The organism is Streptomyces sp. NPDC004031 (assembly GCF_053604375.1).
In genome coordinates this window covers 57,672-171,083 of the sequence record NZ_JBSGHL010000012.1, presented here as the reverse complement: position 1 = coordinate 171,083, position 113,412 = coordinate 57,672, and the positions used below count along the sequence as shown (strand labels likewise).

94 protein-coding genes and 3 pseudogenes (1 of these 97 cut by a window edge) are annotated in these 113,412 nt (G+C 73.2%); 37 read left to right on the top strand and 60 right to left on the bottom strand.

The window, feature by feature from the left end:
• Positions 1-107: 107 nt before the first annotated feature.
• The gene (locus ACWERV_RS10650) at positions 108-698 is read right to left on the bottom strand and encodes a TetR/AcrR family transcriptional regulator (protein WP_452931262.1); all 591 of its coding nucleotides are present in this window, start codon (positions 696-698) and stop codon (positions 108-110) included.
• A gap of 146 nt (positions 699-844) precedes the next feature.
• Here ACWERV_RS10650 and ACWERV_RS10645 point away from each other — a divergent pair, with 146 nt between their 5' ends.
• Positions 845-1,297, top strand: coding sequence for an iron chaperone (locus ACWERV_RS10645; RefSeq protein WP_452931259.1), 453 nt, complete (start codon positions 845-847; stop codon positions 1,295-1,297).
• A gap of 34 nt (positions 1,298-1,331) precedes the next feature.
• Here ACWERV_RS10645 and ACWERV_RS10640 read toward each other — a convergent pair whose 3' ends face one another.
• Both ACWERV_RS10640 and zapE read right to left on the bottom strand, forming a co-directional pair.
• The gene (locus tag ACWERV_RS10640; RefSeq protein ID WP_452931256.1) at positions 1,332-2,189 is read right to left on the bottom strand and encodes a PPK2 family polyphosphate kinase; all 858 of its coding nucleotides are present in this window, start codon (positions 2,187-2,189) and stop codon (positions 1,332-1,334) included.
• Between the two features lie 54 nt (positions 2,190-2,243).
• Entirely contained in the window at positions 2,244-3,326 is a 1,083-nt protein-coding gene (gene zapE / locus ACWERV_RS10635; protein ID WP_452931253.1) for a cell division protein ZapE, read from the bottom strand.
• Between the two features lie 87 nt (positions 3,327-3,413).
• On the opposite strand from zapE, the gene ACWERV_RS10630 reads away from it, so the two are divergent.
• The 4 genes from ACWERV_RS10630 (at position 3,414) to msrB (ending at position 6,947) form a co-directional block, all read left to right on the top strand.
• Complete coding sequence (locus tag ACWERV_RS10630; protein WP_452931251.1) at positions 3,414-4,217, top strand: pyrimidine reductase family protein; 804 nt, start codon at positions 3,414-3,416, stop codon at positions 4,215-4,217.
• A 266-nt stretch (positions 4,218-4,483) separates the two neighbouring features.
• Positions 4,484-4,957 (top strand): indole-3-glycerol phosphate synthase, encoded by a 474-nt coding sequence (locus ACWERV_RS10625; RefSeq protein ID WP_398178218.1) that lies wholly within the window; start codon positions 4,484-4,486, stop codon positions 4,955-4,957.
• Between the two features lie 174 nt (positions 4,958-5,131).
• Entirely contained in the window at positions 5,132-6,529 is a 1,398-nt protein-coding gene (gene murC / locus ACWERV_RS10620) for a UDP-N-acetylmuramate--L-alanine ligase (RefSeq protein WP_452931248.1), read from the top strand.
• 10 nt (positions 6,530-6,539) lie between these two features.
• A complete protein-coding gene (gene msrB / locus ACWERV_RS10615; protein WP_452931245.1) occupies positions 6,540-6,947 on the top strand; it encodes a peptide-methionine (R)-S-oxide reductase MsrB in 408 nt (135 codons plus the stop codon).
• A gap of 58 nt (positions 6,948-7,005) precedes the next feature.
• Here the strand turns inward: msrB and ACWERV_RS10610 are convergent, their stop codons facing one another.
• A complete protein-coding gene (locus tag ACWERV_RS10610; protein ID WP_452931242.1) occupies positions 7,006-8,091 on the bottom strand; it encodes a glycoside hydrolase family 11 protein in 1,086 nt (361 codons plus the stop codon).
• A gap of 564 nt (positions 8,092-8,655) precedes the next feature.
• Positions 8,656-10,395, bottom strand: coding sequence for an ABC transporter ATP-binding protein (locus tag ACWERV_RS10605; RefSeq protein ID WP_452931239.1), 1,740 nt, complete (start codon positions 10,393-10,395; stop codon positions 8,656-8,658).
• 57 nt (positions 10,396-10,452) lie between these two features.
• Here ACWERV_RS10605 and ACWERV_RS10600 point away from each other — a divergent pair, with 57 nt between their 5' ends.
• Positions 10,453-11,160, top strand: coding sequence for a peptidyl-tRNA hydrolase (locus ACWERV_RS10600; RefSeq protein WP_452931237.1), 708 nt, complete (start codon positions 10,453-10,455; stop codon positions 11,158-11,160).
• A gap of 351 nt (positions 11,161-11,511) precedes the next feature.
• On the opposite strand, the gene ACWERV_RS10595 is transcribed toward ACWERV_RS10600, so the two are convergent.
• Positions 11,512-12,471, bottom strand: coding sequence for an NADP-dependent oxidoreductase (locus ACWERV_RS10595; RefSeq protein ID WP_452931234.1), 960 nt, complete (start codon positions 12,469-12,471; stop codon positions 11,512-11,514).
• A 130-nt stretch (positions 12,472-12,601) separates the two neighbouring features.
• Between ACWERV_RS10595 and ACWERV_RS10590 the strand changes: the two genes are divergently transcribed.
• The gene (locus tag ACWERV_RS10590) at positions 12,602-13,003 is read left to right on the top strand and encodes a winged helix-turn-helix transcriptional regulator (RefSeq protein ID WP_452931233.1); all 402 of its coding nucleotides are present in this window, start codon (positions 12,602-12,604) and stop codon (positions 13,001-13,003) included.
• A gap of 51 nt (positions 13,004-13,054) precedes the next feature.
• Here the strand turns inward: ACWERV_RS10590 and hemQ are convergent, their stop codons facing one another.
• Both hemQ and hemG read right to left on the bottom strand, forming a co-directional pair.
• Positions 13,055-13,828, bottom strand: coding sequence for a hydrogen peroxide-dependent heme synthase (hemQ, locus tag ACWERV_RS10585; protein WP_452931231.1), 774 nt, complete (start codon positions 13,826-13,828; stop codon positions 13,055-13,057).
• A gap of 4 nt (positions 13,829-13,832) precedes the next feature.
• Complete coding sequence (gene hemG / locus ACWERV_RS10580; protein ID WP_452931228.1) at positions 13,833-15,320, bottom strand: protoporphyrinogen oxidase; 1,488 nt, start codon at positions 15,318-15,320, stop codon at positions 13,833-13,835.
• A 135-nt stretch (positions 15,321-15,455) separates the two neighbouring features.
• Between hemG and ACWERV_RS10575 the strand changes: the two genes are divergently transcribed.
• A complete protein-coding gene (locus ACWERV_RS10575) occupies positions 15,456-16,733 on the top strand; it encodes a DUF4349 domain-containing protein (RefSeq protein WP_452931226.1) in 1,278 nt (425 codons plus the stop codon).
• A gap of 19 nt (positions 16,734-16,752) precedes the next feature.
• Here ACWERV_RS10575 and hemE read toward each other — a convergent pair whose 3' ends face one another.
• Positions 16,753-17,802 carry a uroporphyrinogen decarboxylase gene (hemE, locus tag ACWERV_RS10570; protein WP_452931223.1) on the bottom strand — a complete coding sequence of 350 codons (1,050 nt, stop codon included), beginning with the start codon at positions 17,800-17,802 and terminating at the stop codon, positions 16,753-16,755.
• 95 nt (positions 17,803-17,897) lie between these two features.
• Here hemE and ACWERV_RS10565 point away from each other — a divergent pair, with 95 nt between their 5' ends.
• The 5 genes from ACWERV_RS10565 to ACWERV_RS10545 all read left to right on the top strand — a co-directional run bounded on the left by ACWERV_RS10565 (position 17,898) and on the right by ACWERV_RS10545 (position 24,293).
• A complete protein-coding gene (locus ACWERV_RS10565; RefSeq protein ID WP_452931220.1) occupies positions 17,898-18,536 on the top strand; it encodes a DUF3000 domain-containing protein in 639 nt (212 codons plus the stop codon).
• Positions 18,537-18,774: 238 nt separating this feature from the next.
• Positions 18,775-19,443 (top strand): LuxR C-terminal-related transcriptional regulator, encoded by a 669-nt coding sequence (locus ACWERV_RS10560; RefSeq protein ID WP_398178178.1) that lies wholly within the window; start codon positions 18,775-18,777, stop codon positions 19,441-19,443.
• Between the two features lie 141 nt (positions 19,444-19,584).
• A complete protein-coding gene (locus ACWERV_RS10555) occupies positions 19,585-20,835 on the top strand; it encodes an HRDC domain-containing protein (protein ID WP_452931218.1) in 1,251 nt (416 codons plus the stop codon).
• Positions 20,836-20,943: 108 nt separating this feature from the next.
• Entirely contained in the window at positions 20,944-22,170 is a 1,227-nt protein-coding gene (locus tag ACWERV_RS10550; protein ID WP_452931216.1) for a thiolase family protein, read from the top strand.
• Positions 22,167-24,293, top strand: a complete 2,127-nt coding sequence (locus ACWERV_RS10545) for a 3-hydroxyacyl-CoA dehydrogenase NAD-binding domain-containing protein (RefSeq protein ID WP_452931213.1) — start codon at positions 22,167-22,169, stop codon at positions 24,291-24,293. The genes ACWERV_RS10550 and ACWERV_RS10545 overlap by 4 nt, the downstream gene beginning before the upstream one ends.
• Positions 24,294-24,370: 77 nt before the next feature.
• On the opposite strand, the gene ACWERV_RS10540 is transcribed toward ACWERV_RS10545, so the two are convergent.
• The 16 genes from ACWERV_RS10540 to ACWERV_RS10465 all read right to left on the bottom strand — a co-directional run bounded on the left by ACWERV_RS10540 (position 24,371) and on the right by ACWERV_RS10465 (position 45,035).
• The gene (locus tag ACWERV_RS10540; RefSeq protein ID WP_452931210.1) at positions 24,371-25,228 is read right to left on the bottom strand and encodes a DsbA family protein; all 858 of its coding nucleotides are present in this window, start codon (positions 25,226-25,228) and stop codon (positions 24,371-24,373) included.
• Positions 25,229-25,372: 144 nt separating this feature from the next.
• Positions 25,373-27,304 (bottom strand): 1-deoxy-D-xylulose-5-phosphate synthase, encoded by a 1,932-nt coding sequence (gene dxs, locus ACWERV_RS10535; protein ID WP_398178162.1) that lies wholly within the window; start codon positions 27,302-27,304, stop codon positions 25,373-25,375.
• A gap of 247 nt (positions 27,305-27,551) precedes the next feature.
• On the bottom strand, positions 27,552-28,817 hold the full coding sequence (locus ACWERV_RS10530) for a sugar ABC transporter permease (protein ID WP_452931273.1): 1,266 nt from the start codon (positions 28,815-28,817) through the stop codon (positions 27,552-27,554).
• A 14-nt stretch (positions 28,818-28,831) separates the two neighbouring features.
• Positions 28,832-29,620 carry an ATP-binding cassette domain-containing protein gene (locus ACWERV_RS10525; protein WP_398178157.1) on the bottom strand — a complete coding sequence of 263 codons (789 nt, stop codon included), beginning with the start codon at positions 29,618-29,620 and terminating at the stop codon, positions 28,832-28,834.
• Positions 29,621-29,885: 265 nt separating this feature from the next.
• Entirely contained in the window at positions 29,886-30,998 is a 1,113-nt protein-coding gene (locus ACWERV_RS10520) for a sugar ABC transporter substrate-binding protein (RefSeq protein WP_452931206.1), read from the bottom strand.
• Between the two features lie 139 nt (positions 30,999-31,137).
• On the bottom strand, positions 31,138-32,340 hold the full coding sequence (locus tag ACWERV_RS10515) for an ROK family transcriptional regulator (protein WP_398178150.1): 1,203 nt from the start codon (positions 32,338-32,340) through the stop codon (positions 31,138-31,140).
• A 289-nt stretch (positions 32,341-32,629) separates the two neighbouring features.
• Entirely contained in the window at positions 32,630-33,553 is a 924-nt protein-coding gene (locus ACWERV_RS10510) for a carbohydrate ABC transporter permease (protein ID WP_398178147.1), read from the bottom strand.
• Between the two features lie 10 nt (positions 33,554-33,563).
• Positions 33,564-34,487 carry a carbohydrate ABC transporter permease gene (locus tag ACWERV_RS10505; protein ID WP_398178144.1) on the bottom strand — a complete coding sequence of 308 codons (924 nt, stop codon included), beginning with the start codon at positions 34,485-34,487 and terminating at the stop codon, positions 33,564-33,566.
• Positions 34,488-34,529: 42 nt separating this feature from the next.
• On the bottom strand, positions 34,530-35,957 hold the full coding sequence (gene ngcE / locus ACWERV_RS10500) for an N-acetylglucosamine/diacetylchitobiose ABC transporter substrate-binding protein (RefSeq protein WP_452931202.1): 1,428 nt from the start codon (positions 35,955-35,957) through the stop codon (positions 34,530-34,532).
• A gap of 423 nt (positions 35,958-36,380) precedes the next feature.
• Positions 36,381-39,098 (bottom strand): aconitate hydratase AcnA, encoded by a 2,718-nt coding sequence (gene acnA, locus ACWERV_RS10495; RefSeq protein ID WP_398178138.1) that lies wholly within the window; start codon positions 39,096-39,098, stop codon positions 36,381-36,383.
• Between the two features lie 216 nt (positions 39,099-39,314).
• Positions 39,315-40,112, bottom strand: a complete 798-nt coding sequence (locus tag ACWERV_RS10490) for a leucyl/phenylalanyl-tRNA--protein transferase (protein ID WP_452931198.1) — start codon at positions 40,110-40,112, stop codon at positions 39,315-39,317.
• A 16-nt stretch (positions 40,113-40,128) separates the two neighbouring features.
• Positions 40,129-42,027 (bottom strand): non-ribosomal peptide synthetase, encoded by a 1,899-nt coding sequence (locus tag ACWERV_RS10485; protein WP_452931196.1) that lies wholly within the window; start codon positions 42,025-42,027, stop codon positions 40,129-40,131.
• 80 nt (positions 42,028-42,107) lie between these two features.
• Entirely contained in the window at positions 42,108-43,370 is a 1,263-nt protein-coding gene (locus ACWERV_RS10480) for an MFS transporter (protein ID WP_452931193.1), read from the bottom strand.
• 55 nt (positions 43,371-43,425) lie between these two features.
• The gene (locus ACWERV_RS10475; RefSeq protein ID WP_452931191.1) at positions 43,426-44,286 is read right to left on the bottom strand and encodes a thioesterase domain-containing protein; all 861 of its coding nucleotides are present in this window, start codon (positions 44,284-44,286) and stop codon (positions 43,426-43,428) included.
• A 98-nt stretch (positions 44,287-44,384) separates the two neighbouring features.
• Entirely contained in the window at positions 44,385-44,546 is a 162-nt protein-coding gene (locus ACWERV_RS10470; protein ID WP_452931188.1) for a hypothetical protein, read from the bottom strand.
• A 147-nt stretch (positions 44,547-44,693) separates the two neighbouring features.
• Complete coding sequence (locus ACWERV_RS10465) at positions 44,694-45,035, bottom strand: hypothetical protein (protein WP_452931185.1); 342 nt, start codon at positions 45,033-45,035, stop codon at positions 44,694-44,696.
• 142 nt (positions 45,036-45,177) lie between these two features.
• Here ACWERV_RS10465 and ACWERV_RS10460 point away from each other — a divergent pair, with 142 nt between their 5' ends.
• The 6 genes and pseudogenes from ACWERV_RS10460 (at position 45,178) to ACWERV_RS10435 (ending at position 51,550) form a co-directional block, all read left to right on the top strand.
• On the top strand, positions 45,178-46,167 hold the full coding sequence (locus ACWERV_RS10460; protein ID WP_452931182.1) for a helix-turn-helix transcriptional regulator: 990 nt from the start codon (positions 45,178-45,180) through the stop codon (positions 46,165-46,167).
• A gap of 148 nt (positions 46,168-46,315) precedes the next feature.
• A pseudogene (gene ectA / locus ACWERV_RS10455) lies at positions 46,316-46,894 on the top strand (diaminobutyrate acetyltransferase); the annotation flags it as partial.
• 87 nt (positions 46,895-46,981) lie between these two features.
• Complete coding sequence (gene ectB / locus ACWERV_RS10450; protein ID WP_452931270.1) at positions 46,982-48,253, top strand: diaminobutyrate--2-oxoglutarate transaminase; 1,272 nt, start codon at positions 46,982-46,984, stop codon at positions 48,251-48,253.
• A gap of 115 nt (positions 48,254-48,368) precedes the next feature.
• The gene (locus ACWERV_RS10445) at positions 48,369-48,773 is read left to right on the top strand and encodes an ectoine synthase (protein ID WP_452931179.1); all 405 of its coding nucleotides are present in this window, start codon (positions 48,369-48,371) and stop codon (positions 48,771-48,773) included.
• A gap of 4 nt (positions 48,774-48,777) precedes the next feature.
• Positions 48,778-49,671: pseudogene (gene thpD, locus ACWERV_RS10440) on the top strand (ectoine hydroxylase); the annotation flags it as partial.
• Positions 49,672-50,020: 349 nt separating this feature from the next.
• The gene (locus tag ACWERV_RS10435) at positions 50,021-51,550 is read left to right on the top strand and encodes a helix-turn-helix domain-containing protein (RefSeq protein ID WP_031512888.1); all 1,530 of its coding nucleotides are present in this window, start codon (positions 50,021-50,023) and stop codon (positions 51,548-51,550) included.
• Between the two features lie 729 nt (positions 51,551-52,279).
• On the opposite strand, the gene ACWERV_RS10430 is transcribed toward ACWERV_RS10435, so the two are convergent.
• The gene (locus ACWERV_RS10430; RefSeq protein WP_452931176.1) at positions 52,280-54,043 is read right to left on the bottom strand and encodes a hypothetical protein; all 1,764 of its coding nucleotides are present in this window, start codon (positions 54,041-54,043) and stop codon (positions 52,280-52,282) included.
• Between the two features lie 276 nt (positions 54,044-54,319).
• On the opposite strand from ACWERV_RS10430, the gene ACWERV_RS10425 reads away from it, so the two are divergent.
• From ACWERV_RS10425 to ACWERV_RS10405, 5 genes are all read left to right on the top strand, one after another.
• The gene (locus tag ACWERV_RS10425; RefSeq protein ID WP_452931173.1) at positions 54,320-54,988 is read left to right on the top strand and encodes a sporulation delaying protein family toxin; all 669 of its coding nucleotides are present in this window, start codon (positions 54,320-54,322) and stop codon (positions 54,986-54,988) included.
• A 156-nt stretch (positions 54,989-55,144) separates the two neighbouring features.
• On the top strand, positions 55,145-55,690 hold the full coding sequence (locus tag ACWERV_RS10420) for an SdpA family antimicrobial peptide system protein (RefSeq protein ID WP_452931171.1): 546 nt from the start codon (positions 55,145-55,147) through the stop codon (positions 55,688-55,690).
• Positions 55,684-56,676: a sporulation-delaying protein SdpB family protein gene (locus ACWERV_RS10415; RefSeq protein ID WP_452931168.1), complete on the top strand. Its 993-nt coding sequence runs from the start codon at positions 55,684-55,686 to the stop codon at positions 56,674-56,676. The genes ACWERV_RS10420 and ACWERV_RS10415 overlap by 7 nt, the downstream gene beginning before the upstream one ends.
• An 83-nt stretch (positions 56,677-56,759) precedes the next feature.
• Positions 56,760-57,764 carry a YdcF family protein gene (locus ACWERV_RS10410; RefSeq protein ID WP_452931166.1) on the top strand — a complete coding sequence of 335 codons (1,005 nt, stop codon included), beginning with the start codon at positions 56,760-56,762 and terminating at the stop codon, positions 57,762-57,764.
• 172 nt (positions 57,765-57,936) lie between these two features.
• Complete coding sequence (locus tag ACWERV_RS10405) at positions 57,937-58,362, top strand: hypothetical protein (RefSeq protein ID WP_452931164.1); 426 nt, start codon at positions 57,937-57,939, stop codon at positions 58,360-58,362.
• A gap of 154 nt (positions 58,363-58,516) precedes the next feature.
• Here ACWERV_RS10405 and ACWERV_RS10400 read toward each other — a convergent pair whose 3' ends face one another.
• Positions 58,517-58,936, bottom strand: a complete 420-nt coding sequence (locus ACWERV_RS10400) for a cold-shock protein (protein ID WP_398178090.1) — start codon at positions 58,934-58,936, stop codon at positions 58,517-58,519.
• A gap of 329 nt (positions 58,937-59,265) precedes the next feature.
• Here ACWERV_RS10400 and ACWERV_RS10395 point away from each other — a divergent pair, with 329 nt between their 5' ends.
• The gene (locus ACWERV_RS10395) at positions 59,266-60,321 is read left to right on the top strand and encodes a family 2 encapsulin nanocompartment cargo protein terpene cyclase (RefSeq protein ID WP_452931160.1); all 1,056 of its coding nucleotides are present in this window, start codon (positions 59,266-59,268) and stop codon (positions 60,319-60,321) included.
• Positions 60,322-60,479: 158 nt separating this feature from the next.
• Positions 60,480-61,352, top strand: a complete 873-nt coding sequence (locus ACWERV_RS10390; RefSeq protein ID WP_398178084.1) for a geranyl diphosphate 2-C-methyltransferase — start codon at positions 60,480-60,482, stop codon at positions 61,350-61,352.
• A 94-nt stretch (positions 61,353-61,446) separates the two neighbouring features.
• Here the strand turns inward: ACWERV_RS10390 and argF are convergent, their stop codons facing one another.
• The 9 genes and pseudogenes from argF to ACWERV_RS10345 form a co-directional block, all read right to left on the bottom strand.
• Positions 61,447-62,457, bottom strand: a complete 1,011-nt coding sequence (gene argF / locus ACWERV_RS10385; protein ID WP_452931158.1) for an ornithine carbamoyltransferase — start codon at positions 62,455-62,457, stop codon at positions 61,447-61,449.
• A gap of 204 nt (positions 62,458-62,661) precedes the next feature.
• Positions 62,662-63,885, bottom strand: a complete 1,224-nt coding sequence (locus ACWERV_RS10380) for an arginine deiminase (RefSeq protein WP_398178079.1) — start codon at positions 63,883-63,885, stop codon at positions 62,662-62,664.
• A 92-nt stretch (positions 63,886-63,977) separates the two neighbouring features.
• Positions 63,978-66,560, bottom strand: coding sequence for a polynucleotide kinase-phosphatase (locus ACWERV_RS10375; RefSeq protein ID WP_452931157.1), 2,583 nt, complete (start codon positions 66,558-66,560; stop codon positions 63,978-63,980).
• Positions 66,557-68,089, bottom strand: a complete 1,533-nt coding sequence (locus tag ACWERV_RS10370) for a 3' terminal RNA ribose 2'-O-methyltransferase Hen1 (protein WP_452931154.1) — start codon at positions 68,087-68,089, stop codon at positions 66,557-66,559. Before ACWERV_RS10370 ends, ACWERV_RS10375 begins: the two co-directional genes overlap by 4 nt.
• A 155-nt stretch (positions 68,090-68,244) precedes the next feature.
• Positions 68,245-69,108: a homocysteine S-methyltransferase gene (mmuM, locus tag ACWERV_RS10365; protein WP_452931152.1), complete on the bottom strand. Its 864-nt coding sequence runs from the start codon at positions 69,106-69,108 to the stop codon at positions 68,245-68,247.
• A gap of 183 nt (positions 69,109-69,291) precedes the next feature.
• Complete coding sequence (locus ACWERV_RS10360; RefSeq protein WP_452931149.1) at positions 69,292-70,212, bottom strand: LLM class F420-dependent oxidoreductase; 921 nt, start codon at positions 70,210-70,212, stop codon at positions 69,292-69,294.
• Positions 70,213-70,245: 33 nt separating this feature from the next.
• Positions 70,246-70,707, bottom strand: coding sequence for a DUF6099 family protein (locus tag ACWERV_RS10355; protein ID WP_452931146.1), 462 nt, complete (start codon positions 70,705-70,707; stop codon positions 70,246-70,248).
• A 149-nt stretch (positions 70,708-70,856) separates the two neighbouring features.
• Positions 70,857-71,255, bottom strand: a complete 399-nt coding sequence (locus ACWERV_RS10350) for a nucleotide pyrophosphohydrolase (RefSeq protein ID WP_452931143.1) — start codon at positions 71,253-71,255, stop codon at positions 70,857-70,859.
• A gap of 377 nt (positions 71,256-71,632) precedes the next feature.
• Positions 71,633-72,823: pseudogene (locus ACWERV_RS10345) on the bottom strand (ATP-binding protein); the annotation flags it as partial.
• Between the two features lie 276 nt (positions 72,824-73,099).
• Here ACWERV_RS10345 and ACWERV_RS10340 point away from each other — a divergent pair.
• Entirely contained in the window at positions 73,100-73,645 is a 546-nt protein-coding gene (locus ACWERV_RS10340; protein ID WP_452931141.1) for a DUF1697 domain-containing protein, read from the top strand.
• A 90-nt stretch (positions 73,646-73,735) separates the two neighbouring features.
• Here the strand turns inward: ACWERV_RS10340 and ACWERV_RS10335 are convergent, their stop codons facing one another.
• The 4 genes from ACWERV_RS10335 to ACWERV_RS10320 form a co-directional block, all read right to left on the bottom strand.
• Positions 73,736-74,128 (bottom strand): type II toxin-antitoxin system death-on-curing family toxin, encoded by a 393-nt coding sequence (locus tag ACWERV_RS10335; RefSeq protein ID WP_452931139.1) that lies wholly within the window; start codon positions 74,126-74,128, stop codon positions 73,736-73,738.
• On the bottom strand, positions 74,125-74,319 hold the full coding sequence (locus ACWERV_RS10330) for a ribbon-helix-helix protein, CopG family (protein WP_365978413.1): 195 nt from the start codon (positions 74,317-74,319) through the stop codon (positions 74,125-74,127). Before ACWERV_RS10330 ends, ACWERV_RS10335 begins: the two co-directional genes overlap by 4 nt.
• A 52-nt stretch (positions 74,320-74,371) precedes the next feature.
• On the bottom strand, positions 74,372-75,691 hold the full coding sequence (locus tag ACWERV_RS10325; RefSeq protein WP_398178050.1) for a class I SAM-dependent RNA methyltransferase: 1,320 nt from the start codon (positions 75,689-75,691) through the stop codon (positions 74,372-74,374).
• Positions 75,692-75,875: 184 nt separating this feature from the next.
• Positions 75,876-77,927 (bottom strand): APC family permease, encoded by a 2,052-nt coding sequence (locus ACWERV_RS10320; protein ID WP_452931135.1) that lies wholly within the window; start codon positions 77,925-77,927, stop codon positions 75,876-75,878.
• 238 nt (positions 77,928-78,165) lie between these two features.
• Between ACWERV_RS10320 and ACWERV_RS10315 the strand changes: the two genes are divergently transcribed.
• Together ACWERV_RS10315 and ACWERV_RS10310 are read left to right on the top strand one after the other, a co-directional pair.
• Positions 78,166-78,834: a potassium channel family protein gene (locus tag ACWERV_RS10315; RefSeq protein ID WP_398178043.1), complete on the top strand. Its 669-nt coding sequence runs from the start codon at positions 78,166-78,168 to the stop codon at positions 78,832-78,834.
• Positions 78,831-79,505, top strand: a complete 675-nt coding sequence (locus ACWERV_RS10310) for a potassium channel family protein (RefSeq protein WP_398178040.1) — start codon at positions 78,831-78,833, stop codon at positions 79,503-79,505. The genes ACWERV_RS10315 and ACWERV_RS10310 overlap by 4 nt, the downstream gene beginning before the upstream one ends.
• 91 nt (positions 79,506-79,596) lie before the next feature.
• On the opposite strand, the gene ACWERV_RS10305 is transcribed toward ACWERV_RS10310, so the two are convergent.
• From ACWERV_RS10305 to ACWERV_RS10255, 11 genes are all read right to left on the bottom strand, one after another.
• On the bottom strand, positions 79,597-80,379 hold the full coding sequence (locus ACWERV_RS10305) for a DUF3159 domain-containing protein (RefSeq protein ID WP_452931133.1): 783 nt from the start codon (positions 80,377-80,379) through the stop codon (positions 79,597-79,599).
• 3 nt (positions 80,380-80,382) lie between these two features.
• Positions 80,383-80,781 carry an OB-fold nucleic acid binding domain-containing protein gene (locus ACWERV_RS10300; protein WP_398178037.1) on the bottom strand — a complete coding sequence of 133 codons (399 nt, stop codon included), beginning with the start codon at positions 80,779-80,781 and terminating at the stop codon, positions 80,383-80,385.
• A 24-nt stretch (positions 80,782-80,805) separates the two neighbouring features.
• A complete protein-coding gene (locus ACWERV_RS10295; protein ID WP_031512911.1) occupies positions 80,806-81,489 on the bottom strand; it encodes a response regulator in 684 nt (227 codons plus the stop codon).
• 80 nt (positions 81,490-81,569) lie between these two features.
• Positions 81,570-84,110, bottom strand: coding sequence for a DUF4118 domain-containing protein (locus ACWERV_RS10290; protein WP_452931131.1), 2,541 nt, complete (start codon positions 84,108-84,110; stop codon positions 81,570-81,572).
• A gap of 129 nt (positions 84,111-84,239) precedes the next feature.
• A complete protein-coding gene (locus ACWERV_RS10285; protein ID WP_398179272.1) occupies positions 84,240-84,962 on the bottom strand; it encodes an ABC transporter ATP-binding protein in 723 nt (240 codons plus the stop codon).
• 23 nt (positions 84,963-84,985) lie between these two features.
• Positions 84,986-85,984, bottom strand: a complete 999-nt coding sequence (locus tag ACWERV_RS10280) for an ABC transporter ATP-binding protein (RefSeq protein WP_452931128.1) — start codon at positions 85,982-85,984, stop codon at positions 84,986-84,988.
• Positions 85,985-86,072: 88 nt separating this feature from the next.
• Positions 86,073-88,949 (bottom strand): hypothetical protein, encoded by a 2,877-nt coding sequence (locus ACWERV_RS10275; RefSeq protein ID WP_452931125.1) that lies wholly within the window; start codon positions 88,947-88,949, stop codon positions 86,073-86,075.
• A 469-nt stretch (positions 88,950-89,418) separates the two neighbouring features.
• Positions 89,419-92,766 (bottom strand): FtsX-like permease family protein, encoded by a 3,348-nt coding sequence (locus ACWERV_RS10270; protein WP_452931122.1) that lies wholly within the window; start codon positions 92,764-92,766, stop codon positions 89,419-89,421.
• Positions 92,767-93,022: 256 nt separating this feature from the next.
• On the bottom strand, positions 93,023-93,793 hold the full coding sequence (locus tag ACWERV_RS10265) for a DUF3710 domain-containing protein (RefSeq protein ID WP_452931119.1): 771 nt from the start codon (positions 93,791-93,793) through the stop codon (positions 93,023-93,025).
• A gap of 2 nt (positions 93,794-93,795) precedes the next feature.
• Positions 93,796-94,320, bottom strand: a complete 525-nt coding sequence (gene dut / locus ACWERV_RS10260) for a dUTP diphosphatase (protein WP_452931116.1) — start codon at positions 94,318-94,320, stop codon at positions 93,796-93,798.
• Complete coding sequence (locus tag ACWERV_RS10255; protein WP_452931113.1) at positions 94,317-94,922, bottom strand: PaaI family thioesterase; 606 nt, start codon at positions 94,920-94,922, stop codon at positions 94,317-94,319. Before ACWERV_RS10255 ends, dut begins: the two co-directional genes overlap by 4 nt.
• 76 nt (positions 94,923-94,998) lie before the next feature.
• On the opposite strand from ACWERV_RS10255, the gene ACWERV_RS10250 reads away from it, so the two are divergent.
• A complete protein-coding gene (locus tag ACWERV_RS10250) occupies positions 94,999-95,505 on the top strand; it encodes a DUF3093 domain-containing protein (protein ID WP_398178013.1) in 507 nt (168 codons plus the stop codon).
• A gap of 43 nt (positions 95,506-95,548) precedes the next feature.
• On the opposite strand, the gene ACWERV_RS10245 is transcribed toward ACWERV_RS10250, so the two are convergent.
• From ACWERV_RS10245 to ACWERV_RS10230, 4 genes are all read right to left on the bottom strand, one after another.
• Positions 95,549-96,277, bottom strand: a complete 729-nt coding sequence (locus ACWERV_RS10245) for a hypothetical protein (RefSeq protein WP_452931110.1) — start codon at positions 96,275-96,277, stop codon at positions 95,549-95,551.
• Between the two features lie 67 nt (positions 96,278-96,344).
• Entirely contained in the window at positions 96,345-96,644 is a 300-nt protein-coding gene (locus ACWERV_RS10240) for a DUF4193 domain-containing protein (RefSeq protein WP_031512922.1), read from the bottom strand.
• A 451-nt stretch (positions 96,645-97,095) separates the two neighbouring features.
• Positions 97,096-98,355 (bottom strand): sensor histidine kinase, encoded by a 1,260-nt coding sequence (locus ACWERV_RS10235; protein WP_398178007.1) that lies wholly within the window; start codon positions 98,353-98,355, stop codon positions 97,096-97,098.
• A gap of 4 nt (positions 98,356-98,359) precedes the next feature.
• Positions 98,360-99,013, bottom strand: a complete 654-nt coding sequence (locus ACWERV_RS10230; protein ID WP_031512924.1) for a response regulator transcription factor — start codon at positions 99,011-99,013, stop codon at positions 98,360-98,362.
• 232 nt (positions 99,014-99,245) lie between these two features.
• Between ACWERV_RS10230 and ACWERV_RS10225 the strand changes: the two genes are divergently transcribed.
• A complete protein-coding gene (locus tag ACWERV_RS10225; RefSeq protein WP_398178003.1) occupies positions 99,246-99,419 on the top strand; it encodes a hypothetical protein in 174 nt (57 codons plus the stop codon).
• A 163-nt stretch (positions 99,420-99,582) separates the two neighbouring features.
• Here the strand turns inward: ACWERV_RS10225 and ACWERV_RS10220 are convergent, their stop codons facing one another.
• Both ACWERV_RS10220 and ACWERV_RS10215 read right to left on the bottom strand, forming a co-directional pair.
• Positions 99,583-100,404 (bottom strand): inositol monophosphatase family protein, encoded by an 822-nt coding sequence (locus ACWERV_RS10220; protein ID WP_452931104.1) that lies wholly within the window; start codon positions 100,402-100,404, stop codon positions 99,583-99,585.
• A 63-nt stretch (positions 100,405-100,467) separates the two neighbouring features.
• Entirely contained in the window at positions 100,468-101,628 is a 1,161-nt protein-coding gene (locus tag ACWERV_RS10215) for a ferrochelatase (RefSeq protein ID WP_452931101.1), read from the bottom strand.
• Positions 101,629-101,754: 126 nt separating this feature from the next.
• On the opposite strand from ACWERV_RS10215, the gene ACWERV_RS10210 reads away from it, so the two are divergent.
• The 3 genes from ACWERV_RS10210 to sepH all read left to right on the top strand — a co-directional run bounded on the left by ACWERV_RS10210 (position 101,755) and on the right by sepH (position 105,776).
• Positions 101,755-103,023: an MFS transporter gene (locus tag ACWERV_RS10210; protein WP_452931099.1), complete on the top strand. Its 1,269-nt coding sequence runs from the start codon at positions 101,755-101,757 to the stop codon at positions 103,021-103,023.
• Entirely contained in the window at positions 102,956-104,302 is a 1,347-nt protein-coding gene (locus tag ACWERV_RS10205; protein ID WP_452931097.1) for a D-arabinono-1,4-lactone oxidase, read from the top strand. The genes ACWERV_RS10210 and ACWERV_RS10205 overlap by 68 nt, the downstream gene beginning before the upstream one ends.
• A 382-nt stretch (positions 104,303-104,684) precedes the next feature.
• Positions 104,685-105,776, top strand: a complete 1,092-nt coding sequence (sepH, locus tag ACWERV_RS10200) for a septation protein SepH (RefSeq protein ID WP_452931094.1) — start codon at positions 104,685-104,687, stop codon at positions 105,774-105,776.
• A 334-nt stretch (positions 105,777-106,110) separates the two neighbouring features.
• On the opposite strand, the gene ACWERV_RS10195 is transcribed toward sepH, so the two are convergent.
• Positions 106,111-106,935 (bottom strand): sulfurtransferase, encoded by an 825-nt coding sequence (locus ACWERV_RS10195; RefSeq protein WP_452931091.1) that lies wholly within the window; start codon positions 106,933-106,935, stop codon positions 106,111-106,113.
• 137 nt (positions 106,936-107,072) lie between these two features.
• Here ACWERV_RS10195 and ACWERV_RS10190 point away from each other — a divergent pair, with 137 nt between their 5' ends.
• A complete protein-coding gene (locus ACWERV_RS10190) occupies positions 107,073-107,846 on the top strand; it encodes a VOC family protein (protein ID WP_452931088.1) in 774 nt (257 codons plus the stop codon).
• 14 nt (positions 107,847-107,860) lie between these two features.
• Here ACWERV_RS10190 and ACWERV_RS10185 read toward each other — a convergent pair whose 3' ends face one another.
• Positions 107,861-108,997, bottom strand: coding sequence for an ROK family transcriptional regulator (locus ACWERV_RS10185; RefSeq protein ID WP_452931085.1), 1,137 nt, complete (start codon positions 108,995-108,997; stop codon positions 107,861-107,863).
• A 282-nt stretch (positions 108,998-109,279) separates the two neighbouring features.
• Here ACWERV_RS10185 and ACWERV_RS10180 point away from each other — a divergent pair, with 282 nt between their 5' ends.
• Entirely contained in the window at positions 109,280-110,440 is a 1,161-nt protein-coding gene (locus tag ACWERV_RS10180) for a Gfo/Idh/MocA family protein (RefSeq protein ID WP_452931265.1), read from the top strand.
• A gap of 70 nt (positions 110,441-110,510) precedes the next feature.
• Complete coding sequence (locus ACWERV_RS10175) at positions 110,511-111,518, top strand: sugar phosphate isomerase/epimerase family protein (RefSeq protein WP_452931082.1); 1,008 nt, start codon at positions 110,511-110,513, stop codon at positions 111,516-111,518.
• A gap of 84 nt (positions 111,519-111,602) precedes the next feature.
• Here the strand turns inward: ACWERV_RS10175 and ACWERV_RS10170 are convergent, their stop codons facing one another.
• Positions 111,603-113,412, bottom strand: the final stretch of a protein-coding gene (locus ACWERV_RS10170) for a glycoside hydrolase family 3 C-terminal domain-containing protein (protein WP_452931079.1). 1,838 nt of this gene lie beyond the right edge of the window; 1,810 of the gene's 3,648 nt are visible here — the last part of the coding sequence; its start codon lies off the right edge, out of view; the stop codon is at positions 111,603-111,605.

Genomic DNA, 113,412 nt, shown 5'->3' with positions numbered 1-113,412 from the left:
GGGGGGCGGGGTGGGGGCGCGCCCGCCCGCGGGGCCGGGGCGGCCGGGGCCGGGGGGGGGGGGTTTTGCGCGCTCGCCCCCCCCCCCCCCACCCCCCCACGACAGACCTAGCCGCCCGTTCCGTAGGCGGCCATGAACATGTCGAGCAGGCCGTCGACGGCGGCCTCGTCGATCGGCCGGTTCGACAGCAGGGCGCGGTAGTAGAGCGCGCCGGACAGCACTTCGGCGGCGAATTCCAGGTCCGCGTCCGCGACCAGTTCGCCGTCGCGCTGGGCGCGGGTGATCCGTTCGAGGGTGCTCTGCTCGACGGTGGCCAGGAAGCGTTCATGCAGGGTCGCCCGCAGCGCGGCGTCGGCCTGCGCCTCGGCGATGACCGCCCGGTAGACGGGGCCGATCGGCGGGGCGGACAGCGCCCGTCCCGAGCGCAGGAACTGCTCGCGCAGGTCCGCGCGGACGTCGCCGGTGTCGCGGTAGTCCAGGTCGCTGGTCCACGCGCGGTTGAGCGCGTCGAGCAGCAGCGCCGGCATGGACGGCCAGCGCCGGTAGATCGTGTGCTTCCCGACTCCGGCCCGCCGGCCGACCGCCTCGATGCTCAGCCCCGCGTAGCCGGCTTCCGCGGCCAGGTCGAGGGTCGCCTGCAGCAGTTCCTCGGTGCGAGCGGCGCCCCGGCGCCTCGGCGTGGCGGGCGTGTCGGTCATGGCACCACCCTAACGGCACCGGGCGTGCCGTTGACAGCCGACGGGGTGAGCGCGCAGTATGCGAGTCGATCGGCACGCATCGTGCCGTTGCCGGGTCGGCGACATCCGACCCGGACCGTCCAGCTCCGCACAGGGGGAAGATCCGCATGGCCACCGGCAAGAACAGCACCCACGAGGGATTCACGGCCGAGGAACGGGCCGCGATGAAGGACCACGCCGAGGAGCTGAAGGCGGCCGGGCGCTCCGGCTCAGCGGCGGACAAGGCGGCGCAGGCGCGGCAGGACGTGCTCGCGAAGATCGCCGGGATGCGGGACTCGGACCGGATCATGGCCGAGCGCGTCCACGCTGTGGTCACGGCCACCGCCCCGGCCCTCGCCCCGAAGCTCTGGTACGGGATGCCCGCCTACGCGCTCGACGGGAAGATCGTCTGCTTCTTCCAGAGCGCGGAGAAGTTCAAGGCCCGCTACGCGACCCTCGGGTTCAGCGACCAGGCGAAGCTGGACGACGGCACGATGTGGGCGGCCGGATTCGCCCTCACCGAGGTGACGCCGGAGACGGAGGCACGGATCGCGGAGCTGGTGAAGCGGGCGGTGGGCTGAGCCGCACCCCCTCCGAACCGGCCGGGCCCGGCGGCTATGTCCCCAGCAGCGCCGTGCGGGCCGCGGTGACGTCGAAGGCGGCGGGCGGGTAGCGCGGGTCCATCAGCTCCAGGTGCTCCAGCAGGAGTTGGGCGACGGCCCAGTTGCGGTACCACTTGCGGTCGGCGGGCACCAGGTACCAGGGCGCGGCCTCGGTGCCGCAGCGTTCCAGCGCCGCCTCGTACGCCTCCTGGTAGGCGGGCCACAGGGCCCGGTCGGCGATGTCGCCCTGGGCGAACTTCCAGTGCTTGGCCGGGTCGTCGAGGCGGGCGAGCAGCCGGTCGCGCTGTTCACGGCGGCCGATGTGCAGAAAGACCTTCAGCACGGTGACGCCGTCGTCGGCGAGCGACTGCTCGAAGCGGTTGATGACGCCGTAGCGGCGGGCCCAGGTGGCCCGTGGGACGAGGCCGCGGACCCGGGCGACGAGTACGTCCTCGTAGTGCGAGCGGTCGAAGACGCCGATCTCGCCGGGGCCCGGCACCGCCCGGCGGACGCGCCACAGGAAGGGGTGCCGGCTCTCCTCGGGGGTCGGCGCCTTGAAGGCGGTGACGCGGACGCCCGCCGGGTTCAGACCGGAGGCGACGTGCTTGACGGTGCCGCCCTTGCCGGAGGTGTCCATGCCCTGGAGGACCAGCAGCAGGCACCGCGGGTCGCCCGCGGTGCTCTGCGCGAAGAGCCGGTCCTGCCACCGCGCGAGAAGCGTGCGGACGCGTTCGGTCTCGGCCCGCGCGCCCGCCTTGCCGCCCGCGGGCGCGCCCGGAGTGTCCCGGGTGCCGTATCCGGCCAGATCGACCGGGCCGGGCGGCACCCGCAGCAGTGACCGCAGATCGGGACCGGCTGTGTGCGCAGGCATGCACCGATCGTGCGCCGGGCCGCCCGGTCCCGCCAGCGGGGGACCGGGGGCGGGTCAGTCCGCGCGGCTGCCCGTCGCGCGCTCGGCGCGGGCGGCCGCGTCGCGGGCCAGCGCGGTGAGCCGGGAGACGGCCCGGAAGTACTTCTTGCGGTAGCCGCCGGACAGCAGCTCCGCCGAGAACAGCCGGTCGAAGGGCACGCCGGAGGCCATGACCGGGATCTCGCGGTCGTAGAGCCGGTCGGCGAGCACCACCAGACGCAGCGCCGCCGCCTGGTCGGTGACCTCGGTGACCCCGCGCAGGAAGACCGCGTCCACGCCATCGCACAGCGCCCCGTAACGGCTCGGGTGGACGGTCGCGAGGTGCGCGGACAGTTCGGCGAAGTCGTCGAGGGCCGCGCCCGGGGTGCCGAGGGCGGCGCGCGTCACCTGCTCGTCGGCGTAGGGCTCGGGCGCCTGCGGCAGACCGCGGTGCCGGTAGTCCTCGCCGTCGATCCTGATGCTGCTGAAGCGCGCGGACAGACCCTGTATCTCGCGCATGAAGTCGGCCGCGGCGAAGCGCCCCTCGCCGAGCCGCCCCGGCAGCGTGTTGGACGTCGCGGCGAGCCGTACCCCGGCGTCCGCGAGCTTGCCGAGCAGGGTGGAGACCAGCACGGTGTCGCCGGGGTCGTCGAGCTCGAACTCGTCGATGCACAGCAGCCGGTGCTCCCCCAGGGCGCGCACGGCGGGCTGGAAGCCGAGCGCGCCGACCAGGTTGGTCAGCTCGACGAAGGTGCCGAAGGCCTTGCGCTCGCGGGGCGCCGGGTCGGCGTGCCACAGCGAGGCGAGCAGATGGGTCTTGCCGACGCCGTAGCCGCCGTCGAGGTACACCCCGCCCGCGGCGGGTGCGGGCGGCGCGGAGCGGAACCAGCGGCGGCGTGCCCGCGGGGCGTCCTGCCCGGCGAACGCGCGGAGCTTCGCGACGGCGGCGGCCTGGCTCGGCTGGGCGGGATCCGCGACGTACGTCTCGAAGCGGACACCGTCGAAGCGCGGCGGGGGCACCATTTCGGCCACCAGCCGCCCCGTCTCGACATGCGGCGTGCGGCCGCTCAGGGCCACCGGGCTGAGCAGGGCGGATTCGTACGACGGCAGAGCTGTCACGACTGTCCAGCGTAGTCCCTTCGGGGGACCGCCACGTCCCGGGACACCGTGGGGCGCGCCACTTCGGGACGTGGGAGGATCGCGGGTATGCGGCGTCTGTACCCACCCGCCGGGGCGGCGGGGCCCGCCGGCTCACCGGACGCGCTCGGGCAGCCGGATCTCGACACTCCCGGTGGTCTCGCGGAGGTTTACGCGTACCCGGAGGGGGTGGCGCGGGGGCGCCCCTGGCTGCGGGCGAACATGGTCGGCTCGCTGGACGGCGCCGCGGTCGCCGACGGCAAGTCCGCGCCGCTGTCCTCCCCCGCCGACATGCGGATCTTCGGGGTGCTGCGGGCGCTCGCCGACGTGGTCGTGGTGGGCGCCGAGACCGCGCGCCGCGAGGGCTACCGGCCGGGCCGGGCGCGCAAGGAGTTCGCCGGGCGGCGGGCGGACGCGGGCCAGGCGCCCGCGCCGGCGATCGCGGTCGTCACCCGCAGCCTGGACCTGGACTTCGACAGCCCGCTCTTTCGCGAGCCGGTCGTCCCGACGCTGGTCCTGACCGGGGCGGCGGCGCCCCGGGAGCGGCTGGTGGCGGCGCGGGCGGCCGGCGCCGAGGTGGTGGTCGCGGCGGAGGAGGGCGACGGGGCCGGGGTCGATCCGGTCCGCGCGGTCGCCGAGCTGGCCGCGCGCGGCTACCCGCGGCTGCTGCACGAGGGCGGGCCGCGGCTGCTGGCGCAGTTCGCGGCGGCCGGTACGGTCGACGAGCTGTGCCTGACGGTCGCGCCGCTGCTCACGGGCGGCGGGGCGCCGCGCATCATGAACGGCCCGGCCGTCCCGGGCCCGGCCCGGTACGAGCCGCGGTCGGTCCTGGAGGAGGACGGCTTTCTCTTCACCCGGTACGTCCGCGCGTAGCACGCGTCCGTCCCGTCCCGGCTCCGTCCGTCCGCCTGCCACCCCGGGCGCCGTCCCGCGCACCGCGCGCCGGGCGGTCCGCCGTGCGGAGCGCGTAAACCCCGCGCCGCGTCGTACGCCCCCCGGGGCAAGGGTGAGCCGTAAAAAGCGGATTCGCACGTTCCGCTTGGTGTCGCTCGGGAAGACTCATAGCGGTGCCCTGTGAAGATCGGGGCAGGATGGTTTGCAGGGCGGCCGAGTGGCCCCTGAGAAAGAAGGACGCGTCCGTGTTCACGACCGTACTCATGATCGAGAAGGCGCTCGCCCCCGCCGACGTGGAGCTCGTCACCACCCTGCACGGCGAGGAGCCGGTCTCCTTCGTGGTGCTGATGCAGCCCCGCGGCGACCAGGACCGGCTGCTGCGGGCGGTGGACGACGTGGCGCTCGGCCACCTGGAGGAGGCCGCGCGGGAGAACGACGTCCCGGAGGGCGAGCAGGCGAACGGGCCCGCCGAACTGGCACTCGCCGCCTCCGTCGACCAGCTGCACACCGCCGGGGCCGAAGCGATCGGCGAGATCATCCAGAAGCACCCGCTGGACGTCCTCAGGACCGTGGTGGAGCGCACGCACGCCGACGAGGTGATCGTGCTGACCGCACCGCACTTCGTCGAGGAGTTCTTCCACCGCGACTGGACCTCCAGGGCCCGCCACAAGGTGGGCGTGCCGGTGCTCAAGCTCTTCGCCCAGCAGGACGACGAATGACGGCCGGGTGACGCACCGCCCCCGCCCCGCGCCCGCCGCCGGGCCCTCGGGCGGCGGACCCGGGGCGGGCCGCGGACGGCGCCGCCCGCGGGTGCGCGAAGCCGCGGGCCCGGCAGTGCGAGAATCGGCTCACCCGTCCCGTGGACGACCCGGCCACCCCTTGGAGATACGCGTATGAGCCCGACCGTTCCGCCCACCCTGGACCGACCGCACTTCATCGGGATCGGCGGCGCAGGGATGTCGGGCATCGCGAAGATCCTCGCGCAGCGCGGCGCGGCGGTGGCGGGCAGCGACGCGCGCGAGTCGGAGACGGCGGCCGCACTGCGGGCGCTCGGCGCGACCGTGCACATCGGGCACACCGCGGCCAACCTCGCGCCGGACACCAGCGCGGTGGTCGTCTCCAGCGCGATCCGCGCGGAGAACCCGGAGCTGGCAGCCGCCCGCGAGCGCGGCATCCCGGTCGTGCACCGCAGCGACGCGCTCGCCGCGCTCATGACCGGCACCCGGCCGATCGCGGTGGCCGGCACGCACGGCAAGACGACGACCACCTCGATGCTGGCCGTCGCCCTCGGCACGCTGGGCCTCGCCCCGTCCTACGCGATCGGCGGCGACCTGGACGCCCCCGGCTCCAACGCCCACCACGGCACCGGCGACCTCTTCGTGGCCGAGGCCGACGAGAGCGACCGCAGCTTCCACGCCTACGACCCCGAGGTCGCGGTGGTGCTCAACGTGGAGCTGGACCACCACGCGAACTACGCGTCGATGGAGGAGATCTACGACTCCTTCGTGACCTTCGTCGGCAAGATCCGCCCCGGTGGCACCCTGGTCGTCTCCGCCGACCAGGCGGGCGCCGTGGAGCTGACCCGGCGGGTGGCCGGCCGCGAAGGGCTGCGCGTCCTCACCGTCGGCGAGGCGCCGACCGCGGATCTGCGCGTCACGTCCGTCACCCCGCGCGGCCTGACCAGCGAGGTCACCGTGGTCCTCGCGGACGGCCGGGAGCTGGCCTTCACCGTCTCGGTGCCCGGCCGGCACTACGCGCTCAACGCCGCCGCCGCGCTCGCCGCCGGCACCGCCCTCGGGGTGCCCGCCGAGGAGCTGGCGCCCGCGCTCGCCTCGTACACCGGGGTCAAGCGCCGCCTCCAGCTCAAGGGCGAGGCGGCGGGCGTGCAGGTCATCGACTCCTACGCGCACCACCCGACCGAGATGACCGCCGACCTGGAGGCGATCCGCGCCGCCGCGGACGACGGCCGGGTGCTCGTTGTCTTCCAGCCGCACTTGTTCAGCCGCACCCGTGAGCTGGGCAAGGAGATGGGCGGTGCGCTCGCGCTCGCCGACGCCTCGGTGGTGCTGGACATCTACCCGGCGCGCGAGGACCCGATCCCCGGTGTGACCAGCGCACTCATCGTCGACGCCGCGCGCGCCGCGGGCGCCGACGTGACCCCGGAACCGGACCGCGAGGCGGTCGCGGAGCTGGTGGCAGGAATGGCGAAGCCCGGTGATCTCGTTCTCACCATGGGGGCGGGCGACGTGACCGACCTCGGACCGCGGATTCTGGCCCGCCTCGGCAGCTGAGAGGACCTCCATGCCGTACGAAGTGAACAAGTCCGACGAGCAGTGGCGCGAGGAGCTGTCCCCGCAGGAGTACGCGGTTCTGCGGCAGGCCGGCACCGAGCGTCCCTTCACCGGTGAGTACACCGACACCAAGACCGAGGGCGTGTACGAGTGCCGCGCGTGCGGCGCCGAGCTCTTCCGCTCCGGCACGAAGTTCGAGTCGCACTGCGGATGGCCGTCGTTCTACGACCCGGCCGACAGCGACGCGGTCGAGCTGATCGAGGACCGCACCATGGGCATGCTGCGCACCGAGGTGCGCTGTGCGCGCTGCGGATCGCACCTGGGCCATGTCTTCGCGGGCGAGGGCTACCCCACGCCGACCGACCAGCGCTACTGCATCAACTCGATCTCGCTGCGGCTGGCCTCCGCCGGGGAGTGACGGGCGAGGGGGCGGGCACCGGAGGAGTCCGGTGCCCGCCCCTTGTCCGTGCCGGTGGTCAGCTGGTGGTGCAGGAGACGGTCGGGGCGCCGTTGCTGCCCGAGTAGTTGGCGTTGAAGCCGAAGGACGTGCTCGCGCCGCCGCCCAGGTTGCCGTTGAAGCTCGCGTTGGTCACGGTCACCGTGTTGCCGGACTGGGTGTAGCTGCCGTTCCACAGGTTGGTGACGGTCTGGTTGCCCGGGAAGGTCAGCTTCACCGTCCAGCCGTTGATCGCCGAGGAGCCGTTGTTCTTGACGCTCACCGCTCCGGTGAAGCCCGCGCCCCAGTCGGAGGAGTTGGTGAAGGCCGCCGAGCAGCCGCTGCCGCCCGTGCCGCCGGTCGAGCCGCCGGTGGTGCCGCCCGTCGTACCGCCGGTGGTGCCCCCGGTCGTGCCGCCCGTGGTCCCGCCGGTCGTACCGCCCGTGGTGCCGCCGGTGCTGCTGCCGCCGCCGCTGCTGACGGTGATGTTGGAGCTGCCGGAGGAGCCGTAGCCCTCGGTGGCGAGGATCTCGTAGTTCGGGGTCCCGAGGTTCAGGCCCGCCGTCGCCCACGCGTTGAAGAAGTTCGCCACCGTGATGGTGCCGCCGGTGCGCTTGGCCTGGCGGATCGCCCAGTACTGGTAGAACGTCGCGGTGCCCTCGATGGACGGCTGGTTCACCCGCTGGGTGCGGTACAGGTCGTACGTGCTGCCGTCACTGGTGACCGAACCCAGCTTGGTGGCGCCCGAACTCGGGTTGTAGTTCCCGTAGTTGTCGACGATGTAGTACTCGATGAGCGGGTTGGTCGTCCAGCCGTACAGCGACAGGTAGCAGTTGCCGTTGCAGTTCCACGTGCCCGAGTACGTCACCGGGGAGGTGGTGCCCGGGTTCCAGCCCTTGCCGGCGACGAAGTTGGTCACGTTGTTCCACGTGGTGCTGTACTGGCCGCCGGAGCCCATCGTCATCGAGGCCTGGCCGCTGTTCTGGCTCCAGAACGAGTAGAAGTACCCGTTGTTGGTGCCGGTGCTGTTGGTGTTCACGGTCGTGTCGGCGTGGGCCGCGCCGGGGAGCGCGAAGGCGACCACGACCGACGCCGCGACGGCGACGAGACCTCGGACGGCCGCCATGACGGGGCGTCTGGGGTGCATCACACGGGTCAGCAGACTCACTGGGGTTCCTCCTAGCACGGATGTGGGGGGCGGTTGCGTGCCGTCGCCCCGGCCGCCGCGGGCCGGTGGACCGACGCGACAGGGGCATGACACGCACCCCGACCGCCGAGCGTGCCGCGGCCGGAGTCCCGGGCCCGACCGGATGCGGCCCGGATCGCCGGCAAATCGTCACCGGTGACGCGGAACAGTCTGGACCGCGCCCTCCGGGTGTCAACACTTTCGGTAGAGATTTCGAAATCTTTCTGTCCACAGGGATGTCATAGACAGGCAATACCCGCTGGTCAGTGGCCACTTGCGGAGATCAGACGCGCTCGAAGAGCCAACTCCCGCAATGGGCAGGGCGCATGACGATCGGAACAGCGGGCACCACCTCGAAAGTTTCGAGAGCCGCTTCCGGCGAAGAAGGGCCACGTCGTCGATCTTGGCGGAAAACGATCGGCCGGGGAGACGCGGCACGGCGCGTACGAACGCGGCGCCCGGTGCGTGGCTACGCGCCGCGCGGGCGGTACGGCCCCGGGCCGGTCACTCCGCGCCGAGGCGGGAGACGGCCGCGCAGGACAGCGCGCCCGCGACGGCCGCGAGCACCGCGGCGAGCACGAACGGCAGCACCGGGTAGTGCACCGCGCCCGTGCGCGAGCCGGTGACCAGGCCGGTGACCGCCGCCTGCGCGGGCGAGCCGGACACCAGCAGCACCGCGCCCGCGCCCAGCGCCGTCACCAGCAGCGACCAGCCCGCGCCGCGCACCAGCGGCGGATTGGTCAGCGCCCCCACGGCGCCGCCGAGCAGCACCGCCACCGCCGCGGCCAGCAGCCCGGCGAGCGCGGCCGGGCCCACCGCGACAGCGGTGCGCAGATCGTCGGAGTGCGCACCGCTCACAGCGGCGACCAGCACCGTCCCCGCGACGCCCAGCAGCGCGGCGGCGCCCGCCCCGACCGCCAGCGCCGCCGCGTGCGCCCGCCCGGGACCGACCGCGGAGGCGGTGCAGGCCCGTGCGGCGGCGGGCTCGTTGCGTACGCACACCCGCACCAGCCACGCGGTCACCGGCAGCAGCAGCGCGGCCGCGTACCCCATCGACCCGAGCACCGGCTCCCCGCCGCCGACCCCGACCGCCATGACCGCGGCGTACCCCAGCAGCGGCGGCAGCCACCGGTGCGAGCGCGCCAGCAGCGCGGCCTGGTAGCGCAGCAGCGCCCCCGCCCGCCGCCACCGGCCCACGTCGGCGCGCGGCACGACCGGCGCGGCCGCCGCCCCGCCCGCGGGCGGGCCCGGAACGGCCTTCTGCTCCCCCGCGACCCCGGCGGCACGCGGCACGGCGGAGCCCTCCGGCGACGCCGGAACCGGCCCGACCCCGCCCGGGTGCGCGTTCCGCACGGCCGCCGCGCCGTCCGGTGGCGCCGGGGCGCGGGTGTCGTCGGTCGGCGGGGCGGGGCGGACGGCGGTGATGTGCCAGGGCGGATCCGCGGACAGCAGGACGCGCAGGGCCGCGTCGGAGGATGCGGCGGGGAGGACGAGGCGGGGCGGGCGCGCACCGGGAAGCGCGTACGGGCGTACGCCCGCGGGGAGTTCGCCGGTGCCCTCGGCCTCGATCAGCACGCGGCCCCGCGGTGCGGCGGCCGCCGGAACACGCACCCGGGCGGCGACCCGGCCCGCCGCCGCGTCGACGGTCACCGTGACGTCCTGCTCCCCGGCCAGCCGGCGCGGGTCGTGGTCGACGAAGACCACCGTGCCGCCCGCGGCCGTCCTCGCCCGCACCGCCGCGTCCAGCGTGGCGCGGGCCGCGGTGTCCAGGCCCGTCCACGCCTCGTCGAGCACCAGCAGTTCGGGGTCGGCGAGCAGCGCCTGGACGACCGCGACCTTCTGGCAGGTGCCCTTGGACAGCTCGTCGAGCGGGGTGCCCGCGTACCCGGCGACACCGAAGCTTTCCAGCCAGTGCGCGGCCCGCTCCCGGGCGGTCGCGGAGGGCAGCCCGCGGACGGCCCCGAGATGCGTCAGGTAACGCAGGGCGGGGAAGGGCAGCGCGGCCGGGAAGCGCTCCGGGACGTACGCGGTGGAGGCGGCGGGACGGCCGGTGACCCGGCCCGCGGTCGGACGGTCCACCCCGGCGAGGATCCGCAGCAGCGTCGACTTGCCGCTGCCGTTCACGCCCTCGACCCGCACCAGCGCACCGGGCGGCAGCTCCAGCGCGACGTCCCGCAGCACCCACGGGCCACGCAGGCCGTAGCGCCGCCCCACACCGTCGAGTCGCAGTAGCGTCGCGTGCACGGGCCCATCCTGGACCACCCGCCGCGGAGCACCAAGCGGCGATGGCAGACTGGGCCTGTGACCAGCCCCTTCCAGCACAGCGCCGCCGAGCGGGACGCGGCGCCGCAGTACGTCCTGCCGCTCGTCGTACGCATCGAGCGGGACGCCCCGCCGGAGCGCACCGACGCGCTGGAGACCGCCGCCCGCGCCGTCCTGACCCTGCTGTCCGACGAGCGCGCCACGGCCGAGGACGGGGAGTGGGCGCAGGCCGTCCGCGACTGGCAGGACGCGCGGATCCGCAAGGTCGTCCGGCGCGCGCGGGGCGCGGAGTGGCGGCGCGCCGAGACGCTGCCCGGCATCACGGTGACCGGCCGCACCGCCGAGGTACGGGTCTACCCGCCCGTGCCGCTCGACGGCTGGCCCAAGGACCTCGCCAAACTCCAGGTCTCCGGCACCGAACTCGACGACCCCGCACCCCCGCCGCCGCCCACCGCGGACGAGCCCGTGCTGTGGCTCAACCCCGAGGTCACCATGTCCGCGGGCAAGGCCATGGCGCAGGCCGGGCACGGGGCGCAGCTCGCGTGGTGGGAGCTGAGCGCTTCCGAGCGGGCGGGCTGGCGCTCGGCGGGCTTCCCGCTGGCGGTCCGCACCGCCACGGCGGCGGCGTGGCCGACCCTGGTGGCGTCCCCCCTCCCCCTCGTCCGCGACGCGGGCTTCACGGAGATCGCCCCGGGCTCGGCGACCGTCGTCGCGGACCACCCCGCCCTCCGCGGCTCCCCCGCCTGACGACGCCCCGAACCGCCCCTTGCGGTCGGTGTCGCGATCTCCCCCCGGTACATGGCTTGTCGCGCAGTTCCCCGCGCCCCTCAAAACGCCCACCCCGCGCACCAAGGGCACCCACAGGAGCGCGAGCAACCGCGCACCCAACCCACCACCCGCAGAAGATCCCCCCACAAGAACCCGCGGCGCCCCGCAGGGACAGGGGCGCGAGGAACTGCGCGAACAACCCACCACCCACGGAAGATCCCGCCACAAGGGACCGCACCACCCCCCGGGGACAGGGGCGCGAGGAACTGCGCGAACAACCCACCACCGACAGAAGGTCCCGTCACAAGGACCCGCGCCACCCCGCGGGGCTCACGGCACGAGCACGAGACGGCCTCGTACGCCGCCCGCGGCCAGGCGGGCGTGGGCGGCGGGGGCCTCGGCCAGGGGGTACGTGGCGGCCACCCGCAGGGAGATGTGGCCCGCGTCCGCGAGGGCGGACAGTTCCGTGAGGCGGCGCCCGTCCGCACGGATCCAGACGTTGGCGACGCGCGTACCGCGCCGCGGCACGGGGTCGGATCCGTGGCCGACGGCCACGAGCGCGCCGCCGCCGCGCAACGCTTCGAGCGCGGCTTCGCGCAGCTCGGCCGCGTCGAGGACCCCGTCCACCCCGCCGGGCGCCCACGCCCGTACCGCGTCGCCGACGTTGGCGACGGAGCGCGGGACGAAGTGCTCGGCGCCCAGCTCGCGCACCAGCTTCTCGTCGTCCGCCCCGGCGAGCGCCGCGACGCGCAGGCCGCGCAGCACGGCGAGTTCGACCGCGAAGCCGCCGACGCCGCCCGCCGCGCCGGTGACCAGGAGGGTGCTGCCTGCGGGGAGGTCCAGCAGGTCGAGGCCCTGGTCGGCGGTGAGGGCGTTGAGCGGGATCGTCGCGGCCTCGGCGGCGGTGGCCTCGCGCGGGGCGCGGCCTACCGCGGAGGTGTCGAGGACGACGTGGTCGGCGTAGCCGCCGGTCGTCAGGTCCAGCCGGTCGACGCAGCCGATGACGCGGTCGCCGACCGCGAACCCGGCTCCGGCGCCCACCGCGTCGACGCGGCCCGCGACGTCCCATCCGATCCCGTACTGCGCGCGGGGCGCGGTGAAGCCGACGGCGACGACTCCCCCGGCGCGTACCGCGAGGTCCACGGGGTTGACGGCCGCGGCCTCGACCGCGATGCGCACCTGTCCGGGGCCGGGCTCGGGCACCGGCTGCTCGACGACCTCCAGTGCCTCGGGTCCGCCGAACTCCCGCACGACGACCGCCCGCATGACTCCGCTGCCGGTGTTGCCCATCTCCGCACTCCTGCCTGCTGGTTGACGCGTCCGCGGGGGCGTCCGCACCCCGCACCGCGACCCTAGGCAGCGTTGCTCTCTTCTGGTAAGCAGGCACCTGGAAGTGCGTAACCCACCGGAGGAGCCCATCATGCCGACGAGGACCGCGGCCGAGCGCCGGGCGCAGGCGCGGATCGCGTACGACGCGTTCCTGGCGGCCTGCCCGTCACGGCAGTTGCTGGAGCGGCTGAGCGACAAGTGGACGACGCTGGTCGTCACCGCGCTCGCCGAGGGCCCGCAGCGCTACGCCGAACTGGCCCGCCGGATCGCGGGGGTGAGCCAGAAGATGCTCACCCAGACCTTGCGGGCGCTGGAGCGCGACGGCCTGCTGACGCGCACGGTGACGGCGGAGGTGCCGGTCCGGGTGGACTACGAGCTGACGGCCATCGGGCGGGACCTGCTGCCCGTGCTGGCGGCGGTCAAGGACTGGTCGGAGCGGAACATGCCCGTCGTGCTGACGGCCCGCGAGGCGTACGACGAGGAGCACGTCTGACATGCGTCCGGGCCCGGCCCCCGCGGGGTGCCGGGCCCGGAGGGGCGGCTGTCAGGCGAGACCGGCGACCAGGTCGGCGATCTCCCGGCGGCGCCCGGTGTAGAAGGGCACCTCCTCACGGACGTGCCGGCGCGCCTCGGAGCCGCGCAGGTGCCGCATGAGGTCGACGATCCGGTACAGCTCGTCGGCCTCGAAGGCGAGGATCCACTCGTAGTCGCCGAGCGAGAAGGACGCGACGGTGTTGGCGCGCACGTCCGGGAAGCCGCGGGCCATCTTGCCGTGGTCGGCGAGCATCCGGCGGCGGTCCTCGTCGGGCAGCAGGTACCAGTCGTACGAGCGGACGAACGGGTAGACGCTCACGTAGTCGCGCGCGTGCTCGTCGGCCAGGAAGGCCGGGATGTGCGACTTGTTGAACTCCGCGGGGCGGTGCAGCGCCATGTTCGACCACACCGGCTCCAGCGCGCGGCCGAGCCGGGTGCGGCGGAAGAGGTTGTAGGCCTCCTGGAGCGCGTCGGCCGTCTCGGCGTGCCACCAGATCATCAGGTCGGCGTCCGCGCGCAGCCCGGACAGGTCGTACGTGCCGCGGATCGTGACGTCCTTGGCGGCGAGCTGCGCGAACAGCTCGTCGACCTCCTCCGCGTAGCCGGAGCGGTCTTCCGGGAGCGGGGCGCGGAGCCGGAAGACCGACCACAGGGTGTAGCGGATGACCTCGTTGAGGTCCTTGGCCTTCTTGCCCGCGTTGGGGGCCTTGGCGGGCGCGGCAGCGGTGTCGCCGGCGGCGGCGTCGGCGGGGACGTGGGCGTCGGCGGGAGTGGAGTCGGTCATGCGGCTATTCTCCCGCGCCGTGCGTCCCGCCCGGCGGCAGGGTGGCCAGCAGCCCGTCCGCCGCCCGCTGCCCGCTGCCGACGCAGGCCGGGATGCCCACACCGTCGTAGACCGCGCCGCACACCTCCAGGCCGGGCAGCTTGCCGACGTGCTCGCGGATCCGGGCGACCCGGTCCAGGTGGCCCACCGGATACTGCGGCAGGCCGGCGTCCCACCGGGTGACGCGGGCGGCGACCGGCGCGGCGCGCAGCCCGACCGCCTGCTCCAGGTCCTCGCGGGACAGCCTCACCAGGTCGGTGTCGTCCCACGCGAGGTCGCCCTCGTCGCCGAACCGCCCGACGGAGGTGCGCAGCACCACGGTGTCGCCGCCCGCCTCGTCCAGCCAGCCCCACTTGCGGCTGGAGAAGGTCGAGGCCTTGATCGTCCGGCCGTCGACCGGCGGCACGAGGAAGCCGCTGGACTGCGGCAGCGGTGCCAGGTCGGCGCGCCGGAAGGCCATCGTGACCAGTGCCATGCTCGCGTAGTCCACGCCCGACAGCTCCGCGGCGGCGGCCGGCGACTCGCCCTCCAGCAGGTGGGCGGCGGCGGGCGCGGGCACCGCGAGCAGCACGGCGTCGGCGTCGATCGCACGGTCGGCGAGCAGCACCCGCCAGCCGTGCGGGCCGGTGCGGTGCAGGTCGCGCACGCGCGCGCCGGTCTCCACGGTGACGCCCAGCGCCCGGCAGGCGTCGGCGACCGCGAGCGGCAGCCGTCCGACTCCCCCGCGCAGCCCGTTGAAGACCGGGCCGGTGGCGGTGGAGGCGGCGGCCTTGCGCTGGATCGCGCGGGCGGCCTCGATGAGCGAGCGCCCCTCGGTGGCGGCGGCCCACAGCTGCGGCACCGCGGCACGCAGCGAGATCTCGTACGCGTTGCCCGCGTAGACGCCGCCGAGCAGCGGTTCCACGAGCCGGTCGACGACCTCCCGGCCGAGCCGGGCGGCGACGAACGCGCCGACGGCCACGTCGCCGTCCACCGCGGTGCGCGGCAGGACGTGGTCGAACGGGATGCGGGCGAGGCCCGCGGGCGAGATCACGCCGGAGGCGGCGAGCGGCCCGAGGTCGCCCGGCACACCCATCACATGGCCCTTCGGCATCGGCCGCAGCCGCCCGCGGGTCCACACCGTGGCGCCCAGCACGGCGGGCGGCTCCAGGTCGTCGCCGAGCCCGACCGCGCGGGCCAGGGCCACCGCCTCCGGGCGGCGGGCGAGTATCGACTCGGCTCCCAGGTCGACCGGGACCCCGGCGATCTCGTCGGCGTGCAGCTTGCCGCCGAGCCGCGCGGAGGCCTCCAGCACCGTGACCCGCGCCCCCGCGGCCGCCAGCCGGTGGGCGGCGGCGAGCCCGGAGATGCCGCCGCCGACGACCACCACATGGCCCGGGGGCCGCTCCCCCGCGGGGTCGTGTGCGGGTCCGCGGGATGCCGCCGCGGCCGGACCGGAGTGCGCGTCGCTCATACGACCACTGTCTCAGACGCCGGATCGAGTTCGGACCGTGATGGTGCCGGTACCGAAGTCGCGGAACGCGGTGGGCGACACTCCCGTCAAACCTGCACTTCCGCTCGACAACCGTGTCTCTGGGGGGATTTCACGATGAGGGTCAGTGTGAGACAGGCCGCGCCCGGCGTGCCGGGCGCCCATCCGTCCGGCTCGCGCCGGGCGGGCCGGGGGCGCCGCCGGGCGTCCGCGGCCGCCGCGCTGCTGCTGGTGGGGGCGCTCGCCGTCGCCGGGTGCAGCGCGTCGTCCGACAAGTCCGACAGCTCGCGCAGGAGCGACAGCGCCGCGGGCCCGGCGGCGACCACGCCCGGCACCGGGAACGGCAGCGGCAGCGGGAACGGCAGCGGCGACAGCGCGAGCTCCGGCGCCGTCCAGGACGAGGGCGCCGCCGGGAAAGCCGCGCCGTCCGCCGGGTCGTCCGGCACCCCGGCCGGGAAGACGCCGCACCTGTCGCCGTCGTACCTGATCCGCGACGCGGAGCTGAGCGTCCGCACCCCGCACGTCGCGGACGCGCTGCGGCAGGCGAAGTCCTACGCGGCCGACGCCGGGGGCTACTCCGGCGACGAGGACACCACGACGGGACCGGACGGCCGGGTCACCTCCACCGTCCAGCTGCGCGTGCCGCCCGCGGGCTACGACGCCCTGCTCGACCGGCTGTCCGGGCTGGGCAGCCTGCTGTCCCGCAAGGTGAGCGTGCAGGACGTCACCGGCCAGGTGGTGGACGTGCAGAGCCGGGTGAAGTCCCAGCAGGCGAGCGTGGCGCGGGTGCGGGCCCTGATGGACCAGGCGTCGGGCCTGGACGACGTGGTCGCGCTGGAGAGCGAGCTGAGCACGCGCGAGGCGGCGCTGGAGTCGCTGGAGGCCCAGCAGGCGTCGCTGCGGGACCGGACGAATCTGGCCACCGTCACGCTCAGCCTGAGCCAGCCGCCCGCGAAGCCCGTGCACAAGAAGGCGCCGAAGGCCCACCACGACGGCTTCTGGACCACCGTCGGGCACGGCCTGCGCGACGGCTGGAACGCCTTCTACGTGGCCCTGCGCGTCGTCCTGGTCGTCCTGGCGGTGACGCTGCCCTTCCTGCTCGCGGTGGCGGCGCTGTGGCTGGCCTACCGCGAGGTGCGCCGCCGCTGGTGGCCGCGGCGCGAGCCGGACCCGGACGCCCCGACGCTGCGCGCGCCGGGCGGGCTGCCGCGCCACCCGCAGCAGGGGGCGGAGGCCGCCGACCCGTGGCGGGCACCGGCGGAAGCGGTGGCCGTACGCCCCGGCCCGGCCGCTCCGGCGGCTGACGTCCCGGGCGCGCCGCCGGTACCTCCCGCTCCGGCCGCGCCCCCGGTGCCGCCGCAGGGCCCGGGGAAGGAGCAGCCGCCCGCCGGGTGACCGGCGGGGCCGGGTGTCCTCAGGCCGCCTGCGTGGTGCGGTGCACGAACTCCACCAGGCGGCCGAGGGCGTCCGGGTCGGTGCTGGGGATGACGCCGTGGCCGAGGTTGAAGATGTGGCCGCGGCCCGACGCGGCCGCGGCGTCCAGCACCTCGCGGGCCTTCTCCTCCACGACCTCGGTCGGCGCGAAGAGCACCGCCGGGTCGAGGTTGCCCTGCAGCGCCTTGCCGGGGCCGACGCGGCGCGCGGCTTCGTCCAGCGGCACCCGCCAGTCGACGCCGACGACGTCGGCGCCCGCCTCGCCGAGCAGGCCCAGCAGCTCGCCGGTGCCGACGCCGAAGTGGATGCGCGGCACCCCGTAGCTCTCGACGGACGTGAGGACCTTCGCGGACGCGGGCAGCACATGGCGCCGGTAGTCGGCCGGGGACACCGCCCCGGCCCAGGAGTCGAAGAGCTGGACGGCGCTCGCGCCCGCCTCGACCTGGACCTTCAGGAAGGTCGCGGTGATGTCGGCGAGCCGGTCGATCAGGTCGTGCCACAGCTGCGGGTCGCCGTACATGAGCGCCTTGGTGCGCTCGTGGTTGCGCGACGGGCCGCCCTCGACGAGGTAGCTGGCCAGCGTGAAGGGGGCGCCGGTGAAGCCGATCAGCGGGGTCTGCCCCAGTTCGGCGGTGAGCAGGCCGACGGCCTCGGTGACGTAGCCGACGTCGGAGGGTTCGAGGTCGCGCAGCCGCGCCAGGTCCTCGCGGCCGCGGAAGGGGTCGGCGACGACCGGGCCGACGCCCGGCTTGATGTCCAGGTCCAGGCCGATCGCCTTGAGCGGCACCATGATGTCGCTGAAGTAGATCGCCGCGTCCACCTTGTGCCGCCGGACCGGCTGGAGGGTGATCTCCGCGATCAGGTCGGGCCGCATGCACGACTCGAGCATCGAGACGCCCTCGCGCGCCTTGTGGTACTCGGGCAGCGACCTGCCCGCCTGGCGCATGAACCACACCGGGGTGTACGGCACCGGCTCGTTGCGGCAGGCGCGGATGAACGGGGAGGCAGCGGTCTGCTGATGCGTGCTCACACCCCGCATCCTCCCACGCCGCGCGGAGAGACCGGTTACGGGGCCTCGGGTGTTGTTGCGCACGCGGACCCCGCACGCGCCCTAGTCTTCCGGGCATGGCTGCGGTGCATGGACAGGTCGGCGAGACCGGCGAGGACAGCGGGGTCCCCTTTCCTTTTCGGCACGCGGTGGACGCGTTGCGGGGGGCCCGGGTGCGGCCGCAGGTGCGGATCGAGGAGGTGACCGCGCCACGGCGGCTCGCCGCGTACGCGTACGCGCTGGAGGCGACGGTGCTCGCGGACGCGGACGGGGAGGAGCTGGCCGACGGGCGGGTGGTGCTGCTGCACGAACCGCAGGGCCACGAGGCCTGGTCCGGCACCTTCCGGATGGTCACGCTGGCCCGCGCGGAGCTGGAGCCGGAGATGGCCGGCGACCCGCTGCTGCCGGAGGTCAGCTGGTCGTGGCTGACGGGCGCGCTCGCCGCGCACGGCGCGGGCCACGGCGAGCCGAGCGGTACGGTCTCGCGCGCCTCGTCGCACTTCTTCGGCGGGCTGGGCGACCGCCCCGACGAGACCCGGATCGAGCTGCGCGCCTCGTGGACGCCGCAGGAGCGGCCCGGCGGGCTCATCGACGTCACCGCGCACCTGGCCGCCTGGTGCGACCTGCTGTGCGCGTGCGCGGGCCTGCCGCCGGCCGAGGACACGCCCGTGCGGGGCACCGCGGGCGTCGTGCCGCTCCCCAAGCGCCGCACCTGACGCCACCCCGCACCCGGAGGCCGCCCGGGGGCTCTCACGGGCTCCTGCGGCCGCCGCCCGGGGCACCGCCGAGGGGGCCTCGGGCGGGCCGTGCGGGGCGGGCAGCTCTGGCGTTCGATCGGCCGTCCGATTTGCCGGAAATAATGTGCAACAAATCGTGATCTTTCCCTAAAGCCCGGGGCACTTGCTGCCGAAGGAAACTGTGACCCTTTCAGTCCCCTTTGCCACAGGAGGCCCGGTGTCCGTTCTTCTCGAGCAGCCCACGAGCCTGGTCGCCTACCGTCCCAGCAAGCCGACGGCCATGGTCGTCGTGGCCGACCCCCGCGTACGCTCCACCGTCACCCGACACCTGTGGGCTCTCGGGGTTCGCGACGTGATCGAGGCCTCGTCGATCGCCGAGGCCCGCCCCCGGGTCGGTAACCCCCGCGACATCTGCGTCGCCGACGTCCACCTGCCCGACGGCTCCGGGCTCACCCTGCTCGCCGAAACCCGCGCCGCGGGCTGGCCCAACGGCCTCGCCCTCTCCGCCGCCGACGACATCGGCGCGGTGCGCAACGCCCTCGCGGGCGGCGTGAAGGGCTATGTGGTGACCGGCACCCGCAACACCCCCGGCTCCCTCGCCGGACGCCCCGGGCTCGCCCCGCTCGGCGCCACCGCCGCCCGTATGCAGCGGCGCCCGCCGGGCGCCGCCGGTCACCCCGGCAACGGCTACCGCGAGCTGTCCGGGCGCGAGGTGGAGGTGCTCAGGCTCGTCGCCGAGGGCCAGTCCAACAAGGCCATCGGCGTCTCGATGGGCCTGTCCGCACTGACCGTCAAGAGCCACCTCGCGCGGATCGCGCGCAAGCTCGGGACGGGCGACCGCGCGGGGATGGTCGCCGTCGCACTGCGCACCGGCATCATCCACTGAGCCCGGCCGCGCCGCCGCAGGGGGCGTAACGTTCCGCCCCCCGGCCGGCGCGGCCGCGCCGCCTCGTCCCGGGAGTCCGGCGTAACCGGACGAACAGGGCAAGCCCCACCGGCAGGTGCGGCGCAAGGCTACCCTTGACAGGTGACCGACGCCCAAGACACCGCATCCGCTGAAACCGCGGCGGCGCCGGTCCCGCTGCTGGACCCGCGCGAGGGAATCCCGCCGGTGACCGCAGACCCGGAGGCTCTCGCAGAGGTCGTCGCGGCCTTCGCCGCGGGTACGGGTCCGGTCGCCGTCGACGCCGAGCGTGCCTCCGGCTACCGCTACGGGCAGCGGGCCTACCTGGTCCAGCTGCGCCGCACCGGAGCAGGGACCGCGCTGATCGACCCCGTGGGGTGCCCCGACCTGTCCACCCTGGACGCCGCGCTGAGCGGCACGGAGTGGGTGCTGCACGCCGCCACCCAGGACCTGCCGTGCCTCGCGGAGCTGGGCATGTACCCGTCCTCGCTGTTCGACACCGAGCTGGCCGGGCGGCTGGCCGGTTTCCCGCGGGTGGGGCTCGGGGCGATGGTGGAGCAGGTGCTCGGCTACGCCCTGGAGAAGGGCCACTCCGCGGTGGACTGGTCGACCCGCCCGCTGCCGGAGCCGTGGCTGCGGTACGCCGCGCTCGACGTCGAGCTGCTGGTGGACCTGCGGGACGCGCTGGAGCAGGAGCTGCGCGAGCAGGGCAAGCTGGACTGGGCGCTGCAGGAGTTCGCGGCCATCGCCGCGGCACCGCCGCCGCCTCCCCGGGTGGATCCGTGGCGCCGCACGTCGGGCATGCACAAGGTGCGCCGGCGGCGGCAGATCGGCATCGTGCGCGAGCTGTGGCTGGCCCGCGACCGGGCCGCGCGCGACCGCGACATCTCCCCCGGCCGGGTGCTGAGCGACGCCGCGATCGTCACGGCCGCGCTGGAGAATCCGCCGAACGTGCACGCGCTCGCCGCGCTGCCCGGCTTCGGACACCGTATGGGCCGCCGCCAGCTCGACCAGTGGCAGGCCGCGGTGGACCGCGCCCGCGCCCTGCCCGAGCGCGAGCTGCCGCAGCCCACCGCCGCCTACACCGGCCCCCCGCCGCCGCGCGCGTGGGCGGACAAGGACCCGGCCGCGGCCGCCCGGCTGTCGGCGGCCCGCGCCGCGGTGACGGCGCTCGCCGACGAGCTGCATCTGCCGCAGGAGAACCTGATCACCCCGGACACCGTCCGCCGGGTCTGCTGGGCCCCGCCCGCCGACCTCACCCCGGAGGCGGTGGCCGCGGCGCTGGCGGACCTGGGCGCCCGTCCCTGGCAGGTCCAGCTCACCACCCCGCTCGTCACCAAGGCCCTCACCGCCCGCCCCGCGGCGGGCCAGTAACCCTTCCGGTGTGACCTACGCCGCTTCGCGGGGTCGCACTGTCCCGTTCGGTTACCCGCGAGTAGCATGTTCCGGGAGGCGAGTGAACACACATAGAGGGAGCTAGTCGTGCCGCGTTCTGCGAGGGACGTCGTCTTCGTCGACGGCGTCCGTACCCCGTTCGGCAAGGCGGGCCCGAAGGGCATCTACCACGAGACCAGGGCCGACGACCTGGTCATCAAGTGCATCCGGGAACTGCTGCGGCGCAACCCGGGCCTGGACCCGGCCCGTATCGACGAGGTCGCGGTCGCCGCGACCACGCAGATCGGCGACCAGGGGCTGACCCTGGGCCGTACCGCCGGCATCCTGGCGGGGCTGCCGACGACGGTGCCCGGCTTCTCGATCGACCGCATGTGCGCGGGCGCCATGACGGCCGTGACGACTACGGCCGGCGGCATCGCGTTCGGCGCCTACGACGTCGTGGTCGCGGGCGGTGTCGAGCACATGGGACGGCATCCGATGGGCGAGGGCGTCGACCCGAACCCGCGTTTCGTGTCGGAGAAGCTGGTCGACGAGTCCGCGCTGTTCATGGGCATGACGGCGGAGAACCTGCACGACCGCTTCCCGGCCCTGACCAAGGCGCGCGCCGACGAGTACGCGGTGCGCAGCCAGGAGAAGGCCGCCAAGGCCTACGCCGACGGCAAGATCCAGCCGGACCTGGTCCCGGTGGCGATCCGCCGCACCACGCCCGAGGGCGGCGAGACCGGCTGGGGCCTGGCCACCGCCGACGAGCCGATGCGTCCGGGCACCACGCTGGAGGGCCTGGCGAACCTCAAGACCCCGTTCCGCCCGCACGGCCGCGTCACGGCGGGCAACTCCTCGGGCCTCAACGACGGCGCGACCGCCTCGCTGCTGGCCGCCGAGGACGTCGCCCGCGAGCTGGCGCTGCCGGTGAAGATGCGCCTGGTGTCCTACGCCTTCGCGGGCGTGGAGCCCGAGGTCATGGGTATCGGCCCGATCCCGGCCACCGAGAAGGCGCTGGCCCGCGCCGGGCTGACGATCGACGACATCGGCCTCATCGAGGTCAACGAGGCCTACGCCGTGCAGGTCCTGTCGCTGCTGGACCACTACGGCATCGCCGACGACGACGCGCGCGTCAACCCGTACGGCGGCGCCATCGCCTTCGGTCACCCGCTGGCCTCCTCCGGGGTGCGGCTGATGACCCAGCTGGCCCGGGAGTTCGAGGAGCACCCCGAGGTGCGCTACGGCATCACCACGATGTGCGTGGGCTTCGGCATGGGCGGCACGGTCGTCTGGGAGAATCCGAACTTCGACGGGACCGGGAGCGCCAAGTGAGCACCACCACCGAACTCCTCAAGGGCGCGGCCGAACTCTTCCCCGGCGAGGTCGTCACGACCGCGCACGTACGGCACCTGGAACTGCCCGGCGCCGGGCGCTTCGCGCTGATCACCCTCGACAACGGCCTGGACCACACCAAGCCCACCACCTTCGGCCCGCAGTCGCTGGCCAACCTGGACGCGGCGATCGACCAGGTCGAGAAGGAGGCCGCCGACGGCGCGATCACCGGCGTCGGCATCACCGGCAAGCCGTTCATCTTCGCCGTCGGCGCCGACCTCAAGGGCGTCGAGCTGCTGGGACGGCACGAGGACGCGCTGGCCATCGGCCGCGGCGGCCACGACGTCTTCAAGCGCCTGTCGTCGCTCGCGGTGCCCACCTTCGCGTACTACAACGGCGCGGCCATGGGCGGCGGCGTCGAGGTCGGTCTGCACTGCACCTACCGCACCGTCTCCGCCTCGGTGCCCGCCTTCTCGCTGCCCGAGGTCTTCCTCGGCCTGGTGCCCGGCTGGGGCGGCTGCACGCTGCTGCCGAACCTGATCGGCGCCGACCGCGCGGTCACCGTGATCATCGAGAACTCGCTCAACCAGAACCGGCAGCTCAAGGGCCCGCAGGTGTTCGAGCTGGGCATCGCCGACGCGCTGTTCGAGGCCGCGGACTTCCTGGAGCAGTCGCTCGCCTGGACCGCGTCCGTGCTGCGCGGCGAGATCGAGATCGACCGCCCCGAGGTGGACCGCGGCGAGGCCTGGGACGCCGCGGTGGCCCGCGGCCGCACCATCGCCGACAGCAAGGTGCACGGCGCCGCCCCGGCGGCCTACCGCGCCCTGGACATCGTCGCGGCGGCCCGCGGCGGCGACCTGCGGCAGGGCTTCGAGGCCGAGGACCGGGCGCTCGCCGACCTCATCATGGGCGGCGAACTGCGCAGCGGCATCTACGCCTTCAACCTGGTGCAGCGGCGCGCCAAGCGCCCGGCCGGCGCGCCCGACAAGGCGCTGGCCCGCCCGGTGACGAAGGTCGGCGTCGTGGGCGCGGGCCTGATGGCCTCGCAGCTGGCGCTGCTGTTCGTGCGCCGCCTGGAGGTGCCGGTCGTGCTGACCGACATCGACCAGGCCCGTATCGACAAGGGCGTGGCCTATGTGCACGCCGAGATCGACAAGCTGCTCGCCAAGGGCCGGCTGAAGCAGGACGCCGCCAACCGCTACAAGGCGCTCGTGACCGGGCACCTGGACAAGGCGGCGGCCTTCGGGGACGCCGACTTCGTCATCGAGGCGGTCTTCGAGGAGATGGGCGTCAAGCAGCAGGTCTTCGCCGAGCTGGAGGCGGTGGTGCGCCCGGACACGATCCTGGCGACCAACACCTCCTCGCTGTCGGTGTCGGAGATGGCCGCGAAGCTGGAGCACCCCGAGCGGGTCGTGGGCTTCCACTTCTTCAACCCGGTGGCGATCCTGCCGCTGCTGGAGATCGTCCGCGGCGAGGCCACCGACGACGCCTCGCTCGCGACCGCCTTCGCCGTGGCCAGGAAGCTCAAGAAGACCGCGGTGCTGGTCAAGGACGCGCCCGCCTTCGTGGTGAACCGCATCCTGACCCGCTTCATGGGCGAGATCCAGAACGTCATCGACGAGGGCACCCCGGTCGCGGTGGCCGAGAAGGCCGTCGAGCCGCTGGGCCTGCCGATGTCGCCGCTGGTGCTGCTGGAGCTGGTCGGCCCGGCGATCGGCCTGCACGTCTCGGAGACGCTGCACGCCGCCTTCCCGGACCGCTTCACCGTCTCGCCGAACCTGGCGGCGGTCGTCAAGGCCGGCAAGCGCGGCTTCTACGTCTACGACTCCGGCCGCCCCGAGCTGGACCCGGAGGTCGCCGCGCTGCTGGAGCAGGGCGACCGGGTGCTGACCGAGGCGCAGGTGCGCGAGCGGGTGCTGGACGCGGTGGCCCAGGAGATCGGGCTGATGCTGGCCGAGGGCGTCGTCGCGGAGGCCCAGGACATCGACCTGTGCCTGATCACGGGCGCCGGCTGGCCCTTCCACCTGGGCGGCATCACGCCGTACCTGGACCGTGAGGGCGTCTCGCACCGGGTGAACGGCAAGCCGTTCCTGGCGCCGGGCGTGGCGAGCGTCCCGGCCTGACGGGCGGCATGACGAAGGGGGCCGGTCCACCGCGGTGGACCGGCCCCCTTCGTCGTACGCGCGCGGGCCGCCGGCGGTCAGTCCTCCGTCTTCGGAGTGGCCGTCGCCGCTGCCGCGTGCTCCGAGATGACCTTGTCGACCTCGGCCTTGACCTGGAAGCTCAGGGTCTGCGGGGTCAGGTGGGTGGAGACGTCCTTGACCTGGACACCGTCGATGAGGACGACGGGCACCGCGCCGTAGCCGGAGGCGGTGAAGTCGTCCTGGGACTTCTTCACCCAGCCCTCGTGGTCGCGCTGCTCCACGCACGGCTCGAAGGTGCCGGCCTTGATCTTGCCGGCCTTGTGGGCCAGCTTCTTCATCAGGCTCTCGCTCGCCAGTGCGTCGTCCTTGGGGTCGGCCGGCTGGACCTTCCACAGCTCGTCGACGAAGTCCTCGAAGCGGCCCTGGTCCTGCGCGCACGCGGCGGCGTTGGCCGCGACCGCCGCTCCCTTGCCGCCGTACTGCGCGTCGGAGGCGGTCACCAGGTGGTACTGGAAGCGCACCTGCCCGGTCGCCAGCAGCTGCCGGACGGTCGCCGCGTACTCCTCCTGGAAGGCCTTGGAGTCGGGGCTGCGCAGGTCCTCGTAGACCGTGACGGTGACCGGCACCGACGGGGCCACCGGGATGTCCAGCTTCGGACCGGTGGGGGTGGCCGTGGGCGTCGGGCTGTCGTCCGCGGACTTCGGCTGCGCCGCGGCCACGGCGCCGGTGGGCTCCGAGACCTTGTCGCCCTTGCCCGCCCGGACGTGGGCGCCGACCAGCGCGGAGATGCCGAAGACCACGACCATGGCCGTGATGCCCACCGCGTACGGCCGCAGCCGGGCGACGGGGCCCTTGCGCTTCTTCGTCGGGGCTGCCGAACCGCCCTTGGTACCGGGCCCCTTGGACTCCGTCATTGCTACGCCACCTCGATCATCGGCACTGCCTTCGCGCATTTCTACCATCGGCCCCGGGCCCCCGGGAAACGGGGTTCCCGGGGCCACGGGAACGCCGCCGCCCGGCCTGCCGGACCGGCGGCCGGGCGGCGTTGGGAGCGGGGGTCAGCCCGCCTCGGGTTCGGCCGGCACGGCCTCGGCGGCCTCGTCGGCGAAGCGCCCGTCGATGGTCGCGACCACGCCCGTGACCTGGCGCGCGATGTCCGGCGCGGTCAGGCCGACCGCGGCCAGCACGTCCTTGCGGGAGCCGTGCTCCAGGAAGCGCTGCGGGATGCCGAAGTCCCGCAGCGGCACGTCCACCTCCGCGTCGCGCAGCGCCTGGGCGACGGCCGAGCCGACGCCGCCGGCCCGCCCGTTGTCCTCGACGGTGACGACGAGCCGGTGCCGGGCCGCGAGCGCGGGCAGCTCGGGGTCGACCGGCTTGACCCAGCGCGGGTCCACCACGGTGCTGGTGATGCCCTGGGCGTCCAGCAGCGTGGCGGCCTCCAGGCACATCGGGGCCAGCGCGCCGACCGACACCAGCAGCACGTCGGGCCGCTCGCCGCCGGACGGCTCGCGCAGCACGTCCATGCCGCCGATCCGGCCGACCGCGGGCACCGACGGTCCGACGGCGCCCTTGGAGTAGCGGACCACGGTGGGCGCGTCGCGGACCTCGACGGCCTCCCGCAGCTGCGCCCTGACCTGCTCGGCGTCGCGTGGCGCGGCGATCCGCAGATCCGGGACGACCTGGAGGATCGACATGTCCCACATGCCGTTGTGCGAGGGCCCGTCGCTGCCGGTGACACCGGCCCGGTCCAGGACGAAGGTGACCCCGCACTTGTGCAGGGCGACGTCCATGAGCACCTGGTCGAAGGCGCGGTTGAGGAAGGTCGCGTAGACGGCGAAGACCGGGTGCAGCCCGCCCGTCGCGAGCCCCGCGGCCGAGACGGCGCCGTGCTGCTCGGCGATGCCGACGTCGAAGACCCGCTCGGGGAAGGCCTCGGCGAACTTGGTCAGGCCCACCGGGTGCAGCATCGCCGCGGTGATGGCGACGATGTCGGGGCGCTCCTTGCCGAGCGCGAGCATCTCGTCGCCGAAGACGGACGTCCAGTCGGCGCCGCCCTCGGACAGCGGCAGGCCGGTGTCGGGGTGGATCGGGCCGATGCCGTGGAAACGGTCGGTGCGGTCCCGCTCGGCCGGGGTGTAGCCGTGGCCCTTCTCGGTGATGCAGTGCACCAGCACGGGCCCGTGGAAGCGCTTGGCGCGCTGCAGGGCGGACTCCACGGCCTCGACGTCGTGGCCGTCGATCGGGCCGAGGTACTTCAGGCCCAGGTCCTCGAACATGCCCTGCGGGGTGATGAAGTCCTTCAGGCCCTTCTTGGCGCCGTGCAGCGTCTCGTAGAGCGGGCGGCCGATGAGCGGGGTGCGCTCCAGCGCGGCCTTGGTGCGGGCCAGGAACTGCTCGTAGCCGTCGGTGGTGCGCAGCGTGGCCAGGTGGTTGGCGAGGCCGCCGATGGTCGGCGAGTACGACCACTCGTTGTCGTTGACGACGATGACGAGCGGCCGGTCCTTGGCGGCGGCGATGTTGTTGAGCGCCTCCCAGGCCATGCCGCCGGTGAGCGCCCCGTCGCCGATGACGGCGACCACGTGGTCGTCGCGGCGCTTGAGCTCGTTGGCCTTGGCCAGTCCGTCCGCCCAGCCCAGCACCGTGGAGGCGTGGCTGTTCTCGATCACGTCGTGCTCGGACTCGGCCCGCGAGGGGTAGCCCGACAGGCCGCCGGTGCTCTTGAGCCGGCTGAAGTCCTTGCGTCCGGTCAGCAGCTTGTGGACGTAGGCCTGGTGCCCGGTGTCGAAGAGGATGCGGTCGCGCGGGGAGTCGAAGACCCGGTGCAGGGCCACGGTCAGCTCGACGACGCCCAGGTTGGGGCCGAGGTGGCCGCCGGTCTTGGAGACCGCGTCGACGAGGAAGGAGCGGATCTCGGCGGACAGCTCCACGAGCTGCTGCGGGCTGAGCCGGTCGAGGTCGCGCGGTCCGTTGATACGGGTCAGCAGTGCCACCCGTTCCTCCTTAGCCTGTCGCTCCCGGCCGATCTGGCCTTCGGAAGAGTCTAATCTTCGGGTTACCGGCGCGTCGGGCGACCCGTGCGATGTCTGTCACGCGCCGTACCGGCAACCGCGCGGCGGCGTGTCGGCGTCCCGCCGCCGCGTCGGCCCCGCGGGCGTGAACGACGGACCGCCGGGCGGTCCTGGGGTCCAGGTCCGCCCGGCGGTCCGGGTGGTGCGTACGGCGCCGTGCGGCCGCGGGTCAGGCGCGGCCGGAGCTGCGCTGGGTGCGGCGGGAGATCGAGTCGACGACCACGGCGGCGAGGAGCACCGCGCCGGTGATCATGTCGTTGATCGAGTCGTCCTTGTTCAGCAGGTTCAGGCCCATCTGGATGGACTCGATGACCAGCATGCCCAGCAGCGCCGACCAGACGCTGCCGCGGCCGCCGAAGAGGCTGGTGCCGCCGATGACGGCCGCCGCGATGGCGAGCATCAGCAGGTTGCCGCTGCCGGCCTGGAGCGTCGCGGTGTACTGCTGGGCGGCCAGGAACAGGCCGCCGAGGGCCGCGAAGAAGCCGGAGATCGCGAAGACCGATATACGGACCATCGCCACGTTGATACCGGCGCGGCGGGCGGCCTCGATGCCACCGCCGACCGCGAAGATCTTGCGGCCGTAGGTGGTGCGGCGCAGCACGAAGTCACAGATGACCAGGGCGGCCAGGAAGATGACCAGGGAGTTCGGCACACCGGAGGACTTGTTCAGCACGTAGGCCGACACATAGGCGACGACCGCGAGTGCGCCGGTGCGGAACAGGATCTCGCTGGTGGGCCGGAAGGGCACCGACGCCTTGCGGCGGCGCTGCTGCTCGATGAGCGAGCCGACCAGCAGGGCGCCGACGGCGAGCGTGGCCAGGATGTAGGCACCCGCGATGCTCTGGTTCATGAAGAACGAGCGCTGGCCCAGGGTGTGCAGCAGGCCCTTGTCCTGGATCGTGAGGCTGCCGGTGCTGCGCAGCAGGTACTTCATGACACCGGCCCAGCCGAGGAAGCCGGCCAGGGTGACGACGAACGCCGGGACGCCGATCTTGGCGAAGAAGAAGCCGTGGAAGGCGCCGATGACGATGCCGGTGAGCAGCGTCAGCAGGACCGCGAGCGTCGGGTTGACCCCGTGCTGGACGGTCAGGATGGCGAAGACCGTGGACGCCAGGCCGCTGACCGAGCCGACCGCCAGGTCGATCTCGCCGAGCAGCAGCACGAAGACCAGGCCGATCGACAGCATGCCCGTACCGGCCATGAAGAAGCCGATGTTGACCATGTTCTGCGAGCTGAGGAACAGGCTGTTCTGGACCTGGAAGACGGTCCAGATGATGATCAGCGCGACGATCACCGGGAGCGAGCCCAGCTCGCCGCCCTTCAGCTTGCGCTTGAACTCCGTGATGTAGCCCTTGAAGCCCTCTTCCCGGACCAGCAGCCGGGGGTCGACGGTCGCGACCGCCGGCGGCGGCACCTCGTCCACGGGCTTGCTCATCGTGGTCTTGTCGCTCACTGGGCTGCCTCCGCGTTGCGCGCCAGACGACGGGTCACGGCGTTGTCCGTGGCGCCGGTGATGGCCGCGATGATCTCTTCGTTGGTGGTGTCCTTGACCGGGAAGGCACCGTTGTTCCTGCCGAGGCGCAGCACGTGAACGGTGTCGCAGACCGCCATGACGTCGGCCATGTTGTGGCTGATCAGGATGACGCCGAGGTTGCGCTCGCGCAGCCGCTCGACGAGGTCCAGGACCTGCGCGGTCTGCTCGACACCGAGGGCGGCCGTGGGCTCGTCGAGGATGACGACCTTGGGGTCGCCGATCAGCGCGCGGGCGATGGCGACGACCTGCCGCTGGCCACCGGAGAGGCTCGCGATCGGGATCCGGACGCTGGGAATCCGGATGGACAGTGTGTTCAGAAGTTCGCGGGAGCGCTGTTCCATCGTGACCTCGTCGAGGCTGCCGAAGCGCAGCAGTTCCCGGCCGAGGTAGAGGTTGCCGACGACGTCGAGGTTGTCGCAGAGCGCGAGGTCCTGGTAGACGGTCGCGATACCGAGCTGCTGGGCGTCCTGCGGGCGGTTGATGTGCACCGGCCGCCCTTCCCACTCGATGACGCCCTCGTCCACGGGGTGCACACCCGCGATGGTCTTGACCAGGGTCGACTTTCCGGCGCCGTTGTCGCCCACCAGGGCGACCACTTCTCCGGGGTGAACCTCCAGGTCGACGTCGGTGAGGGCCTGGACCGCACCGAATCGCTTGGAGACTCCGCGCAACGCCAGCACGGGCGTAGCGGACACGTGAACCATCTCCTTCGCCGCCTGACCGGCGGGGATGCCGCGTGCTGCGTCGAACAGCCGCGGAGGGAGTGCGCAATGCACGGGTTACAAGATTACAAAGTGAACGGAGAAGGGGTAGACCCCCGTTCACGGAAAGCTGCGTCCGCAAGCGTTTCCGTCCGGTGCCCGCCCCGTTAGCGGGGTGTTTTGTGCGGGGCGGGCACCGGACAGGTTCACGGGGACGGTTCAGGCCGTGGAAGCGGCCGGGACCGTGCGGACCGGAAGTGCCGTCGGGTCAGCTGATGCCGGCCGCGGTGCACTTGGCGGCGAAGTCCGCGGTGCAGATCTGGGCGGCGGTGTACAGGCCGTCCTTGATGACCGTGTCCTTGATGTTGGCCGTGGTGACCGAGGTCGCGGGCAGGAGCTTGGCGGGCACCTCGGTGCCGCTCAGCTGCTTGGCGGTGGTGTCCGCGACGGACTTGAAGTCCTTGCCCTGGAGCAGGTCGACCGCGATCTCGGCGGCGGCGTCCGCCTCCGGCTGGTAGGCCTTGTAGATCGTGGCGGTCTGGGTGCCCGCCAGGATCCGCTGCAGGCCGTCGAGCTCGGCGTCCTGACCGGTCAGCGGCGGGTTGATGCCGGCGCCCTTGAGGGCGGTGGCGACACCGCCGGCCATGCCGTCGTTCGCGGAGTAGACGCCCGCGATCTTGTCCTTGCCGATCAGCTGGATGGCGGCGGTCATCTTCTGGTTGGCGATGTCGCCCTTCCACAGACCCGACTGCTCGTAGGCGATCTTCACCTTGCCGTCGAGGATCTTGTGGGCGCCGGCCTTGAACATGGCGGCGTTCGGGTCGGCGGGGTCACCGTCGATCATGACAACGTTGGCAGACGGCGTCGCCTTGGAACCCATCGCGTCGAGCAGCGCCTGGCCCTGCAGCTCGCCGATCTTCTCGTTGTCGTAGGAGACGTACGCGTCGATCGGGCCCTCGGCGAGGCGGTCGTAGGCGACGATCTTGATGCCCTTGTCCTTCGCCGCCTGGATCGACGACTTGATGCCCTTGGAGTCCTGCGCGTCCACGATGAGGACCTTGACGCCCTTGGCGATCATGGTGCTGACCTGCTGGGCCTGCTTGGCCGGGTCGGCGGCGGCGTTCGCGTACTCGACCGAACAGTCGGGGCACAGCTCGTTGATCTTCTTGGTGATCAGCGGCCGGTCGAACTTCTCGTAGCGCGTGGTCGCGTTCTCCGGGAGCAGCAGGCCGATCGACTTGGCCGAGCTGCCGTTGGAGGACGACGCCGCCTTGTCGGAGCCCTTGTCGTCGCTGCCGCCGGCCTTGCCGCACGCCGCCATGCCGAAGGCGAGCGAAACGGCCGCCGTGCCGATGACGATCCGACGCGTCATTGCGTTCATCTGAGGTTGCCTCCCTGACAGGGCCGCAACACCGCGGCCGAGGTGGACGTGAGTCAACTCCGGCTGACGGCCTGTCGTCAAGAAGTAAACACTTAACGAGATGGCAACGGCGCGTTTCGTTAGCAGCGTGAACGCTCAGTTATGCCGAAAAGGCCGGTGTGTCGACCGGGTGGTTGCCGTCCAGCAGGGTGGAATCGCCCATTTCGCTCAAAACCAGGGCAAGTGCCCCCAGGACCTCCGCCCGCGCCCCCAGCGCGCCCGGCACCACGGACAGCCGCTGGGCAGCACTGGGGATAGCGTAACGGGACACCGATTCCCTTATCGGGCCGAGCACCAGCTCGCCGGCCTCCGCCAGGTCGCCGCCGAGGACCACCCGGGAGGGGTTCAGCAGGTTGCACAGGCTCGCCACGCCCATCCCGATGTGCCGCCCGACGTCGCCGGTCACCCGGCGGCAGCCGGGGTCGCCCTCGCGCGCCAGCTGCACCATCCGCGGGATGGTCAGGCCCTCCCCGTGGCTACCGCGCAGCAGCTCCAGGACGTAGCGGGCCGCGGTGAAGGTCTCCAGGCAGCCGCGGTTGCCGCAGCGGCAGACCGGGCCGGACTCGTCCAGCGTGATGTGACCGATCTCGCCCGCCGTGCCGCCGGGGCCGCGGTAGATCCGGCCGTCGATCACCAGTCCGGCGCCGACACCGCTGGCCACCTTGATGTAGGCGAGGTCCTTGACCCCGCGGCCGCCGCCCCAGACCAGCTCGCCGAGCGCGCCGAGGTTGGCGTCGTTGTCGACCTGCACCGGGACGCCGAGCCGGTCGGTCATCTCCTGGCGCGGGTTGATGCCGCTCCAGCCCGGCAGGATCGCGGTCGAGCCCAGCGCGCCGGTCTCCACGTCGATCGGGCCGGGCACACCGAGGCCGACGCCGAGCACCTTGCCGGGGCTGATCCCGGTGGACTCCACCAGCCGCGCGACCAGCTGCTCCGCCCGGTCGAAGCCCTGCGAGGCGGAGGCGTCCACGTCGATCGGCTCGGACTGCTCGGCCAGCACCTGGTGCGCCAGGTTGCCGACCGCGACCCGCAGGTGCGAGTGGCCGAAGTCGACACCGACGACGATGCCCGCGTCACCGGACAGCGCCACGCTGCGGGCCCGCCGACCTCCCGAGGAGGTCGGCGTGACCTGCACCGTCCCGTTGTCCCGCAGCTCGCGTACGATGTTGGACACGGTCGCGGCGGACAGGCCCGTGCTCCGGGCGATCTCGGCCTGGGTGAGCGATCCGGCCAGCCGTACCGCGCGCACGACACGCTCCAGGTTGGCCCGGTGCAGCGACGACTGCGAACCCGGTGTGTCCACGACATCCACTCCTGCCCGGCAGGCGGCCCGTGTCCGCTTGCCCGCACGGGACGGGGCCGGCTGGTGCGGCCGACTGGACCCTGACGGCCCCTTGACGGCAGCAGCACACCAGTTGGACCCCGTCGTCTACAACATGTGAACTCTAAGTTGAGTGTTTGCGGTGATGTCCCGTCAAGGGGGAGAGCCACACCGTTATGGGAATCCCCCGCCGCACGGGCGGTCGGGAACGCCGAGCGGCGGCCCCGTCGAAGGACGGGGCCGCCGGTCCGGCAGCCGTTTCCCGGGTCCGCTACTTGAGCGCCCCCGCGGTGAGTCCGGCCTGCACCTGACGCTGGAAGACCACGTAGACGGCCAGCACCGGGAGCATGGCGATCGACAGGCCGGCGAAGAGTCCGCCCCAGTCGCCCTGGTAGCCCTGCTGCACGGCCAGGTCCGCCAGACCCTGGGTGAGCACCCATTTGTCGGTGTTGCCCTGGTTCAGCACCAGCGGGAGCAGGTACTGGTTCCACTGCCCGAGGACGTTGAAGATCCCGATGCTGATGATGCCGGGCTTGGCCATCGGCACCATGATCTGGAAGAACGTCCGGGTGTGCGACGCGCCGTCCACCAGCGCCGCCTCCGCCACCGAGGTGGGCAGGGTGCGGAAGAAGGAGGTCATGAAGAAGACCGTGAAGGGCAGCGAGTAGGCGATGTAGACCAGGATCAGGCCCGGCAGGGTGTTGATGATGTGCAGGTTGGTCGTCACGAAGAACAGCGGCACCAGCACCATCACGACCGGGAAGGCCATACCGGCGACGAAGATGAAGTAGATCAGCCGGTTGAACGGGAACTCGAAGCGCGCCAGCACGTAGGCGGCCATCGAGCCGAAGAGCATCGTGCCGGCGGTCGAGAAGCCGACCACGATGATCGTGTTGATGAAGTACCGGCCCATGTGGGCCTTGGTCCAGGCGTGCGACCAGTTGTCGAAGTGAAAGTGGGTCGGGAAGGACAGCGGGTGGCTGAGGATGTCGCCGGAGCTCTTGAAGGAGCTCCACAGCGCCCACAGCAGCGGCAGGCCGACCATCAGGCCCCACACCAGCAGGAAGATGTGGCTGAAGGCGTTGAGCACGCCGCCCTCGCTGTAGCGCCACTTCCAGCGGGACGCGGAGGTGGTGGGCGAGCCCGGTTTGCGGGGTGCCGACTCCGGGAGCTCGTCGATCGTCTCGGTGGTCATCGCGGAACCCCTAGAACTCGATGCGCTCGCGGCGCGACAGCCGCAGCGTCAGTACGGCGAACAGCAGTGTGACGATCAGCATGGCGACACCCATGGCTGCCGCCAGGCCGTATTGGCTGTTGTCCCGGAAGGCGGTCTTGTACAGCAGCAGCGGCACCACGTCGGTCTTCTCGTCGGGACCGCCGTAGTTGACCGACATCAGCTGGACGAAGGCGAAGGCGTCCATGGCGATGATGCCCATGTACACCCATCCGGTGGCCACCGTGTCCGCCAGCAGCGGCAGCGTGACCTTGAAGAAGGTGACGAAGCGGCTCGCCCCGTCCAGCAGCGAGGCCTCGTAGATCTCGGTCGGGATGGAGGCCATGCCCGCCGAGAAGAGCACCACGTAGAAGCCCACGTTCGCCCACACCATCACGGCCATGATGCAGCCGAGGGCCAGGTGCGGGTCGCCGAGCCAGGACTGGGTCAGCGAGCCGAGGCCGAGGTTCGACAGCAGGGCGTTGAGCACGCCCTCGTCCGGGTCGGGGTTGTAGATCTGCTGCCACAGGATGGCGATCACGGTGACCGACAGCACCTGCGGGAAGAAGAAGATGATCTTGTACGCGCCCGAGCCCCGGACGCCGGTGACCGACGCGCCTCTGCGCCGGCCACCGACGTTGAGCATGAAAGCGAAGAACAGACCGAGTGCCAGCGTCACGACCGGCACGATCAGCAGCAGCAGCACGTTGTGCCACAGCGACTGCCAGAAGAGGTGGTTGTGAATGATCTTCCGGTAGTTCTCGAACCCGATGTAGTGCTTGTCGGGTGTGAGTCCGGTCCAGTCCGTCATGGAGATCTGGAAGTCCTGGACGAATGGCGAGATCACGAAGACCCCGTACAGCGCTACAGGAATCGCCAGAAATCCGATGATGAACCGGTACTTGCCGTGTCGCATGTCGCCGGTCGCTCTCGTCTCAGCCGTTAGGGGGAATGCGGATCAGACGTGCTTGAACTTCGGCACGGACGAGTCCTTCTTGGTGTCGTCGCAGGCCTTCTGGGCCTGCTCGATCCACTGCGCCGACTTGATCTGCCCGGTCAGCAGCTTGGCGGTCAGGTTGCCCAGCGTCTCGTTGTTGAGTTTCTTGTACCAGTCCTGGATACGCGCGTTGAGCACGTTCGGCCCGGCGGCCTTCAGCGCCGCGCTCGCCGACGCCAGACCCGGGGTGAGGGTCAGACCCTCGGACGAGCCGGAGACACAGGTGAGCGACTTGATGGTGTTGGTGAAGTTGTCCGTCTGCTGCTTCGACAGCATGATGCGGAGCAGCTCCATACCGCCGGTCGGGTTCTTGCCGTTGGCGGCGACGATGAAGGGCTCACCGGCGGCCGCGTAGACGGTGCCGAAGGGCAGCTTGTCGCTCGGGCCGCCGCCGACCAGCGGGCCCACCGCGAGGTCGAAGTCCTTGGGCATGGTCGGGGCGGCCTCGTTCTCCACCCACGAGCCGTCGGCCACCAGGGCGGCCTTGTACTTCGTCCAGTCGGTCTGCATCTGGATGTGGGTCTTGCCCTCGGAGCCCGTGAGGAACAGCTTCTTGGCCGCCAGCTCCTCGTAGTACTCGATGACCTGCTTGACCGCGTCGACCTGGAGGGCGCCGTCCTCCAGGTCGTCGATGGCGTTCAGGATCTCCTTGCCGCCGACCTTGCCGAACTGGTGGAACATGTCGAAGTGCACGTAGTACGGGTACTTGCCCGGGTACGTGAACAGCGCGATGCCCTTGGTCTTGGCCTTGGCGCCGAGCGCGATGGCCTCGTCGAAGGTCTGCGGGTACGTCCAGCCGTTCTCCTTGAACAGCTTGTTGCTGTACCAGCTGCCGTAGACGGTGAAGGCGTAGTTCAGCGCGTACATCTGCTGCGAGCCGAACTGGCCCTGCTCGACCGTGCCGGCGATCAGGACGTCGCGGACCTTCTTCGACGGGTCGTCGATGGTCGGGGCGTCCAGCAGCGGGGTGAGGTCGAGGAGCTTGTTCTCCTTGGCCAGGGCCGCGGTGTCGAGGTTGTCGGCGCCGGAGTTGTCCATGAAGTCCGGCGGGGTGTTGTTGGCGAAGCGCGGCTGCAGCTTCGGGCCGATGCCCTGCGTGCCGGTGTGCTTCACCGTGGTGCCGTAGGTCTTGTTGTACTGCGCCTCGGCGGCCTTGATGTAGTCGTCGCCGAAACCGCCCTTGAAGACGAACGCCTCAAGCGGCGCGCCGTTCTTGACACCGAGCGGATTGGCGGCCGACTTCGAGCCGGCCGGGGCCGGCTTCTTCTTGTCGGAGTCCCCGCCACTGGACGTGGCGCACGCCGTCAGCACCGACGCCGACGGAATGGCCACCACGCCGATCGCCATCGCCCGCTTGATTGCATCGCGCCGGTTGATCTCGGATCCCATGCTCAAGTCCTCGCCTTCTCCAGGACTCATGCGGTGCAGCGACACCCGCCGACGACCGCGAACGTTGAAGCTTGAGTGAAACCGTGCATCCAGTGAGGCAGGGACGCTATCCGAACGCCGGCTGCGCCGGCTTGCCGATTCCCCCGCCCGAACCCGCTCAGAAGCTGGTTCCTTGGACGCCGACAGGTATAGTCCACTTCTCTCCAGCAGGGCAAGATCAAGTGCGTGTTTGGTCGGCAAGCTTTCCCGAGTTGAGACCTGTCCGAAATGTGGGACGACAAAACCGCAGGTCAGAGCGTTGCCGATCAGCCGATGGCGGACGATCGGCGGATTGGCCCGCGCAAAACGGACGGACCGCGTCCCCCGTCGAGGGGAACGCGGTCCGTGTTACTCGCGAGTTACAACTGCCGTGGAGGCACTGTCCTACTGACGGATCAGCGACCGCAGGACGTACTGCATGATGCCGCCGTTGCGGTAATAGTCCGCTTCGCCCGGCGTGTCGATGCGGACCACCGCGTCGAACTCCACGCCGGTGTCCGTGGTGACCTTCACGGTGCGCGGGGTGCTGCCGTCGTTGAGCGCGGTGACGCCCGTGACGGAGTACGTCTCCTCACCCGTCAGGCCCAGCGTCAGGGCGCTCTCGCCCTCCGGGAACTGGAGCGGCAGCACGCCCATGCCGATCAGGTTGGAGCGGTGGATGCGCTCGTAGGACTCCGCGACGACGGCCTTGACGCCGAGCAGCGCGGTACCCTTGGCCGCCCAGTCGCGCGACGAGCCCGAGCCGTACTCCTTGCCCGCCAGGACGACCAGCGGGATGCCCTGGTCGATGTAGTTGCGCGAGGCGTCGTAGATGAACGCGACGGGTGCGTCCGGCTGGGTGAAGTCGCGCGTGAAGCCGCCCTCGGTTCCGGGGGCGATCTGGTTGCGCAGCCGGATGTTGGCGAAGGTGCCGCGGATCATGACCTCGTGGTTGCCGCGGCGCGAGCCGTAGCTGTTGAAGTCACGGCGCTGCACGCCGTGCTCGGTGAGGTACTGGCCCGCCGGCGTGTCGGCCTTGATGGCACCGGCCGGGGAGATGTGGTCGGTGGTGACCGAGTCGCCGAGCTTGGCCAGCACCCGGGCGCCGGAGATGTCGGTGACGGGCGCCGGGTCCATCGTCATGCCCTCGAAGTACGGGGGCTTGCGGACGTAGGTGGACTCCGCGTCCCACTCGAAGGTGTTGCCGGTCGGCACCGGCAGCGCCTGCCACTGGGCGTCGCCCGCGAAGACGTCGCTGTAGGAGGTGCGGAACATGTCCTCGCCGATCGCGGACGCCACGACGTCGTTGACCTCGGACTCCGACGGCCAGATGTCGGCCAGGTGGACCGCCTTGCCGTCCTGGTCGGTGCCCAGCGCGTCGCGGGTGATGTCCAGCTTCATCGAGCCGGCGATGGCGTACGCGACGACCAGCGGCGGGGACGCCAGGTAGTTCATCTTGACGTCCGGGTTGATCCGGCCCTCGAAGTTGCGGTTGCCCGACAGCACCGAGGTGACCGCGAGGTCGGCCTCGTTGACCGCCTTGGAGACCTCCTCCGGCAGCGGGCCGGAGTTGCCGATGCAGGTCGTGCAGCCGTAGCCCACGAGGTTGAAGCCGAGCTTGTCCAGGTACGGCGTCAGGCCGGCCTTGTCGAAGTAGTCGGTGACCACCTTCGAGCCGGGGGCCAGCGTGGTCTTGACCCACGGCTTGCGGGTCAGGCCCCGCTCGACCGCCTTCTTGGCCACCAGCGCGGCGGCGACCATGACGTACGGGTTGGAGGTGTTGGTGCACGAGGTGATGGCGGCGACCGTCACCGCGCCGTGGTCGAGTTCATAGGTCGAACCGTCCTCGGCCGTGACCAGGGTCGGCTTCGACGGCACGCCGTTGCCGGAGGGCGCCGGGGAGTCGGAGGCCGGGAAGGACTCCTTGCCCGCCTCCTGGTCGTCGGTGACGTAGTTGCGCACGTCCACGGCGAACTGCTCGGCGGCCTTCGCCAGCACGATGCGGTCCTGCGGGCGCTTGGGGCCGGCGATGGACGGCACCACCGTCGACAGGTCCAGCTCCAGCTTCTCGGAGTAGTCCGGCTCGGCGGCCGGGTCCAGCCACAGGCCCTGCTCCTTGGCGTAGGCCTCGACGAGCGCGACCTGCTGCTCGGAGCGGCCGGTCAGCCGCAGGTAGCTCACCGTCTCGGCGTCGATCGGGAAGATCGCGGCGGTCGAGCCGAACTCCGGCGACATGTTGCCGATGGTGGCGCGGTTGGCGAGCGAGGTCGCGGCGACGCCCTCGCCGTAGAACTCCACGAACTTGCCGACGACGCCGTGCTTGCGGAGCATCTCGGTGATGGTCAGCACCAGGTCGGTCGCGGTGGTGCCGGTGGGCAGCTCGCCGGTGAGCTTGAAGCCGACGACGCGCGGGATGAGCATGGAGACCGGCTGGCCCAGCATCGCGGCCTCGGCCTCGATGCCGCCGACGCCCCAGCCCAGCACGCCCAGGCCGTTGACCATCGTGGTGTGCGAGTCGGTGCCGACCAGCGTGTCGGGGTACGCCTGGCCGCCGCGCACCATGACGGTACGGGCCAGGTGCTCGATGTTCACCTGGTGAACGATGCCGGTGCCGGGCGGGACGACCTTGAACTCGTCGAAGGCGGTCTGGCCCCAGCGCAGGAACTGGTAGCGCTCCTTGTTGCGGCCGTACTCCAGCTCCACGTTCTGCGCGAAGGAGTCGGGGGTGCCGAAGCGGTCGGCGATGACCGAGTGGTCGATGACCAGCTCGGCGGGCGCGAGCGGGTTGATGCGGGCCGGGTCGCCGCCCAGCTCCCTGACCGCCTCGCGCATGGTGGCGAGGTCCACCACGCAGGGCACGCCCGTGAAGTCCTGCATGATCACGCGGGCCGGTGTGAACTGGATCTCCTGGCTGGGCTGCGCCTGCGAGTCCCAGCCGCCGACCGCGCGGATGTGGTCGGCGGTGATGTTCGCGCCGTCCTCCGTGCGGAGCAGGTTCTCCAGCAGCACCTTGAGGCTGTAGGGCAGCCGGGCGGAGCCCTCGACCTTGTCCAGCCGGAAGATCTCGTACGACTCGTCGCCCACCTGCAGCGTGCTGCGGGCGTCGAAGCTGTTCGCCGACACGGCAGTCTCCTTCATGCGTCGTGTTGCGTGCGTGCGCGCGTGTCCCCGCGACCGTCTGCACCACGGTCCCGGTACGGCTCGGCAGATATCTCGATGTCGAGATAACTCTAGTACATGACCGCCGGACGGTCATGTGGGGGCACCGGTGTCGCCGCACGATCACGCCCAATGGCGGCGCCCCGGCCGGGGCGCCGCCATTGTCGCCGAGAGCCGCGCTCAGGTCTGCTCCAGGAGCCGCGCGGCCGGCGTCGGCCCGGTGGAGAGGACACCGGGAGCGAGGGGGCTGGGGGCGAGCCAGTCCAGGTACTCCCGGCGCGGGATGCCGCGGGCGCCGAGCCGGACCGTGTAGTCCGTCCGCACCTGCGCGTCCAGCAGCCGGATGCCCCCTTCTGCCGACCGGCGGGCGAGGTCGGCGATGGCTGCCTTGGCGGCGTCCGGCTCGGTGTGGAAGGCGGAGGACATCACGAAGACCTGCCCGACGGCGAGCCCGAACAGGCCGCCCACCAGCCGGCTCCCGTTCCAGACCTCGACACTCCTGACCCATCCGGCGCGGTGCAGCGCGCGCAGGCAGTCGGTCAGTTCCGGGGTGATCCACTGGGGGCTGCGCGCGGCCCGGCACGCGTCGAGCACGGCGTCGAGGTCGCGGTCGACGGTCGTGGTCCACCCGCTCGCGCGGATCGCCCGGCGCAGTGTGCGTCCCAGGTGGACCTCGCCGACCGGCAGGACGTACCGGGTGGTGGGCGACCACCACAGACGGGCGTACGGATCGGACGCGGACGGCAGCAGCGGGATGTCGCCGGCCTGTACGTCGGGCCCGTAGGTGGCCGCGTTGTGCGCGATGTCGGCGGGCTCGCACCGCGGGAGGCAGAACACCCCGCGCAGGTGCGCCGCGAGCAGCAGGTCCGGGGTCAGGTCGCCGCCGATCGCGACGGGCACACCGATGCCGTCGCCGAGGGTGACGTGGTCCCACGCCGCGGGGACCGCGGCCGGGAGGGTGTCGGGGAACGTCGTCACGGTGGTCGGCCTCTCCTTATACGCGGGCGGCCGCGGCGCGGTCGGCGGCGGTGCCGACCCTCTCGGCGACGGCCTGCTGGAAGTCGGTGAAGCGGGGGTGGTCGAAGATGGTCCGGATGGGGATCGCGGCGGCGAACCGCTCCCGGACGGCGACGATCAGCTCGGTGGCCATGAGGGAGTCGCCGCCGAGGGCGAAGAAGCTGTCGTCGGGGGCGACCGTGTCGATCCTCAGGGTCCGGGTCCAGTGCCCGCGCAGCAGCGCCGCCAGATCCTGGCCCGGCTCGGGCGCGGCAGGGTCCCCGCCCGCGCCCGGCTCCGGCGCGGCCGGTCCGGTCAGCGGCGGGTTGCTCGCCGTCAGGGCCTGGACGTCCGCCTTGCCGGCGATGTTCATCGGCACGGCGGGCACGGCACGCATCCGCGGCAGCATGTGCGCGGGCAGGCTCTCGGCGAGGCGGGCACGGATCCGGTCGAGGGAGCCGGCCGGGTCGGCGCGGGTGGCCGGGGTGAGCAGCACCCAGGCCGCGAGCGTGCCCTGTCCTCCGTCCTTCACCAGGGCCACGGCCGCGTTGCCCACGCCGGGGCAGGAACGCAGGGCGGCCTCGATCTCGCCCAGCTCGACGCGGTAGCCGTTGACGGAGACCTGGCTGTCGAACCGGCCCAGGAACTCCACCTGCCCGGCGGCGTCGAAGCGCCCCCGGTCCCCGGTCCGGTAGGCCCGCACGGGCGCGGCACGGCCGGGCAGCCGCAGGTCGGTGAAACGGGCCTGCTCCGCCGGTCCGGCGTTGAGGTAGCCGCGGGCCAGCTGCGCGCCGGTCACCCAGATCTCACCGACCTGCCCGTCGGGGACGGGGCGCAGCTCCTCGTCGAGGATGACGATGCCGTTACCGGGCAGCGCGGTGCCGATGACGGGCTCGGGGTGTTCGGCGACGACGGCGCCGGTGCAGTAGATGGTGGTCTCGGTCGGCCCGTAGTAGTTGTGGGCCCGGGTGCCGGGCAGGGCGCGCAGCTGCTTCCACAGCTCCGCGTCGGTCGGCTCGCTGCCGAGGACCAGCACCCGCACACCGGCCAGCGCGGTCGGCCCCGCGGCCAGCAGCAGGGCCCGGATCTGGGTGGGCGTGCCGTCGAGCAGGTCGACCCGGCGGTGGACGAGCAGCTCCGCGAGGCGTTCGGGGTCGCGGCGGGTGTCCTCGTCGACGACCACCAGGGTCCGGCCGCGGGTCAGGTTGACGAAGTCCGCGAAGAACGGGTCGGCGCTGGTGCCGCCGTTGAGGGCCACCCGCTCCACGTCCGGGACCGCGTCCCGGTAGAGGGCCTTCTCCATGCTGTCCGCCAGCGCCGCGAGGGCGTGGTGCTCGACCAGTACGCCCTTGGGCCGGCCGGTGGTGCCGGAGGTGTAGATCACGTAGGCGAGGTCGTCCGGGCGGGTGGCGACCTGGGGGCGCGGCGCGGTCTGCGCGGTCTGCGCGGGCTGCGTGTCGGGCGTGGGCAGCAGGACACGGATCCCGGCGGGGAAGTGCGCGGCCAGCTCGGGGGTGGTGACGGCCAGCTCGGTCCGGCTGTCGCGCAGCATGTGCTCGCGCCGGCGCGGCGGGGCGACGGGGTCCGTCATCAGGCAGGCGGCGCCCGCGAACCAGACCGCGAGGATCGCCACGACGAGGTCCGGCGTCCGGGGGAGGCAGAGCGCGACGGTGCTTTCCCTGACCGCGCCCGCCGCACGCAGCCGGCCGGCCAGCTCACCCGCCCGGGTGACGAGTTCGCGGTAGGTCAGCTGCGTGTCGCCGTACACCACGGCGACACGCTCGGGGTGGAGGGCGGCACGGGCGAGGATTCCCTGCGGCACGAGCCGGGTGTCGGGCCCGTCGCTCCCGGCGGGCGGGACGGGGCCGAGTCCGGGGGCTTCCAGAAGACTGCGCATGGCTCTTCGTTCCTTACTGTGAAGTGCGGGTGCGGGTGCGGTACGGACTCCGGGCCGCGGGTGGCCCGGCTCGGCTCGGCTCAGCAGTGGATGGCGTCCAGCCGCCGGGCGGCGGGTGTCAGGGCGGCGCAGGCGCACAGGGCCAGGAGCAGCACGCCGCCGCCGAGCAGGACGGCGGGGGCGCCCACCCGGCGGGCCAGGATCCCCGCCAGCAGGTAGCCGAGCGGCAGCAGCGAGTAGGAGAGGGTCATGTTGACGCTGTAGACGCGGGAGAGCAGGTGCTCGGGGACCAGCTTCTGCAGCAGGGTGTTCTCGATGATGTCGAAGGACAGGCCCGCGCCGACGAGCACGACGGCGGCGAACAGGACGGCCCGGTGTCCGCCCAGGACCCCCATGAGGGCGGTTCCCGCGCCGATCGCCGCGGCGAGCCCGAACAGCGCGGCCCGCGCCCTGATCCGGCGGGCCCGGCCGATGGCCAGCGACGCCAGCAGGACCGTCCCGATCTCGGCCGCGCTCAGCAGGCCCAGCGTGCCCACCCCGCCGTGCGCGCGGCGCACCAGCGCGGGCAGCAGCACGGTGTAGGGGGCCAGGCACGCGATGTTGGCGGCCAGCGAGACCGCGACGACCACGCCGATCCACGGGTTCGCCCGCGTGTGGCGCAGCCCCTCGGCCAGTTCGCGGCGGACGCCGCCGGACGGCTGCGCGGCCCTGCGGGGGACGGGTTCGAGGACGGCCATGGCGACGGCGGAGAAGGCGAAGGACGCGGCGTTCAGGCCGAAGACGAGGCTCGCGCCGCCCGCGCCGAAGGCGACAGCGGCCAGCAGCGGTCCGGCCAGCCGGGCGAGGTTGCCGGTGGCGGTGAAGACGGAGTTGGCCTTGCGGAACTCCTCGTCGTCGAGCACGTCGCGGTTCATCGCGGCGTAGGCGGGACCGTAGAAGGCGGTGACGGTGCCCAGCAGCACCGCGGCGGCGAGCAGCAGCGGCAGCGTGAGGCGGTCGGCCGCGGCCAGCAGCGCGAGGGCGCAGACGACGGCCGCGGCCACCGAGTCGGCGGCGACGATGACGGTGCGGCGCGGGAGCCGGTCGGCCACGGTGCCCCCGACCAGGGCGAAGACCACCTGGGGCAGGAAGTTCAGGGCCATCAGGGTGCCCATGGCCGCGGTGGATCCGGTCAGCCGGTAGACCGTCCAGCCGAGGGCGACCTGGTAGGCGCCGTCGCCGACCCGGGAGACGGTCTGCCCGAGCCAGAAGGTCACGAACCGCCGCTGTGCGAACAGCGCGCGTCCACCGGGGGCGGCGGTGGTCGCGGGGAGCGGAGGCGCCGCGTCCAGGGTGCCGCTCATCGCTCGCCCCTCCTGCCGGGACGGGGCCGTGGCCCGGCGGGCGCGCGGGGCGGGGTCACGACCCGTCCTGCGAGAGGAGCCGGCGCATCGCGGACAGGTAGGCGGGGCTCCGCATGATCTGGACGCTGGACACGCCGTCCACCGCCGTCACGGTGCTGCGGGGCGCGACGTCGTGCCACCGGACCTCCGGGTCGTGCGCGTTCTCCCGGGCGATGAACACGTTGACGGGCAGGTCGAGGGTGCCCAGCCGGCACCGCCGGTTGGCGTACATGCCCGCCGACCAGACGAGCTGGCGCCAGAAGAAGTCCTCGCGCGGCGTCGCGTCGTCGATCCAGTGCCCGGCGCGCATCCGGTCCATGACGCGGTCGAGGTCCGCGGCCAGGTCGTCGACGCCGAACTGCCGCCGCAGCGCCGCGAGCCGCATGTCGTAGACGTCGCAGAGCCCGAGCAGCGGGCCGGACGCCAGGGCGCCGCGGGCCGCGTTGACGAGGTTCAGCGGGCCGACCCGCTCCCCCGCCGCGACCAGCCGGACCGCGACCTCGTACGCCGTCTGGCAGCCGCCGCACATGCCGCCCAGCAGGTAGGGCCCGCGCGGCTGGATGCGGCGGATCTCCCGCACGCAGGCGTCCGCGGCGTCCGCCACCGACAAGAACGGCTCCTCGCGGCTCCACAGCCCCCTCGCCTCGAACCCGAGGACCGGGTGCCCGTTGCCGAAGGAAGGGGCGAAGTCGCGGACGAAGACGATGTTTCCCTCGGTCCACGGAAAGAGAAAGAGCGGTGTCCCCTTTCCCGGTGACAGTTCGACGGGCGATCCGGCGGAAAGGGCGGTGCGGCGGGGACGGCGGGATTCCCACAGCGACGTGAAATCGGATTCGGCGGTCGCGGTGCCGGGCGCTGTGGCGTGCATGGTGCTCATCTGGCAGATGCCTCCTGGAATATGACGCGGTGGGCGGGACCGGTGCGGAACCGGCCTGCGGTGGGGGCGGTACGCGAGGCCGGCGGACCGGCTGCGGATCATCCGCCCCAGGTCACGTCGTCGGTCGAGGCCGGCACGTCCGACTGCGTGGCGGTCGCGGAAACCGTCGCGGCGGCGGGTGCGGCAAGGGAAACGGCAATCGGAGCACCGGCGAAGAAAATTCCGACGACAGCGCAGATCGCGGCGCGGGAGAGCAGCATGAGGCACACCTTTCGGCAGGGAGGAATCCGTGGTCGATGCGCCGCTGCGATTTCGGTGAACCGAATTCTGGTGACGGTCCGGGCGGCGCCGAAGACATTGACTACGGTCGCCGACCGCCCGGTCACGGGGAAGGGATTCCTGCTGTCCTAATCGGGCCCTGACATATCCTGTCCATCAGGACCGGGGGAAAGCTGCTGGTCGTAGAACTGCGGGACGAGCCGGACACCGCAGCGCCCCACCGTGAACCCGGTGGGCTCGGGCAGGGCGGCCAGCGCGCGCCGGCACGCGGTGGCGGCGAGCCGCTCGGCCGCCGCCACGCTGGGAGCCAGCACGAACAGGCCCAGCACCGGGCCGGTCACGGCGTCACGGTGAACCGCCACGTGCTCGATGGGCTCGTCCGGACCGCAGAGGCCGAGGACCAGCCCCGCCACCCCGGGGGGCAGCAGGGCGTGTCCCGTCCGGCGGAGCTCGACGTGAACGAGATGCATGAGCCCGAGCATCAGCGCGCCCGAAAGCCCCCACAAGCAACTGCGGTGGACTAAATAGGTCATTGCACAAAGAGGCCTGGATAAGAAGCTTCGGTGACCATAGTGTCGGTAACCACAACTTCCCCTGCGCGAAGGAGAAACGGTGCTGGAGACCCTGGGGCTCTCACCAATGGCGGAGAAGGTGTACCGGGAGATGCTGGGTCACCCCTCGGAAGGAGTTGCCCAGCTGGCACTGCGACTCGACGCCACCGAGGAGGCCATCCGTGACAGTCTCGACCAGCTCAGCGCACTGGCCATCGTGCAGCCCTCCGAGCACCAGCGGAACGGGCTGCGGGCCGTCACCCCCGAAGCGGCCATGGAGATGCTGCTGGCCCGGCAGCAGGCCGAGCTCGCCGCCCAGCAGTTACGCGTGGAGGCCTCCCGGGCCGCCGCGGCACGCCTCATCGCCGAATGCTCCGGCACCCGCCGGCGCACCGCGGACGACGAGGAACTCATCGGCCCCGAGGCCATTCAGGAACGCCTCGCCCAACTCGCCCGCCGGACACAGAGCCAGGTCATGACCTTCGCCCCGGGCGGCGCGCACACCGCCGCCGACCTGGAGGCCAGCCGGGGGCCCAACACGGAGCTGCTGACCCGCGGCATCATCAGCCGCACGATCTACCTCGACAGCGTCCGCAACGACCGCGCCACCCTCGGCCACGTCAACTGGCTCAACCAGCACGGCGCCGCCGTGCGCACCGCGGTGTCGCTCCCGGTCCGCATGATCATCTTCGACCGCGCGCAGGCCGTCCTGCCCACCCACACCGCGGACGCCCGCACGGGGGCGGTGATCCTCACCGGCCAGGGCACCATCGCCGCGCTGTGCGCGCTGTTCGAGACGGCCTGGGAGACCGCCACCCCGCTGGGCGCGACCGCCCCCGCCGCCGTCCGGGACCTGACCGCCCAGCAGGGCGAGATGCTCAAGCTCCTCGCCACCGGCCTGACGGACGAGGCCATCGCCAAGCGCTTCGGCATCTCGCCGCGCACCGCGCGGCGCATCGCGGCCGAGCTCATGGACCGCCTGGAAGCCCGCAGCCGTTTCCAGGCGGGCGTCCACGCGGTGCGGCGCGGCCTGATCCCCGACAGCACGTGACCCGCACCCGCCCCGCGACCCGGCCCGTATCCGGCGTACATCCGTCCCGCGTCCGGCCCGGAACGGAAAAGCACGGGGAATCGCCGATTCCGGCGCACCCGGGGGAGGTTCCGCTTCCGAACGGAATCCCCGCCACCGCTCCGCAGGGATGTCGATTGGGCCCGGACGGCCCTGCCGGGGCTTTACCCCCGCGTCCCCCGAAGAATACGAAGAAGCTTCGGAACCCATATGGTCCCAACAGCATGGAAAGTGGTGTCCGGTGATATCGCAGTACACGTCCGGTCCTGTGGCGGCACGGCCCTCCGGATCCACGGCCCTCTCCGCCCCCGGGGTGGCGGACGGTGCCGGGATGTGGCAGCTGGCCCGGGAGACCGGGGTCCTCGACCTCAACTCGCCCTACAGCTACCTGCTCTGGTGCCGCGACTTCGCGGCCACCTCCGTGGTCGCCAGGGGCCCGGACGGCGGGCTGCGCGGCTTCGTCACCGGGTACGTCCGCCCCGACCGGCCCGGCACCCTCGTCGTGTGGCAGGTCGCGGTCGGCCCGTCCCACCGGCGGCAGGGTCTGGCGTCCCTCATGCTGGACGAGCTGGCCGACCGGGTCGCGGCGCGGGGCGTCCGGCGGGTCGAGACCACCGTCACCCCCGGCAACGCCGCCTCCGACCGGCTCTTCGCCGCTTTCGCCGAGCGCCGCGGCGGCGCCCTGGAGCGGCAGGTGCTCTTCGCCCCGGACACCTTCCCCGACGACCGGCCGCACGAGGCCGAGGTCCTGTACAGCATCGGGCCGTTCGCCCCCGAACCCACGAGGAGCACGCCGGTGGCCCTCCCCGCCCCGACCGGTCCGGACACCGACGTCTTCACCGCCCTGGAGTCGGAGGTGCGCAGCTACTGCCGCGGCTGGCCCACGGTGTTCGACCACGCCCGCGGGAGCCGGATCACCGACGAGACCGGCACCTCCTACCTGGACTTCTTCTCCGGCGCCGGCGCCCTGAACTACGGACACAACAACCCCGTCCTCAAGCGCGCGCTGCTGGACTACCTGGAACGGGACGGGATCACCCACGGCCTGGACATGAGCACGCGCGCCAAACGGGAGTTCCTGGAGACCTTCCGCGACCTGGTGCTGGCGCCGCGCGGGATGGACCACAAGGTGATGTTCCCGGGGCCGACCGGCACCAACGCCGTCGAGGCCGCGCTGAAGCTGGCCAGGAAGGTGAAGGGGCGCGAGGTCGTGGTCTCCTTCACCAACGCCTTCCACGGCATGTCGCTGGGCGCCCTCGCCGTGACCGGCAACTCCTTCAAGCGCGCCGGGGCCGGCACCCCGCTCGCGCACAGCACCCCCATGCCGTTCGACCACTACCTCGACGGACAGGTGCCGGACTTCCTGTGGTTCGAGCGCCTGCTCCGCGACAGCGGCTCGGGCCTCGGCCACCCGGCAGCGGTGATCGTCGAGACGGTCCAGGGCGAGGGCGGGGTCAACGTGGCGCGGGCCGAGTGGCTGCGGGGGCTGGCCGCGCTGTGCGCACGGCACGACATGCTGCTGATCGTCGACGACATCCAGATGGGCTGCGGCAGGACGGGCGGCTTCTTCTCCTTCGAGGAGGCCGGCATCACCCCGGACATCGTCACCCTGTCCAAGTCCGTCGGGGGCTACGGACTGCCGATGTCCCTCGTCCTCATGCGGCCGGAGCTCGACGTGTGGCAGCCCGGGGAGCACAACGGCACTTTCCGGGGCAACAACCCGGCGTTCGTGACGGCGACGGCCGCCCTTCGCGCGTACTGGTCGGACGGCGCGCTGCGGCAGCGGACCCACGACAACGGGGAGACCGTCCGCGGCGCGCTGGAGGAGATCTCCGCCCGGCACCCGGGCTCCCGCCACCGGGGCCGCGGCCTGGTCTGGGGGCTGGAGTTCGAGGACCCCTCCAGAGCCGCCAAGGTCTGCGCCCGAGCTTTCGAGCTGGGTCTGCTGGTGGAGACCTCGGGCCCGGAGAGCGAGGTGGTCAAGCTGATGCCCGCGCTCACCGTGCACCGGGACGAACTCGCCGAGGGGCTGGAGCTGCTGGCACGGGCCGTGGACGAGACACCCTGAAGCGCCCGCGCCGCGCCCGCCGCCGTACGGCCCGGCCGCACCCGCACCCGCACCGACCGCCGGCGCGTACCGGCGGACACCACCCGTACCAGCTGACACCAGAGGAGACTTCACCGTGATCGTCCGATCCCTGAGCGACATCGAGGGCACCGACCGGGACGTGCTCGCCGAGACCGGCACCTGGCGGAGCAAGCGGCTCGTGCTGGCCAAGGAGGCAGTGGGCTTCTCCGTCCACGAGACGGTGATGTACGCGGGCACCGAGACCACCATGTGGTACGCCCATCACATCGAGGCGGTCTTCTGCGTCGAGGGCGAGGGCGAGCTGACCGACGACGAGACGGGTGTCAGCTACCCGATAGCGCCGGGCACCCTCTACCTGCTCGACGGCCACGAGAGGCACACCGTCCGCCCGACGACGGACCTGCGCTTCGTCTGCGTCTTCAACCCGCCCGTCACGGGCCGCGAGGTCCACGACGCGGACGGCGTCTACCCCCTGCTGACGGCCGCCGAGGGAGTGTGATCCGGTGGTGACGACCCGCGCCGCCGCCCGCGGCGCCTACCCGACACGCGGGGCCGACGAGAGGGTGACACCGCGGCAGGACCCGGTCGTGTGGTCCGCGCCGCAAGCCCCGGGGCCGTTCGACGCCGCGGACCTGCGGGTCTACGAGCGCGACGGCTTCCTGTCCTGCGACGCGCTGATCTCCCCGGACGAGGTGGCGGCCTGCCGCGCCGAGCTGGACCGGATGTGCGGCGACCCGGTGGCCGCCGCGGATCCGCGCGCGATCGTCGAGCGCGCGTCGGGGCGGATCCGCTCGCTGTTCGAGATCCACCGGACGAGCGAGGTCTTCGCCGCGCTGGTGCGCGATCCGCGGCTCGCCGACCGGGCGCGGCAGATCCTCGGCTCGGACGTCTACGTCCACCAGAGCCGGATCAACCTCAAGCCCGGCTTCGGGGCGTCCGGGTTCTACTGGCACTCCGACTTCGAGACCTGGCACGCCGAGGACGGGATGCCGCGGATGCGCGCGGTGTCGGTGTCCGTCGCCCTGACCGACAACCTCGCCACCAACGGCAGTCTGATGATCATGCCCGGCTCGCACCGGACGTTCCTCGGCTGCGCCGGTGCCACCCCGCGCGACAACTACAAGCGCTCGCTGCAGATGCAGGAGGCCGGGACGCCCTCCCCCGGGGCGCTGACGCGGCTCGCCGCCGAGCACGGCATCGAGATGTTCACCGGCGCGGCGGGCTCCGCGGTCTGGTTCGACTGCAACTGCATGCACGGCTCGGGGGACAACATCACCCCCTTCCCCCGGAGCAACGTCTTCATCGTCTACAACAGCGTCGAGAACGCCGCCCAGGAGCCCTTCGCCGCTCCGGTCCGGCGCCCGGAGTACATCGGGGCACGGGACTTCACGCCCGTGCCCCGCCAGGGACGGGCGGCCGCCGGTCCGCCGGGCGGCCCGGCGGACCGGGACACCTCGTCACCCGGGTGGCCGTAGCCGGACGCCGTCCGGAGTGGACCCGGCGGGGCGGGGAAGGCGGACCGGGACCGCGGGATTCCCCGGCGTGAGTACGGCGCGAGCACGGCGTGGCCCCGCGCGTGGCCCCCGACCGGCCCGACTGTGACGGCTGGTGCGGCGGTTGCGCGTGGGGGCCGCGTGGATACGGTGGGTGCGTCGGCACCAGCGGACACGCCACATGCGTATGGGGCACGCCACGAATGGCGGAACCGGCGTTGCCTCATCTCATATATGAGATAGGGTCACTGTCATGACCGACGACTACCTGGTACGTATCGGCAGGCTCATCCGGGACGCCCGGCAGCACCGGAACTGGACACAGACGCAGCTGGCGGAGGCCCTCGGCACCAGCCAGAGCGCGGTGAACCGGATCGAGCGGGGCAACCAGAACATCAGCCTTGAGATGATCGCCAGAATCGGCGAGGCGCTGGACAGCGAGATCGTGTCCCTCGGCTACGCCGGCCCGATGCACCTGCGTGTGGTCGGCGGCCGCCGGCTGTCCGGCTCCATCGACGTGAAGACCAGCAAGAACGCCGGTGTGGCCCTGCTGTGCGCCACCCTGCTCAACGCCGGCCGCACCACGCTGCGCCGGGTCGCCCGGATCGAGGAGGTCTACCGCATCCTCGAAGTGCTCGGCAGCATCGGCGTGAAGGCCCGCTGGATCAACGACGGCAACGACCTGGAGATCGTGCCGCCCGCGACCCTCGACCTCGCCGCGATCGACACCGAGGCCGCCCGCCGTACGCGCAGCGTCATCATGTTCCTCGGCCCGCTGCTGCACCGCACCGACCGCTTCCGCATCCCGTACGCGGGCGGCTGCGACCTCGGCACCCGTACCGTCCAGCCGCATATGAACGCGCTGCGGCACTTCGGCCTCGACATCACCGCGACCGACGGCTCCTATCACGCCGAGGTGGCCGGCGGGATCACCCCGCACCGCCCGATCGTGCTGACCGAGCGCGGCGACACCGTGACCGAGAACGCGCTGATGGCCGCCGCCCGGCACGACGGCGTCACCGTCATCCGCAACGCCAGCTCCAACTACATGGTCCAGGACCTGTGCTTCTTCCTGGAGGAGCTGGGCGTCCGGGTCGAGGGCATCGGCACCACCACGCTCACCGTGCACGGCGTCTCCCACATCGACCGCGACGTCGACTACGCCCCCTCCGAGGACCCGGTCGAGGCGATGAGCCTGCTCGCCGCGGCCGTCGTCACCGAGTCCGAGCTGACGATCCGCCGGGTGCCGATCGAGTTCCTGGAGATCGAGCTGGCCGTGCTGGAGGAGATGGGCCTGGACTTCGAGCTGGCCCCGGAGTACCGCGCGGACAACGGCCGCACCCGGCTGACCGACCTCACCGCGCGCCCCTCCAAGCTGCGCTCGCCGATCGACAAGATCCACCCCATGCCCTTCCCCGGGCTGAACATCGACAACGTGCCCTTCTTCGCGGCCATCGCAGCGACCGCGCAGGGCTCGACCCTCATCCACGACTGGGTCTACGACAACCGCGCGATCTACCTCACGGAGCTGACCCGCCTCGGCGCGTCCGTCAAACTCCTCGACCCGCACCGCATCATGGTCGAGGGCCCGACCCGCTGGCGCGCCGCCGAGATGATGTGCCCGCCCGCGCTGCGCCCCGCCGTCGTCGTGCTGCTCGCGATGATGGCCGCCGAGGGCACCTCGGTGCTGCGCAACGTCTACGTGATCAACCGCGGTTACGAGGACCTGGCCGAGCGCCTCAACTCGATCGGCGCGCAGATCGAGATCTTCCGCGACATCTGACCCCCGGACTCCGCCGCACCCCGTCTGACCCGCTACTTGGCGAGTCGGACAGGGTGCGGCGGCATCTCTGGGATTTCTCTGGGACTTTGGACCGGCGACGGGCTACGACCTACGCTTCGCGGCCTGTGCCCACCGGCTACGTCTTCGCGAAGATCGCGTCGATGGCCGCGCTGCCCCGTGCGCCGGCGCGCAGTGTGAACCCGGGGTCGGAGTGCCCCAGCCAAGGGCAGCGTGACCGGTACCGGCGCGAAACGCTCCGCGTGCTGCCGGACGGCACGGGCCACGCTTGACGGCAGCGGCACGTCCCGGACCTTGCGGCTCTTGGGAAGCGCGAAACAGAGCTCGGCTCGCACCATCTTGACTTGCCGCCGGACGTGGACGACTTCCTTGGTGAAGTCGATGTCCTCCAGGGCGAGCCCGAGCGCCTCTCCTTGCCGGAGCCCAAGGCCCGCGCCGAGTACAAGGAGGAGCCTGTAGCGGTTGGACAGGGCCTCCCCTACCGCCAGCACCCGTTCAGGCGACCACGCCTCGACCCTGCCGGGCGTGGCGGCCGCAGGACCGACCGCGCTGGCCCGATCCGGACCGCTCGGCCGCGGCGGCCTTCCTGACAGCTCGACGGCCGGCCCGCACTCCCCCCGACCCAGGAAGGCGTACATGAGCGACAGCGACGCCCGGTACGGCCTCGGCGACGGCCGCTCACGACGCTGCCCGACCGGCCGGGCGGCGCTGTCAGGGAGCGCCGCTCCACGGCTCGACCCGAGACGACGGCTCTCCGGGCCGCGTGGCGCCGAGGCCGTCCTCCGAGACCCGGTGCACCAGGTCGATCTTCGTGTAGGCGGGCCTTCCTGCCAGCCGGTACTTGTACTTGACGCGGTTGAGGTAGTCCTTGGCCGTGTTCGGGGTGACACCGGCGCGGCGTGCCGCGGACTTGAGGGTCATTCCGGAGGCGTAGTCCAGCAGGATCTGCAGCTCCTTGGGGGCCAGCCGCGGTCTGATGGGTCCGCCGCCCTCCGGAGCGCGCCCGTCGCCGGCCCCGGTGATCCGGCCGAGCCACCAGGGCAGTACGGCGGCGGAGAAGTCGTTGCTGTAGACGGCCGGACGGCGGCCGCAGTGGTAGACGTCGTCCCGGACGGCGCCGTGGACCTGGAAGCCGAGGCTGCGCACCAAACCCTGGTATTCGGCGTTCGCGGTGGAGATGACCAGTTGCCCGTCGCCGAGGGCGGCCTGCCGCAGGATGTGGCGCAGCAGTTGGGCGCGAACGGCCCGGTCGGGGCAGTGCGCGGCGCCGAGGAAGAGACCGCCGCCGGCCATGGCCGCGCTGTGCTGCTGGAGCAGCGGCTCTATGCCTTCCGCCGTCCGCTCGTCGATCGGCATGAGGTTGGCGAGGCCGATCGCCCGCCCGTGCCGGTCGTAGGCGATGTGGAAGGCGGAGATGTCGTCGCCGGCCCAGCGCTCGGTCAGATGGTCGCAGCGACGCGCGTCGAATCCGCCGTCCAGCGCCCACTGGCGCATCAGCCGTCCGATGTCGCCGGCGTCTGCGTCGGCGGCGGTACGGAAGCGCACCGTGCTCGGCGCGGCAGGGAAGAGGTTCCGCCGGACCAGCGGGGCGGCCCCGAGGAAGAGCCCCTGCTCGGTGAGGACGGCGCGTTCCGCGCGGTCACGGGCCCTGGCCAGCAGGGTGAGGCGGTAGTCGCGGGCGCGGACCCGTACGCTCTCGTGCGCTTCCGGCCGCCGCCACTGGTAGGCCAGTTCGAACACGGTCCGGTAGGGCTCGGTGATCTGGAGCCCGAGCGCGCCCCGGCCGACGACGCTGAGCGAGGCGAGCGAGGCGAAGTGGTCGGGGCCGCCGGGCAGGAGCCGCTCGTCACCGGACCCCACGGTCGCGAGCAGCCGCAGGGCGTGGCGCCACTGCCTGCCGGGCAGCTCCCGGCCGAGCCGCTCCAGGATCTCCTCAGCCACCTGGTCGGCGATCGCACCGGCAGCGTCCGGCGGCGCACCGGCGTCCAGGGCGCGGCAGGCCATGTCGGCGATCAGCGGGATGCCGCCGGCGAGCCGGAGCACCAGGGCGTGACCGTCCGGGTCCGCCACGGCGGCGGCCCGCGCGGCGATCCGCTCCTCCGGCGCGGGCGCCAAGGTCACGGTGGCGGCATGCGTCCACCGCGGATCGGACAGGAGCGGCCTGCGGCTGACCACGACCACGGACGGCAGCCTTCCGGCGCAGCGGTCGAGTTCGCGGCGCAGGGCGTCCCGCCGCGACCGGCCGTCGGCGCTGTCCACCACCACCGGCCGCCCGGCGGGTGCGGCCAGCGCCCGCCGCAGTAGGACCAACCCGTCGGGCCGGTCGAGGTCCACCCGCACCGGACCTTCGAGACCGGCCACGAGCGTGGACTTTCCGACCCCGAGCGGACCGGCCAGATTGACCAGCGGATGTTCGGCCGTCGCGACGCGCAACTTCTCCAGAGCCGCCGATCCGGATTCCTCCGAACTCCTCACGGACACCGCCCTCCAGGCTCTCCGACCGCCGTCGCAGGACGATACCCAGCACGGCCCCCACTGCCCAGGCCACGAACGTCAGCGCGTGCCGGTGGCGCCACCTGGCGGCCGGTGGAACGCGTGCGGGACGTCCCGCCTTCCCGCAAGCCCCCCGAATGGGCGGCTTCGTACGAACCTGACGTCCCGTTAGCGTCCGTTCCGGGCACGGCGGCTGCATCGGCCACGCCTCGCGCCCGCGTACAGGGTCAACACGACTCATGTCGAAAGGAGTGATCCATGAAACATCACGGGCGAATCGTCAGCATCGCCACGGCTGTCGTCGTCACCGGCGCCGCGGCGCTCACGACCGTCGGCAGTGCGAGCGCGGCTTCGGCCGACGCGAGCAACAAGACGGTGAGCGCCAAGGCCGCGAACGCTGGTTCGGCGGCGCCGGGAAAGCTGTCGGCTGCCGAGGACGGCCGTCAGCTCTTCGCCGGAATCTACTTCGGCCAGGGGCCGGTCGCGGCGAAGCTGGCGTCCCACGGAGTGTTCAAGGGGTTCGAGCTGAGTGCGAACGACAGCCCGAAGGCCGTTCATGCCGTGGCCGGACTGGCCGACAGGATCGAGGCGAAGTCCCCCGGTATCTTCGCCGAGTTCTCGGTCAAGTCCCGTAGCGGAGATCCCCGGCTGGTGAAGGAGGCCACGGCCGACGTCTCCCGCGCACTGGCCGGTGTTTCCGATGCGGACCTGTCGGCGCCGCCTGCGGCATCGGCGGACTGCGTGGCCCTGGTCGTGTTCGTGGCCGTGGCCGCAGCGGTGGCGGCGGTGGTCACCGTTGCGGGGACCGGGGCGCTGGTGGTCAATGCCGCCGCTGTCATCAACGTGGTGGTCGACACGAAGCCGATAAGCAGCCTGCCGCAGGACGAGCTCATGGCGCGGCTGGCCACGACGCTGCGTACCGCCTGACCCGTACGACCACGCCCGTCAGCGTGCGCCGGCTCCGGCTTCCGCCGTCCCCGTCGGCCGGGCCCGGAGCCGGCGCGCGCGTAGGTCCGAATCCATGGAGAGACGAAGAACATGTGGTGGAAGGATCGTCTTCGCAGAGTGCGTGACGGTGTGAGCGTGACCGCTCAGCACACGGTCGAGGTGCCGCGGGCATGGATCGCCGGGACCGCGGCTGTGTGCGCCGTCGTCGTCCTTTACGCTGCCCAGTCGCAGGTGCCGAAGAACGTGGTGCAGCTGCCCGGTCAGGATTCCGTCAGGCCCGCCGCGATCGCCGTCCTGCCGCAGGGGTGGGCGTTCTTCACGAAGTCGGCGCGCAGTTCGGAATACGAGCCGTTCCGCTGGGACGGCTCGTCCTGGACGAGTGCTTCCCTCGGACGCCATTCCGAGCACGGGTTCGACCGGGTCTCCCGTTCCCAGGGCATCGAGACGGCGTTGCTGCTCCACGAGGCGGGACGGGCCGCGCCGACGCCGTGCGCGCAGGCTTCGCTCCAGGACTGCCTGAAGAAGGCCCGGGTGGAAGCCGCGGTCGTCAACAGGACGCCGGGCGCGACGTTGTGCGGGCGGATCGCGGTGGTCGCACAGACACCCACGCCTTTCGCCTGGCGTGACCTTCTGCCCGCGCGGACGCCGCAGAGCGCCGTCGTGCTGGACGTCGCATGCTGAGGCCGGTCGCCGTGCCCTGGACCAGTGTGTACGGGCTCACCCGTACGCTCCTGGCGACCGGCACGATGGGCACGTTGGCTTTCAGCAGCACGGGAACGCTGTTCCGCCCCGTGGCGACGCAGGGCAACTACCCCATCTGCAAGGGGGCGGTGCGCGCGGGCATATTCTGCGTGGCGCCCGACGGCCATCTCACCGCGACCCGATGGCTGTGCGTCCTCGTCCTCGTCGCCGTGGCCTGCGGATGGCGTCCCCGGTGGACCGCGCTCCCGCACGCCTGGGTGTCCTTCAGCGTCTTCACCGAGACCGCCATCCCCGACGGCGGCGACCAGATCACGGCGGTCCTGTCGTTGCTGCTCGCCCTCACCGCGCTCGGCGATCCCCGCCGCTGGCACTGGGAGCGGCTCCAGGACGGGGCCGCCGCACGCCACCGCCGGGCCGTCCTGCTGGGCGCGACGGGCCTGGTGCTCGCCCGAATCCAGATGTCGTTCCTCTACTTCCAGTCCAGCGTCGCCAAACTTCCCCACGCGGAATGGGCCGACGGCACCGCGATGTGGTACTGGGGCCACAGCCTTGCGTTCGGCGCCCCCGGCCCGCTTCAGCCGCTGGTCTACCCGGTCCTCGCGTCCCCCACCGGCGTCGCACTCCTGACCTGGACGCCACTGGTGATAGAAATCGGCCTCGCCGCAAGCCTGTTGCTCGCGCAGCGCTGGCGCTGGCGCGTGTTCGCCGCGGGAGTCCTCTTCCACCTCTCCATCGCCGTGATGATGGGCCTGTGGAGTTTCGCCCTGGCCATGATCGGCGGCCTGGTGGTCCTCTGCTTCCCCCTCGGCTCGCACCTGTCCGTCACCCCACCGCAGATCGCCCGCAAGATCCTCCGAAGGCCTGCCACTCCCCCGCCGGGAGGCGAGGAGCACGCGACGTCGGCCCCGCGGAGACTGCCACAGCCCGTTCCCGCCGCGGACTCCCGGTCACCCGGGCGGGAGTGACCCCGCTGCCCGGGGCGGCAGACCGGACGGAATGCGCGGCAGACGTGCCGGTCGGCTGCTCACGCCCTGCTTACGATGAGCGCATGCTGTCCTTCGTCCCCGCCATGCTGTGCCTGCTCGTGTTCGGTGTGAGCGTGCTCCAGGAGCGACGCCGCTTCAGCAACGCCGTTCTCCTGGGGCTGGGGGCCGCCCTCGCCGCCGGCGCGATGCTCTACGAGCTCCGTGTCACCCACCCGGTGCTGGGCAGGGACGCGGGCGTCGCCGCGATCGTGCTCGTGGCCCTGGGCATAGTGACACTGTCGGGCTTCCTGACCTCCAACGGCGTCGTCATGGTGCGCAAGGAGGGCCCCAGCCTGGCCAACTCGCTGTCGCTGCTGTCGGGTGTCGCGCTGGCCGCCCTGCTCGTCCTGACCGCCGTGACGCTGGTGGTGCGGTCCCGGGTGCTTGCCGTGGTGACGGGCACGGTCCTCGCGCTGGCCGGCTACGTCGCCTTCCTCTTCCTCTGTTTCGTCGCCTACACCTTCGTCTACAGCCGACTGCGCCCGCGGCGCCGCGCCGACTACGTCGTGGTGCTGGGGGCGGGCCTGGCCAACGGCAGTGAGGTGACGCCGCTGCTGGCGGGCCGGCTGGAGCGCGCCCGCGAGGTGCACGGTCGCCTCCTGCGGCGCGGCAGGCGACCGATCGTGCTGACCTCCGGCGGCCAGGGCAGGGACGAGAAGCTGCCTGAGTCGCACACCATGGCGGACTACCTCGAAGCCCGGGGTGTGCCGCGGGATCTCATCGAGCGCGAGGACCGCTCGACGACCACGGAGGAGAACCTGAGGTTCAGCAGGGCGATCATGGAGAGGGCCAAGCCCGGTTACCGGTGCGTCATCGTGACGAACGACTACCACACCTTCCGGGCGGCGATGATCGCCCGGCGGGAGGGGGTCAGGGGGCAGGTCGTGGGTTGCCCCACCTCGCGCTACTTCCTGCCGAGCGCCACGATCCGCGAGTTCGTCGCCGTCCTGGTCACCTACTGGCGCACCAACCTTGCCTTCTGCCTGCTCGCCCTCCTCGGCGGCCTGTCCATCTGGTGGCTGGGCTGAGGGACCCGGCCGCTTTCGGCCCCGTTCACCCTGCGGGGCCCGGCCCTGCGCACCCCGCGAACGCCGGGACCCTTAACGGGCGGGCCTGCGGTGCCCCAGCCGGCCGCCGACACCGTGGCCGCCCCGCCCAGCGGACTTCCTCAGCAACGGCAGGCCCGCGTACACCCCGCAGGTGATGTTCCCCGAGCCGACCGGGATGAAGGTCCCGGCGCAACTGCTGCTCGGCGTCGTCGCACAGGAGACGAACATCGCGCAGGCCTCCTGGCACGCGGCCGACGGTGACACCGGCAACCCGCTGATCACCGACTACTACGGCAACGGCAACGCCGACATCGCCGAGTCCCTGCGCATCCTGGCCGACACATGGGGCCAGACGCACGCCGCCGGCACCACCGCCAACGAGGACGACCCCGCAGTGGGTATGGGTCGGCACCCAGCGCGTGGCGAAATACTCGGCCCCGACCGTCCCGGGCGGTGGCAGGCTGCGCTCCCCGGCCGTCACGGCCTTCTGCTCGCCCGCGGTCAACGCCTGCGACCCGGGCACCGTCGTCGGTGGCGACCCCTGCCCTGGATCCGCTCAAGTCCGCGTTGGCCGTAGTGCTCCTCGATCCACGCGAGCGGGACTTCGGCCCTGTCGAACCGCAGGCCCGGATCCCAGGCGCGAGCCCGCAGCCTGTCGATGAGCGCGTCGTCTCTTCCGCGACATCTGACGGCCCGCGGCACCGCACCGCGCCGTCCGCGCCCCGGCAGGGTCAGTCCTCGACCCAGCCGTGGGCGCGGGCGAAGTCCACCGCGCGCCGTCTGATCTGGAGGATCTGCTCGCCGGTGAGGGAGGGGGCCGCCGCGAGGAGGGCCTCGGTGAACTCCCGGGTGAAGTCCTCGCGGGAGAGCACGTCGCACATCGGCTCGCCGTCGACGACCGGGCCGGAGACGCCCGGCGCGTGCGGCTCGGCCGGGGGGCGCTCGGCGCCCTCGGCGAGCCGTACGGAGGAGGCCTTCAGCCCCCGGTCGCCCTCCTCGATGTCGAACTCGACCTGGAGCCCGGAGCGGAGGTACGACTCCGGGATCAGCAGATCGTTCACGTGCAGGAAGACGTCCTCACCGCCGAACGCCGGGGCGATGAACCCATAACCCCGGGCACTGTCGAAACGCAGCACACGACCGGCAACCACAGCGACCCCCACCCGACACGAACCCGACACGAACTGGGAACCATCGTATCGAGCACACGATCGCAGCGTCATCCGCCCGGTGGACAACCGGGCGCGGGAGGCGCGGGAGGCGGTGCGAAAGTTCCCGTGCACCCCCGGCGTGCGGAGGCGTACGCCGGAGCACTCTGCCTCAACTGGGATGTTTACACCACCAGTTGCGCGTAGCTCCCCCTTTCACGCCATACCCGGCGGCACCACCCGCTGCTTGACTTGATCTCGCGGGTGGCCACCGGGCATCCGCGGGAAGTCCCGGATCGGCCCCGCGGCCGAGTGACCGAGTGGAGTACGCGATGAGCGCCCCCGCGAACGCCGGACCGCGGCGCCCGCTGCCCGGCCCGCCGGCTCTCCGGCCCGCCGGCCTGCGCCGCCGCGGGGTGATCCCCGGCGTCAGGCACCGCCCCGTCCCGCCCGCGGACCCGCAGAAGGCGGCCGCCGTCGACGAGCGGCTGGAGGCGTGGGCGCGCGAGCTCGACCTCTTCCCGCCCTCCTGGAACGGCGACTTCGCGGGCTTCCAGTTCGGCCGGGCGGTGGTGCTCCAGCACCCGAACGCCCTGGACCTGGACCGGCTGACGGTCGCCGGTGAGCTGCTGCTCGCGGAGAACCTGGTCGACAGCTGCTACTGCGAGGAGGACGAGGGCCGCGGCGCCTCCCGGCACGGGCTGGGCGGACCGCTGCTGCTGGCCCAGTCGGCGATCGACCCCTTCCACGGCACTCCGGAGCTGGAGGCCGACTGGCGGCGCGGGATGCAGGCGGACGGCCCGCTGCGCTCGTACCACTGGGCGATGAAGGACCTCGGGCGCTTCGCCACGCCGAGCCAGACCGACCGCTTCGTGCACGACATCGCCCGGCTGCACCTGGGGTATCTCGCCGAGGCGGCCTGGGCCGAGACGCGCTACGCCCCGCAGGTGTGGGAGTACGTGGTGATGCGGCAGTTCAACAACTTCCGCCCGTGCCTGTCGATCGTGGACGCGGTCGACGGCTACGAGCTGCCCGAGGCGCTCTACGCGCGCCCGGAGATCCAGCGGATCACGGCGCTGGCCTGCAACGCGACGACGATCGTCAACGACCTCTACTCCTTCGCCAAGGAGCTGGAGAGCGATCCCGACCACCTCAACCTGCCGCAGGTGGTGGCCCGCAACGAGGGCCGCGGGCTCAAGCACGCCTACTTCCGCAGCATCGAGATCCACAACCAGGTGATGGACGCCTTCGAGGAGGAGGCCGCCGCGGTGTCGCTGCTCTCGCCGCTCGTCGGCCGGTACGCCCAGGGCCTTTCCGACTGGGTGGCCGGCAACCACGAGTGGCACGCGACCAACAGCCACCGCTACCACCTGCCCCAGTACTGGTGAGCGCGTACCGCCGCACCGCGGCCGACGCGTCCACCGCGGGCGACCTCCGTGCCGGCATCCCTGCCGGTACGCGTCCCCGCTCCATATCCACCCGATACCCGCTCGGTCCGGCCCGGCCGGACGACGAGCACTCTCACCAGCACCGCAAGGAGCCACCGTTGGCCATCCCCCAGTCCGGCGCCACCGTCTCGCTGCCCGCCCAGTCGACGTATCAGTCCCGCGTCGCGGACTACTGGAACGCCGAGGAGAATCCGGTCAACCTCGAACTCGGCAAGATCGACGACCTCTACCACCACCACTACGGGGTCGGGGACGTCGACTGGTCCGTCGTGGACGAGCCGGACGCGGCGCGGCGGCAGCAGCGGGTGACCGCCGAGCTGCACCGCCTGGAGCACGCCCAGGCGGAACTCCTCGCGTCACACCTCGGACCGCTCTCCCCCGCCGACCGGGTCTTCGACGCCGGCTGCGGGCGCGGCGGCGGCAGCGTCGTGGCGAACCAGCGCTACGGCTGCCACGCCGACGGCGTGACGCTCTCCACCAAGCAGGCGGACTTCGCCAACGCGCAGGCGCGCGCCCGCGGCATCGACGGCAAGGTGCGCTACCACCACCGCAACATGCTGGAGACCGGCTTCGAGACCGGCGGCTACGCGGCCTCGTGGAACAACGAGTCGACCATGTACGTCGAGCTCGACCTGCTCTTCGCCGAACACTCCCGGCTGCTGCGCCGCGGCGGCCGCTACGTGGTGATCACCGGCTGCTACAACGACACCTACGGCCGCGCCTCGCGCGAGGTGTCCCTGATCAACGCGCACTACATCTGCGACATCCACCCGCGGTCGGAGTACTTCCGCGCGATGGCCCGGCACCGGCTCGTCCCGGTCCACGTGGAGGACCTGACGCCGGCCACGATCCCGTACTGGGAGCTGCGCAAGACCGCCGAGCACCTGGTGACGGGGGTCGAGGACGCGTTCCTCGACGCGTACCGCAACGGCAGCTTCCAGTACCTGCTGATCGTCGCCGACCGGGTCTGACACCCCCGTTCTCCGCCGCCCCCGCGGCCGGGCCCCGGACCGGGCCCGGCCGCGGGGGCGCCGCCGTGCTCCCGGGCCCCGGGCCGGGCGGGCGTCAGGCCAGGGTGGCGACCATGACCGCCTTGATGGTGTGCATGCGGTTCTCCGCCTGGTCGAAGACGACCGAGTGCGCCGACTCGAAGACCTCGTCGGTGACTTCCAGCTCGCTCAGCCCGTACTGGTCGTGGATCAGCCGGCCGACCTCGGTGCCGAGGTCGTGGAAGGCGGGCAGGCAGTGCAGGAACTTCACATCCGGCTTGCCGGTGGCGCGCAGCACGTCCATCGTGACCGCGTAGGGCGCGAGGGCGGCGATCCGCTCCGCCCAGACCTCCTTGGGCTCGCCCATCGACACCCAGACGTCGGTGACGACGAAGTCGCAGTCCCGCACGCCCTGCGCGATGTCCTCGGTGAGGGTGATCTGCGCTCCGGAGGCCTCGGCGAGCTTGCGCGCCTCGGCGACGACGTCCTCGGCCGGCCAGTACGCGCGCGGGGCGACGATCCGCACGTCGAGGCCGAGCAGGGCGCCGGTGACCAGGTAGGAGTTGCCCATGTTGAACCGGGCGTCGCCGAGGTAGGCGAAGGCGACGCCGCGCTCGCGCAGGCCCGCGACCCCGCCGGTGTGCTCGGCCATGGTGAGCACGTCGGCCAGCATCTGGGTGGGGTGCCAGTCGTCGGTGAGGCCGTTGTAGACGGGGACCCCGGCGTGCGCGGCCAGCTCCTCGACGGCGGCCTGGCTGGCGCCCCGGTACTGGATCGCGTCGAACATCCGGCCGAGCACCCGGGCGGTGTCCTTGACCGACTCCTTGTGCCCTATCTGCGAGCCCGACGGATCCAGGTACGTCGTGGCCGCGCCCTGGTCGGCGGCGGCGACCTCGAAGGAGCAGCGGGTACGCGTCGAGGTCTTCTCGAAGATCAGCGCGATGCTGCGACCGCGCAACCGCGGCTCCTCCGTGCCGGCCTTCTTCGCCGCCTTGAGCTCGGCGGCCAGCTCCACCAGGCCCAGGAACTCCTCGGGCGTGTAGTCCAGCTCCTTGACGAAGGGGCGGCCCTTGAGATCGACGGGCATGACGGGGACTCCTCGGTCGGTGGTGCACGGCAACCATGGAAGTCTATACGAGACCCGACATGCTTATACAGTGCCTTTTCCGGGCGGCCTCGGGCTGCCGCACCCCTACCTGGTCGATGCCCCGCTCGGGCACCGCTCACACGGTCCGGAGCGGATCCGGCCTGGTCGGGACCGTTTTCGTAGCTGCGCCTTCTGCGGACCGGCTCACACCGGGTCCCGCTCGATCGGGCAGCTCATGCAGCGCGGGCCGCCGCGGCCCCGGCCCAGCTCGCTGCCCGGGATCTCGATGACCTCGATACCGCGCTTGCGCAGGAAGGTGTTGGTCGTCGCGTTGCGCTCGTAGGCCACCACCACACCGGGCTCCACCGCCAGCACGTTGCAGCCGTCGTCCCACTGCTCGCGCTCGGCAGCGTGCACGTCCTGCGTCGCGGTCAGCACCTTGACCGACTCCAGGCCGAGCGCGGCCGCGATCGCCCGGTGCATGTGCTCCGGGGGATGGTCGGTGACCTTCAGCTCGCCCTCCTCGCCACCGGGCTCGATGGTGTAGGACGGCAGCATCCCCAGACCCGCGTACTGCGTGAAGGTGTCGCCGTCCACCATCGTCATCACCGTGTCGAGGTGCATGAACGCGCGCCGCTTGGGCATGTCGAGCGCCACGATGGCGCGGGCCGAACCGGCCGCGAACATCCGGCGGGCCAGCATCTCCACGGCCTGCGGGGTGGTGCGCTCGCTCATCCCGATGAGCACCACGCCCGAACCCAGCACCAGGACGTCGCCGCCCTCGATCGTCGAGGGGTAGGCGCTCTGCCCCTCGGACCAGACGTGGAAGCGGCCGCCCGCGAAGAGCGGGTGGTGCCGGTAGATCGCCTCGAAGTGCACGGTCTCCCGCTGCCGGGCGGGCCAGCGCATCGCGTTGATGCTGACCCCGTCGTAGATCCAGGCCGAGGTGTCCCGGGTGAAGATGTGGTTGGGCAGCGGGGAGAGCAGGAAGTCGTCCAGCTCCAGGGCGTGGAAACGGACCGAGACCGGCTCCGCGAAACGGGCCAGGAACTCCCGCTTGGTCATCCCGCCGACCAGGGCCTCGGTCAGGTCCGGGGTGCTCAGCTCGTCGAAGGCGGCCCGCAGGTGCCCGGTGGCAAGCGGGCCGTACTCCTTCTCGTCGAAGACCCGGTCCAGGACCAGCGCCTTGGCCGCGGGGCGCTCCAGGGCCTCGGTCAGCAGGTCGCCGAAGAGGTGCACCTCGACGCCGCGGTCGCGCAGCACGTCGGCGAAGCCGTCGTGCTCGGCCCGCGCGCGGCGCACCCACAGCACGTCGTCGAAAAGCAGCGCGTCCTTGTTGCTGGGCGTCAGGCGCTTCAGCTCCAGATCCGGGCGGTGCAGGATGACGCGGCGCAGCCGCCCGGTCTCGGAGTCGACGTGGAATCCCATGGGATCAGACCTTCCCACCCGGGATGGGCTTTATCACGTACCCGGCCCGCGCCCGGACGGGCCCGCACCGCTCGGGGTGCGGGCCCGCGGGGTCACAGCCGGGGGTCGACCGGCTCGGACTCCAGGGCCAGCACGGCGAACACCGGCTCGTGGACGCGCCACAGCGGCTCGCCGCCCGCGAGACGGTCCAGGGCCTCCAGCCCGAGGGCGTACTCGCGCAGGGCGAGCGACCGCTTGTGGCCGAGCGCGCGCTGCCGGAGCCGGACCAGGTGGTCGGGGCGGGTGTACTCGGGTCCGTAGATGATCCGCAGGTACTCCCGGCCCCGGCACTTCAGGCCCGGCTGGACGAGGCCGCCGCCGGGCTCGCGCAGCCCGGTCGCGAGCGGCTTGACGACCATGCCCTCGCCGCCCGCCGCCGTGAGGTCGAGCCACCAGGTGGTGCCCGCGGCGACGGACGCCTCGTCCGCGGTGTCGACCAGCAGCCGCCGGGTGGTGCGCAGCAGCCCGGAGCCGTCACCGGCGACCAGCCGGTCGAGCAGCGCGAGCTGCCGGTCCTGCGGCAGCTCGGCCGCCAGACTGCGGCCGCGGGCGGCCAGGATCTGGAAGGGCGCGAACTCCACGCCCGCCAGGCCGTCGGTGGTCCAGCAGTAGCGGCGGTAGGCGTCGGTGAACGCCCGCGCGTCCGCGGCTCTCTCGCGCTGCCGGGCGAGCAGCCCGGCCACGTCGGCGCCGCGGCCGGCCGCCGACTCCAGCGCGGCGAGCGCCGGCGGGAAGGCGGCGCCCGCGGCGGCCCCGACCGCGGCGTACTGGGTGCGCAGCAGGCCGGAGGCCTTGAGCGACCAGGGCAGCAGCTCGCCGTCCAGCAGCAGCCAGTCGGTGTCCAGCTCCTCCCACAGGCCTGCGGCGTCCGCGGCGGCGCGCAGCCGGGCGAGCACCTCCTCGGTGACCGCCGCGTCGTCGAAGAAGGGGCGTCCGGTGCGGGTGTGCAGTGTCCCCGTCACGCCCGCGGCGGTGCCGAAGCGCTCGGCGGCGGCCGCCTCGTCGCGGCACACCAGGGCGACCGCGCGCGAGCCCATGTGCTTCTCCTCGCACACGACCTCGCGCACCCCGGCGTCGCGGTAGTAGGCGAAGGCCTCCGCGGGGTGTTCGAGGAAGCCCTCCTCGGCGGAGGTGGCGCAGGGTGCCATGGTCGGCGGCAGGTGGCACAGCAGCCGCGGGTCGACCGCGAAACGGCTCATGACCTCCAGCGCCGCCGCCGCGTTCTGCTCACGCACCGCGAGCCGGCCCATACGGGAGGTCTCCACGATCCGGCGGCCCGCGACGTCACCGAGGTCGAGCGGACGGCCCTCCCGCCCGCCGGGTGCCTCGCTGAGCAGCGGACGGACCGGCTCGTACCAGACCCGCTCGGCGGGGACGTCCACCAGCTCGCGCTCGGGCCAGCGCAGCGCGGTGAGCCGGCCGCCGAAGACGGCGCCGGTGTCGAGGCAGATGGTGTTGTTGATCCAGGAGGCCGCGGGCACCGGGGTGTGGCCGTAGACGACCGCCGCCCTGCCCCGGTAGTCCTCCGCCCACGGGTAGCGGACGGGCAGGCCGAACTCGTCGGTCTCCCCGGTCGTGTCGCCGTAGAGGGCGTGCGAGCGCACCCGGCCGGAGGTGCGGCCGTGGTACTTCTCCGGCAGCCCGGCGTGGCAGACCACCAGCCGGCCGCCGTCCAGGACGTAGTGGCTGACCAGGCCCTCGATGAAGGTGGCGACACGGCGCCGGAAGTCCGGGTCGCGCTCGTCCTCGGCGGCGAACTGCTCCACCGTCTCGGCCAGGCCGTGGGTGAGCTGGACCTGGCGGCCCTTGAGGTGACGGCCGAGCTTGTTCTCGTGGTTGCCGGGCACACACAGCGCGGTGCCGGCCTCGACCATGCTCATGACGCGGCGCAGCACACCGGGGCTGTCCGGGCCGCGGTCGACGAGGTCGCCGACGAAGACCGCGGTGCGGCCCTCGGGGTGACGGCCGTCGTCGTAGCCGAGCTGGGCCAGCAGCGCCTCCAGCTCGGCGCTGCATCCGTGGATGTCGCCGATGATGTCGAAGGGGCCGGTCAGATGCCGCAGGTCGTTGTAGCGCGGCTCGGTCACCACGCGGGCGGCCTCGATCTCCGCGGTGCCGCGCAGGATGTGGACCTTGCGGAAGCCCTCCCGCTCCAGGCCGCGCAGCGAGCGGCGCAGCTCGCGCTGGTGGCGCTGGATGACGTGCCGCGGCAGGGTGGCCCGTTCGGGGCGCTGGGCGTTGCGGTCGGCGCACACCCGCTCGGGGACGTCGAGGACGATCGCGACGGGCAGCACGTCGTGCTCCCGCGCCAGGTTCACCAGCTGCCGGCGGGCCTCCGGCTGGACGCTGGTGGCGTCCACGACCGTGCGGCGGCCGGCGGCGAGCCGCTTGCCGGCGATGTAGTGCAGCACGTCGAAGGCGTCGGACGTCGCGCTCTGGTCGTTCTCGTCGTCGCTGACCAGGCCGCGGCAGTAGTCGGAGGAGATCACCTCGGTGGGCTTGAAGTGCCGTGCGGCGAAGGTGGACTTGCCGGAGCCGGTGGCGCCGATCAGCACCACCAGGGACAGGTCGGTGACCGCCAGGCTGCGGCCCTCGGCGGGGGCGGCGCTGGTGGTGGTCTCGTCGGTGCCGGTCATGCCGCCTCCTCCTTCTTCTTCTTCTTCTCGTCGTGCGGTGCGTGTGTCTCGTGCGTGGTGAACAGGGCGAGCTGGGTCGGCGGGCCCACCTCGGGGTCGTCGGGGCCGACGGCGTGGAAGTCCACGGCGTAGCCGTGCCGTCCGGCCACCGCCCGCGCCCAGTCGCGGAACTCCCGCCTGGTCCACTCGAAGCGGTGGTCGTGGTGCCTGCGGTGGCCCGCGGGCAGGGTCTCCCAGCGCACGTTGTACTCGACGTTGGGCGTCGTCACGACGACCGTCCCGGGACGGGCGGCGCCGAAGACGGCGTATTCGAGCGCGGGCAGCCGCGGCGGGTCCAGGTGCTCGACGACCTCGCTGAGCACCGCCGCGTCATAACCCTTGAGCCGCTTGTCGGTGTAGGCGAGCGACCCCTGGAGCAGCGTGACCCGGGACGACTGCCGCTCGCCCATGCGGTCCAGCCGCAGCCGGCGGGCCGCGATCTCCAGGGCCCGCACCGACACGTCCATGCCGACGATCTCCGTGAAGCGCGGGTCCTTCAGCAGCGCCGCCACCAGCTGGCCCTGGCCGCAGCCGAGGTCCAGCACCCGCGCGGCACCGGCGGTGCGCAGCGCGCCGAGGATCGCCTCCCGCCGCTGCACCGCGAGGGGTACGGGGCGTTCCTTGTCCTCAGCGGCTCCCTCGGCCTCCTCCGTTTCCTCCGGCTCCTCCAGTTCCTCGGGCGCGACGGCGTTGTCGATCTCCTCGACCTCCACGTCGTCGGCGTCCGCGAGCCGCACCAGCTCCAGCCGCTCGTCGGCCTCCCTGGTGAGCGACCGGCGGCGGGACAGGTACCGATGGGTGATCAGCCGCTGCTCCGGGTGCGCGGCCAGCCAGCCCTCGCCGAACCGCAGCAGCTTGTCCACCTCGTCGGCCGACACCCAGTAGTGCTTGGCGTCGTCCAGCACCGGCAGCAGCACGTACAGATGCCGCAGGGCGTCGGCGAGCCGCAGCTCGCCCTCCAGCACCAGCCGCACGTAACGCGACGCGCCCCACTCGGGGAAGGCGGCGTCCAGCGGCACCTGCTCCGCGGTCACCTGCCAGCCCAGCGGCTCGAACAGCCGGGCCACCAGCGCGGGCCCGCCGCGCGCGGGCAGCGCCGGCACCTCGACCCGCAGCGGCAGCGGCGCCGCGGCCCGCTCGGGCAGCTCCCGGCAGTCACCGCGCAGCGCGCTCGCGAACACCGTGCGCAGCGCCACCGCCAGCAGCGACGAGGCCGCGTACGGGCGGTCGTTCACGTACTGCGCCAGTGCCGCGTCGGGCGTCGTACCGCTGCGGCCCTTGCCTCGCCCGCGCCGGGCGAGCGCGGGCGGATCGACCTCCAGCAGCAGCGCCGCGGTGCAGCGCTCGGCGTCCGCCTCGGGGTAGAAGACGTGCGCGTCGCCGTAGGAGGTGGCGAAGGTCTGCGCCTTGCCGGGGTGCTTGTGGAGCAGGTAGCCGAGGTCCGTCGCAGGACCCGCGGACGTCCCGCTCGTCGAGATCGTCAGGAACACCCGCCGAGTATCCGCCCGGCGCGGACTCCGTGACGAGGCCTTTTCCGACCCGGAGCCCGCGAGCCCGGAGTCCGGAGCCCGCGAGCCCGCGAGCCCGCGAGCCCGGGTGCCCGGAGACGGGTGCCCGGCGCCCAGCCCCGGGCACCCGGGAGCCCTTACGGTCGCGGTCCGCCGTCCAGCCGGACGCGCAGGGCCCCGATCGTCGTCGGGCCCACCCGGCAGCAGCCGCCGATCAGCCGGGCACCGGCCGCCTGCCATGCCAGGGCCGAACCGGCGGTGAGGGTGTGCGGGCCGGTCCAGCGCCGGGTGGCGGCGTCCCATCGCTCGCCGCTGTTCGGATAGGCCACCGCCGGTTTGCCGGTGACCGAGACCGCGAGCTCGACCGCGGCCAGGACGTCCTGCGGCGCGCAGCAGTTGACGCCCACCGCCACCACCTCGTCCCGCCCCGCCGCCAGCGCGAAGGCCTCGGTGAGCGGCTGGCCCGCCCGCGTCCTGCCGCCCTCGGCGGTGTAGGACAGCCACACCGGCAGCCCGGTCGGCGCCGCCGCCCGCAGCATCGCCTCGGCCTCGTCGATGTCCGGCACCGTCTCCAGCGCCAGCACGTCGGGCCCCGCCTCCGCCGCCGCCTCGATCCGCGGACGGTGGAAGGCGGTCAGCTCCCGCACCGTCCTGCCGTACCGCCCGCGGTATTCGCTGCCGTCGGCCAGTACCGCGCCATAGGGCCCGACCGACGCGGCCACCGCGATCCCCGGGCGCTCCGCCGCCGCTTCCCGGGCCAGCGTGACGCTGCGCCGCAGCAGCGCCGACGCCTTCGGGCGGCCGATGCCGCGGCGGGCGAAGCCCTCGTAACTGGCCTGGTAGCCCGAGGTGATGAGCACATCCGCACCGGCCCGGACGTAGGCGGTGTGGGCGGCGCGGATCTGCCCGGGGTCGTCGGCCAGCAGCCGGGCCGTCCACAGCGGATCCGACAGGTCGCAGCCCTGGTCGGCCAGCTGGTTGGACAGCCCGCCGTCGAGCACGAGCGTCCGGCCCGGAGGCGGCCGCCACCCCCGGCCGCCGCCGGGAGCCGGTGACCGGTCCTCGGAACGCTCCGGGGAGCGGTCGGAGGACCGGTCCGGGGAGCGCTCCGACGGAGGAACCGGCGAACGGTCCGGTGGCCGGGCGGACGGCGGGAGGGGCGGCGGCGGGGTCATCGCGCGGTCTCAGCCCAGCTGCGGCGCGACCTGGGAGGCGATCAGCTCCAGGTGGTCCAGGTCGTGCAGATCCAGCGTCTGGAGGTAGAAGCGGGTGGCACCCTGCTCCGCGTAGCGGCCGATCTTCTCGACCACCTCCGCCGGGGAACCGGCCAGTCCGTTCTCCTTCAGCTCGGTGACCTCGCGGCCGATCACCGCCGCCCGCCGGGCCACCTCCGCGTCGTCCTTCCCCACGCACACCACCAGCGCGTTGGAGTACGTCATGCTCTCCTCGGGGCGGCCCGCCGCCCGCACCGCCTCCCGTACCCGGGTGAACTGCGTGCCCGTGTCGGCGATCGAGGCGAAGGGCACGTTGAACTCGTCGGCGTAGCCCGCCGCGAGCTCCGGGGTGCGCTTGGCGCCCATCCCGCCGATCAGCACCGGCACCTTCGTCTGCGCGGGCTTCGGCAGCGCGGGGGAGTCGGCGAGCTGGTAGAACTTCCCCTCGAAGTCGAAGGTCTTGCCCACCGGGGTCGCCCACAGCCCGGTGACCACGGCCAGCTGCTCCTCCAGGCGGCCGAACTTCTCCTTCGGGAACGGGATGCCGTACGCCTTGTGCTCCGCCTCGAACCAGCCGGCGCCGAGCCCGAACTCGATCCGGCCACCCGACATCGCGTCGACCTGCGCCACCTGGATCGCCAGCACGCCGGGCAGCCGGAAGGTGCCCGCGGTCATCAGCGTGCCGAGCCTGATCCGGCTGGTCTCCCGGGCCAGGCCCGCCAGCGTGATCCACGCGTCCGTCGGGCCGGGCAGCCCGTCGCCGCCCATCGTCAGGTAGTGGTCCGAGCGGAAGAAGGCGTCGAAGCCGAGGTCTTCCGTCGCTTTGGCGACGCGGAGGAGTGTGTCGTAGTCGGCCCCCTGCTGGGGCTCGGTGAAGATGCGCAGGTCCATTCCCCCATCCTGCACTCTTCCCGCGCCACCACGTCAAACGCCACATGACGACTCACCACCGCGCGCCCCGCCGTCGCCCGCTCCCTCGCGGACCAGCGTCCGTACCCGCTCCCTCGCCTCGTCCACCGCGTCCAGCGCCTCGACGCAGCTCCAGTAGGCGCCTTCGTCCTCCACCGCGCACGTCAGCACCACCAGGGCCTGGTTGATCTCGCCGAGCAGCACCCGCAGCGCCCGCAGCGTCCCGGACGGATCGCGCACCGCCGTCAGCCGGGCGGCGCGCGGCGGACCGGCCCCGGCGGCCCCGACCGGTGGCACCACCCGCCCCGCCCCCGTCTCCTCCCCCGCGGACCCGGCGGCCGCGTCCCCCGCGGACAGCAGCCGCGACACCGCCTCGACCAGCTCGCCCGCCTGCCAGGCCTCCTCGATGACATCCTCGGGCCGCGGCGCACCGCGCATCACCTGCTCCGACTCCGCCACCAGCCGTGCCGCATCCATCGCCTGCCCCCTCGTCCACCGGGGCGGTGACCCGTTCACCACCTGCCGACATCACTCAGCGTGACAGATCGGCGACAGGGAGCGAAAGGGCCATCTCCGCACCTGTGGATAACTTCGAAAGGGACATCTCTCCGGAGGATCGGCGCAGGTCAGCCGGACTGTGGCGGGTCGCCCGCCGCCCGGTCCCGATCGGCCGGAGGGACTGCCACGCCCCGCGGCACCTTCGGGAAGCGCTGCTCGTTGCGGTCGATCTTCGCGTCCAGCGCGGCGAGCACATCGACGTCCAGCACCGCGCAGAACTGCAGCAGATACGCCAGTACGTCGGCGACCTCGTCGCGCACGCGGTGCGCGGACTCCGGGTCCGCCATCACCGCGGCCGCCTGTTCGGGCGTCAGCCACTGGAAGATCTCCAGCAGTTCGGCGGCCTCGACACTCAGCGCGGAGGCGAGGTTCTTGGGGGTGTGGAAGGGCTGCCAGTCGCGGGCCGCGGCGAAGTCGACGAGGCGGCGCTGCAAGCCCGCGACGTCCAGGGGGTGTTGTCCGGTCACCCCGTCCGGTCTACCTCATCCCGGCCGCCGCCCTCACCTCGGGCGCCCGCCGCCCCGGCGGCCCCGCCGCCCGCCTCGCCGCCCTCCGCGCCTCCCCCACCCGTCGCGCAGCCGCCGCCCGCCTCGCGGTCGGCACCCGGCGCACGGTCGGCACCCGTCTCACCGTCGGCACCCGGCACGAGATCGCCGCTCCACTCGCCGTCGCCACCCGTCACCAGCACCGCGTCCGGCTCCTCGCCCTCCTCCCCCTCCCCGTCCTCCCGCACCGCAGGCTCACCGATCGCGGCGGAGCCGACCGCATCCGCGGAACCGGCCGCCCCGGCGGCGCCGCCCGCCTCCGCCGCACCGGCCTCTCCCCCGTCCTGAGCCGGAACGCGCCGCTTGGCGCCCAGTCGCGCGAGGGTCACCCCGGCGGCGCCTTCCGCGCATTCGGCGTCCTGGAGCGTGCCGATGAGGCGGATGTGGCCGCGGGCGGCGGCCACCCGGGCGAGCCGGAGCAGCTCGCGCACCTGCCTGCGGTCCAGCCCGACGTCGAGGCCGTCGGCCAGCACGGTCAGCACCTGACCGGCCGGGAGCAGTTCCGTGCTGGTGTCGACGTCCAGCACGCCCGGACCGGTGAGCAGCACCAGCGCGAGCGCCACGAAGCGGAGTTCGCCGTCGCCGAGCCGGTCGACCGGCACCACGCCGAGCGGTCCGCGGTCGACGGCGGCGATCACGGCGTCCCGCGGCGCCAGGCCGTCACGCGGCGACGGCAGGAAGGCGGGCAGCACGGTCAGCCCCTCCACGGGCGGGCTGCACACCTCGCGCACCGCGTTGACGAGCGCGGCGTGCCGGGTCACGCACTCGCCCTCGGTCCGGGCGAGGACGGCGGACAGGTTGTCGCACGCGGAGCGCAGCCGCCCGTCCCCCGGCACGACGGGCGCGCGCATCAGCTCGGGCCGCGGGGTGACGGGGAAGACGCCGCGCAGCGCCACCACCAGCTGCTCGGCGGCGGCGAGCACCTGCCGCTGCCCGTCGGTGCGGCCCGAGACGCGCAGCGGCAGCAGCGCCGTGGCCAGGACGTTGTCGGGCAGCGGCGCGCGCGTCACCGGAACGTCGCCCGCGGTGTGCCACGCGGCCTGCACCGTGGGGCGGGAGGGATCGCGCAGCGCGGTGGTCAGCAGCGTCCGGCCCGCGCCGATCAGCCGTTCGCCGACGATCCGCAGCGTGGGCTCGGCCTGCACGGCGACGTCCAGCCGGACCGGACCCATCGGGCCGTTGACGGTGCATCCGAGGCGGAAGCCGCGCCGCCCCTCGGCGTCCGCCGGGAGGCCCTGGGGTACGCACGCGCCGGCGCCGCCGCGCACACCGGTGTCGAAGGCCTCGGCCAGTTCCGCGCCGGAGGCGAGCCGGCCGAGCGCGGTGAGCCCTTCGAGGGCGCTCGACTTGCCCGTGCCGCTGCCGCCGCTCAGCAGGGTGAGGGGACCGAGCCGGAAGGTCGCCCCGCGGTGCGATTTGAAGGCGGACAGCCGCAGTTCGGTGACGACCGGGCGGAGGTGGCCCGCACGCCGGGGGGCAGTGATGCTCATGGCGGCGAAGGTAGCCAGCGCCAGGCGTGCGGAACCGTTCCACCGTCCCCGGCGTAACCCGAACGAGGGACATCGCGCGTGTTTCCATCGACGAACGCGCCCTTATGCGCTCCGTCGCCGCCCCGCGCGCCCACCCCGGTACGCCCCTCCGCACGCCCTCCCCCGCCGGCCCCGCACGCCGGTCGCGCGCGCCGATCCCGCACGCGCCCGAGCCGTCCGGCCCGCCCAGCCGCCGACGACGGAGCGTTGTCGTACCCGGCGGCTACCGTGTCGGACGTGACCACCACCAGATATGTCGCGCTGCTGCGCGGGATCAACGTCGGGGGCAAGGCGAAGGTCCCGATGCAGACGCTGCGCGAGCTGCTGGCCGCCCTCGGCGGCACGGACGTCCGTACGCTCCTGCAGAGCGGCAACGCGGTCTTCACCCACGAGGAGTGCGACCCGGGCCGCCTGGAGGCCGCGCTGCGGCAGGCGCTCGCCGACGAACTGGGCCTGGACATCACCTGCATGGTGCGCACGGCCGCGGATCTCGCGCGCGTCGTCGCGGCCAACCCCTTCGACATGACCGGCGTCAACGGCTCGCGCTTCCTGGTCGTCTTCCTCTCCGGCCCCGTCCCGCCCGACCGCATCGCCGCGCTGGACCTCGCGGCCTACGCCCCCGACGAACTGCGCGCGGGTGAACGGGAGATCTACGCCCACTTCCCCGACTCGATCCGCGACTCCAAGCTCGCCGCCCGCCTCACCGACCGCGGCCTCGGCCTCGCGGCCACCTCCCGCAACTGGAACACGGTCACCAAGCTGCTCGAACTCACCGGCGGCTGAGACCGACCCGCACCCGGCGCCGCCTCCCGGCCGGACAGGAGCGGCGGACCACGCGACGGATCGGCCCGTCGGCCGTGGAGCGACCGGCACTCAGGCGACGGGGAACCACTCCGCCAGACGCTTGGCGATGACCGGTACGTCGACGAGGTCCTGCGCGACGTCCTCGACGAACGGGCCCGCCACGGAGACCGGAGGCGGGGGCGTACCGGCGGCGACGCCGTTGAACCGCAGGAAGAGGCGCATGGCGAGCCAGGCGGTGCGCTTGTTGCCGTCGATCAGCGCGTGGTTGCGGGCGACCGAGTGCAGCAGCGCCGCCGCCTTCTCGTGCAGTGCGGGATAGACCTCGACCCCGAACACGTCGGTCCGGGGCCGTTCGATCGCCGAGACCAGCAGGCCCATGTCCCGCACGCTGTGGTCGGTGCCGTTGACCGCGCGGGCGACGGCCAGGATCTCGTCGATCTGGACGTACCGCACATCGGTCACTTCAGGTAGTCCAGGATCTCCGCATCGCTGTCCATGAGCTCGGCCAGGACGTCGTCGACCTTCAGTTCGGCCCGGTTCTGGGCGTCCCGGATGGCCTCGATGGCAAGCTCCTGCTTGCTGCGCCCCTCCCGGCGGGCACGCTCGGTGAGCTGCGCGTCGAGGTCGTCGGGGAGCCGGAGGGTCATCGCCATACCCCGATGATACCGGGCTGGTATCAAAGCGGCCAGGCGTCGGCGGCGGCCCCTACTTCGCCGGTTCCAGGATCGCCACGCACTCCATGTGGTGCGTCATCGGGAAGAGGTCGAAGGCGCGCAGGCGGACCGGGTGGTAGCCGCCCTCGGCGAAGTAGGCGAGGTCGCGGGCGAGGGCGGCGGGGTCGCAGGCGACGTAGGCGATACGGCGGGGGGCGAGGGTGGTGAGGTGCTGGACGGTGGGGCGGCGGGCGCCGGTGCGCGGGGGGTCGAGGACGACGAGGTCGGCCTCGGTGATGCCGGTGCGGGGCAGGACGTGATCGACCTTGCCCTGCTCGATGCGGACCCGCGGGAGGTCCTGGAGGTTGTGGCGGGCGTCCTGGACCGCGCGCTTGCCGGACTCGATGCCGAGCACGGCGCCGGTCTCGCCGACGCGTTCGGCCAGCGCTCCGGCGAACAGGCCGACGCCGCAGAAGAGGTCGAGGGCCATGTCGCCCTTGCGGGGCATCAGGCCCTGCATGACGGCCTCGACCAGCAGGTCGGCCGCCTTGGGGTGGACCTGCCAGAAGCCGCCGTCGCCGACCCGCCAGGTGCGGCCCGCCGCGCGCTCGCGCACGAAGTCGCGGCCGTGCACCCGGTGGACGGCGTGGTCGCGCTCACCGATGCGCAGGACGGAGACGGGGCGGTCGAGCTCGACGATGGGCAGCCGCCCGCCGGGGCGCGGGGTCAGCACGACCTGGCGGTCGCTGGAGCCGGTCGCCGCGATCGCCTCGACGGCGGCCATCTGCGGCCAGGTCCGGGCCTCGACGCCCAGCTCGGAGACCTCGGGCGCGGCGATCATGCAGTGGTCGACGACCTCGACGTCGTGCGAGCGGTGCCGGCGCAGGCCCGCCCGGCCCTCGGCGTCCACCGCGTACTGCACCCGGGTGCGCCACGCGGGCACCTCGCCCTTGGCGACCTTGTCGCCGGGCGCGGGCTCCACCGTGCCGTCCCAGCCGGCCTCCTCGGGGGTGAGACCGGCGAGGCGGGCGAGCTGCTCGGTCAGGACGGCGGCCTTGAGGCGGCGCTGCGCGCCCGGGGCGGCGTGCTGCCAGTCGCAGCCGCCGCAGCGGCCGGGTCCGGCGAAGGGGCAGGGGGCCTCGACCCGGTCCTTGGACGCGGTCAGGACGCGTACGGCGTCGGCCCGCAGGTAGCGGGCGCCCTCTTCGCCCTCGGTGACACGGGCCACGACCCGCTCGCCGGGCAGCGCGTGCCGGACGAAGAGCACCTGCCCGGCCTCGTTGCGGGCGAGGCAGTGGCCGCCGTGGGCGACCGGCCCGATCTCTACCTCGTACTCCTGGCCGACCAGTGACGGGGCGGGCTCGGTCTGCATGGCGGTGGTGCTCCTGGCGAGTGCGAGTGCGGGGCGGGGTGCGGGGATGCGGGGGGGCGCGGGGGTGCGCCGGGACAGGGCGTGCGTGCGGTGCCGGGGCCGTCCGGAAACGGCGGAGCGGCGCCGCGGGCGCGCGGCAGTCCACTCTACGGGCCCGCGGCCCCCGCCGCCGCCCGCGCGCGGCTCAGTGCTCGCGTGGCTGGTCGGACCGGCTCTGCGGGGAGCCGACGGGGCCGCGGCGGATCGAGCCGGGTGCGTTCCAGTCGGCCCGGCGGCGGGCCCGGACGCGGGCCACCTCGGAGGATTCCAGCTGGTAGGGCACCGAGGTGACCATCACGCCCGAGGTGAAGAGCAGCCGTCCCTTGAGCCGCAGGGCGCTCTGGTTGTGCAGCAGGTGCTCGTACCAGTGGCCGACGACGTACTCGGGGATGTAGATGGCCACCACGTCGCGCGGGCTGTTGCGGCGCAGGCCCTTGACGTAGTCGATGATCGGCCGGGTGATCTCGCGGTAGGGCGAGTCGAGGACCTTGAGGGGGACGTCGATGCCGCGCCGCTGCCATTCGGCCTGGAGTGCCTTGGTGTCGTCGGGGTCGACGTTGACGCTGAGCGCCTCCAGCGTGTCGGAGCGGACCAGCTTGGCGTACGACAGGGCGCGCAGCGTGGGCTTGTGGACCTTGGAGACCAGCACGATGGAGTGGACGCGCGACGGGCGGACGTAGTCGTCGCCCGGTTCCTCGTCGGCGGCGATCTCGTCGGAGACCCGGGTGTAGTGGCGGCGGATCGCGGTCATCGTGGCGTAGAACACGCACATGCCGAGGACGGCGACCCAGGCGCCGTGGGTGAACTTCGTCAGCAGCACGATGACGAGCACCAGGCCGGTGAGGAAGCCGCCGAAGGTGTTGATGGCCCGGGAGCGGACCATGTGGCGGCGCTTGGCCTGGTCGGTCTCGGTGCGCAGCAGGCGGTTCCAGTGCCGGACCATGCCGGTCTGGCTGAGGGTGAAGGAGACGAAGACGCCGACGATGTAGAGCTGGATGAGCCGGGTGGAGTCGGCTCCGTAGACCACGACCAGGATGATGGCGAAGGCGGCGAGCAGCACGATGCCGTTGGAGAAGGCCAGCCGGTCGCCGCGGGTGTGCAGCTGGCGGGGCAGGTAGCGGTCCTGGGCGAGGATCGAGCCGAGCACCGGGAAGCCGTTGTAGGCGGTGTTGGCGGCGAGGAAGAGCACCAGGGCGGTGGCGGCGGCCAGGAAGATGAACGGCACCGAGTTGTGTCCGAAGACCGCCTCGGCGACCTGGGCGATGACCGGATCCTGGGTGAAGCCGGAGCCGACCGGCTTGCCGTGGTCGAGCAGGTCGGAGGCGGGGTTCTCGGCCATCCGGACCTTGGTGTTCACCGCGAGCGCGATGATGCCGAGCAGCATGGTGACGGCCAGCAGGCCGATGAGCGCGAGCGTGGTCGCGGCGTTCTTCGACTTGGGCTTGCGGAAGGCCGGGACGCCGTTGCTGATGGCCTCGACGCCGGTGAGCGCGGCGCAGCCGGAGGAGAAGGCGCGCAGCAGCAGGAAGACCAGGGCGAAGCCGCCGATTCCGGAGGACTCGGCGTGGATGGTCAGATGCGCCGTGGGCGCGCGCATGTCGTGTCCGGTGGCGATCCTCAGCACGCCCCAGGCGATCATGCAGAAGACCCCGAAGACGAAGGCGTACGTCGGGATCGCGAAGATCGTGCCGGACTCGCGCACCCCGCGCAGGTTCATCAGCATCAGCACGATGATCATGGCGACCGCGCCCAGCACCTTGTGCGTGACGAAGAACGGCACCGCGGAGCCGAGGTTCTCGATGCCGGAGGCGATCGACACCGCGACGGTGAGGACGTAGTCCACCATCAGCGCGCTGGCGACGGTCAGGCCCGCCCTGGCGCCCAGGTTGGTGGTGGCGACCTCGTAGTCGCCGCCGCCGGAGGGGTAGGCGTGCACGTTCTGCCGGTACGACGCGACGACGGTGAACATCACCACGGCGACCGCGACGACGATCCACGGGCTGTAGTGGTAGGCCGCCCCGCCGGCGATGGACAGGACGAGCAGCACCTCGCCCGGCGCGTACGCCACCGACGACAGCGAGTCGGATGCGAAGACCGGGAGCGCCAGCCGCTTGGGCAGCAGCGTCTCACCCAGTCTGTCGCTGCGGAGCGCCCGGCCGATGAGGATCCGCTTCGGCAGGTCGGTCAGTTTGGACACCCCGCGATGTTAAGGGATCGTCAATACGTGCGGGTCCCCCCGGTCGGACTCGGACTGTGACGATCTTGTGTGCCCGGCGTGCGCCGCCCGCGCCCGGCGCCCGCCGGGACGCAACCTTCTGCGGCGCCGGGCGCGTGTGTAGCTTTGGCCGCGGTCTGAGACGCTGGACGAGGGCCCTGACGACCAGATCGGTCGCGGGCCGTCTCAGGCGAAAACGTTGGCAGCCGGAAGGACGGTCGTGCACGTCGTGATTATGGGGTGCGGGCGGGTGGGGTCCACCCTCGCGCACTCCCTCGAACAGCAAGGTCACACGGTCGCGGTGATCGACCAGGACCCCACGGCGTTCCGCCGTCTCGGGTCCGGGTTCGGCGGGCGCCGGGTGACCGGGGTGGGGTTCGACCAGGACACGCTGCGCGAGGCCGGGATCGAGGAGGCGGGAGCCTTCGCGGCGGTCAGCAGCGGTGACAACTCCAACATCATCGCGGCCCGGGTGGCGCGCGAGATGTTCGGGATCGAGAACGTCGTGGCACGGATCTACGACCCCCGGCGGGCCGAGGTCTACCAGCGGCTGGGGATCCCGACGGTGGCCACCGTGCGGTGGACGGCCGACCAGATGCTGCGCAGGCTGCTGCCGTCCGGCGCGGAGCCGCTGTGGCGCGACCCCAGCGGCGGGGTGCAGCTCGCGGAGGTGCACACGTCCGCGGCCTGGATCGGCCACAAGATCAGCCTGCTCCAGGAGGAGACCGGCGCCCGGGTGGCGTTCATCACCCGGCTCGGCGAGGCGATGCTGCCCGGCGCGCAGACCGTGCTGCAGGAAGGCGACCTGGTGCATGTGATGCTGCGCACCGACGAGGTCGCGGCCGTCGAGGCGGCCTTCGCCAAGGGACCCGAGGAGGACCACTCATGAGGGTGGCCATTGCCGGCGCCGGCGCGGTCGGCCGGTCCATCGCGGCGGAGCTGCTGGAGAACGGGCACGAGGTGCTGCTCGTCGACAAGAACCCCACCTCGATCTCCGTGGAGCGGGTCCCGCAGGCCGAGTGGCTGCTGGCCGACGCGTGCGAGATCACCTCGCTCGACGAGGCCGCGCTGCAGCGCTGCAACGTGGTGATCGCCGCGACCGGCGACGACAAGGTCAACCTGGTGGTGTCGCTGCTCGCCAAGACCGAGTACGGCGTGCCGCGGGTCGTCGCCCGGGTGAACAACCCGAAGAACGAGTGGCTCTTCAACGAGTCCTGGGGCGTGGACGTCGCCGTGTCCACCCCGCGGCTGATGTCCGCGCTGGTCGAGGAGGCGGTGAGCGTCGGCGACCTGGTCCGGCTGCTGCGCTTCAGCCAGGGCGACGCCAACCTGGTGGAGCTGACGCTGCCCGAGGAGGCCGCGCTCGTCGGCACCCGGGTCGGCGACGTGGAGTGGCCGCAGGACACCTCGCTGGTCACCATCATCCGCGGCAACCGGGTGCTGACGCCGTCCAAGGACGACGCGCTGGAGGCGGGCGACGAGCTGCTGTTCGTGGCCGCCCCGCACCGCGAGGAGCAGCTGGAGGACCTGCTGTCGGTGCAGGACCGCAGCGGCGGCTGAGCGGCGTGCACGACCGCGTGACACGGCGGTGGCCCGGACCCCTCCCGAAGGGGGTCCGGGCCACCGCCGTACGTACGCGGGCCGTCCGCGGCTACTTGACCGGCTGTTCCTCGGCCTCCGCCGACTCGGCGCGCTCCTTCTCGGCCTTGCGCTCCTCCTCGGCGGCCTCCATCTCCGCGATCACGTCGATCGGCGGCGGCGCCTTCACCAGGAAGATCCAGGTCAGGTAGACCGACAGCAGGAAGGGCGGGATGCCGAGCGCGACCTTGACCCAGCCCAGCTGTGTGGCGTCACCCCAAAAGTAGAGCGGGAAGAGGATCGCCGACTTGCCCAGCAGGATCAGGCCCCACGCCCAGCTGGCCTTGGTGTACGCCACCAGGCGGCCGGGGTTGCGGGTGCGCCACGACAGGTTCTCCCGGAAGACCGGGCCGAGGATCAGTCCCAGCAGCGGAAAGCGGGCCAGCGAGGAGACGACGTAGGCGATGCCGAGGCCCAGGGTGTAGAGCATGCCGGGCAGGTAGAAGTTCTTCGCGTTGCCCGACATCATCGCGAAGAGCACGCCGAAGCCGATGCCGAAGACGCCGCCGAAGGCGTGCTTGAGGGTGTCCTTGCGGGCCAGCCGCACGACGGCCAGCACCAGCGACAGCGATAGCGCGGCGAACGCGGACGGCGCGATGCTGTGGTTGACCGTGTAGATCACCACGAAGACCAGGCCCGGGACGGTGGTCTCCACCATGCCCAGCACCCCGCCGAACGCCTCCAGCAGGGCCGCCTCGGTCGCGGCCCGCACGTCGGCGCTGTCGCCGTCGGGTGCGGCGCCCGCGGGGCGGGTGGTCTCGTGGTTCTCGTGGTCCGTGTTGTCGATCGACGCCACCGGCTACTCCTGTCCGACCGGACGCAGTTCGTACTTCGGGTTGAAGAGCACCGGACGGCCATGGTTCATGGAGATCCGGCCGGAGGCGATGATCCGGCGGCCGGGTTCGATCCCGGTGATGCTGCGGCGGCCGAGCCAGACCACGTCCAGCGCGGCGGATCCGTCGAACAGCTCCGCCTCCAGTGCGGGCACGCCCGCCCGAGGACGGAGAGTGACCGTACGCAGCGTACCCGTGACGGACACTATCTGGCGGTCGGAGCAGTCCTTGATCCGCGTACAGCCCACCGCCCGGGACTCCTCCTGGAGCTCCTCGGAGTGCAGTTCCTCCTGCGAGGTCGACAGCCGGCCGAGCATACGACGGAAGCGGCCCGCGGGTCGCTCGTCACGGATGGCACCACTCATGCGTTCCAGCGTACCGGCCGGACCTCACGCCTCGAAGCGGTAACCCATGCCGGGTTCGGTGATGAAGTGCCGCGGCCTGGCCGGGTCGGCCTCCAGCTTGCGGCGCAGCTGCGCCATGTAGACCCGCAGGTAGTTGCTCTCCGTGCCGTAGGCGGGGCCCCAGACCTCCTGCAGCAGCTGCTTCTGCGAGACCAGCCGGCCGGGGTTGCGCACCAGCACCTCCAGCAGGTGCCACTCGGTGGGGGTGAGGCGGACGTCGGCGCCGTCGCGGTGCACCTTGCGCGCGGCGAGATCGACGGTGAAGCTGTCGGTCTCCACGGCCGAGGCGCCCTCGTCGGGCGCGGTGGGCGCGGCGCGGCGGACCGCGGCGCGCAGCCGGGCCAGCAGCTCGTCCATGCCGAAGGGCTTGGTGACGTAGTCGTCGGCCCCGGCGTCCAGCGCCTCGACCTTCTCGTCGGAGGCGTGCCGGGCCGACAGCACGATGATCGGCACCCGGGTCCAGCCGCGCAGGCCCCGGATCACCTCGACACCGTCCATGTCGGGCAGCCCCAGGTCCAGGACCACGACGTCGGGGTGCCGGGCCGCCGCGAGCCGCAGCGCGGCCGCCCCGTCGTGGGCGGCGTCCACCTCGTAGGACCGCGCCCGCAGGTTGATCACCAGCGCCCTGACGATCTGCGGTTCGTCGTCGACCACCAGCACCCGGTACATCCGCCGCTCTCTTCCGCTTCCCGGCTCGCGCCGCTCGCCGCCCCCGCCCGCCGCGGGCTCCCGGCCCGCCGCCCCGCCGCTCATGTGGTCGCCGTCGCCGGCAGCCCGGGGCGGGCCGGCGCGCCGCCGGCGGCCGCCCGCAGGGTCAGCACCATCGTCAGGCCGCCGCCGGGGGTGTCCTCGGCGACCAGGGTGCCGCCCATGGCCTCGGCGAAGCCGCGGGCGACGGCGAGGCCGAGGCCGACGCCGGTGCCGCGCGGGGCGTCGCCGTACCGCTGGAAGGGCTCGAAGATCTGCTCCTTGGCGTCCTCCGGGACGCCGGGGCCGCGATCGGCGACGCGCACCTCGACCCGGTCGCCGAGGGCGCTCGCCGCGACCAGCACGGGTTCGCCGGGCGGGCTGTACTTGACGGCGTTCTCGACGACGTTGGCGACGCTGCGCTCCAGCAGGCCCGGGTCGACGGCGACCATCGGCAGCGACTCGGGGATGTCGAGGGTGACGCTGCCGTCGGGGACCCCGCCGAGCGCCTTGGGCACCACCTCGTCGAGGTCCAGCTCGCGGATCAGCGGGTTGACGGTGCCGGTCTGGAGCCGGGACATGTCCAGCAGGTTGCCCACCAGGTGGTCCAGCCGGTCGGCGCCGTCCTCGATGCCGGCCAGCAGCTCCGCCTCGTCCTCCGGCGACCAGGCGACGTCCGCGGAGCGCAGCGAGCTGACGGAGGCCTTGATGCCGGCCAGCGGGGTGCGCAGGTCGTGCGAGACGGCGGCGAGCAGCGCGGTGCGGATCCGGTTGCCCTCGGCGAGCTCGCGGGCCTGCCCGGCCTCGTCGGCGAGCCGCTTGCGGTCCAGCACCACCGCGGCCTGCGCGGCGAACGCGGACAGCACCCGGCGGTCGGCGGCGGGCAGCACCCGGCCCAGCAGCGCGAGCGAGAGCCGGTCGTTGACGGCCACCTCCACGTCGGCGTCCTCCGGGCGCACGCACGGGACGGCCCCGACGGAGGCGGCGCAGGTCCACGCGTCGCGCTCGTCGTCGCGTTCCAGCAGCACCACCGAATCCATCGCGAAGGTCTCCCGGACCCGTTCCAGCAGCGCGTCCAGCGAGCTCTCGCCGCGCAGCACGCTGCCGGCCAGGTGGGAGAGGATCTCCGCCTCGGCGCGCAGCCGGGCGGCCTGCTGGGTGCGCCGGGCGGCGAGGTCCACCACCGAGGCGACGGCGACACCGACCATCACGAAGATCACGATCGCGATGATGTTCTCCGGCTGCGCGATCGTGAAGGAGTGCGTGGGCCGGGTGAAGTAGTAGTTCAGCAGCAGCGAGCCGCCCACCGCGCACACCAGGGCGGGCAGCAGTCCACCGATGAGCGCCGCGGCCACCGTGAGGGCCAGGAAGAGCAGCATGTCGGTGGCCTGGCCCATGCCCGGGTGCCACTGGGTGAGCAGCAGCGTCAGCAGCAGCGGGCCCGCCACGCCGGTCAGCCAGCCGCCGACGACCCGGGAGCGGCCGAGCTTGGCGCCGCGCGCGGACGGCAGCCCGCGGCCCTTGGCGACCTGCTCGTGGGTGACGATGTGGACGTCGATGTCGGCGCTCTCGCGTGCGACGGTGCTGCCGACGCCGGGGCCGAAGACGTACTGCCAGGGCTTGCGGCGGCTGCTGCCGAGCACGATCTGGGTGGCGTCGACACCGCGGGCGAAGTCCAGCAGCGCGTCGGGGATGTCGTCGCCGATGACGTGGTGGAAGGATCCGCCGAGGTCCTCGACCAGGGTGCGCTGGACGGCCAGCTCCTTGGCGGAGCCGGACACCGGGCCGTCGCTGCGCACGATGTGCACGGCCATGATCTCGCTGCCCGAGCCCTTGGCGGCCATCCGCGCGGCCCGCCGGATCAGCGTACGGCCCTCGGGTCCGCCGGTGAGGCCGACGACGATGCGCTCACGGGCCTGCCAGGCGGCGGATATGCGGTGCTCGGCGCGGTATTCCTGGAGGTACTCGTCGACCCGGTCGGCGGTCCACAGCAGCGCGAGCTCGCGCAGCGCGGTCAGGTTGCCGGGGCGGAAGTAGTTGGACAGGGCCGCGTCGACCTTGTCGGGCGCGTAGATGTTGCCGTGCGCCATGCGGCGGCGCAGCGCCTGGGGCGACATGTCGACAAGCTCTATCTGGCCGGCGCGGCGGACCACCTCGTCGGGGACGGTCTCGCGCTGCCGCACCCCGGTGATCGACTCGACGACGTCGCCGAGCGACTCCAGGTGCTGGATGTTGACGTTGGAGACGACGTCGATGCCCGCCTTGAGCAGCTCCTCGACGTCCTGCCAGCGCTTGGCGTTGCGCGAGCCCGGCACATTGGTGTGGGCCAGCTCGTCGACGAGCGCGATCTCGGGGGCGCGGCGCAGGATCGCGTCGAGGTCCATCTCGGTGAAGGCCGTGCCGCGGTAGTCGCACGTGCGCCGCGGTATCTCCTCCAGGCCGTGCATCATCACCTCGGTGCGCGGCCTGCGATGGTGCTCGACGTAGCCGATCACCACGTCCGTGCCGCGCTCCGCCCGCCGGTGGGCCTCGGAGAGCATGGCGTAGGTCTTGCCGACGCCGGGGGCGGCCCCCAGGTAGATGCGCAACGTGCCGCGTGCCATGGTCAGACCTTAGATCGGCCGAAGCGGACACATCGGACTCGGGGCCTCCGTCCGGGCGCACCTTGACGCCGTCTTGACGCCTGCGTACGTCCATGGTCCCTCGGAAGCGCCCCGGGGGCGCCCCGCGGCTCAGCCGTCCGAGACGATCCGGCCGTCGCGCAGCTCCAGCACCCGGTCGGCCAGCGCGATGAGCTGGTTGTCGTGGGTGGCCACCAGCGCGGTGACACCCTCGCTGCGCACCACCGCCCGCAGCAGCTCCATCACCGCGAGGCCGGTGTCCGCGTCGAGCTGGCCGGTGGGCTCGTCGGCGATGATCAGGTCGGGCCGGTTGGCGAGCGCGCGGGCGATGGCGACCCGCTGCTGCTGGCCGCCGGACAGCTCACCGGGGCGCTGGGCGGCGTGGTCGGCCAGGCCCACCAGGGCGAGCAGCAGCGACACGCGCTCCTCGCGCTCCTTGGGCGGGGTCTTGCGCAGCCGCATCGGCACACCGACGTTCTCCGCGGCGGTGAGGATCGGGATCAGGCCGAAGGACTGGAAGACGAAGCCGATACGGTCGCGGCGCAGCGCCAGCAGGTCGTCGTCGCCGAGCCCGGCGAGATCGGTGCCGTCCAGGGATATCCGGCCGCCGTCCGGCGAGTCCAGGCCGCCCACCAGGTTGAGCACGGTGGTCTTGCCCGAGCCGGAGCGGCCCTTGAGGGCGACCAGTTCGCCGCGCCCCACCGAGAAGGACACCCCGCGCAGCGCGTGCACGGCCGTCTCACCGCTGCCGTACGTCCGGCGCAGGTCCTCGACCACCACCATCCCGCCGGTTCCCGGTACCGTCGCCACCGCCGCCGCGGACTGCTCGGCCATCCCCGCGCCTTCCTCCTGGTCGCTCATCCGTCGTCCCGCCCCCGCTGCTCCCCGCCGGACGGCTGTCCGGCCTCGTCGCCCGCCGCGCCCGGATCCCCGGCGCCGCGGTCGGGCCACACCCCGATGTGGTCGTTCTCCGCGGTGAGCCGGACGCGGCGGCTCAGGCCGTAGCGCTCGGTGTACTCCCGCGGGAGCTGGAGCCGCCCCACCCGGTCCAGGACGGCGTACTCCTCCGCGACACCCGGCCCGCCGCCGTCGGCCCCGCCCGCCCCGGGGCGCAGCACCTCGGTCGCCGTGCGGCCGTCGCGTATCCGTACCGTACGCCGGACCTGTTCCGAGACGGCCGGGTCGTGGGTAACGATCAGGATCGTTACGCCCAGCTCGGCGTTGGTACGGCGCAGGGCCGCGAAGACCTCCTCGCCGCTGGCGGTGTCCAGCTCGCCGGTGGGCTCGTCGGCGAAGAGCACCCGGGGGGTGTTGGCCGCGGCCACGGCGATCGCGACGCGCTGCTGCTGGCCGCCGGACAGCTCGCCCGGACGGCGGTCGCGGCAGTCGGCGACGCCGAGCATGTCCAGCAGTTCCACGGCCCGCCCGGCCCGCCGGGAGCGCGGCACCCGGGCGTAGCCCATGGGCATGGCGACGTTCTCCCGCGCCGTCAGGTAGGGCAGCAGGTTGCGGGCGGTCTGCTGCCACACGAAGCCGACCGTGCTGCGCCGGTAGTCCAGCCGCTCCCGGCGCTTCATGGCCAGCAGGTCGTGCGCCGCGACCCGGGCGCGCCCGGCGGTCGGCAGGTCGAGCCCGGACAGGATGCCCAGCAGCGTGGACTTGCCCGAACCGGACGCCCCGACGACGGCCAGCAGCTCGCCCTCGTCGACGGTCAGGTCCAGCCCCTGGAGCGCCTGCACCTCGACGCCCTCCGTGCGGTAGACCCGCACGAGGTTGTCGCAGACGATGAGCCCCTCGTCGGGCGCGGGCGCGGTGGAGGCCATGGCGCGGGCCTGGAGCGTGGCGAGGTCGGTCATACGGGCTCCCGGTGGTCGTCGTGCGGTCCTGCGGGGCGGGCCGCGGTACGGGCCTCGGTGCGGGGGGCGCGGCGGGCGTGGCGGGCGGTCATACCGCGTCCCCCAGCCTCAGCACCGCGCCCAGCCCCCGGCGGCGGCCCGCCCATGTCTCGGCGGCGACGGCGGCGGCCACCAGAGCGGCCAGGCCCGCGCCGAGCCCCGCGGTCAGGGCGTAGTCGGTGTGCAGCGCGGGCGCGACGGGCCCCCCGGTGAACTCCCGCAAGGTCAGCGCGGGTCCCAGGATGCCGGGCAGCAGCAGGCCGAGCGCCACTCCCCCGGCGGCCGCGGCGAGCGCCATCGGCAGCAGCTCCAGCAGATCCAGCGCCGCGATCCCACGGGTCGGCAGGCCCAGGGTGCGCAGCCGGGAGGCGGTGCGGCCGCGGTCGCCCGCCGAGAGCAGCAGCTCCAGCACCAGCGCCACCAGCGCGAACACCACGGCCAGCGCGGTGGCGGCCGCGTAGGTGCGGCGCACCCCGCGCAGCAGCCCGTCGTGCTCGGCGAACGCCAGCTCGTCGGCCTTGACCCGGACCTCGCCCGTGGGACCGGTGATCTGCGGACCCGTGGTGCGCAGGACGTCGCCGTCCAGGTGCGGGCCGTAGAGCAGCACGGCGGCGTTGTCGTACTCGCTGGTGCCGAGCATGCGCAGCTCCGCGGAATCCACCAGCAGCATCGGACCGGCGACGGCCGCCGCCGTCCGGCTGTCGGCGCTCTCGCCGCGCCCGCCGGCCTGCTGCTCGACGCTCAGCAGCGGGCCGAGCGCCGGATCGTGCCGGGCGGCGTCCGGCAGCAGGCCCACGACGCGGATCGAGACCGTGCTGCGCCGCAGGGTCGTGGTGTACGTGTCGCCGACCGTGCCGCCCGCGAAGTCGGCACTGGCCAGGGCGGGCAGGACGTAGCGGTCCCCGGTCGGCGCGGGCGCGGGCCTGCCCGCGAGGCCCACGGCGGCGAGCGCGCGGGCGGCGGCGGAGTCGGGGGCCTGCCGGGCGAGCGCGGCGGCGTCCACGCCCGCGACCCGGGTGAGGGTGTGGCGGGAGCCGTCCTTCGTGCTGGTGACCTGGCAGACCAGGCTGCGCACGACGGTGGCCCCGCGCACGCCCTGGACCCCGCTGAGGGCGCTGTCCACGGTGCCGTCCCGGCCCGCGCCGATCACGACCGCGTCGGCCCCGGCGCTCCACACGGCCGCCGCCCGGCTGCCGTCGGCGACCGTACGCGACACCAGCCCGCCGAAGACCGCCGTGGACAGCGTCATGACCAGCACCAGCAGGGCCAGCGCGTGTCCGGGCGCCTCCCGGGCGGCACGCGAGAACGCGATCAGCGGCACGGTCCCGCGGCGTCCGCGCGCGGCCCGCGACACCAGCCGCAGCGGCAGCGGATACAGCCGTACCAGCAGCACCACCGCGGCCGCCCCCAGCAGCGCGGGCACCACCGCGAGCTGCACGTCCAGCCCGCCCGCCCCGGCGCCGTGGGCGCGCAGCATCAGCACGCCCGCCGCCGCGAGCAGCAGCACCGTGCCCTCGACGACGAGCCGCCGCACGGCCGGAGGACGGCTCTCCCGGCCACCGCGGTCGCGGGCGGCGGCCAGCGTGAGCAGCGGCAGCGCCAGCCACGCGACGGCGGCGACCAGGATCCCGGGCAGCAGGCTGCCGTGCCCCGCTCCCGCGGGCGTGGCCAGGACCGCGGCGCCGGTGCCGAGCGCGGCCCCGAGCAGCGCGGCGGGGGCGGTCTGGACGAGCCGGACCAGCGCGAGGTCGGTCGCGGAGGCGCCGCGGGCGCGTTGCAGCGCCTGTGCCCGCGCGCGGCGGTGGACGGCGAGCCGGGCGGTGACGACGACGGTGGCCAGGCCGACCGCCACGAGCCCCGCGAGCGCGAAGGACTCCAGGGTGCGGGCCTGGTCGCGGGCCCGCGCGAAGGGTTCCAGCAGCGCGGACACGCTGTCGGAGGTGGTGATCGTGGACGCGGGGTGGCGCCCGACCTTGCAGGGCGCGGCCTCGTAGTCGTCGGCGCCGGGGCAGAAGACGCCGGCGACGGCCGCCGTGAAGCTGTCGGTCGCGTCCTGCAGCGTGCGCAGGCCCGCCGGGGTCGCCATCCGGGTCGCCTGCTCGGGCGACATCCGCACCGAGTCGCGCCACTCCACCGTGAAGGGGTCGCCGAAGCCGCGGTCGAGCCGCTGGAGCGCGTCGATCGAGCCCGCGGCGATCACGCCCTGGGCGCGCCACATGCCGTCCGGGCGGGTGGGCCGGGCGAGCAGCGCCTCCTCGTGCCAGAGCGCGGCCGCGGAGCCGGTCGGCGGCGCGAAGAAGCCGCTCACGACGGCGTCGGTGTCGTTGGTGCCGATGTCCCGGGAGAGGTGGAAGCGCTGGCCCACCCGCAGGTGCAGGGCGTCCCGGGCGGCGGTGGAGAAGGCGACCGGGATCGGCGAGGACGCGGTCGGCGGACCGGGCGGGGTGCCCTGGGTGTACGCGGAGCGCGGCGGCGCGTCGTCCGCGTACAGCAGCCCGAGCCGCACGGTGCCCGCGGACGTGCTGGTCCGCAGCAGCGGGACCTCGATACGGGTCGAGTCGTGCACCAGCATCGCGCGCAGCGGCGGCTTCGCCGCGGTGAGCAGCTGTGCGCCCGTCGTCCGCAGGTCGTCCGCGAGAGCCGAGCGGGACGGGTCGGGAACGGAGACCGCGTCGTCACGCTTGAGATCGACGGTGTGCCGGAACTCGGGACCGTTCTGCCGCGCCACGGCGAAGCGGCTGCGCAGCGCGTCGCCCGCCCACCGGTCGAGCAGCGGCGGCCCGGCCGCGGTGACGAGCGCGAGCAGCGCGACGACCAGGGTCAGGCACGCCAGCAGCGGCACCTCCGCCCGCGCCTCCCGCCGCACCTCCGGATCCCGTACCCCGCTCCCCGGCCGCAGCCTGCGCACCACCCCGAACCCGCTCATGCCCGTCCCCCCGCTCGCCCCCGACATGTCCCCCACCCGCTGCTCCCGCCCGCGCCCCGCCACCCGGCACGGGCAGCACCCCGAACGCCCCGGACCCCGCCGCTGGCCGCGCCGGAACCGGGAACCCGGCGGACGCGCAGGCCACGGCAGCCACTGCCCGGCACCCCCGCCGACGCGCGACCGCAGGCCCGGTGGGCGCACGGGACACGACAACCGGCACTGGCACCGGCACCGGCACCGGCACCGTGAACGCCCCGGACCTCGCCCGCCGGGCCGCCGCCGTGGGTCCGGCGGGCACTCTGCGCGCGGCGGACAGCGCCCCGGACCTCGCCCGCCGCCGGACCGCACCCGCAGGCCCCGTGGGCGCCCTGCCCGCGGCGGACAGCACCCCGAACGCCCCGGGCCCCGCCCGCCGGGCCGCCGCCGTGGGTCCGGCGGGCGGGCGCGGGCGGCGTCGCGTGGGGCGGCCTCATCCGTCGTCACCCGCGCGCAGGACGCGGACCAGGTCGACGCGGGCGAAGACGCGGGCCAGGGCGGTGACCACGGCGACGATCAGCAGGGCCGTGCCGAGGGCCACCGCGGCGACCTCCAGCCAGGGCACCGCCACGGTCAGGCTCGGGACGATCGGCGCCCCGGTGGCGTCCACGCTGACCAGCGGGGTGATCACGGCCGCGAGGAAGGCGCCGAGCGCGCTGCCGACCACGACGGCGAGCAGCGCGAGGCCGAGTTGCTCGGTCCACAGCAGCGCGGACAGCTGGCGTCTGCGGACGCCGATGGCGCGCAGCAGCGCGAACTCGCCGCGCCGCGAGCGGGCCGACATCGCGGTGTGCAGAGTGAAGCCGATGACGGCGAAGGCCGGGGCGAGCACCAGGGCGAGCACGAGGGCGGCGCGGGTGCCGCGCTGCAACGGGTCGTCGCGGATCTGCCGGGTGGCCTGCGCCACGGTGGTGCCGGTGCCTGCGGCGGGGTCGGCGCGCAGCGCGGCCGCGGCGGCGGTGGCGTCGCCGTGCCGGGCGGACAGCAGCCAGAAGTCGTCGGGCGGCGGTTCGCCGCCGGTCGCGACGACGGCGGCGGCGAGCACGCGCGAGTCGACGAGCAGCCGGGGGACCGAGCGGTCGACGCCGGGCACGGCGGTGATCTGGCCGATGATCCGCACCGTGATGTTCACCCCGGCTCCGGCGTCCAGGGAGACGACCGCCCCGGTGCCGAACTCGCCGGTGGCCCGGAGCGTGGCGTCGGCGAGGGCGGGCACGACGGGCTGGGCGTGCGTCCCGACGGGGCCGAGGCTCATGTCCCACTCCGGCGGCATCGCCGCGGGGTCCGGGCCGCGGAAGGTGCCGGAGAACAGCGCGCCGGGCACGGGCGCGTTGGCGCACAGGTGCGGCCCGGCCGAGGACTCGACGCCGACGCTTTCGGGGGTGCATCCGGACGTGTCGAAGACCGGGTTGCTCAGGTCCCGCCACAGCGCGCCGTCGGGGGCCGCGGTGGAGTCGATCCGCAGGTGGTACAGGCGGCGCTGGTGCGGGAAGCGGATGCTGAAGGAGAGCCCGACGACGCGCAGCGGGTAGTGGCGGGCGGCGGGGGCGCGGCCGGGGTAGCCGAGCGGCAGCCGCACGGTGTACGGCGTGCCGTCGGTGACCGGCAGCGAGGTGGTGAGGTGGTCGGGGAGCCCGTCGGCGTCCTCGACGGTGAGGGTCAGCTCCACCGGCACGTAGGGTCCGGCGCCGCCCGCGGACAGCCGTACGGTGAGCGGCAGTTCGGTGGGGCGGCCGGGCAGGGTGAAGCCGTGGGCGGGGACGGTGGCGCCGAGGCCGGCGATCAGGTCGGCGGCGGGGCGATCGGTGAGGTCGGGCCGCAGCGCGGGCACGGGCCCGGACGTGCCGGACGTCTGGGTCCCGAGGATCGCGGCGGTGTTCAGGCCCTCCACGGTCAGCGACCGGTCGCCGCGGCTGACGCCCAGGCCGGTGACGGGGGTGACGGCGGCGATGCCGGGCAGACCGGCGTAGACGTCGTGCCGCTGCCCGATGGGCGGCACCTGCCCCACCGTCCGGAGCGGCGGGACCACCCGCAGGTCGCCGCCGACGCCGAAGGCGGCCTGGTCGTCCGCCCCGCGGTCGAGGATCGCGAGCGCGGTCACGCCGAGCGAGCCGACGGCGAGCGCGAGCGTCATGAGCAGGGCGGGGCCGGTGTGCCGGGCGGCGCGGCGACCGACCTGCCAGCCGCCCAGCGGCAGGACGAAGCCCGCGGCGCGGCGCGCGGCCCGGTCGATGAACGGGGCGGCGAGCGGCAGCAGGCGCAGGCTCAGCAGCGTGGCGGCCGCGGTCATCAGGACGGGGGTGAGGACCAGCACCGGGTCGACGGAGGTGCCGCTGAGCCCGCCGCCGGCCACCGGGCTGCGGTAGTGGCGCAGTTCGAGCCAGCCGGCGACGGCGACCGCGGCGAGCACCAGGTCGGTGCCGGCCCGCTGGAAGGCGGCGGCACGGGCGCCGCGCAGCCGCAGCCGCATCCCCGCGCGGCGGTCGGCCGCGGTGCGGGCGGTGGGGACCAGCACCGCGGCGCCGTGCACGGCGAGGGCCAGCAGGGCCGCGGCCCAGCCGAGGGCTGTCGCGCCGGAGGCGGCCAGGTCGCCGTGCAGCAGTCCGGCGTGGTGCAGCCCGGCGAGCAGGGGTCCGGCCAGGAAGGGCGCGGCCACCGCGGCGGGCACCGCGACCAGTGCCCACTGCCCGGCCGCGGCGCCGACCTGCCGGAGCGTTCCGGCGCCGCGCGCGCCCTTGAGCGCGACCTCCGCGGCGCGTGCCTGGGCGAGCTGGCGGGCGGTCAGCACCAGGGCCGCGGTGGCGAGCGCGGCGAGCAGGGCGGCGGGGATGTAGATGCCGGCGCGGGCGACGGCCATCGGCACGGACAGGGCGCCGAGCGCGTCGGGCAGGTGCGAGACGGTGTAGACGTCGCTCATGGCGGGCGTCCGGCCCTGGAAGACCGACAGCGCGGTGTCGCTGCCCGCGAAGTCGGCCACGCGGTCGCGGAGCGGGTCGATCGCGCCGAGGCTCAGCCGCGAGGTGTCGGGGGTGCCGATCCAGGCGGCGAGCGCGTCGGCGGTGAGCGCGGGCCGCGCGGTGAAGGCGCCGGGGGCGACGAGGACGAGGCCGTCGGTGGTGCCGTAGGAGCTGGTGAGCCCGGCCAGGACACCGGGCTCGCCGGGCGCGGGGACGTAGGTGCCGGTGAGCCGCAGGAGGACGCCCGCCGGGCCGACCTGGAGCCGGAAGGTCTCGCCGACGCGCAGGCCGACCTGGGCGGCGGCGGACTGGCTGAGCACGGCTTCCAGGGGGGCGCCGGGCCCGCCCGCGGTGGTCCGCGGCCAGGCGCCCGCGGTGAGCCGGGCGTGCGCCGCGGGGTCGGGCAGGGCGAGGACCACGGAGGACGCGCCGCTGACCGTGCCGTCGGCGCGGAGCAGGGAGTATTCGGAGGACAGCGAGATCGGGGCGCGCAGCGCGGTGTAGGTGTGGTGCGGCACGTCGCCGAAGACCCGGTCGAGCGCGGCACGGGCGGCTTTGTCGCCGCCGGGGAGGTCCTGCGCCCGGTAGTGGCCGAGGACGTCGACGCCGATGTCGGTGCCGGTGGCCAGCCGCTGCTGGACGGCGTTCTGCACGGAGCGGTCCGCGAGCGCGGCGAGGGCCGACAGGACGGTGGCGGACAGAAGGATCGCGAGGGCGGTGGCGATCAGGACGGCGAGGTGGTGGGTGCTGCCGCGCACCGCCGCGGGTGCGGCGGGGCCGCCTGTTCCGCGGCGCACCGGCCCAGGCCGTACGTCCGTCGCCATGCGCCGTTCCACCCCCGTGCCGCCCCCCGGCGGGCGGCCGAGCGGCCGCCCGGCGGCGACGGTAGTCCTGGAGATGACGCAGTGCAATACTTCCGATCAACTGGAGTTTATTTTCCGGTTGACGCAAAAATTTGCGGCAGGGCCCCAGGGCGAACCCAAGGTGTTCCGCGCCCGGCCCGGCACATGGCTGCGGGTCCGGACCTGACAACAGGTCCGGACCCGCGGGAACCGCTCGTTCGGTGCGCAGCGCCCGGCGTCAGTGCAGCTCGGTGATCTCCGGGCCGCGGCGCATCGGGTCGATGCCGTCGCCGAACCGCGACTGCGGCTCGGGCGCGGCGCCGCCGTCCGGCACCATCTGGGCGTCGTTGGGCAGCTTCAGGACGATCGGGTCGCGCGGCGCCATCGGCGACTCGCCGCGCACCACGACGGTGTCGCGGAAGACCGACTCCAGCACGCCCGCGGCCTCCGGCTGCACCGCGCCCTGCCCGGAGATGACCCCGCGCAGGAACCAGCGCGGCCCGTCGCAGCCGACGAAGCGCACCAGCTGCACGCCGTTGCGCCCGTCCGGCAGCGGCACGGGCACCTGGGCCCGCAGCTCCCAGCCCAGCGGACCCTCGACCTCGTCGACGACGCCGCCCTGCTGGGTGATCCCGGAGGCGATCTCCTCGCGCACCTCGCCCCAGATCCCCTCGGACTTGGGCGCGGCGAAGGCCTGGAGCTGGACGGCGCTGTCCCGCAGCACCACGGTCGCGGCGACGATCGACTCGCCGGCGACCTCGACCCGCAGCTCCATGCCCTCGACCCCGGGCACGAACAGTCCGCCGAGGTCGACCCGGCCGTCGGCCGGGTTGCTGGTCTCGCTCACGTCCCACGGGCCGTCCGGCCGCGGCGCGGGCGGCAGGTTGTACCCGGGGGCGTCCCCGGAGTCGTCCGACCCGGCAGTGTCTTCGGCCGGCTCTTCGTCGGCCTCGACGGCCTCGTCGAGCTCGTCGAGGGCGTCTTCGCGCTCCTTGCGACGACGGAACACGGTCACTGTCCTTCCCGGTCTGCTACGACCGATGCGTATCCGTATCTGGACGTGTCAGCCGGGGGCGCTTCCCCCGCGGCATGACCCCCCGTGGAGCCGAAGCCCCCCGCGGCCCGAACAGATCCGGGCAGTTCCGCCACCTCGTGGAAGCGGACCCGCTCGACCTGCTGCACGACCAGTTGGGCGATCCGGTCGCCCTTGGCGAACCGCACGGACTCGCGCGGGTCGAGATTGACGACGATCACCTTGATCTCTCCACGGTACCCGGCATCGACCGTTCCCGGGGCATTCACCATGGCCACACCGCAGCGCGCGGCCAGTCCGGAGCGCGGGTGCACGAAGGCCGCGTAGCCGTCGGGCAGCGCGAGCGCGATCCCGGTCGGCAGCACGGCCCGCTCGCCGGGCGCCAGCTCGGCGGGCTCGGTGGTGGTGAGGTCGACCCCGGCGTCGCCGGGGTGCGCGTAGGAGGGCACCGGCACGGAGTCGTCGAGGCGGCGCAGCAGCACGTCCACGGGCGGCCGGGTCACGGGTTCACCTCGAAGGCGCGGGCGACCTTGACCTGGTCCGGGTCGGCCATCGCGGCCCGGATCTCCTCGGGCCGGCCGTTGTCGGTGAAGTGCTCCAGCTTGACCTCGACGAAGAGCGCGTCGGCGCGCACCGCGAGCGGCCCGTCGGGGCCGCCGATCCGGCCCTCGGCGGAGCTGTAGATCTTGCGTCCGGCCACCGCGGTGCAGCGGGCCGACAGGTGGAGGGTGGCGCCGACCGGCACCGGGCGCAGGAAGTCCGTCTCCAGCCGCCCGGTCACGGCGATGACGCGCAGCATCCAGCCGAGCGCGCCCAGCGTCTCGTCCAGCGCCGAGACCAGCACCCCGCCGTGCGCCAGGCCCGGAGCGCCCTGGTGGGCGGGCTGCACGGTGAACTCGGCGGTCAGGGTGACGCCCTCGCCGGCCCGCGCCGCCAGGTGCAGGCCGTGCGGCTGGCCGTCGCCGCAGCCGAAGCAGTGGTCGTAGTGCGCGCCCAGCAGCTCGCCCGGCGCCGGGGCGTCGGGGTGGCGTACCGGCGCGACGGCGTCGGCGGGGGGTGTCAGGCCGGCGCGCGGGGCGCCGGGGGGTGTCGTGGCTGCACTCACGCCCGAGACCCTACCCTCCTGGGGCCGCCGAGCGGGCGGCGCGGGCACGCACATTCGCGCGTGGCAGTCTGGTGGCATGCAGCCTTACGACGAACGCCTCACCGTCCCGCGCTCCTGGTGGTTCCTCGCCGTCGGCGTGGGCGTCGCGATGGCGCTGATCCTGCTCCCCTTCGGCCCGCTGCCGCTGCTGGCCGGGCTGGTGGTCGGCGCGGCGCTGTCGCTCATGGCGGTCAGCTCGTACGGGTCGGCGCGGATCCGGGTGGTGGCGGGCTCACTGGTGGCCGGGAAGGCCCGCATCCCGGTGGGCGCGCTGGGCGAGGCAACCGTGCTGGACCGCGAGGAGACGGTCGCGTGGCGGACGTACAAGGCCGATCCGCGGGCCTTCATGCTGCTGCGCTCGTACGTGCCGACCGCGGTCCGCGTCGAGGTGACCGACCCGGCGGACCCGACGCCGTACGTCTACCTGTCGACGCGCTCCCCGCAGCGGCTGGCAGCGGCGCTGGAGGCGGTACGGGAGGCGGTACGGGAGCAGGCCGCGGCGGAGAGCCCCGAGCCCGCTCCGGGGGCCGCGGAGGCGCGCTGAGGGCGCGCGGGGACGGCGGGGGCGGGGACGGCGGGGGCCGCCGTCACGGGCTGGGGTACGGGCCGGGGCCGGCCTCGGACTCCGGCACCTCGGGCCACGGGAACTGCGCCGCCCGCAGGTCACGGCGGACCCGCTCGGCGAGTTTGCGGGTGTCGCGCCGGTTGACCACGGCGCCGACGGCCGCGCCGATCATGAACGGGGTCAGCGTCGGCGCGTTGCGCAGGGTGCGGCGCAGCAGCTGCTGGCGCACGCTGCGCTTCATGCTGCTGCCCAGGGCGACGTTGACCGTGGACAGCTTCAGCACGTCGATGCCGCGCTGCTCGGTCCAGGACCACAGATAGGCGGTGGCCCGCTCGCGGGCACCGCCGGGGACGCGCAGTCCGTAGACCTCGTGCAGCTCGGCGATCAGCTTGTACTCGATGGCCGCGACGCCGAGCGTCTCGGTGGCCAGTTCGGCCGGCATGGTCGGCGGGCTGGGCAGCATCGCGGCGGCGCCGACACCGGCGCCGACCGTCATCGTGCCCCTCACCGCGGCGGCGATCAGCCGGTCGGCGATCTCGTCGGGGCCCAGGCCGGGAAACTGCCTGCGCAGGGTGGCGAGGTCCCGCACCGGAATGCGGGGTGCCACCTCGATCAGCCGCTCCGCGACCGATCCGATCCCGGCCCTCGCGGCGCTCCCGCTCCTGCGGGCTCCGCCGCGCACGCCGTGCACACCGCGCACGCCGTGCCGGACGCCGTACCTGACCCCGCGGCCGAGGCCGCGCGCGGTCATGGCTGCGAGCGAGGCCGCACGGCCTCGCTCGGCGCCCTCACGGCCCGTCGGTGCGCCGGACACCGGATCAGGCCGCGCAGTCGCGGCAGATCGGGTTCCCGTTCTTCTCCGACGCGAGCTGGCTGCGGTGGTGGACCAGGAAGCAGCTCATGCAGGTGAACTCGTCCGCCTGGCGGGGCAGCACGCGGACCGACAGCTCCTCGTTGGACAGGTCGGCGCCGGGCAGCTCCAGGGACTCGGCCTGGTCGAACTCGTCGACGTCGACGGCGGAGGTCGTCTTCTCGTTCCGCCGGGCCTTCAGTTCTTCGATGCTGTCCTCGTTGACGTCATCGTCGGTCTTGCGTGGGGTGTCGTAATCAGTAGCCATTTTCGCTCTCCCCCTGTGGGTGTCTGCGGTGTCTCCAGCGCACGTAACGCGCGGGAGGCCGGACTTGTGCCCGACCTGAAGCGGAGATTTTGCCTCACATCAAGGCCCGTTACTCAATCGACACCCAGCCGCACCCCCGAAGAGGTGATCACGACTGTGGCCGATCATGGTCGGCAGTGGCCGGGAATGTATCGGCCGCGGCCGCCAGTACCTGTACTTCCCGTGATCATGACCTGCGGAAACATGGATTTTCCGGTCTTTTCCCCAATGTCTTGATCACTGAGTGTAGGCACTGGGTAGATCGTGTGTGCGATCGATCACAACCATCCCATGGTCGTCACAGACCGCAAAATTACTCGCAAAGCGAACAGCGATCGGGCATGTCGCGACACTGTGTGATCACCCGAGTGACACGCTTCACACCCGCCGGGCGGCATCGCCCCGCCCCAGGTCAGACCGGGATCGCCACCCGCATCACCAGTCCGCCGCCCTCACGGGGCTCCGCGGTGATGACGCCGCCGTGCGCTCGGGCGACCGAGCGGGCGATGGACAGGCCCAGCCCGACGCCCTTGTCGCTGCCCGTGCGCTCGGTGCGCAGCCGCCGGAAGGGTTCGAAGAGGTTGTCGATCTCGTACGCCGGGACGACGGGCCCGGTGTTGACCACGACCAGCACCGCGTGGCCGTGCACGACCTCGGTGCTCAGATCGACCCAGCCGTCGTCGGGCACGTTGTAGCGCACCGCGTTCTGCACCAGGTTCAGCGCGATGCGCTCCAGCAGCACGCCGTTGCCCTGCACCACCGCGGGTGACAGGGCCGCGCGCAGCTGCACGCCCTTGGCCTGCGCCTCGCCGCGGGCCTGGTCCAGCGCCCGGGAGGCGGCCTCGGCCAGGTCCACCGGCTTGCGGTCGATGATCTCGTTGTCGCTGCGGGCCAGCAGCAGCAGGCCCTCGACGAGCTGCTCGCTGCGCTCGTTGGTGGCCAGCAGCGTCTTGCCGAGCTGCTGGAGATCCGGGGAGGCCACCGGGTCGGACAACTGCACCTCCAGCAGGGTGCGGTTGATCGCGAGCGGGGTGCGCAGCTCGTGCGAGGCGTTCGCGACGAAGCGGCGCTGGGCGTCGAAGGACCGCTCCAGCCGGTCGAGCATCTCGTCGAAGGTGTCGGCCAGCTCCTTCAGTTCGTCGTCCGGGCCCTCCAGCTCGATACGGCGCTTGAGGTCGGAGCTGACGACGCTGCGGGCGGTGCGGGTGATGCGGCCCAGCGGGGCCAGCACCCGCCCGGCCATCATGTAGCCGAAGGCGAAGGCGACGACCGCCAGGCCGATCAGGGCCAGCAGCGAGCGCTTGAACATGGTGTTGAGGGCCACGTCGCGCTGGTGCTGCATGCAGACGTTGATCGCCGCGGTGAAGTCGCGGGTGTTGGTGTTCTCCCCCGTGGGCAGGCTGGGGCAGTTGACCGGCTGGAACGTCCCCGTGATGATCTTGAAGGGCAGCTCGCTGCCCTGCTTGATGGCCTGCGCCGCCAGCAGGTAGATCACCCACAGCAGCAGCACGCCCGCGATCAGGAACATCCCGCCGTAGAGCACGGTGAGGCGTATCCGGATCGTCGGCCGCAGCCACGGCGGCGGCCGGTCGGCGGGCTGCGGATCCCACGGCGGACGCGGCGGCGCCTGCGGGGCGGGCGGGGTCGGGGAGGCGGAGGAAGCGGTGGCCACGCGATCAGATCCGGTAGCCGGAGCCGGGCACCGTGACGATCACCGGCGGCTCGCCCAGCTTGCGGCGCAGCGTCATCACGGTGACCCGGACGACGTTGGTGAACGGGTCGGTGTTCTCGTCCCAGGCCTTCTCCAGCAGCTGCTCCGCCGAGACGACCGAGCCCTCGGAGCGCATCAGCACCTCCAGCACGGCGAACTCCTTGGGCGCCAGATGCACCTCGTTGCCGTCCCGCGTGACCTCGCGGCGGTTGGGGTCGAGCCGGATGCCGGAGCGCTCCAGTACGGGCGGCAGGGCCGTCGTCGTACGGCGGCCGAGCGCGCGCACCCGGGCGGTCAGCTCGGTGAAGGCGAAGGGCTTGGGCAGGTAGTCGTCGGCGCCGAGCTCCAGGCCCTCCACGCGTTCGCTGACGTCGCCGGCCGCGGTGAGCATGAGCACCCGGGTGGGCAGGCCCAGCTCGACGATCTGGCGGCACACGTCGTCGCCGTGGACGACGGGCAGGTCGCGGTCGAGGACGACCACGTCGTAGTCGTTGACGCCGATCCGCTCCAGGGCGGCACCGCCGTCGTAGACCACGTCGACGGCCATCGCCTCGCGGCGCAGGCCGGTGGCAACCGCGTCGGCGAGCAGTTGCTCGTCCTCGACGACCAGTACGCGCAAGGCGCTGTTCCTTCCATGAGCTGTGTGGATTCTTGTCCATCCTGCACCGGGGACCGGTAAATCGGCGGTAAGTGCGGAACCCGTGGAATTTCCGGGGGGTCACGGAGGTTTCCGCCGCGGGCACGGCGGGGAGGACGACTGCACACCCACCCACCACGCCCGTCGCGTGTCGTCACGCGCGGCATCTGGCTTGACACGCAGCGCGTGTCAACGGAGACGAGGAGGGGGCGCCATGGACGCGTTCACCACCGGAATCCTGCAGCGCATACACACCACGGAGTCCGATCTGCGCAGGGCTCGCGAGACGGGCGACGACTTCCTCGTCGAGGTCGAGCAAGGAGAGCTGGACGATCTGCGCCGGCTCGCGGCAGAGCACGGCGTGGACGTACGGCCCAAGGTCGCCTGACCCCCAGCCGCACGCCCCGGCCCCTGGAGGGAGCCGGGGCGTTCGCATGTCCGGGGCCGGGCGGCGGGCCCCCGGCACCGCGGCCCCCAGTCCCCCGGCCCCGCGGCGTCCTCGGGGCCCTGGGAGCCGTACGGGCGGCCACGGCGGGGTCCGGTGGCCCGGGTCAGTCGCGCCAGGCGCCCAGGTCGTCCAGCAGCCGCTGGAGCGGCTCGAAGAGCCCGGCGGGGGCGGCGACGGTCAGCTCGCCCGAGGGCCGCTCCCCCGGCCGGCCGCCGGTGAGGGCGCCCGCCTCGCGCGCGAAGAGGTCGCCCGCGGCGAGGTCCCAGGGGTTCAGGCCGCGCTCGTAGTAGGCGTCCAGCCGCCCGCAGCCGAGGTCGGCGAGGTCGATCGCGGCAGAACCGGCCCGCCGGATGTCGCGGACCTGCGGGATGAGCCGGCGGGCCACCTCGGCCTGGGCGGTGCGCCGCTCGGTGAGGTAGCCGAAGCCGGTGGCGACGAGTGCCTGCGCCATCTCCGGCGCCGGGCGGCAGCGCGCCCGCACCCCGTTGACGAAGGCGCCGCCGCCGAGCACGGCCTGGTAGGTCTCCCCGCGCATGGGCGCCTCGACGACGCCGACGACGACCTCGCCGTCCTGCTCGGCGGCGATGCTGACCGACCACGACGGCAGGCCGTAGAGGTAGTTGACAGTGCCGTCGAGCGGGTCGACGATCCAGCGCACCCCGCTGCTGCCGGGGCTGCTGGCGCCCTCCTCGCCGAGGATGCCGTCGTCGGGGCGGGAGCGGGCGATGCGGTCGGCGACGAGCTTCTCGGCCGCGATGTCCATCTCGGTGACGACGTCGATGGGGCTGCTCTTGGTCGCGGCGACGCCCAGGTCGGCGGGGCGGCCGTCGCGCAGCAGCGCGCCGGCGGCGCGCGCGGCGTCCAGGGCGACCTCCAGCAGTTCGGCGTACAGCGCGCCGTTGCCGTCCGGTGGCGGTGTGCTCACGTCGTGCTCCTCGGGTCGGGGGCTCCGGTCGCGGCGACCGGTGCGGTCGGGTGCGGCACGGGCTCAGTCCAGGCCCGCGGCGGCGGGCAGCGGCGTCCGGGCGGGGCAGCAGCCGCGCGGGCAGACGTCGTGGCTCGGGCCGAGCGCGCCGAGCGCGCAGCGCTCGGGGGCCTGGCCGCGCTCGGTGGCGGCCCGCTCCAGGACCAGTTCGCGCACGGCCGCGGCGAAGCGCGGGTCGGCGCCGACGGTGGCGGCGCGGGCGACCGGCAGGCCGAGTTCCGCGGCCTTGGCGGCGGCCTCGGTGTCCAGGTCGTACTTCACCTCCATGTGGTCGGAGACGAAGCCGATGGGCACCATCACGACGGCGGGGGCGCCGTCGGCGTGCTGCTGCTCCAGGTGGTCGCAGATGTCGGGCTCCAGCCAGGGGATGGTCGGGGCGCCGCTGCGCGACTGGTAGACGAGTTCCCAGGGGCGGTCCACGCCGTCGGCGGCCCGTACCGCGTCGGCGACGAGCCGGGCGGTGTCCAGATGCTGGGCGACGTAGGCGCCGCCGTCGCCGTGGTCCTCGACGGGGCCGGAGGTGTCGGCCGCGGCGGTGGGGATGGAGTGGGTGGTGAAGGCCAGCCGGGCGCCGGCCCGTACCCCGGGCGGCAGTTCGGCGAGCGCGGCGAGGGTGGCGTCGGCCATGGGGCCGACGAAGCCGGGGTGGTTGAAGTAGTGCCGGAGCTTGTCGACCTGCGGCACGGCGCGGCCCTCGGCATCGAGCGTCGCCAGGGCCGCGGCGAGGTTCTCGCGGTACTGCCGGCAGCCGGAGTAGGAGGCGTAGGCGCTGGTGGCCAGGACCAGGACCCGGCGGTGCCCGGCGTCGGACATCTCCCGCAGGGTGTCGGTCAGGTAGGGCGCCCAGTTGCGGTTGCCCCAGTGGACCGGCAGGTCGAGGCCGTGGTCGGCGAAGTCCTTGCGGAGCGCGTCGAGCAGCTCGCGGTTCTGCGCGTTGATCGGGCTGACGCCGCCGAAGAGGAAGTAGTGCCGGCCGACCTCCTTCAGCCGCTCGCGGGGGATGCCCCGGCCGCGGGTGACGTTCTCCAGGAAGGGCACGACGTCGTCGGGCCCCTCGGGGCCGCCGAAGGACAGCAGCAGCAGGGCGTCGTACGGCGCCGGACCGCTGGTCGGCGCGCCGGTCCCGGGCGCGGGGGTGTCGGGCGTGGGTGACTGCTCTGGCATGGCTCCGATCCTGCCACCCGGGGACCCCGCAGCCCGACCTGCCCCGGCGCCGGTTAAGCGGTGTTCACCGGCCGGTCGGCTCCGTAAGCTGTATAGACCATCCACAGTCCTTACGGGAGCACCGCCGTGACCAGCCCCTACGTTGCGATCTTCGCTGCCCCCGGCAGCCGGGCGTTCTCCGCGGCGGGGCTGATAGGCCGGATGCCGCTGTCCATGCTGGGCATCGGCATCGTCACGATGATCTCCCAGGTGACCGGCCAGTACGGGCTCGCGGGCGGGCTGTCGGCGACGACCGCGCTGTCCGGCGCGGCGATCGGCCCGCTGGTCTCCCGGCTGGTGGACCGCTACGGCCAGTCGCGGGTGCTGCGCCCGGCCGCCGCCGTCACCGTGCTGTCGGTCGCGGTGCTGCTGCTGGGGGTACGGGCCGGGGCGCCGCACTGGGTGTTCTTCCTGGGCGCGGCGGGGGTGGGCGCGACACCGAGCCTGGGCGCGATGGTGCGGGCACGCTGGTCGGTCATCCACCGGGACGCCCCGGAACTCCTCCACACCGCTTATTCGTTCGAATCAGTGGTGGACGAGATCGTCTTCATCGTCGGCCCGATCCTGTCGGTCGGCCTGTGCACGGTCTGGTTCGCCGAGGCGGGGCCGCTGCTGGCCGCCGCCTTCCTGGGCATCGGCGTGCTGCTGCTGGCCGCGCAGCACGGCACCGAGCCGCGGCCGCATCCGCGCGCCCACCACGCGGGCGGCTCGGCGCTGCGGGCCCCGGGCATGCCGGTGCTCGTCGTGGTCTTCACGGGGATGGGCGCGATGTTCGGCGCCGTCGAGGTCATCACGCTGGCCTTCGCGGACGAGCGCGGGCACAAGGCGCTGGCCAGCCTGGTGCTGGCCACGTATGCGCTGGGCTCGTGCCTGGCGGGTGTGGTGTTCGGGCTGGCGCAGCCGCGCGGCAGCGCCCGCGGGAGGTTCCTGCTGGGCGTCGTCCTGATGGCGGTGAGTATGATCCCGCCACTACTGGTCGGAAACCTGGTGTTCCTGGCCATGGCGCTGTTCGTCTCCGGCCTCACGATCGCCCCCACCATGGTGACGACGATGAGCCTGGTCGAACGGATCGTGCCGCGGGCACGCCTGACCGAGGGCATCACGTGGACCTCCACGGGCCTGGCGGTCGGGGTGTCCCTGGGAGCCGCGCTCGCCGGTCGGGTGACCGACGCGCACGGCGCCTCGACGGCATTCGCGGTACCCGCCGGCGCGGCGTTCCTCGCCGCGGCGGCGGCGGGACTCGGGTACCGCCGGCTGCGGCCGGCGCCGGAGCGGGAGGACGTGCACGGTGAGTACGACGGCGACGAGGAGCGGGACGCGTTCGGCGCGCTCGAAAAACACGGCGACGTGGCGTAACTGGGCGGGGAACGTGGCAGCGCGCCCGGTGCGCAGCGTGGCGCCCGCCTCCCCCGACGAGCTGGCCGCGGTGCTGCGCAAGGCCGCCGAGGACGGGCTGACGGCCAAGGCGGTCGGCTCCGGGCACTCCTTCACGTCCGCCGCGGCGACGGGCGGGGTGCTGATCCGCCCCGACGGGCTCACCGCGATCCGCTCCGTCGACCGGGCCGCCGGCACCGTGACGGTCGAGGCGGGCGTGCAGCTCAAGCACCTCAACGCGGCGCTCGCCGCCGAGGGCCTGTCGCTGACCAACATGGGCGACATCATGGAGCAGACCGTGGCCGGCGCGATCAGCACCGGCACCCACGGCACGGGCCGCGACTCCGCCTCGATCGCCGCGCAGATCACCGCGCTGGAGCTGGTCACCGCCGACGGCTCGGTGCTCAGCTGCTCCGCCGACGAGCGGCCCGAGGTCTTCGCGGCCGCGCGGGTCGGGCTCGGCGCGCTCGGCGTGGTCAGCGCGGTCACCTTCGCGGTGGAACCGGTCTTCCTGCTGACCGCGCGCGAGGAGCCGATGCGCTTCGACCGGGTGATGGCGGAGTTCGAGGAGCTCGCGACCGGGAACGAGCACTTCGAGTTCTACTGGTTCCCGCACACCGACAACTGCAACACCAAGCGCAACAACCGCAGCCAGGGGCCCGCCGCGCCGCTGCCCGCGGTGCGCGGCTGGATCGACGACGAGCTGCTGTCCAACGGCGTCTTCCAGGCCGCGTGCGCGCTCGGCAGGGCCGCCCCCGGCACCATCCCGGGCATCGCCCGGATCTCCAGCCGGGCGCTGTCCGCCCGCACGTACACCGACATCCCGTACAAGGTCTTCACCAGCCCGCGCCGGGTGCGCTTCGTGGAGATGGAGTACGCGGTGCCGCGCGAGGCCGCGGTCGACGCGATCCGCGAGCTCAAGGCGACGGTGGAGCGGTCCGACTTCCGGATCAGCTTCCCCGTGGAGGTGCGCGTCGCGCCCGCCGACGACATCACGCTCTCCACGGCGTCCGGCCGCGACAGCGCCTACATCGCGGTGCACATGTACCGGGGCAGCCGGTACCAGGAGTACTTCACCGCGGTGGAGCGGATCATGACGGAGCGGGAGGGCCGTCCGCACTGGGGCAAGATGCACACCCGCGACGCGGACTATTTCCGCGCCGTCTACCCCCGGTTCGGCGAGTTCACCGGATTGCGCGACCAGTTGGATCCCGGACGGCTTTTCGGCAACGACTACCTCCGCCGGGTGCTGGGTTCGTAGGACTTCGCCCCTTTTATCCAGCGGCGTTCACTCCCGCGAGTGAGACGCGTCACCCAACTCCCGCCCGGCGCACCACAATCGGCGGCGCGGCAGCCACCCTGCGGTGGCCCAAATGGAGTACCGTGACGATTCCGTGCTCCCGGTGCCCGTCCGGTCGCTCGGACGGATGGGAGGTAGCTGCGACGGCAGTCGCCCCGCTGCGTGGCGTAAGGTCACCCAGAGTGGCCAATCGTCCACCTTCCCATAACGGGGTGTCACCACACAGGGACGACACGCCGGGCAACTCTGCAAGGTTGTGGCACGCTGCACCCGGGAAGGCCACACTCGTCCAACGGGAGCAGCGACGCACCCGACGTCGGCAGGCACCATCCGGGAGGTAACCGTGCCCGAACTGCGCGTCGTGGCCGTCAGCAACGACGGCACACGACTGGTGCTCAAGGCTGCCGACAGCACGGAATACACGCTCCCCATCGACGAGCGGCTGCGCGCCGCCGTGCGCAACGACCGGGCCCGGCTCGGCCAGATCGAGATCGAGGTCGAGAGCCATCTGCGGCCCCGCGACATCCAGGCGCGGATACGCGCGGGTGCCTCCGCGGAAGAGGTCGCCCAGCTCGCCGGGATCCCCGTGGAGCGGGTCCGCCGCTTCGAGGGCCCTGTGCTGGCCGAACGCGCCTTCATGGCCGAACGGGCCCGCAAGACCCCCGTCCGGCGGCAGGGCGAGAGCACCGGCCCGCAGCTCGGCGAGGCGGTGGCCGAACGGCTGCTGATGCGCGGCGCCGAGAAGGAGACCGTGCTGTGGGACTCCTGGCGGCGTGACGACGGCACCTGGGAAGTGCTGCTGGTCTACCGCGTCGCCGGCGAACCACACTCCGCGAGCTGGACGTACGACCCGCCGCGCCGCCTGGTGCAGGCCGTCGACGACGAGGCCAGGTCGCTGATCGGCGAGAACCCGCCCTCCCAGGCGCAGGAGCCGAGCTTCCCCTTCGTGCCGCGCATCGCCCGGCTGCCGCGCGAGCGCACGATGGACCGCGCGCTGGAGCGCCCGGAACGGCCCGACCGTACCGAGCGGCCGGACCGCGCCGCCGCGCGCGCCGAGGAGCGCGGGGCCGCCGCCGCTGCTGCCGCTGCCGCCTCGGCGGAGACGGACGAACGGGACTCGCTCACCAGCCTGCTGGAGGCGGTACCGAGCTTCCGCGGCGACATGGTGGTGCCGGCGCCCCCGACGGCACCGGACGCGCCGCCCGCACAGGAGCCCGCGGCCGAGGCCGAGCAGGAGTCGGCCGCCCCGGCCGCCTCCGCAGGGTCCGCGTATGCGGACGTCCTCATGCCGCGGGCGGTCGCGGGGCACCGCGACCGGCTGATCGGGACGACCGACCGCCAGGCCGAGGCGGACGGCGTCCGGCCGGGCCGCCGGGCGACCGTCCCGAGCTGGGACGAGATCGTCTTCGGCAGCCGCCGCAAGAAGCAGGAGTAATCCCCGCCGGGTCCCCCCTCGACCGCCGCCGCGCCCGACCGAGCTTCCCACCTGCGCGCGGGGTGCGCATTCCGCCGCTGCACGGAGGTAGGGCTGCGCGCTGCCGCGCCGGGCGAGCGTTTTTTAGGGGCGCGGGGAACTGCGCTCCCAGCCGTCCACCGGCCGGTGGTCCGGTACGGACCGAACTGCCCCTTAGGGCCGGTGACGACGTGCAGCGTCGTCGTGGCTGGCCGCGCAGTTCTCCCCCAGAGCTTCGCCTGGGAGGTACCCCCAGGCGCCCCTGGTGGTTGCCCGGCGCGGCAAGCGCGAACGCTCGCCGCGCGGGGCGGAGGGGTCAGACGGGGCCGGGGCCCGTTTCGACGGGGAGGCCGGACGCGGTCCATTCGCTCCAGGAACCGGGGTAGAGGGCCGCGGTGATCCCCGCCTCCGCGAGGGCCAGCACCTCCTGCGCGGCGGAGACGCCGGACCCGCAGTAGACACCGACCTCCGTGCCGGGAGCGGCCCCCAGCGCGGTGAAGCGGGCGGCGAGGGCCTGGGCGGGCAGAAACGTGCCCTCGGGGGTGACGTTCTCGGTCGTGGGGGCGTTGACGGCGCCCGGGATGTGCCCGGCGACCGGGTCGATCGGCTCGACCTCTCCCCGGTAGCGCTCCCCGGCGCGGGCGTCGAGCAGCAGTCCGCTGCGGGCGAGCGCGGCGGCCCCGGCGGCGTCGAGCACGGGCATGCCGCCCGGCTTCGGCGTGAAGTCGCCCTCCCCCGGCGGGGGTTCCTCCGTGGAGAGCGGCTGCCCGGCGGCGCGCCAGGCGGCGAGTCCGCCGTCGAGGACCTTGACCCGGTGGTGGCCGGTCCAGCGCAGCAGCCACCAGGCGCGGGCGGGGCCCCAGCCGTTGCCGTCGTCGTAGACGACGACGTCGCGGTCGGCGCTGACCCCGGCCCGGCGCATGGCGGCGCCGAACTCCTCGGTGTCGGGCAGCGGGTGCCGGCCGCCGGCGCCGGGCGGCGCGGCGAGTTCGGCGTCCAGATCGACGTAACGGGCCCCGGGGATGTGCCCCTTGGCGTATTCGCCGTGTCCGGGCGGGCCGCCCATCTTGTAGCGCACGTCGAGCAGGACCGGCGGTACGGGCGCGGCGGCGAGGTCGCCGGCGGAGATCAGGAAATCCATACGCCTATTGTGGAGGCCCGGCACCGCGTTGCGGCGCGGTCAGACCGCGTACCGCCGCCCCGGGTGCGACGATCGCTGGTGCCGGCTCCCGCGGAAAGCCGGGCAGGCAGCGGGCTGCCCACGAGGAGAGCGTTCGCATGACCACCGAGGTACGGCACCGGCGGGCGCCGGGCACTCCTTGCTGGGCCAGTCTCATGGCGCACCGGGCGGACCGGACGCGGGAGTTCTACGCGGCCCTGTTCGGCTGGGAGTTCGCGCCGGGCCCGCCGCAACTGGGCTCGTACACGCTGGCGGAGAAGGACGGGCTGCGGGTCGCGGGGATCGGCGAGGGGTCGTCGGAGCCGCACCGTCCGGTGTCGTGGACGACGATGCTGGCGGCGGACGACGTGGACACGGCGGCGGAGCGGGTGCGCGAGTGCGGCGGCACGGTGGGCATCGGGCCGCTGAACGCGGGCGAGGACGGCCGGCTGGCCATCGCCGTGGACCCCTCGGGCGCGGTCTTCGGCATCTGGCAGGGCGGCCTGTTCAGCGGCGCGGACGTCACGGGGGTGCCGGGCAGTGTCGGCTGGAGCGAACTGCTGACCCGCGAGGCCTCGACGGTCGAGAAGTTCTACGAGGTGGTGTTCGGCCTCACCGTGGAGCGCGTCGGGGACCAGGACGAGGACCGCGCGGTGCTGGTGACGGGCGGCAACGCGGTCGCCGGGGTCCGCGGGCTGGGCCGCGCGCTGCCGCGCGACCGCGGGGCGCACTGGATGACGAGCTTCGCGGTCGCGGACGTGGACGCCGCGGCCCATCTGGCCGTGCGGCTGGGCGGCCGGATCCTGACCGCCCCGCACGCGGGCCCGCACGGGCCGACGGCGACCCTGTCCGACCCCGAGGGCTCCCCCTTCTCGCTCGTCGGCCTTCCCTAGGTTCTCAGTTCCCCTCACGCCAGCAGTTGCGGGGCGGCGGTCAGGACCAGGCCTGCCGCGCCGCGGACCTCGGCGCCGGGGCCGAGGCCGCCGGTGACGATCTCGATGCCGCGGGCAGCGGACGGCAGGGTGTGCCGCTCGATGCCGGCCCGGAGCGGTTCGAGCAGGTCCTCACCGGCCGCGGCGAGGTCGCCGCCGACCACGACGAGCCGCGGGTTGAGCAGCGTGACCAGGGTGGCCAGGGCGCGGCCGACGGCGTCTCCGGCGTCCCGGACGGCCCGCAGCGCGCCGGTGTTGCGCTGCTTGATGAGGGCGAGCAGGTCGCGCGGGGCGATCGGGCGGCCCCAGCTCTGGCTGAGCAGCCGGGCGATGGCGACGGGGCTGGCGACGGTCTCCAGGCAGCCGCGGTTGCCGCAGCGGCAGATGAGCCCGTCGGTGATGAGCGGCAGGTGGCCGATCTCGCCCGCGAGGCCGCGCGCGCCGAGCAGCAGCCGCCCGTTGCTGACGATTCCCGCGCCGATACCGGCGGACAGCCGGACGTAGACCATGTCGTCGACCTGCCGTCCGGCGCCGTACATCAGCTCGGCCAGCGCGCCCGCGTTGGCGTCGTTGGTGACGCGGACGGGCAGCCCGGTGCGCTCGCGCAGTTCGTCGGTGAGGTGCAGGCCGACCCAGCCGGGCATGATGCCCTCGGCGCCGAGTTCGCCGCTGCCCTTCTCGACGGGCGAGGCGATGCCCGCGCCGATGCCGAGCACCCGGTCGCGGGCGACACCGGCCTCCTGGAGGGCGCGGCCGACGAGGACGGCGACGAGGTCGAGGGTCTCGCCGGGGGCGCGGTCGACGTCCTTGGCGACCCAGTGCTCCCACAGCACCGTGCCGAACAGGTCGCTGAGGATGACCCGGACGTGCTGGTGGCCGATGTCCGCGCCGATCGCGTACCCGGCGCTGGGCACCAGGGACAGCGTCTGGGCGGGGCGGCCGGTGCGCCGCGGCTCGGGCTCGTCCGCCGCCTCCCGGTGCGCCTCCTCGGTGACGAGGCCGACGGTGATGAGGTCGGCGACGAGCGAGGACACGGTGGCCCGGGAGAGCCCGGTGACCCGTACCAGTTCGGGGCGGCTGATGCGCGGCGCGGCGTGCAGCGCCTCCAGCACCCGGAGCCGTCCGACCTCGCGCAGGTTGACTGGTGTGTCGATCGTGACTCCCGTGGTGTGCCGGCGCGGTGCTGCGGGTAATCGGTTCGCAACACGGCGCCCTCTTGCGTCAGGCCCGGTCAAGAGCCTTGACTTATGACGAACTTCAGGCAGAAACTCGCGAACTGTTCTACCCAACTCGCTGAGTTTCAGTCGATCCCGGATGAATAACGATTCCCGGCCGTGCGCCGCCCGAGGAGGACACACGTGACGACGACAGACCCGCAGCCCCTGCGGATCGGCATGGTGGGCCATGCGTTCATGGGGGCGGCGCACTCGCACGCGTGGCGCACCGCGGGCCGCTTCTTCGACCTGCCGCGGCCGGTCGAGCTGACGGCGGTGTGCGGCCGGTCGGCCGACCGTGTCAAGCGGGCCGCCGAGCGCTACGGCTGGCAGTCGTACGAGACGGACTGGCGCGCGCTGGTGGCCCGGCCGGACATCGACGTGGTGGACATCTGCACGCCCGGTGACAGCCACGCGGAGATCGCGCTCGCCGCGCTGGCCGCGGGCAAGCACGTGCTGTGCGAGAAGCCGCTGGCCAACTCGGTGCGGGAGGCCGAGGAGATGACCGTCGCGGCCGCCAAGGCGGCGGCCGAGGGCGTGCGTTCGATGGTCGCCTTCAACTACCGCCGGGTGCCCGCGCTGGCGCTGGCCCGGCAGCTGGTCGAGGACGGCCGGCTGGGCACGATCCACCAGGTGCGCGCGCAGTATCTCCAGGACTGGCTGGTAGACCCGGAGTTCCCGCTGGCCTGGCGGCTGCGCAAGGACCGCGCGGGCTCGGGGGCGCTGGGCGATCTCGGCGCGCACAGCATCGACGTCGCGCAGTACCTGACCGGCCAGCGGATCTCGTCGGTGGGCGCGGTGCTGGAGACGTTCGTGACCGAGCGGCCGCTGCCGGCCAGCTCCAGCGGCCTGTCCGGCACCGCGAGCAGCGAGCGCGGCCAGGTGACGGTGGACGACGCGGCGCTGTTCACCGCGCGCTTCGACGGCGGCGCCATCGGCGTGTTCGAGGCGACGCGCTTCGCCACCGGCCACAAGAACGCGATGCGGATCGAGATCAGCGGCTCGGCGGGCAGCCTGGCCTTCGACGCGGAGTCGATGAACGAGCTGTCCTTCCACGACCGTTCGGAGGACCCGGCGACCGCGGGCTTCCGCCGCATCCTGGTGACCGAGGACACCCACCCCTACCTGCACGCCTGGTGGCCGCCCGGCCACCTGATCGGCTACGAGCACACCTTCACCCACCAGGTGTCGGACTTCGTGACGGCGATCGCCGAGGGCCGCGACCCGAAGCCGTCCTTCGCGGACGGCCTGCAGGTGCAGAAGGTGCTGTCCGCCGTCGAGTCCAGCGCGGCCGCGCTGGGCGTGCACATCCCCGTCCAGGGCTCCCCGGCGGCGTCCTGACGCCCGCACCCGCACCCGCACCCGCACCTCCCGACCGTACCCCCGCCCACCTGTCCCAGGAGGACGCACCATGGCACGACCCGTCACGCTCTTCACCGGCCAGTTCGCCGATCTGCCCTTCACCGAGGTGTGCCGGCTGGCCTCGCAGTGGGGCTACGACGGCCTGGAGATCGCCTGCTGGGGCGACCACTTCGACGTCGAGGCGGCGCTCAGCGACGACGGCTACCTGCCGCGGCTGCGCGACACCCTCGACAAGCACGGCCTCAAGTGCTGGACGATCTCCTGCCATCTGACCGGCCAGGCGGTGTGCGACCACCCGATCGACGAGCGGCACCAGGGCATCCTGCCGGCCCGCATCTGGGGCGACGGGGAGCCCGAGGGCGTGCGGCAGCGGGCGGCGGAGGAGATCAAGAACACCGCGCGCGCCGCGGCGGCCTTCGGGGTGGACACGGTCGTGGGCTTCACCGGTTCGTCGATCTGGCACACCGTGGCGATGTTCCCGCCGGTGCCGCCGTCGATGATCGAGCGCGGCTACCAGGACTTCGCCGACCGCTGGAACCCGATCCTGGACGTCTTCGACGAGGTCGGGGTGCGTTTCGCGCACGAGGTGCACCCCAGCGAGATCGCGTACGACTACCACACCACCGTGCGGACGCTGGACGCGATCGGCCACCGCCCCGCCTTCGGGCTGAACTTCGACCCGAGCCACTTCGTGTGGCAGGACCTCGACCCGGTCGGCTTCCTGTGGGACTTCAAGGACCGCATCTACCACGTCGACTGCAAGGAGTCCGTCAAGCAGCTGAACGGGCGGAACGGCCGCCTCGGCTCGCACCTGCCGTGGGGCGACCCGCGGCGCGGCTGGGACTTCGTCTCCACCGGGCACGGCGACGTGCCGTGGGAGCCGGTCTTCCGGATGCTCAACAGCATCGGCTACGCGGGACCGATCTCCGTCGAGTGGGAGGACGCCGGCATGGACCGCACCCTGGGCGCCCCGCAGGCCCTCGCGCACGTGCGGGCGCTGGCCGCGATCGAGCCGCCGGCCGCGTCCTTCGACTCGGCGTTCAGCTCCTCCTCCTGACCGCGGGACGTACGCGTACGGCGGCGGCCGCCCCGCCCGGGATCACCGGGAGGGGCGGCCGCCGTCGTGTGCGCCGCGGGCGGGTCAGCCGCCGATCGCGACCGAGAACAGGTGCATGCCGACCTGGTGGTCGATCTGCCCCTTGCTGACGTCCGGCAGGGTGATCGCCTGCACGGTCTTGCCCGGCAGCAGGTCCACGGTCGCCGCGGACATGTGCACGGTCTGCGTCTGCTGCCCGCCGCCGTTGTTCAGGTACGGCGTGCTGGCGGCGAAGTCGCTGCCCTGCGAGGGTGATCCGGCCCACCAGTCCGACAGCGCCAGCGCGTACGTCTGGGTCGTGCCGTCGGTGTAGAGGATCACGCCGGTGCCGGAGGTGGAGCCGAAGGTGCTGGTGCCGACGAAGCCGAGCTTGCTGCCGGTGCCGGTGATCTGGACGGCCTGGCCGCCCGCCACGACGTTGTCGGGCTCGCCGGTGCCCGCGGTGGCGGGCCAGGGGAAGGACAGCCCGTCGTGGACGGTGCTCTTCCCCGCCGTCCAGCCCTGTGCGGCGAGCGCCTGGAGGGAGAAGCTGGCGCCCTCGGCGTCGATGCTGCCGGTCTTGGTGTCGGCGTCGTCGCTGATGCCGGAGTTGTCGAAGGCGGCGGCGAAGGAGGCGTACGGCACGGTGACCGGGGCCTGGGCGCCGTAGTCGCCGCCGGGGGTGCTGACGGTCGCGCCGAGCGTGAGGTTGTCGGGCTTCGCCCCGTCGGGGACGGTCACGTTCCACCGGGTGGTGACCGACTGCCCGGGGCCGACCTCGCCGAAGACGTCCGGGGTGGCGGCGGTGGCCTGCCAGCCGTCCGGGACGGTGAGCCCCACGGCCACGTTCTGCACGGCCTGCGGGCTGCCGTTGGTGTACGTGGTCGTCGCCGTGACGGTGCTGCCCGCGGCGGCGACGGGCGGTGCGGTGAGGGTCAGCGTGTCGCGGACGACGATCGGCGCGGAGCCGGTGACGCCGCCGACGGTGGCCGACAGGGTCGCGACGCCGTCGGCGACCGCGTGCACGGTGCCGTCCGCGTCGACCGAGGCGACCGCCGGGTCGCTGCTGGCGTAGCGGACCTTGGTCTTCGTCAGGTCCACGAAGGACTGGTCGTTGTTGACCGCCTCCACGACGCCGTCGGCGGTGATCGAGGTGTCGCGCTGCTCCCGGGTGTGGTCGGTGTCGTCCTTGATCCACCGGTTCTTCCCGGCGAGCGAGAAGGTGGCGCCCGCCTCCAGCACCACGTTCTCCGGCTGGACGGTGACGGTCTGCACCTTCGGGGTGAGGGTGCCGGTGACCTTGACCTTGGTGCTGCCCGCGGGGTGCGCGGAGTCGGGGCCGACGGAGAAGCGGTAGCCGCCGGCGGGCACGGTCTGCCGGGAGGCGGCGGCGTCCCACACCGCGAGGTCGGCGGCCGCGACGGTGAAGGTGAGGTGCTGGGACTTCCCCGGCCCGAGCACCTTGGTCTTGCCGAAGCCCGCGAGCCGCTGCTGCGGCATGTCGATGCCGGGCACGTCGAACGGCGTGGCGGCGTAGAGCTGGGCGACGGCCGCGCCGGGGGTCTTCCCGGTGTTGGTGACGTCCACGCCGATCTTCACGGTGCCGTCCGCGGTGATCGAGGACTTGTTCGCGGTGATGTTCCTGTACGAGAAGGTGGTGTAGCTCAGGCCGTAGCCGAAGGGGTAGGTCGGCTCGCCGGTGAAGTACTGGTAGGTACGGCCGAGTCCGCCGGTCTCGGCCGGGGTGAGGCCGTAGTTCTGCTTGTCGGGGAGCTGCGAGTCGTCCTTGTACCAGGTGAAGTTGAGGTGCGCCGACGGATTCTGCTTCCCGAAGAGGACGTCGGCGAGCGCGGTGCCCTGGTCCTGGCCGTTGTAG

Bases quoted from the DNA above. Each gene is read 5' to 3' on its own strand.
- ACWERV_RS10650 (WP_452931262.1), bottom strand. From the start codon at position 698: ATGACCGACACGCCCGCCACGCCGAGGCGCCGGGGCGCCGCTCGCACC.
- ACWERV_RS10645 (WP_452931259.1), top strand. From the start codon at position 845: ATGGCCACCGGCAAGAACAGCACCCACGAGGGATTCACGGCCGAGGAA.
- ACWERV_RS10640 (WP_452931256.1), bottom strand. From the start codon at position 2,189: ATGCCTGCGCACACAGCCGGTCCCGATCTGCGGTCACTGCTGCGGGTG.
- ACWERV_RS10630 (WP_452931251.1), top strand. From the start codon at position 3,414: ATGCGGCGTCTGTACCCACCCGCCGGGGCGGCGGGGCCCGCCGGCTCA.
- murC (WP_452931248.1), top strand. From the start codon at position 5,132: ATGAGCCCGACCGTTCCGCCCACCCTGGACCGACCGCACTTCATCGGG.
- msrB (WP_452931245.1), top strand. From the start codon at position 6,540: ATGCCGTACGAAGTGAACAAGTCCGACGAGCAGTGGCGCGAGGAGCTG.
- ACWERV_RS10610 (WP_452931242.1), bottom strand. From the start codon at position 8,091: ATGGCGGCCGTCCGAGGTCTCGTCGCCGTCGCGGCGTCGGTCGTGGTC.
- ACWERV_RS10595 (WP_452931234.1), bottom strand. From the start codon at position 12,471: ATGGGCAACACCGGCAGCGGAGTCATGCGGGCGGTCGTCGTGCGGGAG.
- ACWERV_RS10590 (WP_452931233.1), top strand. From the start codon at position 12,602: ATGCCGACGAGGACCGCGGCCGAGCGCCGGGCGCAGGCGCGGATCGCG.
- hemQ (WP_452931231.1), bottom strand. From the start codon at position 13,828: ATGACCGACTCCACTCCCGCCGACGCCCACGTCCCCGCCGACGCCGCC.
- hemG (WP_452931228.1), bottom strand. From the start codon at position 15,320: ATGAGCGACGCGCACTCCGGTCCGGCCGCGGCGGCATCCCGCGGACCC.
- ACWERV_RS10575 (WP_452931226.1), top strand. From the start codon at position 15,456: ATGAGGGTCAGTGTGAGACAGGCCGCGCCCGGCGTGCCGGGCGCCCAT.
- ACWERV_RS10565 (WP_452931220.1), top strand. From the start codon at position 17,898: ATGGCTGCGGTGCATGGACAGGTCGGCGAGACCGGCGAGGACAGCGGG.
- ACWERV_RS10540 (WP_452931210.1), bottom strand. From the start codon at position 25,228: ATGACGGAGTCCAAGGGGCCCGGTACCAAGGGCGGTTCGGCAGCCCCG.
- ACWERV_RS10530 (WP_452931273.1), bottom strand. From the start codon at position 28,817: ATGAGCAAGCCCGTGGACGAGGTGCCGCCGCCGGCGGTCGCGACCGTC.
- ACWERV_RS10525 (WP_398178157.1), bottom strand. From the start codon at position 29,620: ATGGTTCACGTGTCCGCTACGCCCGTGCTGGCGTTGCGCGGAGTCTCC.
- ACWERV_RS10520 (WP_452931206.1), bottom strand. From the start codon at position 30,998: ATGAACGCAATGACGCGTCGGATCGTCATCGGCACGGCGGCCGTTTCG.
- ACWERV_RS10510 (WP_398178147.1), bottom strand. From the start codon at position 33,553: ATGACCACCGAGACGATCGACGAGCTCCCGGAGTCGGCACCCCGCAAA.
- ACWERV_RS10505 (WP_398178144.1), bottom strand. From the start codon at position 34,487: ATGCGACACGGCAAGTACCGGTTCATCATCGGATTTCTGGCGATTCCT.
- ngcE (WP_452931202.1), bottom strand. From the start codon at position 35,957: ATGGGATCCGAGATCAACCGGCGCGATGCAATCAAGCGGGCGATGGCG.
- ACWERV_RS10485 (WP_452931196.1), bottom strand. From the start codon at position 42,027: ATGCGCAGTCTTCTGGAAGCCCCCGGACTCGGCCCCGTCCCGCCCGCC.
- ACWERV_RS10480 (WP_452931193.1), bottom strand. From the start codon at position 43,370: ATGAGCGGCACCCTGGACGCGGCGCCTCCGCTCCCCGCGACCACCGCC.
- ACWERV_RS10475 (WP_452931191.1), bottom strand. From the start codon at position 44,286: ATGAGCACCATGCACGCCACAGCGCCCGGCACCGCGACCGCCGAATCC.
- ACWERV_RS10470 (WP_452931188.1), bottom strand. From the start codon at position 44,546: ATGCTGCTCTCCCGCGCCGCGATCTGCGCTGTCGTCGGAATTTTCTTC.
- ACWERV_RS10465 (WP_452931185.1), bottom strand. From the start codon at position 45,035: ATGCATCTCGTTCACGTCGAGCTCCGCCGGACGGGACACGCCCTGCTG.
- ACWERV_RS10435 (WP_031512888.1), top strand. From the start codon at position 50,021: ATGACCGACGACTACCTGGTACGTATCGGCAGGCTCATCCGGGACGCC.
- ACWERV_RS10425 (WP_452931173.1), top strand. From the start codon at position 54,320: ATGAAACATCACGGGCGAATCGTCAGCATCGCCACGGCTGTCGTCGTC.
- ACWERV_RS10415 (WP_452931168.1), top strand. From the start codon at position 55,684: ATGCTGAGGCCGGTCGCCGTGCCCTGGACCAGTGTGTACGGGCTCACC.
- ACWERV_RS10410 (WP_452931166.1), top strand. From the start codon at position 56,760: ATGCTGTCCTTCGTCCCCGCCATGCTGTGCCTGCTCGTGTTCGGTGTG.
- ACWERV_RS10395 (WP_452931160.1), top strand. From the start codon at position 59,266: ATGAGCGCCCCCGCGAACGCCGGACCGCGGCGCCCGCTGCCCGGCCCG.
- argF (WP_452931158.1), bottom strand. From the start codon at position 62,457: ATGCCCGTCGATCTCAAGGGCCGCCCCTTCGTCAAGGAGCTGGACTAC.
- ACWERV_RS10380 (WP_398178079.1), bottom strand. From the start codon at position 63,885: ATGGGATTCCACGTCGACTCCGAGACCGGGCGGCTGCGCCGCGTCATC.
- ACWERV_RS10375 (WP_452931157.1), bottom strand. From the start codon at position 66,560: ATGACCGGCACCGACGAGACCACCACCAGCGCCGCCCCCGCCGAGGGC.
- ACWERV_RS10360 (WP_452931149.1), bottom strand. From the start codon at position 70,212: ATGGACCTGCGCATCTTCACCGAGCCCCAGCAGGGGGCCGACTACGAC.
- ACWERV_RS10355 (WP_452931146.1), bottom strand. From the start codon at position 70,707: ATGGATGCGGCACGGCTGGTGGCGGAGTCGGAGCAGGTGATGCGCGGT.
- ACWERV_RS10330 (WP_365978413.1), bottom strand. From the start codon at position 74,319: ATGGCGATGACCCTCCGGCTCCCCGACGACCTCGACGCGCAGCTCACC.
- ACWERV_RS10325 (WP_398178050.1), bottom strand. From the start codon at position 75,691: ATGCAGACCGAGCCCGCCCCGTCACTGGTCGGCCAGGAGTACGAGGTA.
- ACWERV_RS10310 (WP_398178040.1), top strand. From the start codon at position 78,831: ATGAGGGTGGCCATTGCCGGCGCCGGCGCGGTCGGCCGGTCCATCGCG.
- ACWERV_RS10300 (WP_398178037.1), bottom strand. From the start codon at position 80,781: ATGAGTGGTGCCATCCGTGACGAGCGACCCGCGGGCCGCTTCCGTCGT.
- ACWERV_RS10295 (WP_031512911.1), bottom strand. From the start codon at position 81,489: ATGTACCGGGTGCTGGTGGTCGACGACGAACCGCAGATCGTCAGGGCG.
- ACWERV_RS10290 (WP_452931131.1), bottom strand. From the start codon at position 84,110: ATGGCACGCGGCACGTTGCGCATCTACCTGGGGGCCGCCCCCGGCGTC.
- ACWERV_RS10285 (WP_398179272.1), bottom strand. From the start codon at position 84,962: ATGGCCGAGCAGTCCGCGGCGGCGGTGGCGACGGTACCGGGAACCGGC.
- ACWERV_RS10280 (WP_452931128.1), bottom strand. From the start codon at position 85,984: ATGACCGACCTCGCCACGCTCCAGGCCCGCGCCATGGCCTCCACCGCG.
- ACWERV_RS10275 (WP_452931125.1), bottom strand. From the start codon at position 88,949: ATGAGCGGGTTCGGGGTGGTGCGCAGGCTGCGGCCGGGGAGCGGGGTA.
- ACWERV_RS10270 (WP_452931122.1), bottom strand. From the start codon at position 92,766: ATGGCGACGGACGTACGGCCTGGGCCGGTGCGCCGCGGAACAGGCGGC.
- ACWERV_RS10250 (WP_398178013.1), top strand. From the start codon at position 94,999: ATGCAGCCTTACGACGAACGCCTCACCGTCCCGCGCTCCTGGTGGTTC.
- ACWERV_RS10245 (WP_452931110.1), bottom strand. From the start codon at position 96,277: ATGACCGCGCGCGGCCTCGGCCGCGGGGTCAGGTACGGCGTCCGGCAC.
- ACWERV_RS10240 (WP_031512922.1), bottom strand. From the start codon at position 96,644: ATGGCTACTGATTACGACACCCCACGCAAGACCGACGATGACGTCAAC.
- ACWERV_RS10225 (WP_398178003.1), top strand. From the start codon at position 99,246: ATGGACGCGTTCACCACCGGAATCCTGCAGCGCATACACACCACGGAG.
- ACWERV_RS10215 (WP_452931101.1), bottom strand. From the start codon at position 101,628: ATGCCAGAGCAGTCACCCACGCCCGACACCCCCGCGCCCGGGACCGGC.
- ACWERV_RS10195 (WP_452931091.1), bottom strand. From the start codon at position 106,935: ATGGATTTCCTGATCTCCGCCGGCGACCTCGCCGCCGCGCCCGTACCG.
- ACWERV_RS10190 (WP_452931088.1), top strand. From the start codon at position 107,073: ATGACCACCGAGGTACGGCACCGGCGGGCGCCGGGCACTCCTTGCTGG.
- ACWERV_RS10180 (WP_452931265.1), top strand. From the start codon at position 109,280: ATGGTGGGCCATGCGTTCATGGGGGCGGCGCACTCGCACGCGTGGCGC.
- ACWERV_RS10175 (WP_452931082.1), top strand. From the start codon at position 110,511: ATGGCACGACCCGTCACGCTCTTCACCGGCCAGTTCGCCGATCTGCCC.